105 protein-coding genes, 1 tRNA gene, 1 other RNA gene and 2 pseudogenes (2 of these 109 cut by a window edge) are annotated in these 112,106 nt (G+C 66.6%); 59 read left to right on the top strand and 50 right to left on the bottom strand.

Going from position 1 to position 112,106, the window contains the following annotated elements:
• From queF to ABQ137_RS14555, 6 genes are all read left to right on the top strand, one after another.
• Positions 1–69, top strand: partial view of an NADPH-dependent 7-cyano-7-deazaguanine reductase QueF gene (queF, locus tag ABQ137_RS14530; protein ID WP_184519274.1) — the 3' portion only. The gene continues 747 nt to the left of window position 1, outside the view; 69 of the gene's 816 nt are visible here — the last part of the coding sequence; its start codon lies off the left edge, out of view; the stop codon is at positions 67–69.
• 102 nt (positions 70–171) lie between these two features.
• Positions 172–465, top strand: a complete 294-nt coding sequence (locus tag ABQ137_RS14535) for a LysM peptidoglycan-binding domain-containing protein (protein WP_039512564.1) — start codon at positions 172–174, stop codon at positions 463–465.
• Positions 466–527: 62 nt separating this feature from the next.
• Positions 528–1,085 (top strand): hypothetical protein, encoded by a 558-nt coding sequence (locus ABQ137_RS14540; protein WP_349783031.1) that lies wholly within the window; start codon positions 528–530, stop codon positions 1,083–1,085.
• Between the two features lie 406 nt (positions 1,086–1,491).
• Positions 1,492–3,723 (top strand): NADP-dependent isocitrate dehydrogenase, encoded by a 2,232-nt coding sequence (locus ABQ137_RS14545; protein WP_349783033.1) that lies wholly within the window; start codon positions 1,492–1,494, stop codon positions 3,721–3,723.
• Positions 3,724–3,989: 266 nt separating this feature from the next.
• Entirely contained in the window at positions 3,990–5,729 is a 1,740-nt protein-coding gene (gene aceK / locus ABQ137_RS14550; RefSeq protein ID WP_349783035.1) for a bifunctional isocitrate dehydrogenase kinase/phosphatase, read from the top strand.
• A 59-nt stretch (positions 5,730–5,788) separates the two neighbouring features.
• Positions 5,789–6,673 (top strand): energy transducer TonB, encoded by an 885-nt coding sequence (locus ABQ137_RS14555; protein ID WP_054591076.1) that lies wholly within the window; start codon positions 5,789–5,791, stop codon positions 6,671–6,673.
• A 639-nt stretch (positions 6,674–7,312) separates the two neighbouring features.
• On the opposite strand, the gene rho is transcribed toward ABQ137_RS14555, so the two are convergent.
• Positions 7,313–9,214 carry a transcription termination factor Rho gene (rho, locus tag ABQ137_RS14560; RefSeq protein ID WP_226427543.1) on the bottom strand — a complete coding sequence of 634 codons (1,902 nt, stop codon included), beginning with the start codon at positions 9,212–9,214 and terminating at the stop codon, positions 7,313–7,315.
• A gap of 217 nt (positions 9,215–9,431) precedes the next feature.
• On the bottom strand, positions 9,432–9,773 hold the full coding sequence (gene trxA / locus ABQ137_RS14565) for a thioredoxin TrxA (RefSeq protein ID WP_005923050.1): 342 nt from the start codon (positions 9,771–9,773) through the stop codon (positions 9,432–9,434).
• A 198-nt stretch (positions 9,774–9,971) separates the two neighbouring features.
• Here trxA and rhlB point away from each other — a divergent pair, with 198 nt between their 5' ends.
• The 6 genes from rhlB to rpoH all read left to right on the top strand — a co-directional run bounded on the left by rhlB (position 9,972) and on the right by rpoH (position 16,056).
• Positions 9,972–11,690, top strand: a complete 1,719-nt coding sequence (gene rhlB / locus ABQ137_RS14570) for an ATP-dependent RNA helicase RhlB (RefSeq protein WP_349783037.1) — start codon at positions 9,972–9,974, stop codon at positions 11,688–11,690.
• 75 nt (positions 11,691–11,765) lie between these two features.
• On the top strand, positions 11,766–12,452 hold the full coding sequence (ftsE, locus tag ABQ137_RS14575; RefSeq protein WP_016903688.1) for a cell division ATP-binding protein FtsE: 687 nt from the start codon (positions 11,766–11,768) through the stop codon (positions 12,450–12,452).
• Positions 12,449–13,399: a permease-like cell division protein FtsX gene (ftsX, locus tag ABQ137_RS14580; RefSeq protein ID WP_349783039.1), complete on the top strand. Its 951-nt coding sequence runs from the start codon at positions 12,449–12,451 to the stop codon at positions 13,397–13,399. Before ftsE ends, ftsX begins: the two co-directional genes overlap by 4 nt.
• A gap of 8 nt (positions 13,400–13,407) precedes the next feature.
• A complete protein-coding gene (locus tag ABQ137_RS14585; protein ID WP_016903686.1) occupies positions 13,408–14,250 on the top strand; it encodes a response regulator in 843 nt (280 codons plus the stop codon).
• Between the two features lie 5 nt (positions 14,251–14,255).
• Entirely contained in the window at positions 14,256–14,981 is a 726-nt protein-coding gene (gene ung, locus ABQ137_RS14590) for a uracil-DNA glycosylase (RefSeq protein WP_184519686.1), read from the top strand.
• A gap of 199 nt (positions 14,982–15,180) precedes the next feature.
• A complete protein-coding gene (gene rpoH, locus ABQ137_RS14595) occupies positions 15,181–16,056 on the top strand; it encodes an RNA polymerase sigma factor RpoH (RefSeq protein WP_024938885.1) in 876 nt (291 codons plus the stop codon).
• Positions 16,057–16,202: 146 nt separating this feature from the next.
• Here rpoH and ABQ137_RS14600 read toward each other — a convergent pair whose 3' ends face one another.
• Both ABQ137_RS14600 and ABQ137_RS14605 read right to left on the bottom strand, forming a co-directional pair.
• A complete protein-coding gene (locus ABQ137_RS14600; RefSeq protein WP_016903683.1) occupies positions 16,203–16,817 on the bottom strand; it encodes a trimeric intracellular cation channel family protein in 615 nt (204 codons plus the stop codon).
• A 52-nt stretch (positions 16,818–16,869) separates the two neighbouring features.
• Positions 16,870–18,162, bottom strand: coding sequence for an NAD(P)/FAD-dependent oxidoreductase (locus ABQ137_RS14605; RefSeq protein WP_104552810.1), 1,293 nt, complete (start codon positions 18,160–18,162; stop codon positions 16,870–16,872).
• Positions 18,163–18,280: 118 nt separating this feature from the next.
• On the opposite strand from ABQ137_RS14605, the gene ABQ137_RS14610 reads away from it, so the two are divergent.
• From ABQ137_RS14610 to ABQ137_RS14620, 3 genes are read left to right on the top strand one after another with little or no spacing between them, the layout of a single operon-like run.
• The gene (locus ABQ137_RS14610) at positions 18,281–18,796 is read left to right on the top strand and encodes a hypothetical protein (protein ID WP_184519280.1); all 516 of its coding nucleotides are present in this window, start codon (positions 18,281–18,283) and stop codon (positions 18,794–18,796) included.
• A complete protein-coding gene (locus ABQ137_RS14615; RefSeq protein WP_024938888.1) occupies positions 18,793–19,623 on the top strand; it encodes an NYN domain-containing protein in 831 nt (276 codons plus the stop codon). The genes ABQ137_RS14610 and ABQ137_RS14615 overlap by 4 nt, the downstream gene beginning before the upstream one ends.
• Positions 19,620–20,282 (top strand): glutathione S-transferase family protein, encoded by a 663-nt coding sequence (locus ABQ137_RS14620; RefSeq protein ID WP_425519470.1) that lies wholly within the window; start codon positions 19,620–19,622, stop codon positions 20,280–20,282. Before ABQ137_RS14615 ends, ABQ137_RS14620 begins: the two co-directional genes overlap by 4 nt.
• A 348-nt stretch (positions 20,283–20,630) precedes the next feature.
• Here ABQ137_RS14620 and ABQ137_RS14625 read toward each other — a convergent pair whose 3' ends face one another.
• Positions 20,631–22,853 carry a primosomal protein N' gene (locus ABQ137_RS14625; protein ID WP_349783042.1) on the bottom strand — a complete coding sequence of 741 codons (2,223 nt, stop codon included), beginning with the start codon at positions 22,851–22,853 and terminating at the stop codon, positions 20,631–20,633.
• Positions 22,854–23,323: 470 nt separating this feature from the next.
• On the opposite strand from ABQ137_RS14625, the gene ABQ137_RS14630 reads away from it, so the two are divergent.
• The 4 genes from ABQ137_RS14630 (at position 23,324) to sppA (ending at position 28,662) form a co-directional block, all read left to right on the top strand.
• The gene (locus ABQ137_RS14630; RefSeq protein ID WP_349783044.1) at positions 23,324–24,358 is read left to right on the top strand and encodes a hypothetical protein; all 1,035 of its coding nucleotides are present in this window, start codon (positions 23,324–23,326) and stop codon (positions 24,356–24,358) included.
• Positions 24,345–24,947 (top strand): DUF3106 domain-containing protein, encoded by a 603-nt coding sequence (locus ABQ137_RS14635; protein ID WP_164738925.1) that lies wholly within the window; start codon positions 24,345–24,347, stop codon positions 24,945–24,947. Before ABQ137_RS14630 ends, ABQ137_RS14635 begins: the two co-directional genes overlap by 14 nt.
• Before the next feature lie 352 nt (positions 24,948–25,299).
• A complete protein-coding gene (locus ABQ137_RS14640) occupies positions 25,300–26,676 on the top strand; it encodes an MATE family efflux transporter (RefSeq protein WP_054591083.1) in 1,377 nt (458 codons plus the stop codon).
• An 84-nt stretch (positions 26,677–26,760) separates the two neighbouring features.
• A complete protein-coding gene (gene sppA, locus ABQ137_RS14645; protein WP_349783047.1) occupies positions 26,761–28,662 on the top strand; it encodes a signal peptide peptidase SppA in 1,902 nt (633 codons plus the stop codon).
• Positions 28,663–28,939: 277 nt separating this feature from the next.
• Here sppA and ABQ137_RS14650 read toward each other — a convergent pair whose 3' ends face one another.
• The gene (locus ABQ137_RS14650; RefSeq protein WP_016903674.1) at positions 28,940–29,155 is read right to left on the bottom strand and encodes a hypothetical protein; all 216 of its coding nucleotides are present in this window, start codon (positions 29,153–29,155) and stop codon (positions 28,940–28,942) included.
• 106 nt (positions 29,156–29,261) lie between these two features.
• On the opposite strand from ABQ137_RS14650, the gene ABQ137_RS14655 reads away from it, so the two are divergent.
• A complete protein-coding gene (locus ABQ137_RS14655) occupies positions 29,262–30,038 on the top strand; it encodes an SDR family oxidoreductase (protein WP_024938534.1) in 777 nt (258 codons plus the stop codon).
• A gap of 277 nt (positions 30,039–30,315) precedes the next feature.
• Here the strand turns inward: ABQ137_RS14655 and ABQ137_RS14660 are convergent, their stop codons facing one another.
• The 9 genes from ABQ137_RS14660 to ABQ137_RS14700 all read right to left on the bottom strand — a co-directional run bounded on the left by ABQ137_RS14660 (position 30,316) and on the right by ABQ137_RS14700 (position 39,986).
• A complete protein-coding gene (locus ABQ137_RS14660) occupies positions 30,316–30,984 on the bottom strand; it encodes a DUF4124 domain-containing protein (protein ID WP_102256971.1) in 669 nt (222 codons plus the stop codon).
• A complete protein-coding gene (locus ABQ137_RS14665; RefSeq protein WP_349783050.1) occupies positions 30,981–31,751 on the bottom strand; it encodes a DUF4124 domain-containing protein in 771 nt (256 codons plus the stop codon). Before ABQ137_RS14665 ends, ABQ137_RS14660 begins: the two co-directional genes overlap by 4 nt.
• A 90-nt stretch (positions 31,752–31,841) precedes the next feature.
• Entirely contained in the window at positions 31,842–32,402 is a 561-nt protein-coding gene (tsaC, locus tag ABQ137_RS14670; RefSeq protein ID WP_349783052.1) for an L-threonylcarbamoyladenylate synthase type 1 TsaC, read from the bottom strand.
• Positions 32,403–32,411: 9 nt separating this feature from the next.
• The gene (locus ABQ137_RS14675) at positions 32,412–34,910 is read right to left on the bottom strand and encodes a DNA topoisomerase I (protein WP_349783054.1); all 2,499 of its coding nucleotides are present in this window, start codon (positions 34,908–34,910) and stop codon (positions 32,412–32,414) included.
• A 182-nt stretch (positions 34,911–35,092) separates the two neighbouring features.
• A complete protein-coding gene (locus ABQ137_RS14680; protein WP_184519298.1) occupies positions 35,093–36,325 on the bottom strand; it encodes an RDD family protein in 1,233 nt (410 codons plus the stop codon).
• Positions 36,326–36,352: 27 nt separating this feature from the next.
• Positions 36,353–37,087 (bottom strand): pilin, encoded by a 735-nt coding sequence (locus tag ABQ137_RS14685; RefSeq protein ID WP_102256967.1) that lies wholly within the window; start codon positions 37,085–37,087, stop codon positions 36,353–36,355.
• 37 nt (positions 37,088–37,124) lie between these two features.
• Positions 37,125–37,598, bottom strand: coding sequence for a DUF494 family protein (locus ABQ137_RS14690; protein WP_003484452.1), 474 nt, complete (start codon positions 37,596–37,598; stop codon positions 37,125–37,127).
• Positions 37,599–37,641: 43 nt separating this feature from the next.
• Complete coding sequence (gene dprA / locus ABQ137_RS14695; protein ID WP_024938527.1) at positions 37,642–38,778, bottom strand: DNA-processing protein DprA; 1,137 nt, start codon at positions 38,776–38,778, stop codon at positions 37,642–37,644.
• A gap of 71 nt (positions 38,779–38,849) precedes the next feature.
• Positions 38,850–39,986, bottom strand: a complete 1,137-nt coding sequence (locus ABQ137_RS14700) for a LysM peptidoglycan-binding domain-containing protein (RefSeq protein WP_104575567.1) — start codon at positions 39,984–39,986, stop codon at positions 38,850–38,852.
• 131 nt (positions 39,987–40,117) lie between these two features.
• Between ABQ137_RS14700 and def the strand changes: the two genes are divergently transcribed.
• From def to ABQ137_RS14725, 5 genes are all read left to right on the top strand, one after another.
• A complete protein-coding gene (def, locus tag ABQ137_RS14705) occupies positions 40,118–40,630 on the top strand; it encodes a peptide deformylase (RefSeq protein WP_184519301.1) in 513 nt (170 codons plus the stop codon).
• 306 nt (positions 40,631–40,936) lie between these two features.
• A complete protein-coding gene (fmt, locus tag ABQ137_RS14710; RefSeq protein WP_047124865.1) occupies positions 40,937–41,860 on the top strand; it encodes a methionyl-tRNA formyltransferase in 924 nt (307 codons plus the stop codon).
• Complete coding sequence (gene rsmB / locus ABQ137_RS14715) at positions 41,860–43,170, top strand: 16S rRNA (cytosine(967)-C(5))-methyltransferase RsmB (RefSeq protein WP_039525008.1); 1,311 nt, start codon at positions 41,860–41,862, stop codon at positions 43,168–43,170. The genes fmt and rsmB overlap by 1 nt, the downstream gene beginning before the upstream one ends.
• Before the next feature lie 48 nt (positions 43,171–43,218).
• Positions 43,219–44,940 carry an ArnT family glycosyltransferase gene (locus ABQ137_RS14720; protein ID WP_184433164.1) on the top strand — a complete coding sequence of 574 codons (1,722 nt, stop codon included), beginning with the start codon at positions 43,219–43,221 and terminating at the stop codon, positions 44,938–44,940.
• A 153-nt stretch (positions 44,941–45,093) separates the two neighbouring features.
• Complete coding sequence (locus ABQ137_RS14725; protein WP_184519304.1) at positions 45,094–46,371, top strand: O-antigen ligase family protein; 1,278 nt, start codon at positions 45,094–45,096, stop codon at positions 46,369–46,371.
• Between the two features lie 122 nt (positions 46,372–46,493).
• Here the strand turns inward: ABQ137_RS14725 and ABQ137_RS14730 are convergent, their stop codons facing one another.
• Entirely contained in the window at positions 46,494–47,318 is an 825-nt protein-coding gene (locus ABQ137_RS14730; protein WP_024938520.1) for a glycosyltransferase family 2 protein, read from the bottom strand.
• Between ABQ137_RS14730 and ABQ137_RS14735 the strand changes: the two genes are divergently transcribed.
• Positions 47,319–48,377: a CDP-glycerol glycerophosphotransferase family protein gene (locus tag ABQ137_RS14735; RefSeq protein WP_184519307.1), complete on the top strand. Its 1,059-nt coding sequence runs from the start codon at positions 47,319–47,321 to the stop codon at positions 48,375–48,377.
• 86 nt (positions 48,378–48,463) lie between these two features.
• Here ABQ137_RS14735 and ABQ137_RS14740 read toward each other — a convergent pair whose 3' ends face one another.
• The 3 genes from ABQ137_RS14740 to ribA all read right to left on the bottom strand — a co-directional run bounded on the left by ABQ137_RS14740 (position 48,464) and on the right by ribA (position 51,714).
• The gene (locus ABQ137_RS14740; protein WP_104575557.1) at positions 48,464–49,969 is read right to left on the bottom strand and encodes a PH domain-containing protein; all 1,506 of its coding nucleotides are present in this window, start codon (positions 49,967–49,969) and stop codon (positions 48,464–48,466) included.
• Positions 49,966–50,442, bottom strand: a complete 477-nt coding sequence (locus ABQ137_RS14745; protein WP_184434329.1) for a PH domain-containing protein — start codon at positions 50,440–50,442, stop codon at positions 49,966–49,968. The genes ABQ137_RS14740 and ABQ137_RS14745 overlap by 4 nt, the downstream gene beginning before the upstream one ends.
• Before the next feature lie 138 nt (positions 50,443–50,580).
• Positions 50,581–51,714: a GTP cyclohydrolase II RibA gene (gene ribA / locus ABQ137_RS14750; protein ID WP_054591098.1), complete on the bottom strand. Its 1,134-nt coding sequence runs from the start codon at positions 51,712–51,714 to the stop codon at positions 50,581–50,583.
• A 244-nt stretch (positions 51,715–51,958) separates the two neighbouring features.
• On the opposite strand from ribA, the gene ABQ137_RS14755 reads away from it, so the two are divergent.
• On the top strand, positions 51,959–52,480 hold the full coding sequence (locus ABQ137_RS14755) for a GNAT family N-acetyltransferase (RefSeq protein ID WP_016902496.1): 522 nt from the start codon (positions 51,959–51,961) through the stop codon (positions 52,478–52,480).
• A 54-nt stretch (positions 52,481–52,534) separates the two neighbouring features.
• Here the strand turns inward: ABQ137_RS14755 and ABQ137_RS14760 are convergent, their stop codons facing one another.
• Positions 52,535–53,551, bottom strand: coding sequence for a lauroyl acyltransferase (locus ABQ137_RS14760; RefSeq protein WP_184433176.1), 1,017 nt, complete (start codon positions 53,549–53,551; stop codon positions 52,535–52,537).
• On the opposite strand from ABQ137_RS14760, the gene dtd reads away from it, so the two are divergent.
• The 4 genes and pseudogenes from dtd to ABQ137_RS14780 all read left to right on the top strand — a co-directional run bounded on the left by dtd (position 53,550) and on the right by ABQ137_RS14780 (position 56,830).
• Entirely contained in the window at positions 53,550–53,990 is a 441-nt protein-coding gene (gene dtd / locus ABQ137_RS14765; protein WP_349783060.1) for a D-aminoacyl-tRNA deacylase, read from the top strand. The genes ABQ137_RS14760 and dtd overlap by 2 nt on opposite strands.
• Before the next feature lie 107 nt (positions 53,991–54,097).
• The gene (rpoD, locus tag ABQ137_RS14770; protein WP_016902493.1) at positions 54,098–55,972 is read left to right on the top strand and encodes an RNA polymerase sigma factor RpoD; all 1,875 of its coding nucleotides are present in this window, start codon (positions 54,098–54,100) and stop codon (positions 55,970–55,972) included.
• A 186-nt stretch (positions 55,973–56,158) separates the two neighbouring features.
• A pseudogene (locus ABQ137_RS14775) lies at positions 56,159–56,472 on the top strand (hypothetical protein).
• 282 nt (positions 56,473–56,754) lie between these two features.
• Positions 56,755–56,830, top strand: a tRNA-Ile gene (locus ABQ137_RS14780).
• Positions 56,831–56,973: 143 nt separating this feature from the next.
• On the opposite strand, the gene ABQ137_RS14785 is transcribed toward ABQ137_RS14780, so the two are convergent.
• Positions 56,974–57,240 carry a hypothetical protein gene (locus ABQ137_RS14785; protein ID WP_181141100.1) on the bottom strand — a complete coding sequence of 89 codons (267 nt, stop codon included), beginning with the start codon at positions 57,238–57,240 and terminating at the stop codon, positions 56,974–56,976.
• Positions 57,237–57,620 carry a hypothetical protein gene (locus ABQ137_RS20695; RefSeq protein ID WP_503021221.1) on the bottom strand — a complete coding sequence of 128 codons (384 nt, stop codon included), beginning with the start codon at positions 57,618–57,620 and terminating at the stop codon, positions 57,237–57,239. The genes ABQ137_RS14785 and ABQ137_RS20695 overlap by 4 nt, the downstream gene beginning before the upstream one ends.
• A 397-nt stretch (positions 57,621–58,017) precedes the next feature.
• Here ABQ137_RS20695 and ABQ137_RS14795 point away from each other — a divergent pair.
• Positions 58,018–58,481: pseudogene (locus ABQ137_RS14795) on the top strand (DNA-methyltransferase); the annotation flags it as partial.
• A gap of 88 nt (positions 58,482–58,569) precedes the next feature.
• On the opposite strand, the gene ABQ137_RS14800 reads toward ABQ137_RS14795, so the two are convergent.
• From ABQ137_RS14800 to ABQ137_RS14820, 5 genes are all read right to left on the bottom strand, one after another.
• Positions 58,570–59,874 (bottom strand): arsenic transporter, encoded by a 1,305-nt coding sequence (locus ABQ137_RS14800; protein WP_349783061.1) that lies wholly within the window; start codon positions 59,872–59,874, stop codon positions 58,570–58,572.
• A 17-nt stretch (positions 59,875–59,891) separates the two neighbouring features.
• Positions 59,892–60,599, bottom strand: coding sequence for an arsenical resistance protein ArsH (gene arsH, locus ABQ137_RS14805; protein WP_181097625.1), 708 nt, complete (start codon positions 60,597–60,599; stop codon positions 59,892–59,894).
• A 14-nt stretch (positions 60,600–60,613) separates the two neighbouring features.
• Positions 60,614–61,024 carry an arsenate reductase (glutaredoxin) gene (arsC, locus tag ABQ137_RS14810; protein WP_080931373.1) on the bottom strand — a complete coding sequence of 137 codons (411 nt, stop codon included), beginning with the start codon at positions 61,022–61,024 and terminating at the stop codon, positions 60,614–60,616.
• Between the two features lie 60 nt (positions 61,025–61,084).
• Complete coding sequence (locus ABQ137_RS14815; RefSeq protein WP_349783064.1) at positions 61,085–61,423, bottom strand: ArsR/SmtB family transcription factor; 339 nt, start codon at positions 61,421–61,423, stop codon at positions 61,085–61,087.
• A 226-nt stretch (positions 61,424–61,649) separates the two neighbouring features.
• Entirely contained in the window at positions 61,650–62,252 is a 603-nt protein-coding gene (locus tag ABQ137_RS14820) for a TetR/AcrR family transcriptional regulator (protein WP_260214043.1), read from the bottom strand.
• Positions 62,253–62,557: 305 nt separating this feature from the next.
• Between ABQ137_RS14820 and ABQ137_RS14825 the strand changes: the two genes are divergently transcribed.
• From ABQ137_RS14825 to ABQ137_RS14845, 5 genes are all read left to right on the top strand, one after another.
• Complete coding sequence (locus tag ABQ137_RS14825; RefSeq protein WP_221439383.1) at positions 62,558–63,694, top strand: MFS transporter; 1,137 nt, start codon at positions 62,558–62,560, stop codon at positions 63,692–63,694.
• 132 nt (positions 63,695–63,826) lie between these two features.
• Positions 63,827–64,039 carry a ParD-like family protein gene (locus ABQ137_RS14830; protein WP_024938505.1) on the top strand — a complete coding sequence of 71 codons (213 nt, stop codon included), beginning with the start codon at positions 63,827–63,829 and terminating at the stop codon, positions 64,037–64,039.
• Positions 64,036–64,812: a type I methionyl aminopeptidase gene (gene map, locus ABQ137_RS14835; protein WP_184519338.1), complete on the top strand. Its 777-nt coding sequence runs from the start codon at positions 64,036–64,038 to the stop codon at positions 64,810–64,812. The genes ABQ137_RS14830 and map overlap by 4 nt, the downstream gene beginning before the upstream one ends.
• Positions 64,813–64,979: 167 nt before the next feature.
• Positions 64,980–66,779, top strand: coding sequence for a chloride channel protein (locus ABQ137_RS14840; protein WP_046344585.1), 1,800 nt, complete (start codon positions 64,980–64,982; stop codon positions 66,777–66,779).
• A 407-nt stretch (positions 66,780–67,186) separates the two neighbouring features.
• The gene (locus ABQ137_RS14845) at positions 67,187–68,665 is read left to right on the top strand and encodes a SulP family inorganic anion transporter (protein ID WP_047129435.1); all 1,479 of its coding nucleotides are present in this window, start codon (positions 67,187–67,189) and stop codon (positions 68,663–68,665) included.
• Here the strand turns inward: ABQ137_RS14845 and ABQ137_RS14850 are convergent.
• Complete coding sequence (locus ABQ137_RS14850) at positions 68,618–68,863, bottom strand: hypothetical protein (protein WP_046344581.1); 246 nt, start codon at positions 68,861–68,863, stop codon at positions 68,618–68,620. The two genes, ABQ137_RS14845 and ABQ137_RS14850, sit on opposite strands and share 48 nt — an antisense overlap.
• Positions 68,864–69,039: 176 nt before the next feature.
• Between ABQ137_RS14850 and ABQ137_RS14855 the strand changes: the two genes are divergently transcribed.
• From ABQ137_RS14855 to ABQ137_RS14870, 4 genes are all read left to right on the top strand, one after another.
• Positions 69,040–69,246, top strand: a complete 207-nt coding sequence (locus tag ABQ137_RS14855) for a hypothetical protein (RefSeq protein WP_047127422.1) — start codon at positions 69,040–69,042, stop codon at positions 69,244–69,246.
• A 126-nt stretch (positions 69,247–69,372) separates the two neighbouring features.
• Positions 69,373–69,606, top strand: a complete 234-nt coding sequence (locus ABQ137_RS14860; protein WP_024938499.1) for a DUF1653 domain-containing protein — start codon at positions 69,373–69,375, stop codon at positions 69,604–69,606.
• Positions 69,607–69,657: 51 nt separating this feature from the next.
• Positions 69,658–69,999 (top strand): hypothetical protein, encoded by a 342-nt coding sequence (locus ABQ137_RS14865; RefSeq protein WP_104575531.1) that lies wholly within the window; start codon positions 69,658–69,660, stop codon positions 69,997–69,999.
• Between the two features lie 157 nt (positions 70,000–70,156).
• Positions 70,157–70,234: non-coding RNA, sX9 sRNA (locus ABQ137_RS14870), on the top strand.
• Between the two features lie 39 nt (positions 70,235–70,273).
• Here the strand turns inward: ABQ137_RS14870 and ABQ137_RS14875 are convergent.
• The 6 genes from ABQ137_RS14875 to ABQ137_RS14900 form a co-directional block, all read right to left on the bottom strand.
• The gene (locus ABQ137_RS14875; RefSeq protein WP_039518674.1) at positions 70,274–71,011 is read right to left on the bottom strand and encodes a DNA/RNA non-specific endonuclease; all 738 of its coding nucleotides are present in this window, start codon (positions 71,009–71,011) and stop codon (positions 70,274–70,276) included.
• Between the two features lie 582 nt (positions 71,012–71,593).
• Positions 71,594–73,726 carry a methyl-accepting chemotaxis protein gene (locus ABQ137_RS14880; protein ID WP_184519341.1) on the bottom strand — a complete coding sequence of 711 codons (2,133 nt, stop codon included), beginning with the start codon at positions 73,724–73,726 and terminating at the stop codon, positions 71,594–71,596.
• Positions 73,723–74,151: a type 2 periplasmic-binding domain-containing protein gene (locus ABQ137_RS14885; RefSeq protein ID WP_024938495.1), complete on the bottom strand. Its 429-nt coding sequence runs from the start codon at positions 74,149–74,151 to the stop codon at positions 73,723–73,725. Before ABQ137_RS14885 ends, ABQ137_RS14880 begins: the two co-directional genes overlap by 4 nt.
• A 10-nt stretch (positions 74,152–74,161) precedes the next feature.
• Positions 74,162–75,331, bottom strand: a complete 1,170-nt coding sequence (locus tag ABQ137_RS14890; RefSeq protein ID WP_047129429.1) for a hypothetical protein — start codon at positions 75,329–75,331, stop codon at positions 74,162–74,164.
• Between the two features lie 106 nt (positions 75,332–75,437).
• Positions 75,438–75,713, bottom strand: coding sequence for a hypothetical protein (locus ABQ137_RS14895; RefSeq protein WP_184519344.1), 276 nt, complete (start codon positions 75,711–75,713; stop codon positions 75,438–75,440).
• A 145-nt stretch (positions 75,714–75,858) separates the two neighbouring features.
• A complete protein-coding gene (locus tag ABQ137_RS14900) occupies positions 75,859–76,260 on the bottom strand; it encodes a Rid family hydrolase (protein ID WP_039529666.1) in 402 nt (133 codons plus the stop codon).
• Positions 76,261–76,387: 127 nt separating this feature from the next.
• Between ABQ137_RS14900 and ABQ137_RS14905 the strand changes: the two genes are divergently transcribed.
• Positions 76,388–77,314, top strand: a complete 927-nt coding sequence (locus tag ABQ137_RS14905; RefSeq protein ID WP_425519471.1) for a LysR family transcriptional regulator — start codon at positions 76,388–76,390, stop codon at positions 77,312–77,314.
• Between the two features lie 250 nt (positions 77,315–77,564).
• Here the strand turns inward: ABQ137_RS14905 and ABQ137_RS14910 are convergent, their stop codons facing one another.
• Positions 77,565–79,412, bottom strand: a complete 1,848-nt coding sequence (locus ABQ137_RS14910; RefSeq protein ID WP_184519350.1) for a M14 family metallopeptidase — start codon at positions 79,410–79,412, stop codon at positions 77,565–77,567.
• A 414-nt stretch (positions 79,413–79,826) separates the two neighbouring features.
• Between ABQ137_RS14910 and ABQ137_RS14915 the strand changes: the two genes are divergently transcribed.
• The 3 genes from ABQ137_RS14915 to ABQ137_RS14925 are packed head-to-tail and all read left to right on the top strand — an operon-like array spanning position 79,827 to position 83,268.
• The gene (locus ABQ137_RS14915; protein WP_184519353.1) at positions 79,827–80,567 is read left to right on the top strand and encodes an ABC transporter ATP-binding protein; all 741 of its coding nucleotides are present in this window, start codon (positions 79,827–79,829) and stop codon (positions 80,565–80,567) included.
• Positions 80,564–82,000: an ABC transporter permease gene (locus ABQ137_RS14920; RefSeq protein WP_349783071.1), complete on the top strand. Its 1,437-nt coding sequence runs from the start codon at positions 80,564–80,566 to the stop codon at positions 81,998–82,000. Before ABQ137_RS14915 ends, ABQ137_RS14920 begins: the two co-directional genes overlap by 4 nt.
• Positions 82,000–83,268 (top strand): DUF3526 domain-containing protein, encoded by a 1,269-nt coding sequence (locus tag ABQ137_RS14925; protein ID WP_184519356.1) that lies wholly within the window; start codon positions 82,000–82,002, stop codon positions 83,266–83,268. Before ABQ137_RS14920 ends, ABQ137_RS14925 begins: the two co-directional genes overlap by 1 nt.
• A 230-nt stretch (positions 83,269–83,498) precedes the next feature.
• On the opposite strand, the gene ABQ137_RS14930 is transcribed toward ABQ137_RS14925, so the two are convergent.
• From ABQ137_RS14930 to ABQ137_RS14950, 5 genes are all read right to left on the bottom strand, one after another.
• Complete coding sequence (locus ABQ137_RS14930; protein WP_184519359.1) at positions 83,499–84,149, bottom strand: DUF2894 domain-containing protein; 651 nt, start codon at positions 84,147–84,149, stop codon at positions 83,499–83,501.
• Positions 84,146–84,820 carry an OmpA family protein gene (locus ABQ137_RS14935; RefSeq protein WP_024938486.1) on the bottom strand — a complete coding sequence of 225 codons (675 nt, stop codon included), beginning with the start codon at positions 84,818–84,820 and terminating at the stop codon, positions 84,146–84,148. Before ABQ137_RS14935 ends, ABQ137_RS14930 begins: the two co-directional genes overlap by 4 nt.
• The gene (locus ABQ137_RS14940; RefSeq protein ID WP_349783076.1) at positions 84,817–87,489 is read right to left on the bottom strand and encodes a DUF802 domain-containing protein; all 2,673 of its coding nucleotides are present in this window, start codon (positions 87,487–87,489) and stop codon (positions 84,817–84,819) included. The genes ABQ137_RS14935 and ABQ137_RS14940 overlap by 4 nt, the downstream gene beginning before the upstream one ends.
• 10 nt (positions 87,490–87,499) lie before the next feature.
• Entirely contained in the window at positions 87,500–88,246 is a 747-nt protein-coding gene (locus ABQ137_RS14945; RefSeq protein ID WP_167763626.1) for a DUF3348 domain-containing protein, read from the bottom strand.
• A gap of 280 nt (positions 88,247–88,526) precedes the next feature.
• On the bottom strand, positions 88,527–89,726 hold the full coding sequence (locus tag ABQ137_RS14950; RefSeq protein WP_016900940.1) for an MFS transporter: 1,200 nt from the start codon (positions 89,724–89,726) through the stop codon (positions 88,527–88,529).
• Positions 89,727–89,829: 103 nt separating this feature from the next.
• On the opposite strand from ABQ137_RS14950, the gene ABQ137_RS14955 reads away from it, so the two are divergent.
• Together ABQ137_RS14955 and ABQ137_RS14960 are read left to right on the top strand one after the other, a co-directional pair.
• Positions 89,830–90,741 carry a LysR family transcriptional regulator gene (locus ABQ137_RS14955; protein ID WP_024938482.1) on the top strand — a complete coding sequence of 304 codons (912 nt, stop codon included), beginning with the start codon at positions 89,830–89,832 and terminating at the stop codon, positions 90,739–90,741.
• 267 nt (positions 90,742–91,008) lie between these two features.
• Positions 91,009–91,221 carry a hypothetical protein gene (locus ABQ137_RS14960; RefSeq protein WP_024938481.1) on the top strand — a complete coding sequence of 71 codons (213 nt, stop codon included), beginning with the start codon at positions 91,009–91,011 and terminating at the stop codon, positions 91,219–91,221.
• A gap of 179 nt (positions 91,222–91,400) precedes the next feature.
• Here ABQ137_RS14960 and ABQ137_RS14965 read toward each other — a convergent pair whose 3' ends face one another.
• Entirely contained in the window at positions 91,401–91,667 is a 267-nt protein-coding gene (locus ABQ137_RS14965) for a hypothetical protein (protein ID WP_024938480.1), read from the bottom strand.
• A 10-nt stretch (positions 91,668–91,677) separates the two neighbouring features.
• Positions 91,678–92,010 carry a YkgJ family cysteine cluster protein gene (locus ABQ137_RS14970; RefSeq protein ID WP_226427509.1) on the bottom strand — a complete coding sequence of 111 codons (333 nt, stop codon included), beginning with the start codon at positions 92,008–92,010 and terminating at the stop codon, positions 91,678–91,680.
• Between the two features lie 350 nt (positions 92,011–92,360).
• On the opposite strand from ABQ137_RS14970, the gene ABQ137_RS14975 reads away from it, so the two are divergent.
• Positions 92,361–92,528 (top strand): hypothetical protein, encoded by a 168-nt coding sequence (locus ABQ137_RS14975; protein WP_016900935.1) that lies wholly within the window; start codon positions 92,361–92,363, stop codon positions 92,526–92,528.
• Between the two features lie 75 nt (positions 92,529–92,603).
• Here ABQ137_RS14975 and ABQ137_RS14980 read toward each other — a convergent pair whose 3' ends face one another.
• Positions 92,604–93,767, bottom strand: coding sequence for a zinc-dependent alcohol dehydrogenase (locus ABQ137_RS14980; RefSeq protein ID WP_024938479.1), 1,164 nt, complete (start codon positions 93,765–93,767; stop codon positions 92,604–92,606).
• Between the two features lie 262 nt (positions 93,768–94,029).
• On the opposite strand from ABQ137_RS14980, the gene ABQ137_RS14985 reads away from it, so the two are divergent.
• On the top strand, positions 94,030–94,674 hold the full coding sequence (locus ABQ137_RS14985) for a DUF4142 domain-containing protein (protein WP_349783079.1): 645 nt from the start codon (positions 94,030–94,032) through the stop codon (positions 94,672–94,674).
• 170 nt (positions 94,675–94,844) lie between these two features.
• Here the strand turns inward: ABQ137_RS14985 and ABQ137_RS20700 are convergent, their stop codons facing one another.
• The 3 genes from ABQ137_RS20700 to ABQ137_RS14995 all read right to left on the bottom strand — a co-directional run bounded on the left by ABQ137_RS20700 (position 94,845) and on the right by ABQ137_RS14995 (position 96,942).
• A complete protein-coding gene (locus ABQ137_RS20700) occupies positions 94,845–95,183 on the bottom strand; it encodes an ATP-binding cassette domain-containing protein (protein WP_503021225.1) in 339 nt (112 codons plus the stop codon).
• Positions 95,132–95,974 carry an ATP-binding cassette domain-containing protein gene (locus tag ABQ137_RS14990; protein WP_503021226.1) on the bottom strand — a complete coding sequence of 281 codons (843 nt, stop codon included), beginning with the start codon at positions 95,972–95,974 and terminating at the stop codon, positions 95,132–95,134. Before ABQ137_RS14990 ends, ABQ137_RS20700 begins: the two co-directional genes overlap by 52 nt.
• A gap of 101 nt (positions 95,975–96,075) precedes the next feature.
• Positions 96,076–96,942, bottom strand: coding sequence for an SDR family oxidoreductase (locus ABQ137_RS14995; protein ID WP_349783081.1), 867 nt, complete (start codon positions 96,940–96,942; stop codon positions 96,076–96,078).
• Positions 96,943–97,158: 216 nt separating this feature from the next.
• Here ABQ137_RS14995 and ABQ137_RS15000 point away from each other — a divergent pair, with 216 nt between their 5' ends.
• From ABQ137_RS15000 to ABQ137_RS15010, 3 genes are all read left to right on the top strand, one after another.
• A complete protein-coding gene (locus ABQ137_RS15000) occupies positions 97,159–97,344 on the top strand; it encodes a hypothetical protein (RefSeq protein WP_016900925.1) in 186 nt (61 codons plus the stop codon).
• Positions 97,345–97,906: 562 nt separating this feature from the next.
• Positions 97,907–99,187, top strand: coding sequence for a sigma-54-dependent transcriptional regulator (locus tag ABQ137_RS15005; protein ID WP_046344551.1), 1,281 nt, complete (start codon positions 97,907–97,909; stop codon positions 99,185–99,187).
• Positions 99,187–99,414 (top strand): hypothetical protein, encoded by a 228-nt coding sequence (locus tag ABQ137_RS15010; RefSeq protein ID WP_024938476.1) that lies wholly within the window; start codon positions 99,187–99,189, stop codon positions 99,412–99,414. The genes ABQ137_RS15005 and ABQ137_RS15010 overlap by 1 nt, the downstream gene beginning before the upstream one ends.
• Here the strand turns inward: ABQ137_RS15010 and ABQ137_RS15015 are convergent.
• Positions 99,408–99,791: a response regulator gene (locus tag ABQ137_RS15015; RefSeq protein WP_024938475.1), complete on the bottom strand. Its 384-nt coding sequence runs from the start codon at positions 99,789–99,791 to the stop codon at positions 99,408–99,410. The genes ABQ137_RS15010 and ABQ137_RS15015 overlap by 7 nt on opposite strands.
• Before the next feature lie 198 nt (positions 99,792–99,989).
• Between ABQ137_RS15015 and ABQ137_RS15020 the strand changes: the two genes are divergently transcribed.
• Both ABQ137_RS15020 and ABQ137_RS15025 read left to right on the top strand, forming a co-directional pair.
• Positions 99,990–103,544 (top strand): CheR family methyltransferase, encoded by a 3,555-nt coding sequence (locus ABQ137_RS15020; protein WP_181140928.1) that lies wholly within the window; start codon positions 99,990–99,992, stop codon positions 103,542–103,544.
• Positions 103,545–103,808: 264 nt separating this feature from the next.
• Positions 103,809–104,381, top strand: a complete 573-nt coding sequence (locus ABQ137_RS15025) for a hypothetical protein (protein WP_016900920.1) — start codon at positions 103,809–103,811, stop codon at positions 104,379–104,381.
• A gap of 262 nt (positions 104,382–104,643) precedes the next feature.
• Here ABQ137_RS15025 and ABQ137_RS15030 read toward each other — a convergent pair whose 3' ends face one another.
• A complete protein-coding gene (locus tag ABQ137_RS15030; RefSeq protein WP_024938472.1) occupies positions 104,644–105,543 on the bottom strand; it encodes a manganese catalase family protein in 900 nt (299 codons plus the stop codon).
• Positions 105,544–105,677: 134 nt separating this feature from the next.
• Positions 105,678–106,184 carry a YciE/YciF ferroxidase family protein gene (locus tag ABQ137_RS15035; RefSeq protein ID WP_016900918.1) on the bottom strand — a complete coding sequence of 169 codons (507 nt, stop codon included), beginning with the start codon at positions 106,182–106,184 and terminating at the stop codon, positions 105,678–105,680.
• Between the two features lie 541 nt (positions 106,185–106,725).
• On the opposite strand from ABQ137_RS15035, the gene ABQ137_RS15040 reads away from it, so the two are divergent.
• The gene (locus ABQ137_RS15040) at positions 106,726–106,920 is read left to right on the top strand and encodes a hypothetical protein (protein WP_039513305.1); all 195 of its coding nucleotides are present in this window, start codon (positions 106,726–106,728) and stop codon (positions 106,918–106,920) included.
• A gap of 23 nt (positions 106,921–106,943) precedes the next feature.
• Here ABQ137_RS15040 and ABQ137_RS15045 read toward each other — a convergent pair whose 3' ends face one another.
• A complete protein-coding gene (locus tag ABQ137_RS15045; RefSeq protein WP_184519368.1) occupies positions 106,944–108,158 on the bottom strand; it encodes an FAD-dependent oxidoreductase in 1,215 nt (404 codons plus the stop codon).
• Between the two features lie 313 nt (positions 108,159–108,471).
• On the opposite strand from ABQ137_RS15045, the gene ABQ137_RS15050 reads away from it, so the two are divergent.
• From ABQ137_RS15050 to ABQ137_RS15065, 4 genes are all read left to right on the top strand, one after another.
• On the top strand, positions 108,472–109,767 hold the full coding sequence (locus ABQ137_RS15050; protein WP_184519372.1) for a sensor histidine kinase: 1,296 nt from the start codon (positions 108,472–108,474) through the stop codon (positions 109,765–109,767).
• On the top strand, positions 109,764–110,540 hold the full coding sequence (locus ABQ137_RS15055) for a LytR/AlgR family response regulator transcription factor (protein WP_349783085.1): 777 nt from the start codon (positions 109,764–109,766) through the stop codon (positions 110,538–110,540). Before ABQ137_RS15050 ends, ABQ137_RS15055 begins: the two co-directional genes overlap by 4 nt.
• A gap of 35 nt (positions 110,541–110,575) precedes the next feature.
• On the top strand, positions 110,576–110,947 hold the full coding sequence (locus ABQ137_RS15060; RefSeq protein WP_065032928.1) for a hypothetical protein: 372 nt from the start codon (positions 110,576–110,578) through the stop codon (positions 110,945–110,947).
• Positions 110,948–111,109: 162 nt separating this feature from the next.
• On the top strand, positions 111,110–112,106 hold the 5' portion of the coding sequence (locus ABQ137_RS15065) for an APC family permease (RefSeq protein WP_024940772.1). It continues 599 nt past the right edge of the window; 997 of the gene's 1,596 nt are visible here — the first part of the coding sequence; it begins with the start codon at positions 111,110–111,112; the stop codon falls past the right edge of the window.

The raw sequence follows: 112,106 nt of genomic DNA on the forward strand, positions 1-112,106 counted from the left end.
ATCAATCCCTTGCGCAGCTCGCCCAGCGTACCGACACCGCTATCGATCTTCCGCGACCTGCGCCAGTAATCGCGCCCATTCAAGGCTCGCGCCAGCTTCACGGTGGCGCGATCCACGCTTAACAGCGCGCCGCGCACCCTGCAGTCATCGTGATGCAAAGGGATTGCGGCAATGAGTGTCGACAAGAAAGCAGATTTTTCCAACGTGACGTCCTCGGTCGACAGCACCGCAGACGTCGCGCCGGCGGCGGATTTCTCCAACGTGCGTACCAGCGTGCAGAGCACTGCGCAGCTGGTCAGCGAATCGGTCACCGTGCAGGCGGGCGACAGTCTGTCCAGCATCGCCAAGCGCCATTACGGCGACGGCAACCTGTGGCCGCGGATTTTCGAGGCCAACCGCGAAACGCTCAAGGATCCGGACAAGATCTTTCCAGGTCAGGTCCTGCAGTTGCCGCCGAAGTCATAGGCGCACCGCACCCCTGGCACCTTTCGAAGCACACTTTCATTCTGATATCCGGAGATTGATCCATGCGTACTACATCCGTTTCTAGCACCCTCGCCATTGCCCTTGCCGGCGTTCTCGCCCTGTCGGGCTGCAGCAAGAAGGCCGACGACGACAGCGTGTCCAAGGATCCGACCTCCGGGGCTGCCACCGAGGCGATGCCAGGCCCGACGGCAACACCGCCGGCAAGCGATCAGGCTGGCCAGAGCACCGCGACCGGCGCCGCCAGCACCGATACCGCAGCCGCAATGGGTTCCGCAGTCACGGTGTCAAGCGTAGTGGTCGGCACCACGGCGACTGCCGACAAGTCGGTGACCCCCTCGGCCAATATCGGCAGCAAAGACACCATCATCGTCTCGGTGAAAACCGATGGCAGCGCGAGCAATGTGGCGGTCGCAGCCAAGCTCACCTATCAGGATGGCCAGGTGGCCGGCGAGCAGAACGCCACCTTGACCACGACGGGCCCGGAAACCACCAACCTCAGCTTCAGCAAGCCAGATGGCTGGCCGGCCGGCAGCTACACCGCGCAGGTCATGGTGGATGGCAAGCCGGCAGGTACTCCGCAGACCATCACGGTCAAGTAAGCAGCCACGCGAGCAGGCAGTCTGCAGATAGGGATGCGTGCTCGCAACCTGGGTAGCGCACTGATCCCAAGCATGTCGGACACGCGCGTCCACCGCGCTGACCCAACGCTCATTAAGCAGGCCATCGGGGCGCGATCACACGATCGTGCCCTTTTTTTCTATGCAATTCTGTCAGACGGCACATTCGTTACAGCTGCATCCATCGCATTGGCCGAGTGGCGGGATGGAGCATCCGCCTGTGGTCGCTTTACCCGGGCGCGGCTCAGACGCGACAATGCCGTGCTGATCCATCGCCGCGTTCCACGCGCGGGCCGATCGGCGTGCCAACAGCGACCCCCGTCGCGCACGCCAACGCCAGTGCCAACAACGCCGGCGCTCCTTCCGACCACACGAGCCATCGCACCTTATGTCGAAGACACCGAAGATCATCTACACGCTCACCGACGAAGCACCGTATCTGGCCACGCAGTCGCTGCTGCCGATCATCGATGCCTACACCAATACTGCCGGCATCGTGGTCGAAACCCGCGACATCTCGCTGGCCGGCCGCATCCTGTCGCTGTTTCCCGAGCACCTGAGCGACGCGCAGAAGATCGCCGACGACCTCGGTGAGCTGGGCGAGCTGGCCACCACGCCGGAAGCCAACATCATCAAGCTGCCCAACATCAGCGCCTCGGTGCCGCAGCTCAAGGCCGCTATCGCCGAACTGCAGGGTCAGGGCTATGCGCTGCCGGCGTATCCGGACACGCCCAAGGACGATGCCGAAAAGGACATCAAGGCGCGCTACGACAAGGTCAAGGGCAGCGCGGTCAATCCGGTTTTGCGCGAAGGCAACTCCGACCGTCGCGCGCCGCTGTCGGTGAAGAATTACGCGCGCAAGCATCCGCACCGCATGGGCAAGTGGAGCAGCGATTCGAAGTCGCACGTGGCCCATATGGACGACGGTGACTTCTTCGGCAGCGAGCAATCCGCCACCGTGGCGGCCGCCGGCGCGTTGAAGATCGAGTTCGTCGGTAACGACGGCAGCAGCAGCGTGTTGAAGGACAAGGTGGCGGTCAAGGCCGGCGAAATCGTCGATGCCGCGGTGCTGAGCAAGCGCGCGCTGGCCAGCTTCATCGACGCGCAGATCGCCGATGCCAAGGCCAAGGATGTGCTGTTCTCGGTGCATCTGAAAGCCACCATGATGAAGGTCTCCGACCCGGTGCTGTTCGGTGTGGTGGTCGGCGAGTTCTACAAGGACACGCTGAGCAAGCATGCCGAAGCGCTTGCGTCGGTCGGCTTCGACCCCAACAACGGCATCGGCGACCTGTACGCACGCATCGCCACGCTGCCGGACGACCAGCAGGCGCAGATCAAGGCCGATATCCAGGCCGAATACGCGCAGCGCCCGGCCCTGGCCATGGTCAATTCGGACAAGGGCATCACCAACCTGCATGTGCCCAGCGACGTGATCGTCGATGCGTCGATGCCGGCGATGATTCGCGACTCCGGTCAGATGTGGAATGCCGAAGGCAAGCTGCAGGACACCAAGGCGGTGATCCCGGATCGCTGTTACGCCGATGTCTATCAGGCGGTGATCGACGACTGCAAGGCGCATGGCGCATTCGATCCGTCCACCATGGGCTCGGTGCCCAACGTCGGCCTGATGGCGCAGAAAGCCGAGGAATACGGTTCGCACGACAAGACCTTCCAGATTGCCGCCGCCGGGACCGTCAAGGTCACCGACGACACCGGCGCCACCGTGTTCGAACATGCGGTGGAAGCCGGCGACCTGTGGCGCATGTGCCAGGTCAAGGACGCGCCGATCCAGGACTGGGTCAAGCTGGCGGTCGAGCGCGCGCGCCTGAGCCAGACGCCTGCGGTGTTCTGGCTGGACAAGGCGCGCGCGCACGATGCGCAGGTCATCGCCAAGGTCGAAACCTATCTGAAGGATCACGACACCAACGGCCTGGATATCCGCATCCTGCCGCCGGTGGAAGCGACCACCTTCTCGCTGGAGCGCATCCGCAAGGGCCAGGACACCATCTCGGTCACCGGCAACGTGCTGCGCGATTACCTCACCGACCTGTTCCCGATCCTGGAGCTGGGCACCAGCGCCAAGATGCTGTCGATCGTGCCGCTGATGGCCGGTGGCGGCCTGTTCGAGACCGGTGCCGGTGGCTCGGCGCCCAAGCACGTGCAGCAGTTCGTCGAACAGAACAGCCTGCGCTGGGATTCGCTGGGCGAGTTCCTAGCCCTGGCCGCCTCGCTGGAGCATCTGGGCAACCGCTACGACAATCCGTCGGCCACGGTGCTGGCCAAGGCGCTGGACGTCGCTAACGGTCAGTTCCTGGACAACAACAAGTCGCCAGCGCGCAAGGTCGGTGAACTGGACAACCGCGGCAGCCACTTCTATCTGGCGATGTACTGGGCGCAGGCCCTGGCTGCGCAGACCGAAGACACCGCCCTGCAGGCCAAGTTCGCACCGCTGGCCAAGGCCCTGACCGAGAACGAAGCCAGCATCGTGGCCGAGCTCAACGGCGCCCAGGGCAAGCCGGTCGAGATCGGCGGCTACTACCACCCCGATCTGGCCAAGGTCAGCGAGGCGATGCGCCCGAGCAAGACCTTCAACAACGTGTTGGCCACGCTGAAGGCCTGATCCAGCGCACCGCCTGGCGGTGCGTCCAGCAGGTGCAACAGGCAGGGCCCGCCTCGATGAGAGGCGGGCCTTGTCGTTTCCGGCGTTTGCGCGCAATAACGAGAACACGGTCGTTGCGTGCCAGCCTCACGACCTGGCAATGCCGTGCCTGCGAGAGAGCCTGCGCCTCGGTGCGAGCAGTCTCGGCATTTGGCTGACTGTGCGCCTGTTCGATGGATCGTTTGTCTCCGCTGCACGCCGCAACATGCGCTGGGTACACTGCCGGCATGAGCCAGCTCCCGTTACCGCCACAGTCCGAGCGCCGTGCGCTGGCGATCGCCCATGCCGTGTACGACGCCTTCGAGGATTACCACGCCCGGTTTGCCGAGATCACCGCACGCGCCAAACAGCGCTTCGAAACGCGCGACTGGAGCGGCGCGCGCGATGATGCGGTGGCGCGGATCGCGCTGTACGACCAGTACATCAGCGAATGCATGCTGCGCTTGCGTGCGGTGCTGCTGGGGCAGGCGCACGATCGCGCGCTGTGGATGCGTGCACGCGTGCATTACGCCGCGCTGCTGAGCGGGCTGATCGACCAAGAGCTGTACAAGACTTTCTACAACACCTTGACCCGGCGTTACTTCGGCACCCACGGCGTGGATGCGGAGATCGAATTCATCGCGCTGGATATCGAGCCGACCGACGCGATCACGGTGCCGGTTGCGCGGCACACCTATGCGGTCTCGCCCGGCCGGCTGACCGACATGCTGGTGCGCGTGCTCGGCGATTATTCCTTCGACGTTCCGTATGCGCATCGCACCCGCTGTGCAGCGGCGATCGCGGTGCGCCTGCTCGATGATCTCGCGCACTGGGGCGAGCACCCGGTGCGCAGCGTGGAATTGCTGGAGACGGTGTTCTATCGCGAACGGCGCGCCTACCTGGTCGGCCGCGTGTTCGGCGAACATCGCTTCTCGCCATGCGTCATCGCCCTGGTCAACGACGACGCCGGCCTGCGTGCCGAAGCGGTGCTGACCCGGCGCAGCGACGTCGCGCAATTGTTCAGCAACTCGCGCAGTTACTTCCAGGCCGATCTGGCCACCGTCGGCGACGCAGTGGTGTTCTTGCGCAGCCTGCTCACCCACAAGCCGGTCGACGAGCTGTACACGATGCTCGGGCGCGCCAAGCAGGGCAAGACCGAACGCTATCGCACGTTTTTCAGCCATTTCCAGGCGCATCGCTCCGAGCAGCTGGTGCATGCCGATGGCACGCCCGGCATGGTCATGGTGGTATTTACCCTGCCCAGTTATCCGTTGGTGTTCAAACTGATTCGCGACCGCTTTGCCTATCCCAAGACCATGAGTCGTGCGCAGGTCGAAGGCAAGTACGAGCTGGTGTTCCAGCTCGATCGCATCGGTCGCTTGCTGGACGCGCAGCCGTATCGCTTCCTGCGGTTTCCCAAATCGCGTTTCTCGCCCGCGTTGCTGGACGAGCTGCAGACCAGCTGTGCGACGAGCCTGAGCGAAGATGGCCAGGACGTGCTGATCGCGCTGTGCTACGTGCAGCGCCGCCTGCGCCCGCTCAATCTCTACCTGCGCGAACAGCTGCCCGAAGCCGCGCATGCGGCCGCGCTGGACTACGGCCAGGCGATCAAGGACATGGCGCGCAACAATATCTTTCCCGGCGACATGCTGCTGAAGAACTTCGGCATCACCCGCCATCAGCGCGCGGTGTTCTACGACTACGACGAGCTGTGCCTGATCACCGAATGCACCTTCCGCGACTGGCCGACCGCCACTACCTATGAAGAACAGATGGCTGCCGAGCCCTGGTTCCATGTCGGCCCGCGCGATGTGTTTCCCGAGCGCTTCGCGCTGTTCATGGGCTTGCCACCCTCGCAGCTGGAAGCGGTCAAGCACCTGCACCCGGAACTGTTCGACCCGCAATGGTGGCGCGACCTGCAAACCCGCCTGCGCGAGGACGACTACCCCGACACCCCGCCCTACGCAGACTCGCGAAAACTGGCCTGACGATTTACGCGTATGCGCCAAGCTGGTACAACGAAACTCAATAACCATGGAGTGCGGTCATGCAGTGGAAGCAACGCTTGGGCTTGGGCATTTTGTTGGCAATGGCGAGTGTCAGCGGCGTGCAGGCAGTTCCCAGTGCCGCGCAGGTACAGGCACAGATGGAGGCCAGCATGAATATCGCAGGCGAATTGACGCTGACGCCGGACGGTACCGTTACGGAGGTCAAGCTCACCGACGAAGCAAGCCTGCCGCCAGTGGTCCGCGACCGCGTCAAACAATCGATCGCTTCCTGGCGCTTTGACCCTGTCAAAGACGATGGAAGCGCCTTGCCCGCGCAATTGCTGATGAATCTGCTGCTGGTCGCCAAGCCGGCCGATAACGGCACCTATTCCGTATCGATTCGCAGCGCGCATTTCGGCAGCCAGGAGCAAGCTGCAGCCAGCGTCGCTGCCAAGGACATGCCGGCACCCGCGTACCCAGAGCATGCGTTTCGAGAAGGTGTGACCGGGGTGGTCTATCTGCTGCTCAAGGTCGGGCGCGATGGCAAGGTCGAAGATCTGGTCGCCGAGCAGGTCAACCTGACCACGCTGGCGCCGGAATCCAAGCGCCCGCGCTGGCGCAAGGCGTTTGCCGACGTTGCAATCGCCAAGGCGCGAGGCTGGACCTTTGTGCCGCCAACGCAAGGCGCCGAGGCCGACGCGCCGTACTGGGTCATGCGGGTTCCGGTCACCTTCGCCATCGAATCCTGGCCAGGCAACCTGATCGCTGCAAAGCAAGCCAAAAAGTGGCAATCCTATCTGCCGGGCCCGCGTCAGCCGGCGCCCTGGCACGAGCAGCGCGATGCGTCGGCATCGACCGACAGTCCGGATGCGCTGCCAGGTAGTGGCTTGTTCTCCGCACGCGGAGAAGGTGTGCGGCTGGTGACGCCGCTGCAAGGAACTTAAGCGCGAAGCCAACATCAGCGCGGCTGGCGAAGCTATCTCACGCCTGTTGCTTGCAGAGCGGGTGGTCTTGATCGTTCGCTGCCGGAAGGCTTATCAGGGCTTGGCTACAAGGCAGCTGATCTGCCAGTTGGCTGCAGGGCCCTTGGCCCGCCCACCCTCGCGGGACACGCCGCAAGTACGTCCTTGTAGGCTCTTACGCGGCATCCATGCCGCGTAAGGTCCCGCGACGATGGGCGGGCAAGGACCCGTCGAGATGGTCGGTGTGCATGTTTGCGAGCAGAGCATGAGGTTTGTTGTTTGAGTCGCAGCGCGTCCCACCAGCGTTCCATTTCAAGCCGAGAGAAGGCAGGCTTTTCAACAAGCACCCTGCAAAACCTTCTGGCATCCCAACGCAGACGCGGCGATAAGCAGGTGTTGGCCCCGCCGATCAACTTCCTGGTGCGGTGTCCTCGCCGCTTGCGGGACCGCGGGCGGCGAGGATGCCGCTCCCGAGCCTACACGTACGTACCTGCGGTGTGTCCCGCGAGCCGCGAGGGCACCGCGCACTCGACCAACCAGGCTTGTGACTGCAAGCAACCACGCACCCACAAAAAAAGCCCCGCAATGCGGGGCTTTTTCTTGTCGAGAATACCGACCGACTCAGCGCTTCATCGAACTGAAGAACTCGTCGTTGGACTTGGTGGTCTTCATCTTGTCCAGCAGGAATTCCATCGCCGCGATTTCGTCCATCGGGTGCAGCAGCTTGCGCAGGATCCAGATCTTCTGCAGCAGCTCCGGCTCGATCAGCAGGTCTTCGCGACGTGTGCCCGAGCGGTTGATGTCGATCGCCGGGTACACGCGCTTTTCGGTGATGCGACGGTTCAGATGCACTTCGCTGTTGCCGGTGCCCTTGAACTCTTCGTAGATCACCTCGTCCATCTTGCTGCCGGTTTCCACCAGCGCCGTGGCGATGATGGTCAGCGAGCCGCCTTCTTCCACGTTACGGGCCGCACCGAAGAAGCGCTTCGGACGGTGCAGCGCGTTGGCGTCCACACCACCGGTGAGCACCTTGCCGGAGCTGGGCACCACGTTGTTGTAGGCGCGTGCCAGACGGGTGATCGAGTCGAGCAGGATCACCACGTCCTTCTTGTGCTCGACCAGGCGCTTGGCACGCTCGATCACCATCTCGGCGACCTGCACGTGGCGCGCGGCCGGTTCGTCGAAGGTGGAGGAGATGACCTCGCCGCGCACGGTGCGCTGCATTTCGGTCACTTCTTCCGGGCGCTCGTCGATCAGCAGCACGATCATGTGCACTTCGGGATGATTGCTGGTGATGGCCGTGGCCACCTGCTGCATCATCATCGTCTTACCGGCCTTGGGCGGGGAGACGATCAGCGCGCGCTGGCCTTTACCCTGCGGCGCCATCAGGTCCAGGATGCGGCCGGTGATGTCCTCGGTCGATCCATCGCCACGCTCCAGACGGAAGCGGCGGCGCGGGAACAGCGGGGTCAGGTTCTCGAACAGCACCTTGTTCTTGCTGGCTTCCAGCGGCTCGCCATTGATGGTGTCGACGATCGACAGCGCGAAATAGCGTTCGCCGTCCTTCGGGAAGCGGATGCGGCCGGACAGGTGATCGCCGGTCCGCAGGTTGAAGCGGCGAATCTGGCTGGGCGAGATATAGGTGTCGTCCGGGCCGGCCAGGTAGCTGGCTTCTGCGGCACGCAGGAAGCCGAAGCCGTCGGGCAGGATTTCCAGCACACCGTCGGCGGCAACGCCTTCGCCGTGGCGGGTCAGCACCTTGAGCAGGGCGAAGATCACGTCCTGCTTACGCGCGCGCGCCACGCCTTCCTGGATGTTGAGCTGGTCGGCGATATCCAGCAGCTTCTGCGCCGGCATCCGCTTGAGATCGCTCAGCGAGTAGACCGGGAAGCCTTCCGGCACGGCCGGGTGTGGGCGCGCGACGAACGGCTCGTTGCTGCCATCCGACGACGGCATGCCACCACCACCTTCGTTGCCGAAGCGGTCGCGTCCACGGTCGCGGCGATTGCGGAAGCGGTCACGGCGGTTGCCCTGCTGGTTCTGCCCCTGGCCCTGGCCCTGGCCTTGCTGATGCTGGCCGCCATTCTGGGCTTGGTCCTGACCCTGACCCTGACCCTGCGCCTGGGGCTGACCCTGGTTCTGGCCCTGGCCCCGGTGCTGCGCCTGATTCTGGTTCTGTTGCTGCTGCGCCTGATTGAAGCGCTGCTGCTGTGTCTGGCCACCCTCGCGGGAGTCGCCATGGGTGTCGTTGCCCTGGCTGCCCTGGTTGGCGCTGGGGGCGTTACCGGCATAGGACGCGCCATCGCCGGACGTCTGCGCCGGTGCCGAATCGGCAGCGTGCGACGGTGCCTGCGGGGCACGTGGAGCGTCGGGTGCGGGGCTGGCGGGCAAGGGCAGGTTGGGCTGCTGCGCGCCACCGTCGTCGGTGGCAGCGGCGGTCTTGCTCACGCGCGGCTTGCGCACGCGCTTCTCGACAGGAGCGTCGACGCTGCTCCCGGTATCGGAGGAAGGATGATCGGACAAGTGCGTGATTCCTCGCTAAGAGTGCGAGCGCCCGGCTGGGGGGCGAACTTTAGGTGATGGGAGTCTAGAAGAGGTTTCTAGAGGGGTACGTCGGCGCACGAACGTGCTCCGGATCAACTGACACTATCACCGCTGCGCGCAACCGCGCAAGCGCCTGCCGCAGCAGGATTTAACTGCTGGCGCATCACGGGGCGCCCATCGCTGGACGCCCGCTCGCTCAGGCGGCCGCGCCGCCCAGGGTCTTGTCGATCATCTGGGTCAGCTGGCCCTTGCCAACCGCACCGATCTGGGTGGCCTGCACCTGGCCATCCTTGAACAGCAACAGCATCGGGATCGAACGCACGTGGTACTTGATGGCCAGGGCGCGGTTCTGGTCCACATTGACCTTGGCAACCTTCAGCCTGCCCTGGTATGTATCGGCCAGATCGTCCAGCACCGGGGCGATCATCTTGCAGGGTCCGCACCACTCGGCCCAGAAATCCACCAGCACCGGTTCGCCGGATTGCAGTACAGCTGTATCGAAGTCGGCATCGCCGACATGTTGAACCTTATCGCTCACGTTGGGTCTCCTGGAAACCAAAACGGCCCGCCCGAACGGGCAGGCCGCTACATTGCGTTAAACTGGGGCATTGCGCGACTGAATCAAGTGTCAGTCCTGAAGCCGCGCTGTCCGCCACAACAGCCGCAGTTTGCGACGCTGTCGGCATCGATGCAAGCCGCGCCCGGGCTGCCCAGGGCGCCTCACGAAGACGGAATAATGAGCGACAAACCGCTGACCGATTTGACTTTTTCCACGTTCGACCTGCATCCGGCGCTGATCGCCGGGCTGGAGAGCGCCGGGTTTACCCGCTGTACCCCGATCCAGGCGCTGACCCTGCCGGTCGCGCTGCCGGGCGGCGACGTCGCCGGCCAGGCCCAGACCGGCACCGGCAAGACCCTGGCGTTCCTGGTGGCGGTGATGAACCGCCTGCTGATCCGCCCGGCGCTGGCCGACCGCAAGCCGGAAGACCCGCGCGCGCTGATCCTGGCGCCGACCCGCGAGCTGGCGATCCAGATCCACAAGGATGCGGTCAAGTTCGGCGCCGACCTGGGCCTGCGCTTTGCGCTGGTCTACGGCGGGGTGGACTACGACAAGCAGCGCGAGCTGCTGCAGCAGGGCGTGGACGTGATCATCGCCACCCCGGGCCGGCTGATCGACTACGTCAAGCAGCACAAGGTGGTCTCGCTGCATGCCTGCGAGATCTGCGTGCTGGACGAAGCCGACCGCATGTTCGACCTGGGCTTCATCAAGGACATCCGCTTCCTGTTGCGGCGCATGCCCGAGCGCGGCACCCGCCAGACCCTGCTGTTCTCGGCCACGCTCAGCCACCGCGTGCTCGAGCTCGCCTACGAGCACATGAACGAGCCGGAAAAGCTGGTCGTCGAAACCGAGAGCATCACCGCCGCACGGGTGCGCCAGCGCATCTATTTCCCGTCTGACGAAGAGAAGCAGACGCTGCTGCTGGGCCTGCTGTCGCGCAGCGAAGGCGCGCGCACCATGGTTTTCGTCAATACCAAGGCGTTCGTCGAGCGCGTGGCGCGCACGCTGGAGCGGCATGGCTACCGGGTCGGCGTGCTGTCGGGCGACGTGCCGCAGAAGAAGCGCGAGTCGCTGCTCAACCGCTTCCAGAAGGGCCAGCTCGAAATCCTGGTCGCCACCGACGTGGCCGCGCGCGGCCTGCACATCGACGGCGTCAAGTACGTCTACAACTACGACCTGCCGTTCGATGCGGAAGACTACGTGCATCGTATCGGCCGTACCGCGCGGCTGGGCGAAGAGGGCGATGCGATCAGCTTCGCCTGCGAGCGCTATGCGATGAGCCTGCCGGACATCGAGGCCTATATCGAGCAGAAGATTCCGGTCGAGCCGGTGACCTCCGAGTTGCTGACGCCGCTGCCGCGTACCGCGCGTGTACCGGTGGAAGGCGAAGAGGCCGACGAGGATGCTGGCGACAGCGTGGGCACCATCTTCCGCGAGGCGCGCGAACAGCGTGCTGCCGAAGAGCAGCGCCGCGGCGGTGGTCGCAGCGGTTCGGGTGGCGCATCGCGCAGCGGCAGTGGCGGCGGTCGCCGCGACGGCGGCAGTGCCGATGGCAAGCCGCGTCCGCGTCGCAAGCCGCGTGTGGAGGGCGAAGCCCCGGCAGCGGCAGCGCCGACCGAAACGCCGGTGGTTGCGGCGGCGTCGGTCGAGGGGCCTTCCACCATCGTGGCCGATGCCGAGCGCGCACCACGCAAGCGGCGCCGTCGTCGCAACGGCCGTCCGGTCGAAGGTGCTGAGCCGGCAGTGGCCTCCACACCGGTCGCCGCACCTGCCGCACCGCGCAAGCCCACCCAGGTGGTGGCCAAGCCGGTGCGCAGCGCCGCCAAGCCGTCCGGCAGCCCGTCGCTGTTGAGCCGCATCGGCCGTCGCCTGCGCTCGCTGGTGTCCGGCAACTGATCGCCTGCGGCCTGCGTCGCATTGCCGGGCTCCGGCGATGCGACGCAAGCGCTGGCGCTCCGGCATAATCGCTGGATGACCGTTCTGCGTTTCGACAACGTCAGCAAGCACTACGCCGGTGGCCACCAGGCGCTGACCGATGTCAGCTTCGAAGTGGCCGATGGCGAGATGCTGTTCGTGACCGGCCACTCCGGCGCCGGCAAAAGCACCCTGCTCAAATTGATCCACCTCAGCGAGCGGCCCAGCCAGGGCGCGGTGCTGCTGGGCGAACGCAACCTGCTCAAGGTGCGCGGCCGGCAGATTCCGCTGCACCGTCGTCAGGTGGGCGCGGTCTATCAGGACCATCGCCTGCTCAACGACCGCAGCATCGCCGAGAACGTGGCGTTGCCGCTGATCCTGCGCGGCACCCGGCGTGCCGAGATCGGCAAGCGCGTGCGCTCGGCATTGGAGCGGATCGGGCTGGCCCATCGCGAGCGGGCCTTGCCGTCGCAGTTGTCGGCCGGCGAGCAGCAGCGCGTGGGCATCGCCCGCGCCATCGTCGGCGAACCACGCCTGCTGGTGGCCGATGAGCCCACCGGCAATCTGGATCCGGCGCTGGCCGCGGAAATCATGCAGTTGTTCGCCGAACTGCCCGCGCGCGGCACCAGCGTGCTGGTGGTCAGCCATGACCTGGCCCTGCTCAAGCAGATGCGCAAGCGCGTGCTGATCCTGGATCACGGCCGCCTGGTCGACGACATCTCGCCGCAGGATCTGGCCGAATGAGCAAGCCCGCCAATACCGAAGCCGTCGCCCCTTCGCGGGTCGGCGTGTGGATCGACCATCATCTGCACAGCATCGCCTTCAGCCTGGGCCGTGCCATGCGCAAGCCCTGGGCCACCTTGCTGACCATCGTGGTGATGGCGCTGGCGCTGGCCTTGCCGCTGGGGCTGTCGATCGCGCTGGACAACGTCAAGTTGCTGGCCGGCAGCGTGCAACAGTCGCGCGAGATCAACCTGTTCCTGAAGGTCGAGATCGGCGCCGAGGCCGCGCAGGCCCTGGCCGGCGAACTGCGCGCCCGCCCGGACGTTGCCCAGGTCGCGCTGCGCACGCCGGCGCAGGGGCTGACCGAGCTGCGCGAGAGCGCCAAGCTCGACGAGGCGATCGATGCGCTGGGCGACAACCCGCTGCCGACGCTGCTGGTCGTCACGCCCACCGAATCGGCCGACGATGCGCAGCTGGCCGGCGCGCTGCAGGCCTTGCCGCAGGCCGACCAGGTGCAGCACGACGCGCTGTGGCGCAAGCGCCTGGATGGCTGGCTGCACTTCGGCGAGCGGCTGGTGCAGGTGTTGTCGGCACTGCTGGGTGTCGGCGCGGTGCTGGTGGTCGGCAATACGGTGCGGCTGGACATCCAGTCGCGGCGCGAGGAAATCGGCGTGCTGCAGTTGCTGGGTGCCAGCGATGGCTTCATCCGGCGTCCGTTCCTGTACCTGGGGGCCTGGTACGGGCTCGGTGCCGGCGCTGTGGCGCTCGCGCTGATCGCCGCCTCCGGGCTGGCGTTGCGCGCGCCGTTGGCGACCCTGGCCGACAGTTACGGCAGCTCCTTTACCCTGCACGGGCTGGATCTGCTGCATTCTGCGCTGGTGCTGGTCGGCACCCTGGTCCTGGGCTGGCTGGGCGCCTGGCTGGTCACCGGCCATTTCCTCCGCCAGACCCGTCCCACCGAGACCTGAGGCCTGCCATGCATCCACCGGATCTCAAGCACCTGATCAGCGACGCGCCGCGTGTGATGGTGGTCGATGGCTCCAAGCTGGTGCGCAAGCTGATCGCCGATGTGTTGCAGCGCGATCTGCCCAACGTGCAGGTGATCGGCTGCTCCAGCATCGCCGAGGCGCGCCAGGCGCTGGAAGCCGGGGCGGTGGATCTGGTCACCACCTCGCTGTCGCTGCCCGATGGCGATGGCCTGACCCTGGCGCGCAGCGTGCGCGAAGCGGCCGGCCAGGCCTATGTGCCGGTGATCGTGGTCTCCGGCGATGCGCAGCAGCATCTGGTGGAGCGCCGCTTCACCGAATACGTCACCGATTATTTCGACAAGGCGCTGGGCCACGAAGCCCTGGCGACCTTCATCCGCGGCTATGTGCAGCCCGAGCCGGTGGTCGGTGCGACCGTGCTGTACATCGAGGACAGCCGCGTGGTGGCCGAGGCGACCAAGCGCATGCTCGAGCGGCAGAGCCTGAAGGTAGTGCATGTGCTCACCGCCGAGGATGCCTTTGCGCTGCTCACCGCCGAATCGCTGGGCCGCACCGAGCGCCGCATCGACGTGGTGCTGACCGATGTGACCCTGAAGGGCGAGCTCAACGGCCGCGACGTGGTCGAGCGCATCCGCATCGACTTCGCCTACGGCAAGCGTCGCCTGCCGGTGCTGGTGATGACCGGCGACACCAATCCGCGCAACCAGTCCGAGCTGCTGCGCGCCGGCGCCAACGACCTGGTGCAAAAACCCATCGAAGAACGTCTGCTGGTGACCAAGGTGCTGTTCCAGCTGCGCCTGGCACGGCTCGAGGACCAGGCTGTCACGCTATGACCGAAGTGGCTGAAGTGGAAGCGCGTATCCAGCTGGAACCGTCGTGGAAGGCGCGGGTGGGCGATTGGTTGCTGCGCCCGGAAATGCAGGAGCTGTCCGCATTCCTGCGCCAGCGCAAGGCGGCCGGGGCGCGGGTGTTCCCGCCGGGCCCGCAGATCTTTGCGGCCTTCGACGCCACCCCGTTCGAGCAGGTCAAGGTGGTGATCCTGGGCCAGGACCCGTATCACGGTGAAGGCCAGGCGCATGGGCTGTGCTTTTCGGTGTTGCCCGGCGTGCCGGTGCCGCCGTCGCTGCTCAACATCTACAAGGAGATCCAGGACGATCTGGGCATCGCGCGGCCGGACCATGGCTATCTGATGCCGTGGGCGCGCCAGGGCGTGCTGCTGCTCAATGCGGTGCTGACGGTGGAGCAGGGCCGTGCCGGCGCGCACCAGAACAAGGGCTGGGAAGGCTTCACCGACCATGTGGTGGAGACCCTCAACCTCGAGCGCGAAGGCCTGGTGTTCCTGCTCTGGGGCAGCTACGCGCAGTCCAAGGGCAAGGTCATCGACCAGGCGCGCCATCGCGTGTTCAAGGCCCCGCATCCCTCGCCGTTGTCGGCGCATCGCGGCTTTCTGGGCTGCCAGCACTTCTCCAAGACCAACGAGCATCTGCAGCGCCGCGGGCTGGGCCCGATCGACTGGTCGCTGCCGCCCCGCAACGCGCTGGACACCACTTCGGCCAGCGGCTGAACGGTACCGGCGCCGGCCCATTTCGCGGCGTCTTTGTCACGGTCTGCGCAGGGCGGCGGTGGTAGCGTAGGTGCTCGAAGTCGGGAGTTGCGCCGTAGAACGACGACAACGCAAAAAGCCCGAACGTCCTATAAATGGAACGCTGGGAACTCTTTCTGTACCCGGCAGTCCAATAGTTCGACTGCTAAGATGGTGCCCTATGAACCAGATCACCTCGACTGCCCTAGTGGCAAACAATCTCCCGATTCCCAGTGCGCTCGGTTCGCTGGACGCCTACATCGGTGCCGTGCACCAGATCCCGGTGCTGTCGGTCGATGAGGAACAGAATCTTGCCCGTCGCTTCCGTGACGAGCTGGATCTGGACGCCGCGCGCGAGCTGGTCCATTCCCACCTGCGCTTCGTGGTGCACGTCGCTCGCGGCTACAACGGCTACGGCCTGCCGCTGGGCGACCTGATCCAGGAAGGCAACATCGGCCTGATGAAGGCGGTCAAGCGCTTCGACCCGGAAATGGGCGTGCGCCTGGTCAGCTTCGCAGTGCACTGGATCCGTGCCGAGATGCACGAGTTCATCCTGAAGAACTGGCGCATCGTCAAGGTCGCCACGACCAAGGCGCAGCGCAAGCTGTTCTTCAACCTGCGCAAGTCCAAGACCCGCCTGGGCTGGCTCAATGCGTCCGAGGTGACTGCGGTCGCCAAGGACCTGAACGTCTCCGAGCGCGAAGTGATGGAGATGGAGTCGCGTCTGTCCGGTCGCGACATCGGCTTCGATGCCTCGTCCGACGAAGACGACGATCATGGTCCGCCGTCGCCGGTGAGCTATCTGGTGGCCAACGACGAAGATCCGTCGCAGGCCTACGAGCGTCACGACAGCGAGGACAATCAGCTGCAGTTGCTGCGCGAAGGCATGGCCGGCCTGGACACGCGCTCGCGCGACATCGTCAAGCGCCGCTGGCTGGACTCCGACTCCAAGGTAACGCTGCAGGAGCTGGCCGACGAGTACGGCGTGTCGGCCGAGCGTATCCGCCAGATCGAGGCGAATGCGCTGAAGAAGATGAAGGCACTGTTCGTGGCCTGATCCTTCGATCATGCCCCAGGTGTTGCACAAACGGCCCGGTTTTCCGGGCCGTTTGCATGTGGGCTGCCGGTGCTGCGTCGAGTCCGACGACGCGCGGTGGTTCGTCGTGGTCGTTCGCCGATGATCGACCGCGCGCTGCGCCCGCGCTATTCCGGCAGGCGCGCCACCGGCAGATGCCAGCCGTAGCGGATGGCCATGAAACGCAGCCCGAAACAGACCAGCGCGCCGGTCGCCAGCGACCAGGCCTGCGGCACTGCGAGCATGTGCCCGATCGCGACCAGGCCGCCACCTGCCAGCGCGGCGACCGCATACAGCTCGGCCTGCAGCACCACCGGCGTCCGCGCCACCAGCAGATCACGCGCGATGCCGCCGCCGATGCCGCTGAGCATGCCGAGTAAGGTCGCGCTGAGCGGGCTGAGCTGGTAATCGAGCGCCTTGCTGGTGCCGTAGACCGCAAACAGCGCCAACCCGGCCGCGTCGAACAACTGCACCGGGTTGCGCAGCCGTTCCACCGCCGCATGCCAGTAGAAACCGGCCACGCCGGCCAGGCAGGCGACCAGCAGGTACTGCGGATGCACCAGTGCGGCCGGCGGGGTGGCGCCGATCAGCACATCGCGCACGATGCCGCCGGACACCGCCGCCGCGCACGACAGCACCAGTACGCCGAACAGATCCAGGCGATTGCGCACCGCCACGGTCGCGCCGCTGAGGGCGAACACGAAGGTGCCGAGCAGATCCAGCAGGAACAGGAGAGTGGTCACGATCAGACCGTCGCATCAGGCCGCACAGCATCGCGCACGGCCTGCGCCGCTGTCATCCGTCCTTGCTGCTGGGCGGCGGATCGTCGGTGGCACCGCCGAAGATGATGCGCGCGGCGCGCTGGTAGCTCCAGTACGCCATCGCCCAGTTCACCAGCACCACGAACCGGTTGCGGAAACCGATCAGGAAGTACACGTGCGCGGCCAGCCAGAACCACCAGGCCACGATGCCGGAGAGCTTGAGCTTGCCGACATGCACGATGGCGGCCATGCGGCCGATCGTGGCCAGGTTGCCGTAGTCCTGGTAACGGAAGGCTGGTGCAGGCTGGTTGCGGTGGCGGGCGCGGATCGCCTTGGCGATGTGCTTGCCCATCTGCTTTGCTGCCGGTGCCACACCTGGTACCGGGCGGCCGTCCTGCTGGACCGAGGCCAGGTCGCCGCCGACGAAGATCTCCGGGTGACCGGGTACGCTCAGGTCCGGCTCCACCAGCACGCGGCCGGCACGATCCAGCGGCACGCCAAGCGTGCGCGCCAGCGGCGATGCCGCCACGCCGGCGGCCCACACCACGGTGCGTGCAGGCACGAAGGTGTCGCCGAGCTGATAGCCCAGCGCATCGATGTGGGTGACCGGCGTGCCGGTGTGCACTTCCACGCCCAGGCGCTCGAGCTGCTTGCGCGCCTTGGCGGTGAGATCGTCCGGGAACGAGGGCAGCACGCGCGGGCCGGCTTCGACCAGGCGCACGCGCGCCTGCTGCGGGTCGATATGGCGGAATTCGTTCTTGAGCGTGTGGCGGGCGATCTCGGCCAGCGTGCCGGCCAGCTCGACGCCGGTCGGGCCGCCGCCGACCACGGCAAAACTCAGCCAGGCCGCGCGTGCGGCCGGGTCGGACTCGGCTTCGGCGCGCTCGAAGGCGAGCAGCAACTTGCGCCGCAGCACCAGCGCGTCGTACAGCGTCTTCAGGCCGGGCGCATGCTCGGCCCATTGATCGTTGCCGAAGTAGGCATGGGTGGCGCCGGTGGCCAGCAGCAACATGTCGTAGCCGAGCGTGCTGCCGTCGGCGAGCACCACCTCACGGCGGGCCGGTGCGATTTCGGCGACGTCGCCGAGCAGCACTTCGACATTGCGCTGCTCGCGCAGGATGTGGCGCAGCGGCGCGGCGATATCCGGTGCCGACAGGCCGGCGGTGGCGACCTGGTACAGCAGCGGCTGGAACAGGTGATGGTTCTGGCGGTCGATCAGGGTGATGCGGATGCCGGGATCGTCGAGCGCGCGGGTGGCCCATAAGCCGGCGAAACCGCCGCCAACCACAACCAGGTGCAGCGGAGCTTGGGAGGGGGAAGAAGTCATCGTAAGGTCCGATGGATTGCGACGCGGGCTCATCAGCATGCCGCATCGGTAATGAACATGCCGCCTGGATCCAGCCTGCCTGCGGCATCATGTCGCATCTCATCCACATGATGACCGCATGCCGTCACTACCGCCGCCGTTGCCGCCGCTGTCGCCACCGCCATCCGCTTCTCCGGCGATGGCACCGGCTGCCGCGCGTGCGCCCGGACAGAAACTCAGCGGCGTCACACTCGGCCTGATCGGGCTGGCGGCCTGCGTGGTGCTGTTCGGCATGCTGGTGCTGGGCGCGCTCGGCTGGCTGATCGTGTTCGGCTGGTCGCTGTTTGCCGACCAGGCACGCGCCGCGCTGCAGGGCGATGCGGTGGTGCAGGAACAGATCGGCCAGATCCACACGATGCGGGTGGATCTGGTGCGCACCGGTCTGGCGCCGGGCGACGACGATTTCGTGTTCACGGTGGAAGGCGATCGCGGCCGCGGCCGCGTGCATGCCACCTGGGTCAGCGGCGGCTCCGAGCGCGAGATCCTGAGCGATGGCGTGTTGACCATGCACGATGGCAGCCAGTACACGCTGCCGTCGGCCGATGCGGCCGACACCGAAATCGACACCGACTCTGCCGACACCTTCGAGGAATGACCATGATCGACAATCCCGACAAACGCATCGCCTTGCTGATCGATGCCGACAACGCGCCGGCCGGCAAGATCGACGTGGTGCTGGCCGAAGTGGCGCGCTATGGCGTGGCCAACGTGCGCCGCGCCTACGGCAACTGGAAGAGTCCGCACCTGAAGAGCTGGGAAGCGGCGCTGCACGAATACGCGATCCGGCCGATCCAGCAATTTGCCTACAGCTCGGGCAAGAACGCCTCGGACATGGCGATGGTGATCGATGCGATGGACCTGTTGTATGCACGCAATCTGGATGGCTTTGCGATCGTTTCCAGCGATGCGGATTTCACTCCGCTGGTGATGCGTCTGCTCACCGATGGCATGAAGGTGTATGGCTTTGGCGAGAAGAAAACCCCGGCGCCGTTCGTCAATGCCTGTTCCAAGTTCACCTATGTCGAAGCGCTGGGCGAGCAGGCGGCAGCCGCCAGCGACACCGCCGCCGGCCGCAAGGATGCCACCGCGCTGCGCGGCGACACCCGGCTGGTGCAGATGCTGCGCAATGCGATCGACAGTGCCTGCGAAGACGATGGCTGGGCGCATCTGGGCGCGGTGGGCAAGCAGGTGGCCAACCAGGCCTCGTTCGACCCACGCAACTACGGTTATCGCAAACTCAGCGACTTGGTGCGTGCGATCGGCCTGTTCGAGATCAAGCAGGACGAGCAGGCCCTGTGGGTGCGCGATGCGCCCAAGGGCGGGCGGGCGAAAGCGGCGCAGCCAGCGGCCGCCGTCGCCACGCAGGCGTCCACCGCAAAGCGTCCGGCGCGCGCGACGCCCAAACCGCCAGCAGGGAAATGACGATGGCTGACGCTGCAATGCAATCGGCGGCAGGAAACGCCTCGATCACGCTATGGGGGCGGCGCAATTCCAGCAATGTGCGCAAGGTGCTGTGGTGCGCCGAAGAAGCCGGGGTGCCCTATACCTCGATCGAAGTCGGTGGTGCGTTTGGTCGTAACGACACGCCCGGGTATCGCGCGTTGAATCCCAACGGTCTGGTGCCGACGATGCAGGATGGTGAGTTGGTGCTGTGGGAGTCCAATGCGATCGTGCGCTACCTTGCCGCGCAATATGCGCCGGCCCTGTATCCGCAGGCACCGGCCGAACGCGCGCTGGGCGATCGCTGGATGGACTGGACCACCTCGACGTTTGCCGGCGTGTTTCGCGACCTGTTCTGGGGCGTGCTGCGCACACCGGAACCCGAGCGCGATCCTGCGCGCATCGCCGCGGCGCTGGCGCACTCGGGCGACCTGCTCGCACGCGCGGATGCGGCCCTGGCGCAGCAGCCGTATCTGTCCGGCGCGCAATTTGCGATGGGCGATATTCCACTGGGCAGCTTCATCTACGCCTGGTTCGAAATGCCGATCGAGCGGCCCGAGCTGCCGCATCTGCAGGCGTGGTACCAGCGCCTGCGCGCACGGCCTGCGTACCAGCGTGGCGTGATGACCGCGCTGACCTGAGTTTCGCGTTTCCGCTCAGGCCAGCATGGCCCATGGCAGACACCGCACGCGCTGCCGACACGGCATGTTGCTGCAAGGACATGCGCCTCGTACATCGCGCGGCCAAATAGCCCGCGTTCTCTATAGGAGCGCACTTGTGCGCGAGGGCATTCCCGGTAACGCCCCATCGCGCGCAAGCGCGCTCCTACAAAAACGTGGGGACACGTGCGGCCTGTTCGCCCGCGGTGTTGTAGGAGCGCACCCGGGCGCGAGGGCATTCCCGGTAACGCCACATCGCGCCCAGGTGCGCTCCTACGCAAGCTGGGTACACGGTGGTCTGGCTGCAGCTCCGCGTGCGATACGCCCGCCCTAATACAGATCGATCGGATCCACATCCAGCGACCAGCGTACGCGCCGCGCCTGCGGCAACGCATAGATCGCAGGCAGTTGCGCATCCAGCAGACGATGCAGCGCCGAGCGCTGTTGCGCGGACAACAGCAACTGGGTGCGCTGGAAACCGGCGCGACGTGGCATCGGTGCCGGCATCGGGCCGTAGCACTCCACTGCGGCAAACGCAGGCGATTGTGCGGTGCTGTCTGCCGTGGTCAGGCCGCGCACCGCCATCAGGAACTGGTTGGCCGCGGCCACGTCCTTGGCCTCGGCGCGGAACAGCGCCAGATGCGCGAACGGCGGAAATCCCGCAGCCTCGCGCTGCTGCAATTCGGCATCGGCGAAGGCGTGGTAGCCGCCGTTGACCAGGGTCTGCAGCAGGGGATGTTCGGGGTGATGGGTTTGTAGCCAGACCTCGCCTGGGCGGTCGGCGCGCCCGGCGCGTCCGGCCACCTGGATCAGCTGCTGGGAGAGCTTTTCGGCGGCACGGAAGTCGGCCGAGAACAGGCCTTCGTCGATGCCGACCACCACCACCATGGTCAGCCGTGGCAGATCGTGGCCCTTGGCCAGGATCTGGGTGCCCACCAGGATGCCGGCCTCGCTGCCCAGGCGCGCCAGCTGGGTCTCCAGCGCGTCGCGGCGCTGGGTGGTGCTCCGGTCGATGCGCACCACCGGAAACTCCGGGAACGCTTCGGTCAGGCGTTCTTCCAGCCGCTCGGTGCCGATGCCTTGCGGCTGCAGCGCCAGGCTGGCGCAGGCCGGGCAGGCCAGCGGTGCCTGCTGGCGCGCGCCGCAGTGATGGCATTGCAGGCGCCGCCCGCCGGCGTGCACGGTCATCGGGGTCTGGTGCAGCGGCGTGCTGCAGCGCTGGCAGGCGGCAGTCCAGCCGCAGTCGTGGCACAGCAGCACCGGCGCATAGCCGCGGCGGTTCTTGAACACCAGCACCTGTTCGCCGCGCGCCAGGGTGGCGCCGATGCCGGCCAGCACTTCCGGCGACAGGCCGTCCTTGAGCGGGCGCTTGCGCACGTCGAGCACGCGCACGCGCGGCGGACGCGCCTCGCCGGCGCGGCGCGACAGGCGCAGATGCCGGTAGCGACCGGAATAGGCGTTGTGCAGGCTTTCCAGCGACGGCGTGGCGCTGCCCAGGATCACCGGCACATCCAGCGCCTTGCCGCGCACCAGTGCGAAATCGCGGGCGTGATAGCGGATGCCGTCCTGTTGCTTGTAGCTGCCGTCGTGTTCCTCGTCGATCACGATCAGCCCGGCATTCGGCAACGGGGTGAACACCGCCGAACGCGTGCCGACGATCAGCTTGGCTTCGCCACGCCAGGCCGCCGCCCATACCCGCGCCCGTTCGCCATCGGACAGCCCCGAATGCAGCGCGTGCACCGGCACGCCCAGGCGGGCGCGGAAGCGGCCCAGCGTCTGCGGGGTCAGGCCGATCTCCGGCACCAGCACCAGCGCCTGGCGGCCGGCCGCCAGGCAGTCGGCGATCGCCTGCAGGTAGACCTCGGTCTTGCCGCTGCCGGTGACGCCATCGAGCAGATAGGTGGTAAAACCGCGCTGCGCACGGATGGCGTCGGCGGCGTCCTGCTGTTCGTCGTTGAGCTGCGGGCCGCTGCCGGGACGGGGCGGGATGCTGTCGGCCGGCACCGCCACGCGCTCGGCATGGCCGCGCTTGGCCAGACTGCGTGCGGCCTCGCGCCACTGCGGCAGCAAGGGGTCCAGCTGTTCTTCGCCCAGCGCACCGGTCAGCAGCAGGGCGGCCAGCAAGGCGGGGCGGCTGCCGGCGCGCAGGCTGGCGACGCCGGTGCGCCCGGCCTCGGTGAGCTGCCAGGCCCAGGCATGGGTGTCGGCCAGCGGCTCGCCGCGGCGCAACGGGCCGGGCAGGGCGCTGGACTGGGCCTCGCCCAGCGGTGCGTGGGTATAGCGCGCCAGCCACTGCAGCGAACGCGCCAGCTCCTCGACCAGCAGCGGGGCGTCGTCGCACCAGGCCAGCGCCGGGCGCAGTCCTTCGGCGGAGGCCAACTGGCCGATCTCCACCACCACCCCGACCAGCTCGCGCGGCCCGAACGGCACTCGCACCCGGCAGCCGACCCGCGCCGGGTCGGTCAGCGGCGCGTCGGCCGGAGGCAGATAGTCGAACAGTTGTGGCAGCGGCACCGGCAGGGCGACGCGCAAGGTGGCGACGGTCGAAGACATCCGGTCAGTCTACCGACCCTGTCCAGCACCCGGCAGACGCCGCTCGGTCGTCTCCGAATCGGTGCTTCGGCTTACGACGCGTTTGTGTGACGGAAGTGATAAATCCGACGTAAACCTATGTGAGGGCTAGGGAAACGGGTTTATCCACACTGCCTGTGGATAAGCCTGTGAATTAGTCTCGTGCTCCACGCTGTGAAGGCGGATTCACTAGCCTCTGCAACCTGTTGGACATTTTTTCGCCAATCGGCTTAAAGCGATAAGGATCAATCACTTAGGCGTGAAACACGAATGCAACAAAGAAAAATCAACAGTTGACAGACGCCCGCGTATCGGTATGTCTGCCGCTGTGCACAACCTGCGCAGGTGACGGCAGTCGATGGCACCGGGACGCAGCGCAGCCGGGCCGATCTGTCAAGCCATCGGCGGGGGCCGATTGCGTCGGTATCATGCCGGCCGATGCTGGAGTTCCCATGACCGTAGTCCCCGACGCCCCCGTCACCCCTGCCGCGCTGTCTGCTTTCCTGCGCGGTGTCGAACGCCGGGGTCTGGTGCTCGCACAACTGCAATGCGGCGATGGCGCGGCGGCCGAGCGGGCCCTGGCGGCGGCGTTGCGTGCATTCAGCAGCCAGGCGGCGGGTCGCCCGATGGCCGGCTGGCCGATGCGCTTCTGGAGCCTGCTGGCAACGGCACCGCCGCTGCGGCGCGAGCCCATGCCGGGGACCTGGCTGCCGCCGTTCACCGCACTGGGGCGGATGCAGACCAGCGACCGGCTGGCGCTGCTGCTGCGTATCGTGGCCGGGCTGGAAGAAGAGCCTGCCAGCGAGGTGCAGGGTATCGAGGTGGCGGCCTATCGGCAGTCGCTGGCCCGTGCCTGCCCACGCGATGCGGCCGGCAACCCGGATGCGCAGGCCTGGCGTGCCCTGGCCGAGGCGGCGCAGCAGGAGTTGCGCGAGCTCAGCCCGGCGCAGGTCAGCCGGCTGGCACAGCTCCGCGAGTCGGCCCTGGCCGGCATGCCGCTGCAGCCTGTCGCGGCCGCGCCCGTGGCCGCTGCCGAAGCGCGCCGCCCGGCCGCGCCGCGCCACCGTCCTGCACGCCAGTGGCAGTGGCCGCGGATCGACCGCCGCCACGCCGGCCTCGTGCTGGCCGTGCTGGCGTTGGCGCTGCTGCTTGCGGCGCTGGGCTGGTGGTGGACGCATCGCCGCCCGGCCCTGCCGCCCGAGCCGGTCTCGCAGGCCCCGGCCGGCGTGCTGCACGTCACCGATGCCGCGCCGGTGCTGGTGGAAGACCTTCCCGCCGCCGACTTGCTGGAGGCGGTGGCAAACCCCGGCCTGGATCCGCGCGACCAGGCGATGCTGGCCGACCCGGACCTGGAACTGGCGCGTTCGGCCGATTTCTACGCCTGGTATGCGGCCGGCCATCCGGTGCCGGCCGACGAATCCGGCGCGCATGCCACCACCGCCGACCAGCCTGCCGCCACCCTGGAGACCGTCGATGACGACAATTAAGTGGTGCGGCCTGCTGGCGTTGGCTGTTGTCGGCATGGCCGCTGCGCAGACCCTGCCGGCGCCGCTGGAGGAAGGCAACGCGACTGCGCCTGCCGGCATGCCGACGCCCGCAGCCGCCACTGCCGCAATCCCGAGCGCTGCGCAGCAGCGCGCGCGCTGGGACGCATTGACGCCGGCCCAGCGGGCCGAGCTGCGCGCCCGTTATGCGGCCTGGAAAGGGCTCACCGCCACCGACCGGGTGGTATTGCGGCAGGCACGCGAGCGTCTGCATGGCTTGCCCGACGACCAGCAGCGCGCGCTGCGCACGCAGTTCACCGCAATGGATCGCCTGCATCGCGATGGCTGGCGCCTGGGCTCGCAGCTGGGTGCGTTCTATCCGCAGTTGCAGCCCCTGATCGGCTACGTGCCGCCAGCGCAGCGCGATACGCTGCTGGCGGCGTTGCGCAGCCTGGACGCCGGGCAGCTGGAACAGCTGGCGATGCTGGCACAACGCACCCCGCCGCAGGAGCGCGATGGCTTGCGCGATGCCCTGCTTGCGCAGGCGCCGGCAACGCGCAGCGCCTGGTTGAAGCGCCAGCTGGCGCGCTGATTGGCAGCGGCGGGACTGCGCCGCTGCAGCCCCCTGCGCCGGCGTCGTCTCCACGCGTGCTCGCTGCTCGTCCTCGATACCGGGCAGTCGGGCCGGACACCGAGCCGAGAGCCTGCGGGGCTGCCACCTTCGGCGATGCGCGCCAAGCGGCGACCGTCACGAAGGACACGGACCGCGCTGAAGCCCGGGCATCCCGTTCCGCTGACCAGCCACGCCGGCCGCTCGCCGCCGCGCATCTCCCGCTTGCGCCTTGCCGCTGCCCGTGTCGCAAGTGCGGGTAAGATAGCGGCCCCACGCGACCCGGTGCCAGCGCCTCCCGGCACGGCCGTAGTCCGCGCAGCGATCGGTTGTCATGTCTGTCTCTCCTGTACCCACCTCCGCGACGCCGCGTTTCGGCGCGGAAGTGCGCACCACCGGCCTGCTCGCATTGCCGCTGGTACTCGGTCACGTCTCCACCGGCCTGATCGGATTTGTCGATAACGTCATCGCCGGTCACCACGGCACCGCCACGCTGGCGGCGGTCACCATCGGCACCTCGCTGCTGTGGCTGCCGATGCTGGTGCCGATCGGCACGCTGATCTCGTTGACCGCCTCGGTCTCGCAGCTGCGCGGTGCCGGCCGCGAGCGCGAGATTGGCCCGCTGTTCCGCCAGGCCCTGTGGCTGTCGCTGGGACTGGGCGCGGTGATGTTCGCGTTCCTCAGTGCGGTGCCGCCGCTGTTGCCCACCTTCGGGATTGCGCCGGACATCGTGCCGGGCGCGACCGACTTCCTGCACGCGGTGCGCTGGGGCGGGCCGGCGCTGACGTTCTACTTCTGCATGCGCTATCTCAGCGAGGGCATGCACTGGACCCTGCCGACCATGCTGCTGGGCTTTGGCGGCCTGCTGGTGCTGGCGCCGCTGGGTTATGCGCTGACCTATGGCAAGTTCGGCTTTGCCGAGCACGGTGCGCAGGGCCTGGGCATGGCCTCGGCGGTCACCATGTGGGTGCAGGCCAGCGTGTTTGCGCTGTATCTGTGGCGCTCGCGCCGGTTTGCGCACCTGCAGTTGTTCGCCCATTTCGAAGGCCCGCGCTGGCGTGCGATCGGTGATCTGTTGCGCACCGGTCTGCCGATCGGCATCACCGTGCTGATGGAGGGCGGCCTGTTCATCGTCACTGCCTTGCTGATTGGCCGGCTCGGCTCCACCGAAGCGGCCGCGCACCAGATCGCGATCAACGTCGCGCAGCTGTGTTTCATGATTCCGATGGGCGTGGCCGAGGCGACCACCGTGCGGGTCGGGCATGCGGTCGGGCGCGGCGATCCGCTCGGCATGCGGCGTGCGGCCTGGGCCGGTTACGCCATCGTGCTGGGCACCCAGGCGCTGTCGGCCAGCGTGCTGTTGCTGGGCCACGATGCAATCGTGAGCGTCTATACCGACGATGTGGCGGTGGCCGCGCTGGCTTCGGTGCTGCTGCTGTTTGCCGCCACGTTCCAGTTTCCCGACGGCATCCAGGTGCTTTCCAGCGGCGCGCTGCGTGGGCTCAAGGACACCCGTGTGCCGATGTTCCTGGCGATGTTCTCGTACTGGGGTGTCGGCATGCCGATCGGCGCCGGGCTCGGCCTGGGGCTGGGCTGGGGACCGCAAGGCATGTGGATCGGCCTGATTCTGGGCCTGACCGTGGCGTCGGTCCTGATGGGCTTGCGCTTCCGGCAGACCAGCCGGCGGCTGACTGCCGGCACGGCCCCCTGACTTCCAGCGCATGCCGCGCGCACCGCGCAGCCGGTATGCTGGACACCATTGAATTGTATGCAGCGTCTTTTGACGGAGTTTTCCATGAACCACCCCGTGCGTCGCAGTCCCATCGCCAGTTTCTTCGTCGGCCTGTGGGATGTGATGAATTTCACCCGGCGCCTGATCTTCAACCTGGTGTTCTTCGGCTTCCTGTTCCTGGTGCTGCTGCTGTTTGTGGTGGCGATCGCGCGTGGCGACGGCAGCAAGCCGCTGGCCGAGCGCACCACCCTGGTGATCAACCCCGAAGGCACGCTGGTCGAGCAGTTCAGCGCCGACCCGGTGAGCCGGTCGCTGGCCAAGGCGGTCGGTGACAAGAGCGCCGAGGAAGTGCAGCTGCGCGACCTGGTGCGGGTGATCGAGGCGGCCGGCAAGGATCGCAAGATCGAGCGGGTGGTGTTGAACCTGGACAAGTTTCAGCCCGCCGGTTTCGCCTCGCAGCGCGAAGTGGCCGCGGCGTTGCGGAAGCTGCGCGCCTCTGGCAAGCAGATCGTCGCCTTCAGCGAGAGCATGAGCCAGGGCCAGTACCTGCTGGCCGCACAGGCCAACGAGGTCTATCTCGACCCGATGGGCAGCGTGCTGCTGGAAGGGCTTGGCCGTTATCGCCAGTATTTCCGCGAGGGCCTGCAGGACAAGCTCGGCGTGGACGTGCATCTGTTCCGCGTGGGCGAGTACAAGTCCGCCGCCGAGCCGTACATTCTCGATGCCGCTTCGGCCGACGCCAAGGAAGCGGACCTGTTCTGGATGAACGACGTGTGGCAGCGCTACCTGACCGATGTCGGCAAGGCGCGCAAGCTGAGCCCGGCGCAGCTGACCGCCGGCATCGACACGCTGCCCGAGGGCGTGGCCGCCGCCGGTGGCGATCTGGCCAAGTTCGCGCTGCAGCAGAAGCTGGTCGACGGGCTCAAGACCCGCGAGGACGTCGATGCGCTGCTGACCAAGCGCGGCGTGGCCGACAGCGACGCCGACAGCGGCTTTCGCAACATCGGCTTCAACGATTATCTGAGCCAGCTGCAGGCGCAGCGCTCGCCGATGGACAGCCGTCCGCAGGTGGCCGTGGTGGTGGCCGCTGGCGAGATCAGCGGTGGCGAGCAGCCGGCCGGCCGCATCGGTGGCGAGTCCACCGCCGCGTTGCTGCGCCAGGCGCGCGACGACGACGAGGTCAAGGCGGTGGTGCTGCGTGTGGATTCGCCCGGCGGCGAAGTGTTCGCTTCCGAGCAGATCCGTCGCGAGGTGGTCGCGCTCAAGCAGGCCGGCAAGCCGGTGGTGGTGTCGATGGGCGATCTGGCCGCCTCGGGCGGTTACTGGATCAGCATGAACGCCGATCGCATCTATGCCGACCCGTCGACCATCAGTGGCTCGATCGGCATCTTCGGCATGGTGCCCAACCTGACCCGCGCGCTGGACAAGATCGGCGTGCACACCGATGGCGTGGGCACCACGCGCTTTGCCGGCGCCTTCGACATCACCCGTCCGCTGGACCCGGCCGCCGGCCAGGTGATCCAGGCGGTGATCAACAAGGGCTACGCCGACTTCACCGGCAAGGTGGCGCAGGCGCGGCATCAGTCGGTGGACGCCATCGACAAGGTCGCACGCGGCCGCGTGTGGAGCGGTGCGCAGGCCAGGCAGCATGGCCTGGTGGACGCGTTCGGCGGCATGTCCGAAGCGGTGGCCGATGCGGCCGACCGCGCCAAGTTGAGCCGCGGCAAGTTCCGCGTGCGCTATGTGGAAAAGCCGGCGACGCCGTTCTCGCAGTTCATGAGCGGATTTGCCGGCAGCCGCATGGGCGCCTGGATGCTGGGCGACTCGGGCATGGCGCGCGCACTGTTGGCGCGCTCGCTGCCGGAAGTGGACACGCAGTTGCGCTTCGTCGAAGACGCCGTGCACGACAGCAAGGCGGGCGGTACCCCGGTCAAGTCGCTGGCGTACTGCTTCTGCGGCTTCTGACGCGGCAGGTCCGCAACCTGATGGATCGACAACGCCGGCCTTGTGCCGGCGTTGTTGTATCTGCGCTCAGGCGATGCAGCAATGCGGGCGCGCCAGCAGCGCAAGAATGGCAGAACGCAGGGCGCCACGATCACAGGCAATCAGCCATCGGTCGAGCAACCTCACGCGTGATTGCCGTGCGCGCAGATGCAGCGATCGCCTTGCGCTCAATCGCAGGCGCGCACGCGCAATTGCTGCGTCGACAAAAAACGCGCGTGCTTCAGCCAGCAGGCTTCGGTTACTGCGTGGCCGCATCGATCGCCTTGCGTTGATCGTCTGCGGCCTGATCGCTTGCCGCCTGCACTGCGTGCGCCTTGTTCAACGGTTCCTGGATGTGGTCGCGCAGGGCGGTGGCCTGCGGCTCGGGCTTCTGCTCGGTGGGCGCAGGTTGCGGCCGCTGACAGGCGCCCAGCAGCAACGTCAGGCTGATCGCAAGAATCCAATGCCGTTTCATCGTCGTGACCTCGCTCGGGGTGGCGGTATCCTAACGCCCGGGCCGCAGGCATGCGTCAAGCGCGCTGCTGCGGCCGTTTCCTGCGTCTTGAAAGAGGATGACCCACGTGACAACCCACCGTTGGCGGCTGGATGGACAGACCGCGCTCATCACCGGCGCCAGCGCCGGCATTGGCTTTGCCATCGCGCGCGAATTGCTGGCCTTCGGCGCGGATCTGCTGATGGTGGCGCGCGATGCCGATGCGCTGGCGCAGGCGCGTGACGAGTTGGCCGAGGAATTTCCCGAGCGCGAGCTGCATGGGCTGGCCGCCGATGTGGCCGACGACGAAGAGCGGCGCGCGATTCTGGATTGGGTGGAAGATCATGCCGATGGCCTGCACCTGCTGATCAACAATGCCGGCGGCAACATCACCCGCGCGGCGATCGATTACACCGAAGACCAGTGGCGCGGCATCTTCGAAACCAATGTGTTCGCCGCTTTCGAGTTGTCGCGTTATGCGCACCCGTTGCTGACCCGCCACGCGGCGTCGGCAATCGTCAACGTCGGCAGCGTCTCCGGCATCACCCATGTGCGCAGCGGCGCGCCGTACGGTATGACCAAGGCCGCGCTGCAGCAGATGACGCGCAACCTGGCGGTGGAATGGGCCGAGGACGGCATCCGCGTCAACGCGGTGGCGCCGTGGTACATCCGCACCCGTCGCACCTCCGGGCCGTTGTCGGATCCGGATTACTACGAGCAGGTCATCGAGCGCACCCCGATGCGCCGCATCGGCGAACCGGAAGAAGTGGCCGCCGCCGTCGGTTTCCTGTGCCTGCCGGCCGCCAGTTACATCACCGGCGAATGCATCGCAGTGGATGGCGGCTTCCTGCGCTACGGGTTCTGACACGCCTGCGTGCGTGGTCACGCGGACAGTGTCTGTGCATGACATCGGAAGCTGCGCAGGCATGCGCCGCCCCGTCGCTGCGCCTGCGCCTGCAGTGTTCGTCCGCTGCGTCTGCTCGCAACGCAGGCGACGGTGCGGCGGGGTTGCTCGCATGCGGCTCGCTGCACCGCGCAGGTCATCCGGTGATCGCTAACGGTTGCAGTGGCTCGAAAGAATCAGCCCGGCAAACACAGCGCCGGCACACTGGCTGGCATGCGCTGCCACGCCGGCTGCAGCATCACGGCGTGGCGGACGGATTCGCGCAGCGGCTTTCGTCCAGCACCCGACGCATCTGCAAATAGCGCTGCTTGCGCTCGGCCGCTTGCGCCTCGTCGGAGAAGTGCCAGGTCGATTCGGCCTGCTCGGCACGCTGGCGCCAGGCCTCGCACAGGCTCTGGTCCGGCACCGGTGCGCAGCGGTCGGTGACCACTTCGCAGGCGCTGCCGCCGCCGGTTGCCGGCCCGCCCGCCAGGTTGGTGGTCTGCATCGGCAGGCAGCGTGTGGCCGGCTCGCGGTCTTCGGTGAAATAGCGCCCGTTGTCGTGCGCGGTGCATTCGAACAAGGGCGGCGGTGGCAGCGTGGAGGTGGAGGTCGTTGCAGGTGGTGTCGATGCCACCGGTGCCGGCGCCGCAGCCGGTGCGGCGGCGGGCACATCGGTCTTGGGCATGGTGGGGGGCTGCGCAGCGGGCGTGCTACGCGCAGGCGATGCCGTGCCGAACCCGCCCGCCGTCAACGGCACCGCGGCCGGTGCCGTCATCAGTTTCTTCTGCTGCTGCATGCCTTTCGGGCACGGCATGTTCTGCACGGTGAGCGCGCCGCTGGAGTCGGTGCACCGGTAGATCGCCACTTCCTGTGCGCCGGCCACCGAGGCACACGCCAGCAATGCCGCCCACGGCCAGCGCCTCATGCGCCGCCGCAATCGCGCTGCAGGCGCGCGTCGATGCCGCGCTGTTCGCGGCTGAGATCCTGGCGCTCGCTCTGCAGGGCATTGTTGTAGCGACGGATCAGTTCCCAGCGACGGTCGGCCAGGCGCGCGCAGACTTCCTGTTCGGGCAGGGCATGGCATTCGTCGCGGATCTGCACGTTGCCGTACGGCACGATCACCGTGCCGCCGTAGCCGCCGCCGTTGTAGCCGCCCTGATAACCGCCCTGATACCCGCCGTCGCCGAAGCTTGCGCTGCCGCGCAGGCTTCCACCGCGACCGGCGCTTCCCTGCACCGACATCGCCGGGCGTGGGCGGACCGAAATCGGCGGGCGCTGGATGCCGCCGCCGCTGACCGGCGGGGCAATGCCGTTGCCCACATAGGCCGGGCCCCAGGTCGGCACCCAGCGCGGATTGCCTTCCGGGCTGTCGCTGGTATAGCGGTTGCCGTCTTCGGTGGTGCACTCGTACATCGGCTGTGGCGGCTGCACGGTGACGATGCGCACCTCGCGCGGTGGCTGCGTCGCGACGGCGGCCGGGGCGGCAACGGCGCGCTGCGGCGGATCCTGCGGGCGCTGCAGGTCCAGCACCTGCTGGCGGCCGCTGCTGCATGGCGCATCCTGCAAGGCGACGGTGCCGGTGCTGCTGACGCAGCGGTAGATCCGTACATTCGGATCCGGTTTGCTGGCGGTACTGGCCGCCGACGCAGGCAGCGCGGTGGCCAGCAACAGAAGGGTCAGGACGGTACGCATGGCCGCAGTGTGCGCGTCTACCCGGCTGTGGGCAAAGGGGCAGGCGGTGTTCATGGCCAAGCGCGCCGACAGGCGGCGCGTGGCGGCTGCTCAGTCGCGCAGGATCTGTCCGCTGCGGGCGTCGCGGATCTGGGTCGGTTGCGCCAATGCGCCCACCTCGCCATCCGTCACCCCGTCGATGCTGGCCAGCAGGGCCGGGTCCAGCGCCTGTCGGCTGCGCGCGGGCGGTTCGCCGGCTAAGTTGGCGCTGGTGGACACCAACGGGCCGCCCCAGGCCGCACAGAGCGCGGCGACCAGCGGGTGTGCGCTGATGCGCACCGCCAGCCCGTCATGCGCGCCGGTGACCCAGCGCGGCGCCTGGGCGGTGACCGGCAGGATCCAGGTATGCGGGCCGGGCCAGCTGGCCAGCACCTCCTGCCTGCGGGCCGGCGCCAGCGCGTCCAGATCCACCCAGTCGTGCAGCACATCCACGCTGGCGGCCACCACGATCACGCCCTTGTCGACCGGGCGGCGTTTGATCTCCAGCAGCCGCAGCACGGCGGCCTGCTGGCGCGGGTCGCAGCCCAGTCCCCACACCGCTTCGGTGGGATAGGCGATCACGCCGCCCCGGGTCAGGGTGGCGACGGCGCTGTCCAGGCTGAGCGTGTGCATGTGGCGGCCTTAGCTTGCGGCCTTGCTCACGGTCTTCTTGACCACGCGCTTGGTGGCCTTCTTGGCAGCGACCTTCTTGGCCGGCGCCTTCTTCGCCGCGGTCTTGGTGGCGGTTTTCTTTACCGCGGTCTTCTTGGCTGCGGCGTCCTTGGCCTCCTTGGCCGAATCCTTCACCGCGTTCTTCTTGAGCGTGGCCTTCTTGGCGCCGAAGCCCTTGCGCACTGGCTTGCCGGTGTCGGCCAGCAGCTGCTGCACTTCCTCGAACGTCAGCGACGCCGGCTCGCGATCTTTGGGGATCTTGCCATTGAGCTTGCCATCGCTGATGTACGGGCCGAAGCGGCCGTTGAGCACCTGGATGTCGCTGCCTTCGAAGTCCTTGATCACGCGGTTGCGCGCGATCTCTTCCTTCTCCTCGATCAGGAACACCGCGCGCTCCAGATCGATGGTGTACGGGTCGTCTTCCTTCTTCAGCGAGGCATAGACGCTGCCGCGGCGTGCGAACGGGCCGAAGCGGCCGATACCGACGCTGACGTCCTGGTCCTTGTCCTGGCCCAGCGCGCGCGGCATCTTGAACAGCTCCAATGCGTCTTCGATGGAGATCGAGTAAATGCTCTGGCCCGGCCGCAGCGAGGCGAAGGTCGGCTTTTCCTCGTCTTCGACGGTGCCGATCTGCACCATCGGGCCGAACCGGCCGATGCGCGCGCTGACTTCCTTGCCGCTGACCGGGTCGGTGCCCAACACGCGCACGCTGCCGGCGTCGGTCTTGTCCAGCGAATCCTTCTTGTCCTCAACCAGTTCCTTGAACGGGCCCCAGAACTTCTCCATCAGCGGGATCCACTCTTCCTCGCCACGCGAGACCGCATCCAGGTCGTCTTCGAGCTTGGCGGTGAAGTCGTAATCCACGTAACGGGTGAAATGCCCGGACAGGAACTTGGACACCGCGCGGCCCACGTCGGTGGGGCGGAAGCTGCGGCCTTCCATTTCCACGTACTTGCGGAACTGCAGGGTCTGGATGATCGAGGCGTAGGTGGACGGCCGGCCGATGCCGTATTCCTCCAGTGCCTTGACCAACGCCGCTTCGGTGAAGCGCGGCGGCGGCTGGGTGAAATGCTGGTCGGTGACGATGCGGTCCAGCGGGATGTTGTCGCCGGCCTTCATCAGCGGCAGCTTGCGGCCTTCGTCCTCATCCTCGCTGCTCTTGGTGTCCTTGCCTTCCTCGTAGACCGCCAGGAAGCCGGGCACCACCACGGTGGTGCCGCTGGCGCGGAAAACGTGCTCGCTGCCGGCCGACAGATCGACGCTGACGGTGTTGAGCGTGGCCGGAATCATCTGGCAGGCCACGGCGCGACGCCAGATCAATTCGTACAGGCGGCGCTCGTCGTCGGACAAAAAGCGCGCCACCTGCGCCGGGGTGCGCAGCGCCGAGGTCGGACGTACCGCCTCATGCGCTTCCTGCGCGTTCTTGGATTTGGTGGTGTAGGCGTTGGGCTGGTCCGGCAACGAGGCGGTGCCGAAATCGCGCGCGATCACATCGCGGATTTCCGACAAGGCGTCCTGCGACAGGTTCACCGAGTCGGTACGCATATAGCTGATCAGACCGACCGAGCCTTCGTCGCCCAGCGCCACGCCTTCGTACAACTTCTGCGCCACCTGCATGGTCTTGCGGGTGGTGAAGCCGAGCTTGCGCGAGGCTTCCTGCTGCAGCGTGGAGGTGGTGAACGGCGGGGCAGGGCGACGCTTGCGCTCCTTGCTGGCCACATCGGTGACATGCAGCACGCCTTGCGCGGCCTGCTGGATGCGCAGCCGCGCCGCTTCGGCGGTATCGCCATCGGTGACGGTGAACTGCTCGAACTTCTGCCCGTCCAGCTTGATCAGGCGCGCATTGAACGGCTGCGACGGATGCCGGCAATGCGCATCGATGGACCAGTACTCGCGCGCGATGAAGGCTTCGATCTCTTCCTCGCGCTCGACGATCATGCGCAGCGCCGGCGACTGCACCCGGCCGGCCGACAGCCCGCGCTGCACCTTGCGCCACAGCACCGGCGACAGGTTGAAGCCGACCAGATAGTCGAGCGCGCGACGGGCCTGCTGCGCATCGACCAGATCGGCCGCGATCGCGCGCGGCTTGAGCATGGCTTCCTTGATCGCGCGCGGGGTGATCTCGGTGAACACCACCCGCTGCATCGTCTTGTCCTTGAGCAGCCCGCGCTCTTTCAGGATCTCGGCAATGTGCCAGCTGATCGCCTCGCCCTCGCGGTCCGGGTCGGTCGCCAGATAGATGTCGTCGGCGCTCTTGGCCGCGCGTGCAATGGCTTCGACATGCTTCTCGTTCTTCTCGATCAGGTCGTAGCGCATTGCGAAGCCGTTGTCCGGATCGACCGCGCCTTCCTTGGGGACGAGATCGCGCACGTGCCCATACGAGGCCAGGACGGTGAAGTCCTTGCCGAGGTATTTATTGATCGTCTTGGCCTTGGCAGGCGATTCGACGATGAGCAGGTGCTTGGGCATGGTGGCGAATTCTTTGGGCAGGGCCCGGGGGGCGGGTAGCGTGGCCTAATTGGCCGGTGGAGGGAAGCAGATCGACCGTTTCCCACAGGTCAACGCCCGGGAAACGAGCCCGGGCGTTCAGTTCTCTTATTAGAAAGATCACGGCGGACGCCGCCGTGTCAAGCGGCCAGGGCTGCCAACTGCTAGCTCTGGCTCATTCCGATGGCGGCCAGCATGAAGCCCACCACCACTACCGAGATCACCAGCATCACCGCATAAATGGCCAGCACCACGATGGTGACCGTGTCCAGACCCCTGGATTGGCGCTCCGGGTGATCCGTAAACGCCCAGCGGTCCACCACCAGGGTGTCGCAGACCTTGTCGTGCGGAGCCTGCTTGCGCGCGGTCATGCCGGCCATGAACGCGGCCACGACCACGCCGATGCCCAGGGTGAGCACGCTGATCAGCATGTAGGCCAGGTAGCGCAGCACATTGCGCCAGAAACCGACCCGGCCGCCGTTGCTGTCGGCGCGCACCAGCTTGATGCCGCAGGCGAGCTTGCCCAGGCTGGCCTGGTGCCGGCTGGACTGCATCCAGGCGAAATACAGCGTCGGGATCGCCAGGCCGATGCCGTAGGACATCACCAGGATGGCGATGCTGAGCGCGCTGCCGTCGTCCAGCGCCGAGCCGGAATCACCCCGGCTGGTCGCCAGCGCCACGACGAACACCAGCGGGATCACGATCAGGTACACCGCAAAGCTGGTGATCAGGCTGTCCAGGATGCTGGCGGCCACGCGCCGCCACAGGCCGGCGTAGACGACCGGGGCATCGTGCAATGCGACGCTTGCCGCGGGCGCGGCGGCGGAATCCCAGGCGCTTGGAAGCGGCGCGCCGGCCGGTGGTTGCGACACGGCATGCGCGGGTGTTGCAGGCGCGTGGGAGGTGTCGGTCAGGAGCGGGCTCGATGCCGCCGGGGTTGCCGCAGGGTCTGCCGGCGTCGTGGGCCACGCCGCTGGATCTGTCAGCGCAGCCTGCCCGCTCGGCGGACGCTGCAGGTGGTCGGCTACGGGAGGGTGATCGGCAAGGCCGGAGTCGGACCGCCCGAGCGCAGCGTCTGCTGCCGGGCCGGCAAACGGCGCATCTGCGGCAGGCGTGTGATCCACCGCGACGCTGGTCGGGTGAACCGTCGCCTGCGGCTCACTGTGCGCAACGTTCACCGGCACATCTCCGACGCTCGGCGCGGCGGGCGCTGGAACGGCGCTGTCGATCCCCAGCTCGGCCATGACCTCGCCAAGTGCCACCCACTGCGGAAAGCCTTCGCGCCAGACCAGGCTGGATGCATCGATCAGGCCTTCCGACAGGCGCGCGCGAAGCGTGTCCGTGTCCACCGGCCCCTGGCGCTCGCGTTGTGCGTCGGCGTAATACCACTGCGTCATTGAAGTCCCCTTGCGTAGAGCGATTGACTAGCCGCGGCAGTCCGGCGGAAGTTGGTTGTCGTCGATCTCGGAGCTGCACTGCCAGCTGCCGGCGTCCGCGTCGAAATCCAGCCACAGCGCCTTGCCGTCGATTTTGGTCATTTTCGGCGCATGCAGCAGCGCCTCGACTCCGCAGTTGGTGGTGTCGAAACGGCCGATCCGCACGCTGCTCAGGACATCGTTTGCATACTGCTCGGGCGCGAGAAAGCCGGCGTCGCCGTTGACCGGGCAACGGCCTTGCTGCGCGAGAAATTCGGTGATCTGCGGCTTCAGGGGCGTCAGCGCCGCGATCGCCTGGGCGACCTTGGTACGCGTGGTGTAGTCCTGGTACGCCGGCAGCGCGATCGCCGCCAGGATGCCGATCATCGCCACCAGCACGAACATGCCCACCACCGCGCCCAGCACCAACGCCAGCGGCCACCCCGGCCCGTTGCCGGGCAGGCGATGTGCTGACGAAGAGGGTGCACTGGCGGCTGCGTTGTGAACAACCGCTGGCGGAACCGACGGCAGGGGCGGCGGCAGCGCTGCGGCGCGCAGATCGGTGGAAATCGGTGGCCCAAGCTCGTCGGCGCACGCAGACAGCGGCACCCATCGGGCAAATCCTTCGCGCCAGACCAGGGTGTCCAGTGCAATCGCGTGATCGCGATACAGCGCCAGCAAGGCCTCGTCGGCCACCGGGCCACGCCGGTGGCGGTTGCCCTCGGCGTAATACCAACTACTCATTGCCGTCCCCTCGCACGCGTCCGTTGCGGCTTCCGCCTCAGTGTACGGGTTCAGGCTCGTCCAGGAACATCTGCGTTTCCATCCAGGCGTAGGCCGCTTCGGCACCCGGCTGGTTGAACAACACCATCAAGACCACCCATTTGAGGTCGTCCAGGTCCAGTTCGTCCTGGTCCAGCGCCATGGCGCGATCCAGCACCAGCTCGCGCTGGTCGGCGTCGAGGATGCGGTGTTGCTCCAGGAACAGCAGGAATCCACGGCAGTCCACATCGAGCTTGTCCAGCTCCGGGCCGTGGTAGATGCGTACCGGTCCATCGACATGCGGGCGCGCCACGCTTGGCCGCTGCTCGGAGAGCGCGTCCAGCCAATCGAAGGCTTTGCTGATTTCTGCGGGGCTGAAACCGGCCTGGATCAGGCCATTCTGAAGCGAGTCACGGTCGCGGACCAGGTCCGCATCTTCGCTGAAATAATGTTCGAACAGGTACAGCAGTACATCAAGAATGCTCTCTTTCATTGCCCCTCGGCCTGCGTCGCGCGACGCTGTGGAGGTGAAGAAACTAGGGATTGCGGGTATAGCGACCGTGCTCGGTGACCACGTCTCCCTCCAGTTCCATGATGAGCAGCATGGAGGACAGCGCGGCGGCCGTCAATCCGGTGCGTTCGACCAGGGAATCCATAGGGGTTGGGTCATGGCCCAGCGCCTGCCACAAGCGCTGGTAGTCCGGATCCGGGCGCGCCGGGCCGGCTTGCGGCGGTGTCCTGGCCTGATCAGTGGGGGCGGCCAGGCGCTGGCGCAAGGCGCTTGCCAGTTCGCCCGACAGCAGGCGCAGGCCGTCGATGACCTGGGCCGGCTCCTGGGCCAGGGTGGCGCCCTGCCGGATCAGGTGATGGCAGCCCCGCGCGAGCGGATTGTGCAGCGAGCCGGGCAGGGCGAACACCTCGCGCCCGGCCTCCGCCGCCAGCCGCGCGGTGATCAGCGCGCCCGAGCGCATGGCCGCTTCCACCACCAGGGTGCCCAGCGCCAGCCCGGCGATGATCCGGTTGCGGGCCGGGAAGTGCCCCGCAACCGGCCCGGTGCCGGGCAGGTATTCGCTGACCACCGCGCCACGCGCGGCGATGCGATCGCGCAGGGAGTGGTGATTTGCCGGATAGGCCACATCCGCGCCGGTGCCCACCACCGCCACGGTGATGGCCCCGGCACGACCAAGCGCGGCCTCGTGCGCGATCGCGTCCACGCCGGCGGCCATGCCACTGACGATGGCCAACCCGGCGCCGGCCAGGCCGGAGGCGAACGCGCGGGTGTGGTCGCGGCCGCCGGCGGTGGCGGAGCGGCTGCCGACCACGGCCACGCCCGGGTGCCAGAGCGCGTTCGGGTCGCCGTCCACGAACAGGGCCAGCGGCGGATTGACGATGTGGCGCAGCAGGGCGGGGTAGTCGGGATCGTTCAGGCCGATCAGGTGATGGCCGGGCTGCTCGCACCACTGCAGGGCGGCGTCCAGCGCGCGCGCATCGGGGGTCTGCAGCCGGGCCGCCTGCAACTCGTCGCAGCCGGCGGCAAGCCAGGCCTCGGGCCCGGCCGCCAGTAGCTCGGCCGGGCTGGCGAAGCAGTCCAGCAGCGCATGGCGCGGCGGGCTGCGGCCGCCCGCCAGGAGCAGGGTCAGGAGCGCGCGCAGGTCGGAAGTGGGGAGGGCCATGCGTCCAGCCTGAACCGCAAACGCCGACGGCGCCCTCAGGCGCCGTCGTATTACCGCATCGGAATTTTCGCTTACTGCGCGTCGGGATGCTTGACGAAGTAGCCCAGGCCGGTCGGTTTGACGCTTTCCATCACCAGCGCATAGCTGACCTTGTCGAAGGTGCGGAACACCATCGCGTGCGAGGCGTATTCGTCGGGCAGGCCGACGGTGGAGCCGGCCGGGCCGCTGAAGTCGTCGTCGGTCCGCGAGAAGCGCGAGTGCTTGACGCGGTCGCTGACCGTGCGGCCCTTGCGCCAGATCGAGAACACCGTGCCGTTGTTGATGCCTTCGCGGGCACCGCCGGAGATGGCAATCACGTCGCGGGTGCCGCCGACGGTGAAGGCATCGGAGATGGCCAGTACCCGCAATTCGGTCTGCAGGGCCTGTTCCGACGGCGGATGCGGGATGAACTGCAGGTCGTAGGGCTGCGCCTCGACGGCGACGATGCGATCGCCGGCGCGTACTTCGCGGCCGCTGTCCTGCAGCAGCAGGGTGGCCGCCTTGGAGTTGCCGCCCGCCGCGCTGCGCGTGATGGTGCCGACGTTGACCTGTGCCAGTTCGTAGCCGAGGAACTCGCGGCGCGTGCTCGGCGCGATGTAGTTCTTCCAGATGTTGCCGGCGCCTGCGGTGATGTTGCCGGCCGCATCGAGGTCTTCGTTGTGCTTGGGCAGGCTGAACTTCACCGTCGGGCGCACCACCGCAAAACGCTGGCCCGGCTGTGCATCGTCCAGGCCGACCACATAGGCCACCTGGCCGGTAGTGGCGCGCGTGCGGCCGCCTTCCAGGCCCACCACGTACGGCAGCTGGTCGAAGTCGTCGGTGACCCGCAGGTTCTTCAGGAACGGCTCGACATCGGCAAGCGGAATCGCATTGATCGGCGCTTCCTGGCGCGGACCGGGCTGGACGGTGCCCTTGGCGACGCGATCCAGGTAGGCCAGGCTGATCACGTCACCGGGATAGATCAGGTGCGGATTCTGGATCTGCGGGTTGGCCTGCCAGATTTCCGGCCACAACCAGGGTTTTTGCAGGAAACGTCCAGCGATGTCCCACAGGGTATCGCCCTTGCGGACCACGTAAGTCTCTGGATGCTCGCCCACCGCTTGCGCGGCAGCGTAGGTCGCGACGGTCAGCATCGCCGCAGCGACGACCGTACGAAGTCGGTTCAACATGAGTGCCTTCTTGCCTGATTCCCCAACAGGTCTGCGCACTATAGTCCAGAAACCGGGGCGTCACGCAAGCATTGCGCTAGAATGACAGCGTCTTGCCGGCGCAGCGCCGGTGTTCCCAGACGGGTAATCCCATGGCTTTGCTCCCTATTCTCGAATTCCCCGATCCGCGGCTGCGCACCAAGGCCGTGCCGGTCGACGCTGCCGAGCTCACCAGCCCGGCATTCCAGACCCTGCTCGACGACATGTTCCAGACCATGTACGAGGCGCCCGGCATCGGCCTGGCCGCCAGTCAGGTGGACGTGCACAAGCGTTTCATGGTGATCGACGTCAGCGAGGAGAAGATGCTCCCGCAGGTGTTCATCAACCCGGAGATCGTGAGCAGGCAGGGCGAGCAGGTCTACCAGGAAGGTTGCCTGTCGGTACCGGGCATCTATGCCGACGTCGCCCGCGCCGATGCGATCACCGTGCGCTATCTCGACCGCCAGGGCAAGGCGCAGGAACTGAGCACCGACGGCCTGCTGGCGGTGTGCATCCAGCACGAGATGGACCATCTGGACGGCAAGTTGTTCGTCGATTACCTGTCGCCGCTCAAGCGCGAAATGGTGCGCAAGAAACTGGCCAAGCAGCGTAAGCATGTGGCCTGAGGGCAGGGATTGGGGAGTCGGGATTGGGGATTGGTGAAGCGGGTTTTCTGGCTGCTTGCCGGATCCGTTGGTCCCCATCCCAATCGCCGGGCGCGGCGCTATCGCGCGTGATTGAAGCGATGGCGCAGGCCGTCGCTGCGCGCGCTCCGCGTACACGGATGGGGCGACACGTCGAGACCTGGGATATGGGATTGGCCAGCCATTGCGCTGTTGCCCAAGCCCCTGCTGCGAATCCCGATGCCCGAATCCCCATTCCCCGCCGCCGCTACTGCCACTCCCAAATCCCCACTCCCGAATCCCCGCCCTATGAGAATCGTATTCGCCGGTACGCCGGATTTTGCCGTCGCCTCGTTGCGCGCAGCCGCGCAGCGGCATGAAGTGGTGGCGGTCTACACCCAGCCGGATCGGCCGGCCGGCCGTGGCCGCGGGTTGACGCCGTCGCCGGTCAAGCTGGAGGCGATTGCGCGCGGCATCCCGGTCTTCCAGCCGCAGACGCTGCGCTCGCCGGAGGCACTGGCCGCGCTGCGCGCGCTCAATGCCGATCTGATGGTGGTGGTGGCCTACGGCCTGATCCTGCCCAAGGCGGTGCTGGCCGCGCCGACCCATGGCTGCTGGAACGTGCATGCCTCGTTGTTGCCGCGCTGGCGTGGCGCCGCGCCGATCCAGCGCGCGATCGAGGCCGGCGATACCGAAACCGGCGTCTGCCTGATGCAGATGGAAGCCGGGCTGGATACCGGCCCGGTGCTGCTGTCGCAGCGGCTGGCCATCGGCGAGCAGGAAACCGGCGGGCAGCTGCACGATCGCCTGGCCGCGCTGGGCGCGCAGGTGCTGGCCGATGGCCTGGGCCTGCTGCGTGCCGGCATCCGCCCGGTGGCGCAGCCGCAGCCGGCCGAAGGCGTGACCTATGCGCACAAGCTGGACAAGACGCAGGCGCGGCTGGACTGGACCCAGCCGGCGCAGGAGCTGGCGCGGCGGGTACGCGCGTTCAATCCATGGCCGGTGGCCGAGGCGGTCCTGGCCGGCGAGCGCGTGCGCCTGCATGGTGCGGTGGCGCTGGAGCTGGCCCATCAGCAGGCGCCGGGCACCCTGCTCGCCGCCAGCAAGCAGGGCATCGACATCGCCTGCGGGCAGGGCGCGCTGCGGGTGCGCGTGCTGCAGCGCGAGGGCGGCAAGGCGATCACCGCTGCCGACTACCTCAACGCGCGCCGCGACCTGCCGGCGCTGCGCTGATGTCGGCAGAGACCGCAACCGCCGGCGTCGGCTCGCGTCTGGCCGCAGCACGGGTGCTGACGGCGGTGTTCGACCAGGGCCGCTCGCTCAAGGCCGAACTGGCCGCGACCTTGCCCGGTCTTGATGATCCACGCGACCGCGCGCTGGTGGAGGCGATCTGCTTTGCGGTGCTGCGCCGCCGCCCGGCCTATGACGTGGCATTGCGGCAGTGGCTGGAACGCCCGTTGCCGCCGCGCGATGCGGAACTGAAAGCGCTGCTGATGGCCGGCTTCGCCCAGCTCGACGTGCTGCAGCTGCCCGCGCATGCGGCCTTGTCGGCCACCGTGGACGCGTGCCGCGCGCTGGGCCGGCCGCGGCAGGCTGGCATGGTCAACGCGATCCTGCGGCGCGCCCAGCGCGAGGGGTTTCCGGCGGTGTCCGCCGATGCGGGCTGGCCGTCCTGGTTGCGCAAGCAACTGCGCGCCGATTGGGGCGAGCAGGCCGAACGCATCTTCGTGGCCAGCGCACAGATGGCGCCGATGTGGCTGCGCGTGCAGCGCGCGCGGATCGACCCGGCCGGCTATGTCGCCCGGCTGGCCGCGCTGGGCATCGGCGCGGACACGGATGCGCTGTTGCCGGATGCGGTGCGTCTGCACGGGGCGGTGCCGGTGAGCCAGTTGCCGGGTTTTGCCGACGGCGATGTCTCGGTGCAGGACGGCTCTGCCCAGCAGGTTGCCGATGCGCTGGCGCTGGCGCCGTCGGCACGCGTGCTCGATGCCTGCGCGGCGCCCGGCGGCAAGGCCGCGCATCTGCTGGAACGTCATCCTGGCCTGCAGCTCACCGCACTGGATGTGGATGCGCGCCGGCTGGAGCGGGTGCAGCAGACCTTGCAGCGCACCGTGCCGGCCGCGCAGGTGACCTTGCACACCGCTGACGCAGCCGATACCGCCGCATGGTGGGACGGCCAGCCGTTCGATGCCGTGCTGCTGGATGCGCCGTGTTCGGCCACCGGCGTGGTGCGCCGTCAGCCCGACGTGCTGCTGCATCGCCGTGCCGACGATATCGACGCCTTGTGCGCGTTGCAGGCGCGTCTGCTCGATGCCACCTGGCGCACGCTGCGCCCGGGCGGGCAGTTGCTCTACACCACCTGTTCCCTGCTGGCGCGCGAGAACCAGGCGCAGGTGCAGGCATTCCTGCAACGCACTGCCGATGCACAGGCGCAGCCGCTGGGCGCGCAATTCGGTCATGCGGCCGGTGCCGGACGCCAGCGTTTTCCCGGCGAGCAGCACTGCGACGGTTTTTTCTACGCGCTTTTGCTAAAAGCGTCCTGACCGCGCGCCGATCCCGGCGCTCCACCTGTGCATCCACTGCCGCCCGTCATGCTCAAGACTCGTGCTTCCAAGGATTTCTGGCTGCTGGCCATCACCGCCGTTCTGGTGATCGGTGCCGGCCTGGGACTGCGCGACCCCTGGCCGTCGGACGAGCCGCGGTTTGCACTGGTCGCCAAGCAGATGGTGATGAGCGGCGACTGGCTGTTCCCGCATCGCGGCAACGAGCTGTACTCGGACAAGCCGCCGATGCTGATGTGGCTGCAGGCGCTGTTCTACACGCTGCTGGGCAACTGGCGGGTGGCGTTCCTGCTGCCGTCGCTGCTGGCGGCGCTGGGCACGCTGGCCTGCGTGTACGACCTGGGGCGGCGCCTGTGGACCCGGCGCGTGGGCGCGTATGCGGCGTGGATGCTGTTGTTCACGCTGCACTTCACCTTCCAGGCCAAGAAGGCGCAGATCGATCCGCTGGTGGTGTTCTGGATCACCCTGGCCAATTACGGGTTGCTGCGCCATCTGCTGCTGGGGCCGGCCTGGCGCTGGTGGACGCTGGGCTGGTTTGCCGCCGGGCTGGGTGTGATTACCAAGGGCGTCGGCATCATCGCCCTGCTGATGCTGATCCCGGCCGGCATTGCGGCGGCGCGCGGCTGGCCGGGCGTGCGCGTGCATGTGCGCGATCGGCGTTTCTGGCTGGGGCCGCTGTTCTTCTTCGTCGCGATCCTGCTGTGGTTCGTGCCGATGATGGTGACCGCGCTGACCGCCGGCCAGCCCGAGTACCGCGTCTATCTCAACGACATCCTGCTGCGCCAGACCGCCAAGCGTTACGCCAATTCCTGGGATCACGCGCAGCCGGTCTGGTACCACTTCAAGGGCATGGCCACGATGTGGCTGCCGACCATCCTGGTGCTGCCCTGGGCGATCCCGGCCTGGTGGCGCCGGCTCAAGCGACGCGATGCGCGCTATCTGTTGCCGCTGGCCTGGTGGCTGCTGGTGCTGGTGTTCTTCACTATTCCCAGCGGCAAGCGCGATGTGTACATCCTGCCGGCGCTGCCGATGTTCTGCCTGGCGCTGGCGCCGCTGGCGGCAGGCCTGCTGCGCCGCGCCGGGGTGCAGCGGCTGCTGTTCGGATTCGTGCTGCTGCTGACGGTGGCCTTCGCTGCCGGCGGCGCGGCGATGCTGATCGGGCACCCGGGCTTCGAGCAGAAGATCATGGACAGCCGCGGGGTCGGCAGCGAGGCCACCGACCCGCTCGGCTGGCTGCTGCTGGCAGTCGGTCTGTGGGGCGTGGCCAGCCTGTTGCTGCTGCGGGTGCGCCGCTCCGCGTTTGCCGCTGCATCGCTGCTGGGCGCGTGGTGGGTGGCGTTCGGCCTGGTCTGCTATCCGATCTTCAACGACTCCAGTTCGGCGGGCGCGGTGATGCGCGAGGCCGGGCGCCGGATCGGCCCGGACGCGCAGCTCGGGCTGGTGGCCTGGAAAGAGCAGAACCTGCTGATGGCCGACCGCCCCGCGCAGACCTTCGGCTTCAAGGTGCCGTGGGAACAACAGCTGCAGCGCGCGGTGGCCTGGCAGGCAGAGCGTCCCGATCGACGTTGGCTGATGGCGCAGGAGACCGCGCTGCTGGCCTGCGTGGACCGCAGCCGCAGCCAGATGGTGGGGGTGGCCAACCGCCGTCGCTGGTGGCTGGTGCCGGCCGATGCCGTGCACGGCAGCTGCGTGGCGAGCTCCGAGCAGCGGGCAGTGGAAGCGCAGGAGCAGGGCAACCTGGACACCGAATGAGCCGGCACAGCGCAGGTGTCTGCCGCGATCGGCGGCCCGTCAATGCCGTCGCCGGCCGCTGTCTAGCATGGATTCATGCGGGGCATCGTTAGCTTGGCCGGCGTCGCTGACGCGTGTCGCCCGATGTCACCCCCACTTGCCACCGATGTCTGAATGAATTCCTTGCCCACCCAGCCCGCTGCGCTTTCCTCGTCGGCCCCCATCGCGTCACCCGCAGGTGTGGGCATTGCCGAACTGGGCGTGTTCGCGTTGACCGCGCTGGTGGTCAGCATGCCGAGCGGGTTGCTGCCGTTCGGGCTGTGCCTGTTGCTTGGCTCGCTGGTGGGGTGGCGCAGCCTGCGCGCAGGCGTTGCCATGCGCCCCTGGTCGCTGCGCGCGCTGGGGTGGTTGGCTGCGGCGGTGATCGCGATGTCGCTGTTGTCGATCGTGCTGTTCGAACACGGGCTGCGCGATGTCGACAACCGCTCGCGCTTTCTGGTGCTGCCGTGGGCGGCCCTGTGGGCGTACGCATTGCGGCCGCGCCAGGTCTGGCTATGGCGTGGCGCGCTGGCCGGCGTGTTCGCGGCAATGTTGATCGCCATGCTGCAGGTGATGAACGGTGCCGACCGCGCGGAAGGTTGGACCAATGCGATTGTATTTGCCGATATCGCGCTGATGTTGCTGGTAGTGGCGGTGTTCTGCCGCCCGCCTGGCAAGGTGCGCTGGCTGGTGGGCGCGGCCATCGCCACGGTGGTGGTGATCGTGCTCAGCGGCAGCCGCGGGGTGTGGTTGTCGCTGCTGGTGACTTTGGGCGTGCTGATCTGGGGCGCGCCCTGGCAGAGCGCACGCATGCGCTTGCTGACCTTCGTCGGCAGTGCGGTGCTGGCGGTAGGCGTGGTGCTCAGCGTGCCGGCGTTGACCCAGCAGATGCGCCTGGGCGAGTTGCAGAGCGACCTGCAGCGCTATGAGGTCGGCGACAGCGACTCCTCCGCCGGTGCCCGGATCGAGCGCCTGCATGTAGCCTGGGACACCTTGCGCGCGCATCCGCTCACGGGCATCGGCGTCGGGCGCTTCGACGATGCGATGCGCGAGCTGCCGGTGTGCGCCGGCGACACCTGGTTGCTGCGCTGTCATCTGGGCCATGCGCACAACGATCTGGCCGAGTGGGGCGCCACCCAGGGCGTGCCGGGCCTGTTGCTGCTGTTTGCGGTCTACGGGGTGCCGTTGTGGATCTTCGTGCGGCTGCACCGCCGCAGCGGCCAGCGCCAGTTCCGCGGACCGGCCGCGGCCGGGGTGATGATCGTGGTGAGCTATGCGCTGTGCGGACTGACCCAGTCCATGTTTGCGCACCAGGTGTCGGCCAGCTTCTATACGGCGATGGTCGGCGTGCTGGTCGGGCTGGCAGCGCGTCAGGCGCAGGAGTTCCCGGCTCGAGCGGCCGACAAGGTCTAGCAAGCGGGCTTGCGGTGGCGATGGGTTATTCGCTCGTCACCGGAATTGATGTGGTGGACTGCCGGCTTCGAGCGCGTCTTGCGCCGACGTAGCGGCGAGCGCAGTCGTGTTGCTGACCGCTCTCAGTCGCCGCGCCGCTCGTCCGCACGCGGCGGGTCCTGCACCGGCTGGTTGTGCTGCAGCAGCCACAGCATGATGGTCTTCTGGCGCACGTAGTTGGCGCGCACGTAGGCATAGATCAACCCGTGCCAGCCATCGCGAAACCCGCCGCGCAGCAGGTAGCCGCGCCAGAAGCGCCAGGCCGGCGCCAGCACCAGCTTGCTCCAGGTCGCGCGTTTGCCGCGGGCGTGGTCGTGTTCGGCCATCATCTGCGCGTAGCGCTGGGTCTTGGCCAGTTGCTGCGCCAGTGAGCGGTACGGATAGTGGATCAGATCACCCGCCAGGGTCACCACTGCACCGTCGACACTGGCCGCCTCGTGGATCTCGCGCTTGCCGCGCCAGCCGCCGCGGCGTCGATCGAACAAGCGCAGCACCCGATCCGGATAGGCATTGCCATGGCGCAGGAACCGGCCGAAATAATCCGACAGCCGTGCGAAGCGATAGCCTGCGGCATTGGCAAAGCCGCCATCGCGCGCGGCAACGATCGACGCCCGCAAGGCATCGCTGACGCGTTCGTCGGCATCCAGGCACAGCACCCAGTCGTGGCTGGCCTGCGCAACGCAGAACGCCTTCTGGCTGCGGTAGCCATCGAAGGCGCGCTGCAGGACGCGTGCGCCGTGTGCGGTGGCCAGCGTCACGGTGGCGTCGGTGGAGCCGGAGTCCACCACCACGATCTCGTCGCAGAACGCCAGCGAGCGCAGGCAGTCGCGTAGGCGATCGGCCTCGTTGAACGCGATAATGCAGGCGCTGATGCGCGGCCGTTCGTCGGGTGCGGTCGAAGAGGACATGTGATGGCTCAATACCTGCTGTTCGCAACGGAACGTTACGCGTTGCCTATTCTGGCGCCATTGGCGCAGGCATTACAGGCCCGCGGGCACGCCGTGTCGGCGTGGTTCGAGGGCGGTGCACGCGGGCTGGCGTTGCCGGAGGTGCGCGAGGTTGGCCTGCGCGAGGCGCTGGCGTTGCGCCCGCGTGCGGTGTTCAGTGCGGCCAACTGGGTGCCACCGTTCATTGCGGGCGCCAAGGTGCAGCTGTTCCATGGGTTCAATGTGCAGAAACGCGAAGACAACCGCGGGCACTTCCGCGTGCGCGGGCTGTTCGATCTGTATTGCACGCAGGGCCCGGCCACCACGGCGCCGTTTCGCGCGCTTGCCGAGCGCGAAGGGCATTTTGCCGTGGTCGAAACCGGCTGGCCCAAGCTCGACCCGGTGTTCCGCGACGATGGCGGCCGCAGCGCTGCACTGCGCGCGCCCGCCAACGGGCGCCCGGTGATCCTGTTCGGCTCCACGTTTACCGAGCGCTTGAGCGCTGCGCCCGCGCTCTACGACGAGATCGCCGCCGATATCGCACGCGGTGCGCATTACTGGCTGCTGACGCTGCATCCGAAGTGCGCGCCGGAGCTGTTCGATCGCTATCGCGCGCTGGCCGGGCCGCATGCCCGCTTTGTCGAACCCGAAGAAGTGATGGCCGCGCAGCGTGCGGCCGATGTGCTGGTGTCGGATACCTCGTCGATCGTGTCCGAGTTTGTGGTGCAGCACAAACCGGTGGTGACCTTCCGCAACCGCGTGCCGCAGCCGCATATGCTGGACTTCCAGCAGCCCGGGCAATTGCCGCAGCAGCTGGCGCGCGCGCTGGCGCCGGATGCGTTGCTGCGTAATGCACTCGCCCGTTATGCCGATGCGATCCACCCGTACCGCGACGGGCAGTCGTCGGAGCGGGTGATCGCAGCGACCGAGGACTTCATCGCCGGCAAGCTCGGCCCACTGCGGCGCAAGCCGCTGGGCGCAGTGTGGCGAGGCCTGCAGATCCGCCGCGAACTCGGATACTGGGGCCCGGTACAACGCTGATCACTGCGAGTTGCGCATCGACGAGACCGCTGCCAATCAGCACTTCACCCAATCCCGAATCCCGACTTCCCAATCCCGATTCCCAATCACCAACGCAGCTTGCGTCGCGCCAACGCGGCACCCAACTGCGCCTGCAGCGCCTGCGCCTGCGCCAACGGCACGAAGCGCAGCCGCAACCCCGGGCCGGCCGCGCTGGCGCCGGCAGTGTCCAGCCACAGCGTTGCGGTGCCGGACAGACGGTCCAGCGGCGAGCGTTGCAGTTGCAGCGCCTGCAGCTTGTCCAGCTCGGCCAGCCGCCACCAGCGTTTCCACCAGCCGCCGCGCACGGCGACAAACCGTGCATCCACCGCGTAGCCCATGCGGTGCACCTGGCGATGCGCCTTGAATGCGCTCCACGGCAACCACAGCAGCAACCACGCCGCCTGGTTGCCGAACTGCCAGGCCAGGCCGATCACCAGCGGCAGCAGCAACAGCAGCGTGGGCAGACTCAATCGCCACCAGCAATGCGTGGCGATCGCCTGCCACTGTGCCGGCGGCCAGGCGATCCCCGGCAGCAGGCGTTGCAACAAGGCATCGCAGCGCTGCGGGTCGGCAATCGGCGCAAGCTCCTTCAATGCGCTGCCTTCGCGGTCGGCGCTGCCGGCTACTGCAGTCTCCACCCGCAACTGGCGACGGCCGAACAGGCGATGCAGGCGGCTTTCGTACAGCGTCCACGACTGGATGCGCCGCAGCGCCACGCTGCTGCGGATGCGCGTCAGCAGGCCGCGCTCCACGGTGAGGCGGCGCTCGGATTGGCTGAGATGAAAGCCGTGGTACTGCGCCACCGCCAGCGCCACCGATAGCGCGCGCATTGCGACCAATACGGCCAGGGCGCCGAGCACCACCAACGCGGCGGTCACTGCCGCCCCCGGATGGATCTGGCTGACGTAGCGGTAGGCCAGCTCGCCGTTGTGTTCGACGAAGTTGGACACGGTGCGGCGCGGAATCATCTGGTAGATCACGCCGAAGCTGGCAGCCACCACCACCATGCCGCGATTGGAGATCAGCCCCAGCCGGATCACTTCGCCCAGCGGCAGACGCAGTAGCGTGTTGCTGTCGGCCTCGATCTGCGGCGTGCCGGCATCGGCGTCATGCGTGCGGCGACGGATCAGGTCTTCCAGCGCCAGTGCCTGGTCCAGCCGCAGCACGCGCATTTCCGCTTCGGGCTTGTGGCCGCCGGCCGATTCCAGGCGCACCTCGGCCACGCCGGCCAGCCGGTGCAGCAGCGATTGATGCACCACCACGTTGTGGATGCGCGCGAACGGGATATCGCGCCGGCTGCGTTCCAGCAGCCCGCTGCGGATCGCCACCCCATCGGTGCCGATGCGGTAGCGATAGGTGAAATAGCGCAGCACCGAGATTGCCACCAGCACTGCCATCACCACGCCGGTGGCGATGTGGTCGGCCGAGTCGCGGCTGCCATCGCGGCTGCCGAACAGCACCAGGGCCGCCAGCGGAATCAGGAACTGGCGGATCTGCTGCAACAACACGAACACCCACGACAGCGGATGCAGGCGCTGCTCGTCCTGGCCGGGGTGTTCGATGGCGCTCACAGCGCGTCGTCGTCGTGATCGAGCTGGCGGGCGAGGCGGTCGCGCAGGCGTTCGGCATCGCCCTGATCCAGGCCGGACAAGGCCACCGCGTTGAGCCGGCTGCCGGCGGTATGCACCACCAGCGTGGTCAGCCGGGTGGCGCGTTCGATCGGGCCGCGGCGCAGGTCCACGTGCTGCACGCGCGAAATCGGGATGCGCGTGTCGCTCTGCCAGAGATGGCCGCGTTGCAGCGCCAGGCCGTGCTGGTCGAGTTTCCAGTGGGTGAGCCGATGCCGTTTGACCGCGAACCACGCACCCAGCAGCGCGGCCACCACGGTCACGCCCAGCACCACCGGCCAGTCATGCCAGGCGTGCAGCACGGTGACGGTCACGCCGGCGGCGATCAGCCCGACACATCCGCCGCCCAGCGCGCCGTTGACGCCGGCCACATACGCACCGCGTTGCGGTAGCGGTTGCCACTGGGTGTGGTCCACCGCCGGAGCCTGTTCCGGCGCGGCAGCGACGATGACCTCGGGGTGCGGCGGTGGAGCGTCGTGCACAAGGTTGGCCTGCAGGAGCGGTGCGCAAGCATAGCCGGGCGCCGCGGGCGGGCGCATCCGGCGCAGCGGCGCTTACTGCGCGGCCAGAATCAGCGCATCCACATCCAGCGCATGCCCGGCACGCGCGGCCTTGGTGCGCAGGTACTGCTCGTTCTCCGGAGTGATGTCGCCGGTCACCGGGATGCGGTCTTCCACCGCGATGCCGGCCGCACGCAGGCGCTCGGCCTTGGCGGGATTGTTGGTCAGCAGCCGGATCCGGCCGATGCCCAGACCGCGCAGCATCGCCACCGCACTGCCGTAGCGGCGCTCGTCCGGGCCGAAGCCCAGTTGCGCGTCGGCATCGATGGTATCCAGGCCGGCATGCTGGTAGCCGTACGCGCGCATCTTGGCGGCGATGCCGGTGCCGCGGCCTTCCTGATCCAGATACAGCAGCACGCCGCCGCCGAGTTCCTTCAGCTTGGCCAGGCCATGCCGCAGCTGGTCGCCGCAATCGCATTTGAGCGAACCGAACAGATCGCCGGTCAGGCAGGAGGAATGCACGCGTACCGGCACTGCCGCCGACAGGTCGGGCTGGCCGACCACGATCGCCACCTGGTCGCGCTGCGCCACCCCGCCGCGAAACACCACGAACTCGCTCATCCCCAGCCCGCGCAACGGCACCGGCGTGCGGGTGACCAACTCGTAGCCGGCCGCGGCGGATTTGGCGCAGCCGCTGCCCAGATCGTCCAGTGCCAGCGACTGGCAACCGGCAAAGGCGGCGTGGTCATCCGCGCCGTGCAGTTCCACGGCCAGCATCGCCGGCAGCAGCAGGCCCAGCCGCGCGATTTCCACCGCGCCGGCATCCAGCGCATCGCCCGGGGTCCATTGCGTCGGTACCGGGGTGTCGCGCAGGTAGGCCAGGGCAGCGAGCTGGTCGTAGTCGTGTTCGACCAGCGCCACGCGTGCGCCCTGCGGCGCGCTCAGGCCCAGCACCTGGGCGCGGGTCGGGGTGACGAACAGATAGTGCCGCCCCTGCGCCGCACGCGCGAAGGCCGCGTACGACTGCGCGGTGCTGCTGTCCAGCGCCAGCACCGCGCGCGCCTGCCCGTTGGCCGCCGTCAGCAGCACCGGGCGGCCGGCGCGCAGCTCGGAGGCGGCGCGCTCGCAACGGATCGCCGCCGGATCACCGAAGGCCTGTGCGCTGGGGGAGGGGACGGGGCTGCTCATGCACGACTCCAGATGGGGATTGCCACGGCCGCTTCAAGGCGGACGCCGCCGCGGCTGTTGCCTGCCGCGTGCGGCCATTGTCGCGTGGTTCGCAAGCGCCAGTCGCCACGGCCGGGTGGAACGCTGCATCCAGCGCCCGCCGTTTGAGTTGCGCGGCAGGCGTGGATTGGTTGCATGCCAGCTGCGTTGTTCATCGCCCGGCAATGGCTTTTAATCCCAAGACCCTCTGCCCGCACCGGACCCCATGTCTCTCATCGACTGCAGCGAAGACCGCCACGCCAGCGCCATCCTGGAGATCTTCAACGACGCCATCGCCAACTCGACCGCGTTGTACGACTACAAGCCGCGGCCACCGGAGAGCATGGTCGGCTGGTTTGCGACCAAGCGCGCGGGCGGCTTTCCGGTGATCGGGGTGGAAGCTGCCGACGGCAGCCTGATGGGGTTCGCCAGTTACGGCACCTTCCGCGCCTGGCCGGCGTTCAAGTACAGCGTGGAGCATTCGATCTACGTGCACCGCGACCATCGCGGCAAGGGGCTTGGACGCCTGCTGTTGCAGGGCGTGATCGCGGCGGCGGAACAGCGCGGCGTGCATGTGCTGGTCGGCGGCATCGATGCCAGCAATCAGGCCAGCATCGCCCTGCACGAACAGTTCGGCTTCACCCATGCCGGCACCGTGCGCGAGGCCGGTTTCAAGTTCGGCCGTTGGCTGGACCTGGCGTTCTATCAGCGCATCCTCGCCACGCCGGCCGATCCGCACGACGATTGAGCCGCTGCCGCCGCCGCGCTGTGTGCGAGCGGCTCCGTCTTCAGCCAGCCGGCGTCAGTGCGGATGCCGCTCGGTCGCATACGGATTGGGCTCGCCGCTGCCCGGCGGGCGCAGCGTGTAGCGCTTGTAGGTCCACTGGTATTGCGCCGGGTCGCGCCGGGCGATTTGTTCGATGCCCGCGTTGAGCGCGCTGGCCGCGCGCACCGGGTCGGCGTCGGCCACTGCCGGGTCGGCCGGCTGCACATGCAACGCGAATTGCAGGTCGCCGCCGGCCCGTTCGCACCAGCCATACAGCACGATCGCGCCGGTGCGCTCGGCCAGTCGGTTGACCAAGGTCATGGTCAGGGCGGGGATGCCGAAGAACGGCGCAAACACGCCGTCGCCCATTTTCGGCTGCTGGTCGGGCAGGATGCCGACCGCGCCACCGTCCTTGAGCACCTTGAACAACTGCCGCACCGCCGGGCCTTCGGCACGCACCTGGCGCACGTTGTCGCCGCCGCGTGCCAGTTGCAGGAAACCGTCCACCGCGTCCGATTCCGGCGGGCGATACACGATGGCGATCGGCCCGCGTTCGGACAGCCACTGGTTGAGCAGCTCCCAGTTGCCGAAGTGCGGCGCGGCCACGATGACACCACGCCCGGAAGCCAGCGCGGCGTCGTAGAGCGCCTGGCCATTGCGTTGCAGCCGCGCCAGGTTCTCGGCTGGCGGGCGGGTCCAGGTGCGCAAGACCTCCAGCGTCTGCCGCGCGGTCGACTGCAGCACCTGCGCATGCAGCTGCGCGCGCTGGCCGGCATCCAGTTCCGGGTACGCCAGTTCCAGGTTGCGGCGTGCCACGCGCGCCTCGCGCGCATTGAGCTTGCGCCAGCTCCAGGCCAGCGCGTCGGCCACACGTTTGAGCAACGGCCACGGCAGGCGGCCCACGGTGGCGGCGGTGGCGTAGAGCAGGCGAGCGCGAACATCGGGTTTCATCCGCGCAATTCTAAACAGCGCGGCCGGCGATGACCCGCGCGTGACAGTGCCAACCGTGCTGGGCATGCTGCGCGGCACAGTTTGCTGCCGGAGAGTGCTCATGCTTGCGATGATCCAACGTGTCACCCGCGCCGCCGTCACGGTCAATGCGCAGACCATCGGGCAGATCGGTCCCGGGCTGCTGGCTCTGGTCGGGGTCGAACCCGGCGACAGCGACGCGCAGATCCGGCGCCTGGCCGAGCGCCTGCTCGGCTACCGCGTGTTTGCCGACGACGCCGGCAAGATGAACCGCTCACTCACCGACACCGGCGGCGGCCTGCTGCTGGTCAGCCAGTTCACCCTGGCCGCAGACACCAGTTCCGGCAATCGCCCCGGCTTCAGCACGGCCGCGCCGCCGTTGGAGGCTGAACGGGCGTTCAATCAATTGGTGGCGATCTGCCGGCAAAAACATCGCGGCGGGGTGGAAACCGGGCGCTTTAGTGCCCATATGGTTGTCGACCTGGTCAACGATGGCCCGGTGACCTTCCTTCTCAGACCCTAGAAACCCACGTCCACCAGCGGTCCTGTCTTGAATCCGGCAGACCGGGCTTCACGCTGGTATAATGCTAGGTTCTCTTTCCAATCTCAAAGCCGGTGGCGCGAGCACTCATGGCCAACGAACGTCCTGCCCAGCAATCCGACATCAAGCTACTGATCAGCAAGGGCCTGGAACAGGGCTATCTGACCTACGCCGAAGTCAATGACCACCTGCCCGACGACCTGGTCGACCCGGAGCAGATCGAAGACATCATCAGCATGATCAACGGCATGGGCATCGATGTCCATGAAGTTGCCCCCGATGCTGAAACCCTGTTGCTCAACGATGGCAACACCGGCAACCGCGAGGTTGACGACACCGCAGCCGAAGAAGCTGCCGCCGCGCTGACCGCGCTCGACACCGAAGGTGGCCGCACCACCGACCCGGTGCGCATGTACATGCGCGAAATGGGTACGGTCGAGCTGCTGACCCGCGAAGGCGAAATCGCCATCGCCAAGCGTATCGAAGAAGGCCTGAGCCAGGTCCAGGCAGCGCTGGGCGTGTTCCCGCTGTCGACCGAAATGCTGTTGGCCGATTACGAAGCGCACAAGGAAGGCAAGAAGCGTCTGGCCGAGATCGTGGTCGGTTTCAACGACCTGATCGAAGAAGCCGACGCCGCCGCTGCTGCGCTGGCCGCCGCCGGCCCGGTCGCCGTGGACGAAGACGCGGTCGATGAAGACGACGACGAAGACGGCGATGACGACGCTGCCGAGGAAGAGGCCGGCCCGACCGGTCCGGACCCGGTGGAAGTGGCCACGCGCATGGAGAACCTGGCCAACGAATACGCCAAGTTCAAGAAGATCTATGCCAAGAACGGCGCCGAGCACAAGCTGGTGGTCAAGGCGCGCGAAGACATGGCCGCCATCTTCACCACGCTCAAGCTGCCGCTGCCGCTGACCGATGCGCTGGTCACCCAGCTGCGTGGCGTGGTCAACGGCATCAAGGATCACGAGCGCAAGGTGCTGCACCTGGCCACCACCGTGGCACGCATGCCGCGCAAGGATTTCATCCGCTCCTGGGAAGGCAACCAGACCAACCTGGAATGGGTGGAAGACGCACTCAAGCGCAAGCAGAAGTGGTCGTCGGCGCTGCGCGACGTCAAGGACCAGATCGTCTCCGAGCAGCAGGGCTCGATCGAGATGGAGAAGGCCAACTACCTGACCCTGGGCGAGATCAAGGAGATCAGCCGCGCGATGGCCTATGGCGAAGCCAAGGCACGCAAGGCCAAGAAGGAAATGGTCGAGGCCAACCTGCGCCTGGTCATCTCCATCGCCAAGAAGTACACCAACCGCGGCCTGCAGTTCCTCGACCTGATCCAGGAAGGCAACATCGGCCTGATGAAGGCCGTGGACAAGTTCGAATACCGCCGCGGTTACAAGTTCTCGACGTATGCGACGTGGTGGATCCGTCAGGCCATCACCCGTTCGATCGCCGATCAGGCGCGCACCATCCGTATTCCGGTGCACATGATCGAAACGATCAACAAGTTGAACCGCATTTCCCGCCAGATGCTCCAGCAGTTCGGCCGCGAGGCTACGCCGGAGGAGCTGGCCAAGGAAATGGACATGCCCGAGGACAAGATCCGCAAGGTAATGAAGATCGCCAAGGAGCCGATCTCGATGGAAACCCCGATCGGCGACGACGAGGATTCGCATCTGGGCGACTTCATCGAGGACACCAACGTGGAGTCCCCGATCGACAACACCACCAACATCAATCTCTCCGAGACGGTGCGGGACGTGTTGGCAGGGCTGACCCCGCGCGAGGCCAAGGTGCTGCGGATGCGCTTCGGTATCGACATGAATACCGATCACACGCTGGAAGAAGTGGGCAAGCAGTTCGACGTCACCCGCGAGCGGATTCGTCAGATAGAGGCCAAGGCGTTGCGCAAACTGCGTCACCCGAGCCGTTCGGAACAGCTGCGCTCGTTCCTGGACATCGACTGATCCGGTAGCCGTATCGGTGCAGTGATCACACAACAGCCCCGCACATGCGGGGCTGTTGCGTTGTGGGGCATGCCGCGAGCTATGCTTGCCCGGGTGGACGTCGCCGAAGCACCAACGCGCCGGGGATGGCGCAGGCGACATTCACGCCCCGGCGACGAAGCCAGACAGCGGCGCAACATAAAGCCCGTGTTTCTGCCTGACTCACGTGACGTTCTAGCCGTGGCTTCTAAGTTGATGGACGAATGGAACGAGGCCGTCGTATGAGCAGGCAAAGCCGCTTTGAAACCACCACATACCGCGAGCACGAGATTCGCGTACGCACCGAGCAGGCGTCCCCGGGCGCCAGGTGGACGCTGTGGGTCGACGTGTATGCACTGGGCGGCAAACGCCAGCCACGCATCGGTGGCCGGGAACAGGGATGGGAGACCTACCAGGAAGCCATCGCGCAGGGATTCCGTGCAGGCCGGCAATTGGTCGATGCGCAGCTTGAGGTGGCTTAGTAGCCGGGATTGGGGATTCGGGATTGCTGAGGCGCTGATTGCTGGGGTGCTTGTAGCACCGGATCACCTACCGCGAATGGTGCGCAAGGCGCGGTCATCGCATACAAATTTAGAAGCCCGGCTCGCGCCGGGCTTTTTTGTGGGCATGCACGGGCACGGGTGGGTGCGGGCGCTTCTCCTCATCGATGCCTGATGTCAGCAGACAGCGACGCGCGCGGACAGGTAAACTTTCGCCTCAGCTGGACGGTCCGACATGCCCCGCATCTCGCCACCCACCCTGCCGGGCCTATAGCTCAACGGTTAGAGCAGAGGACTCATAATCCTTTGGTTCCAGGTTCGAATCCTGGTGGGCCCACCAATAGAAAGCAGGCACTTGGACGCGCGGCCAAGTGCCTTTTTTGCTGCTCGGAAACTACCGGGACACGTCGTGTTCTTCTTCGCTGATCGCGTAGTCGGCGTCTTCTGGATAAGCGTTTGCGTGTGCGGTAGTCATCGTGCCGCTCAGTTGCGGTGCGCTTGCTTGCGCAGCCAGGTGAGGACATCAACTGCCGGGTCTTCATGCATGCAGACATGCAGCCGGCCCAGCACGATGCTCTGCGCATCGCCGCCTGGCAAGACGTCATCAAAGCCGGTGGCTTCGCAGGCGATCAGGAGCGGCGGCAGACCAGGCTGCGCGTGGGAATGCAGCATGGCCAGCACATAGCCCTGCATCATTTCGAAGCTGAGGGTGACGCCCGTGCAGACACGGAACTGCTTGCTAGTGCTCATCGCCGCACCTGCGCATCTAAGGCGTCGACGGCAGTGATCGCTGCAGCAGCGTCGGCAATCGTGATGGCGCCTGTACTTCCGAGGCGTGCCATCAGGCTCAGCCACGCGGTATGGCTGCATTCGAGGGTGTTGGCGATTAGACCCACACGCTGGGGCATCTGGCGCGCCGCAGACGCGGGCGCTACTTGGGTGTTGTAAGACATGCTGGACTCCTTTTGTGTTTTGGAATCCGCCACGCCGAGACCAATCGGGGTGGCGGACAGTGCGCGGTTGGTCTGCCGGCCAAAAGGAACCGGTGGGCCTTGCGGCCCCCGCGCACCGCCCGCCATAAAGCTGGCCGGCATGCGCCCGCGACGATGCGGGCGATAAAAAAGCGCCATGCATCGATCGATGGGCGCTGGTGCGCCTTTTGATTCGGGAGACCAATCCCGGTCGCCGAATGTGCGGCGACGTTGGAATACTCGCTCCGCTGCTAGGAGCGTGTCAACGGAAAAATCCGCAACGCTATAGCAATAGTCTCGAGGCAACACACTTCATAGCGGTGGCGGTGCCGAAACGATTGGTGAGCGCCGCGATCCTTAAGGCGGTGTTGGCCGACATAAGCGTATGCCGGCGCGAATTGCGCCATCGCTCCACGCAGCAACTTTTCAGTTCCAGTAGTGCCAGCCTGACCGAATTACGCCACGAGCAGGCGTAAACTCGTCCCACCGCAAGACCACGCAATGCTCAAGAACCTCCGTTGTGGCGAATGCGCCCGCCTGCTGTGCAAGGCCGGGGTGGATGCACCTGTGGCTGTCCGAGTGCGCGCGCGTGCTCAAGGAAGGCGCGCCGGTGCTGCTGGTCACCGACGCGCTGTAGATCGCCGGCTTTGCCTGGCGCGACATCACTGTGTGGACAAGACCGGAGGCGTGCGGCCGCAGTTGGGGCGCTGCTGGAACCAAGCCGAACACATCGTGTGGGGCAGCAAGGGCAACATGCCACTGGATCGCCGCGCGCCTGTGCTGCCGGGGGTCATCCGTGAATCGGTGCGCAAGGCTGACAAGCATCACCTGACCGGCAAACCCACCGACTTGATGCGGCAGCTGGTCAAGATCTGCGAGACAGGCGGACGAATCCTAGATTCCTTCGCCGGCAGCGGCACGACACTGGTAGCGGCCGAGCTTGAGGGATACGGCTGGACCGGTGTGGAGATGACTAGCCACTATGTGGGCTATGCGTCCGAGCGGTTAGGCTCCCTGTAAAACTCACGGGAGCTGAGAATTCTCGGCCCCGATTTCGTTGCGCCATCATCAACCTGTTGCGCATCAGTCCAAGCAACCGCCCAGACCATCATTGCGATAGCGGCAGCCAGATCCAAAGCGCGACGAGGGTAACCAATAGAACGGGCGGCGTCAGTATCAGTCCCACCTTCATGTATTGGCCCCACGTGATTCGTTGGCCCTTCCCGGCGAGGACATGCAGCCATAGAAGCGTCGCGAGCGAGCCGATCGGGGTGAGCTTAGGACCCAAATCATTGCCCACGACGTTGGCATAGATCATCAATTCGCGGGTAGCATCGGGAAGGTTGGCCCCATCGATCGCGAGCGCGCCCACCAGCGTTGCCGGAATGTTGTTCATGATCGAGGCGAGTCCCGCCACTGCGAAGCCGGTGCCGATCGTGGCCACAAAACTTCCTTGCGCCGCCAGCCACTCAAGGACCGCACTTGCCGCTTTAGTTAGCCAAGCATTGCCGAGTCCGTAGACCACCAGATACATGCCAACCGAAAACAGCACGATCTGCCAGGGCGCTTCGCGCAGAATCTTCGTCAGCTGCATCGTGGCGCCTCTGCCGCCCGTCGCCCAGCGGCCAGCAATTGCCATCAGCATCAGCGCGGCCGCGCCCGTCACCAGAGCGATGGGTACACCGAGCGGCCCGGTCACGAAATACGCCACAAGTAGCAACGCGAGAAGTGGCAAGGCAGCACGGAAGACCGCCGTGTCACGTATCGCCTCACGCGGCGCTTCGAGATCGCTGACCGGATACGTGCGAGGAATGTCGCGCCGGAACCAGAGCCACAGCACGATCAGTGTCGCTACGACCGACACTAGATTCACCGGCACCATGACCGTTGCATAGCGTCCGAATGACACGTCAAAGAAGTTCGCCGTGACGATGTTGACCAGATTCGAGACAACGAGCGGAAGGCTTGCCGTGTCAGCGATGAAACCACATGCCACCGTGAACGCGAGCGCGCCGGCAGGTGGGAAATTCAGGCGCAGCAAAATGGCGAGAACAATGGGCGTCAGCAAAAGGGCCGCGCCATCGTTAGCGAAAACCGTAGCGATCGTGGCGCCTAGCAGAACGATCAGTGGAAACAGTTTCCGACCATTGCCGCCGCCCCATCGAGCCACGTGCAGTGCTGCCCAGGCAAAGAAGCCGGCCGCGTCCAAGATGAGCGAGATGATGATGAGGGCGACGAAGGTAAAGGTCGCATCCCACACGATCCCCCACACGGTGCCGACGTCGTTCCACCCGACGACGCCGGTAGCCAAAGCGACTGCGGCACCGGCGAGGGCCGACCAGCCGATGCCAATCCCGCGCGGTTGCCAGATGACGAAAACAAGGGTGACGATGAAAATCGCGAGGGCAAGCATGCAGCGCTCCGCAGTGGTCAGATGGAGCGCTGATTTACGCGCTTGGACAATTCTTCAGCGTTTTCAACTCGCTCAGAATAGCGATCGGTCAGATACGCCGAGCGGCCACGCACAAGCCAGGTGAATTTCACCAGTTCCTCGCAAACGTCGACGACGCGCTGATAGTAGGCAGACGGCTTCATCCGCCCGGACTCATCGAACTCCTGAAACGCCTTGGCAACGGATGACTGGTTCGGGATCGTGAGCATGCGCATCCACCGGCCGAGCACGCGCAGCTGGTTCACAGCATTGAAGCTTTGCGAACCGCCGGAAACCTGCATGACGGCCAGCGTCTTGCCTTGCGTCGGGCGCTTGGCGCCCTCGGTGAGAGGAATCCAGTCGATCTGCGCTTTCATGATCCCTGTCATCGCGCCATGGCGCTCCGGACTGACCCAAACCATACCCTCCGACCAGTAGGCGAGCTCGCGTAATTCACTCACCTTCGGGTGGTCTGGAGCCGCCCCGTCGGGCAGCGGCAGGTCGTGCGGATCGAAGATGCGTACGTCGCAGCCGTACCAGCGCAACAAGCGGCCAGTTTCCTCTGCCAGCAGCCGCGAATAGGAGCGCTCGCGCAACGAGCCGTACAGGATGAGGATGCGGGGCGGATGTCTGGGGTCGCCGGGCGTGGCCAGTGCGTTGACGTCGATTGGGGTGAGGTGTGTCGGATCGATGCCGGGTAGATCCATGGCAACGCCACCCATCACTTCGACGCTCCCCCTGTTGTCACCGCTTCGCCGTCTTCTTTCGTAAAGGACGCGACCGGGTGGGCCAGCAACGTGAGCACTTTCTCGGATGGCCGGCAGAGCGCCACGCCCCGATCGGAAACGACGATGGGACGATTGATAAGGATTGGGTGCGCGATCATCGCGTCCACCAGCTGTTCGTCAGTGAGGGCAGGATTGTCCAAGCCCAACTCCGCGTACGGGGTTCCCTTCTGGCGTAACAGATCGTGCGGCGCAATGCCCATGGCGGCAATTAGCTCGACCAGCTTCTCGCGCGTCGGGGGGGTGTGCAGATATTCGATGATCTCAGGGTCCTCGCCAGACTGGCGCATCATCTCCAAGACGTTCCGGGACGTGCCGCAGGCAGGGTTGTGATAGATCGTCAGCATCGCAATGATCTCCTTGAGCTGGGCCGTGTCAGGCCGACGGGCATTAAGGCTGAGGAAGGCTCAAACGCAGGTTTCCGATGCGCAACGAGTCAGGGCCACACCACAGATCTCTGGGTTCCCCGAGCAGCAGTCCTCGGTGAGAAACGAGAGCAGCTGGCGCATGTCCTGGTAGCTCGCCGCATAAAGGACACGTCGCCCATCGCGCCAGGAGCGCAGCAGGCGAGCACGCTCCAGCGTTGCGAGGTGAAAGCTCATTCGTGTTGGGGGGATCGTAAGCCGCTCGGCAATCTCCCCTGACGGCATGCCGTCAGGGCCTGCGCGAACAAGCATTCGGAATGCGGCCAGTCGATCGGTGTGTGCGAGGGCAGAGAGGGCTGCAACAGCGGAATCGTCTTTCATTGCGCTACTCTACAAATATAGTTGCAAAGTGCAATAGTTGGTTCAGTTTGCGCCTGCACGGCGGAGGCCGGTGCCGCGCACCAACCGCCGTAGGACCAGTGCATCAGGGATTGGCCGGGGCCACCGGCTGTGGCAGGGGCTTCAGCCACAGCACTTGCGGATACGCTTGAGCACACGCGCATCGACTTCCAGCCTTGCTCGGCGGCAAGGTTGAAGCGCTGCCTACCTAGCGCGCCTGGGCGTCCCAAAACCCCATGAGCTGCGTGATCGCGGCATCCATCGCCTTGAAGCTCATGCCATCCCGGGCCAGCGTGGATAGCCCGAGCAGGAAACTGTCGAACACGCAGGTCAGTGCGGCGGCGTCCGCGGCGGGCCCGAGTTCGCCGCCGGCGATGGCGCGGTCCACGCAGGCGCGGATGCCGGCGCGCGTGCGTGCGCGCGAGCGCGTCAGCGGTGTGCACAGTGCCGAAAGCTCCGGCGACGGCGCGCTCATCACTCCCAGCGTGACCATGCAGCCTTTCGGGTGGCCACGCTCGCACTGCATCTTGGCGGAGCGGCGCAGCGCAAGCTCCACCGCCTGCCTGGGGCCGAGCGCGGCGTCCCACAAGCAGTGGGTCACCTTGGCGTAGGTCGCCAGGTAGCGGTCCATGCATTCCTTGAAGAGCGCTTCCTTCGAGCCGAAGGCGGCATAGAAGCTGGGCGCGGTGATGCCGCCACCAATCGCGGCCTTGAGCTGGCTCAACGAGGTGGACTCGTAGCCCTGTTCCCAGAACAGGTGAAGCGCTTCTTCCACCGCGGCGTCACGGTCGAAGCTGCGTGGCCTTCCCATTTGCGCCATGGCGCCCTCCGATCTCTACATCAAGACTAATCGATACAGATGTCGTTGACAACGCAGCCAACCTGTAGATATATATATCGAGCGATACATATGTAGGCACTCAGTGGTGCCGGCCGGCAGGTCTCAGGACGAAGACCTGCTTTTTTCGGTCTTTATGTGTATCGATCGATATATATCTAGTGGTCCGACCGAGATCTTCCCTCCCCAACAAAGGACAGCGTGTGACCTCTCCAACTGCATCCACTGCCAGCGCGATCCCGCCGCCATTGCCCGTCGCCGCGCTGCTGGCGCTGGCCATGACCGGCTTCATCTGCATCGTGACCGAAACCCTTCCGGCAGGACTGCTGCCGCAGATGTCCGCAGGCCTTGGTATCAGCCCGGCACTGGCCGGGCAGACGGTAACCACCTACGCGCTGGGGTCGGTGATTGCCGCAATTCCGTTGACCATTGCGACCCAGCAGTGGAGGCGGCGTAACGTCCTGTTGCTCACCATCGTCGGCTTCCTGCTGTTCAACTCGGTCACCGCACTGTCGACCAGTTACGCGCTGACCCTGGTGGCGCGCTTGTTTGCCGGCGCAGCGGCAGGCCTGGCGTGGAGCCTGCTTGCCGGTTACGCGCGGCGCATGGTGCAGCCGGACCAGCAGGGCAGGGCCATGGCGATTGCGATGGTGGGCACGCCGGTTGCGCTTTCCCTCGGCGTGCCGCTGGGCACCTGGATGGGCGGCATACTGGGCTGGCGCAGCGCGTTCGCCGCGATGTCCGGATTGACGCTCATTCTGATCGTGTGGGTGCTGCTGAAGGTGCCCGACTACCCCGGCCAGTCCGCAGCGCAGCGGGTGCCGCTACGCAAGGTGCTCGGCACGCCCGGCGTGCGCCCGGTGCTCGCCACCGTGATGGCGTGGATGCTGGCCCACAACATCCTGTACACCTATGTGGCGCCGTTCGCCGCACACGCGGGGCTGGCACATCGCGTGGACGTGTTGCTGTTGATCTTCGGCGTTGCGGCACTGGTCGGCATCGGCGTGGCGGCAAAGTTGGTGGAGCAGCATCTGCGTGGCACGGTGTTGGTGTCGTTGGCGACGTTCCTTGCGATCTCAGTGGTGCTGGCGTTGCTGCAAGACGTGCAGCCTGTGGTCTACGTCTGTGTGGCGGTGTGGGGCCTGACCTTTGGTGGCGCGGCGACCCTGCTGCAGACCGCGCTTGCCGACAGCGCAGGCAAAGGCGCCGATGTTGCGCTGTCGCTCAACGTGGTTGCCTGGAACAGCGTCATCGCCGGCGGTGGCGTGGTGGGCGGCGTGCTGCTGGACCAATGGGGGGCGCAGACCTTTCCGGTTGCCATGGCCTTGCTGCTGGCAATCGGGCTGCTGATTGCATGGCGTGCCCGACAGCACGGCTTTGCGGCGGGCGCGCGCTCGCCGGTTGCCGGTCACTAGCGCTGCCCTGCCTGATGTCTTCCCGGCTGCGTCCGCCTGGTACCTAGCGAGCGCAGCCGCAGGCAACTGCCGGCATTGCGGGAATTTATACGTTTCATATACGATTCGTATATTCATGACACAGGAGCTTGCATGGGCATCGTCAATATCGATGACGAACTGCACGATCAGCTGCGTCGCGCGTGCACGGTGACCAGCCGGTCGATCAACGCGCAGGCCACTTTCTGGATCAAGGTCGGCATGCTGTGCGAGATGCATCCGGAATCCTCGTTCCAGGACATCGTGGCGCAGGAACTGCGCGCGGCAGGCGTGCGGCCGCAATCCCTGAAACCGGCGCGGACATGATCAAGCAGCCGGCGGAGATTGCGCTGCTGGCCAACGCCGGTGCGCTGCTGGCGCAGGTGTTCCATGCGCTGGATCAGCTGCCGCTGGCAGGCCGCAGCACGCTGGAACTCAACGACTTCGTCGAGCGGATGATTGTCGACGCGCTGGGCGCGCGGCCGGCCAGCAAGGGGCAGTACGACTTTCCCTTCGTGCTCAACGCCTCGATCGATGATGTGGTGTGCCATGGCGTGCCCGCGGCCGCGGACGTGCTGCGCAACGGGCAGATCGTCAATCTGGATATCACGCTGGAAAAGGACGGCTATATCGCCGACTCCAGCACGACGTATCTGGTGGGCGAGGTGGCGTATCCGGCGCGGCGGCTGGTGCAGGCCACCTATCAGGCGATGTGGAAGGGGATTGCGGCGGTGCGTCCGGGCGCGCGGCTGGGCGACATCGGTCATGCGATTGCGCGGCATGCGCGCGAGCAGGGCTATAGCGTGGTGAAGGAATATTGCGGGCATGGCATCGGCCGGCAGATGCATGAAGAGCCGCAGATCCTGCACTACGGGCATGCCGGCACGGGGATGCAGCTGCAGGAAGGCATGGTGTTCACCATTGAGCCGATGATCAATCAGGGCAGGGCGGCGACCCGCGCCGAGCCGGATCAATGGCCGGTGCATACGCGCGACGGCAAGTTGTCGGCGCAGTTCGAGCACACCGTGGCGGTGACGCGTACCGGTGTGCGTGTGCTGACCTTGCGCCCCGGGGAAAAGCCGCTGTGTGCGCTGGGGTGAGCGCGCCGTCCCCCGGCGTGTGGCCTGCGCCCGCTGCCGCCGCTGTGTTCGTTGCGTGCACTGCCGCGGCCAGACTGCGGCAGGTCAGCCAGGTTGCTGCACACTAGGCCGCATCGCTGACGTCTCCCGTGCGCCGGCACCCTGATCCGGCGGAGCGCTGGTCTTCCATGCAGCCACTTCCTCATAACCCCACGCACGCCGTGCACCCGGCGGCAGCATCCTGGCGACGGCCGCTGGAGTGGTTGCGCCGGCAGTTGCGCGCCAACGATCTGTGGTTCATCGGGCTGGCAGCCGTGGTGGGGCTGATCGCGGCGGCACTGATGGTGGTGCAGGCCGGCATGGCGCATGCGCTGCAGGCCTGGCTGTACGCGCTTGCACCGGGCGAGCGGCTCAGTACCGCCGAATCGATCACCGCCACCCAGTTGCTGGTGTTGCCGTTGGGCGGCCTGCTGGTGGGCCTGGTGGCCTTGCTGGCGCGGCGGCGCAAGCGGCCGCTGGTGGATGCGGTGGAAGCCAATGCCCTGCACGGCGGGCGCATGTCGATGCGCGACAACCTGATCGTTGCGGTGCAGACGCTGCTGTCCAACGGTTTCGGCGCATCGGTGGGGCTGGAGGCGACCTACACGCAGATGGGCGCAGGCGCCGGTTCGCAGCTGGGCCGTGTTCTGCGGGTACGCCGGGCCGACATGCGCACGCTGGTCGGTGCCGGCGCGGCAGGCGCGATCGCCGGTGCGTTCGGGGCGCCGCTGGCCGGTGCGTTCTACGCGTTCGAGATCGTGATCGGCGCCTATACGCCGTCGGCGCTTGCGCCGGTAGCTGCGGCGGCGCTGGCCGGCGCGTTCATGGCCAACGCGCTCGGTGCCGCGCCGTATTCGTTGCCGGCGGCGGTCGCCTATCAATTGCAGCCGCGCGACTATGCGATCTACATCGCGCTGGGGCTGACCTGCGCGTTGATCGGCATCGCGGTGATGCGGCTGGTGGCCGGTATCGAACGCGCCGTGGGGCGGATCGAGCTGCCGCTCTGGGGGCGCCCGGTGGTGGGCGGGTTGCTGCTGATTCCGTTGGCGATGTATTCGCCGCAAGTGCTGTCGTCGGGACATGGCGCCCTGCATCTGGACCTGACCAGTAGCAGCACGCTGCAGGTATTGGCCGGTTTGCTGGTGCTCAAATGCATCGCGTCGGGCATCTCGCTGGGTTTCGGCTTCCGTGGCGGCCTGTTCTTCGCTTCGCTGTTCATGGGCTCGCTGGTGGGCAGCCTGTTTGCGGTGTTCCTGAACCTGCTGGTCGGCGCCGCGGCGGTGGACATCACCAGCGCTTCGTTGGTTGGCATGGCCGCGTTGGCGGCAGCCATTGTCGGTGCGCCGATGACGATGGCCATGCTGATCCTGGAGGGCACGCACGACTTTGTGCTGGCGAGCGCGGTGATGGTGGCGGTGCTGGTGGCCAACACCGTGGTGCGCCAGGTGTTTGGCTATTCGTTCTCCACCTGGCGCCTGCATCTGCGTGGCGAGAACATCCGCAGCGCACGCGACGTGGGGTGGGTGCGCAATCTGTCGGCCGGCAAGATGATGCGCAAGGACGCCAACCACACTGCGCACGACACCACGGTGAGCGAGTTTCGCCGGCGGTTTCCATTGGGGTCCACGCAGCGCGTGGTGCTGGAAGACGCCGCCGGCCATTACGCCGGTGTGGTGCCGCTGGCAGTGCTGTATGCGGACAACGTGCAGGCCGATGCGCCGGTGAGCGACTACGCCAAGCACCGCGATGCGGCATTGCTGGCAGACACCGACATCGTGGCGGTCATGAAGGTCTTCGACGCTACGCAGGCCGACGAGCTGGCGGTGATCGATGCACAACGCAAGGTGCTGGGCGTGTTGTCGGAAGGCTTCGTGCGCAAGCGCTATGCCGAAGAACTGGAAAAGCGCGAACGCGAACTGATGGGCGAGCGTGTGCTCGGCGACGACTGAGCCACGCGCTGCCGGCAGCGGCTGAAGCGACGGGGCGCATGCTGGCCCGGTAGATCCACTGCGTGCAGAAGGTGCCTTACGCAACGCCCTGCGCCCGCGACGCATGCAGCTTGCCCTCGCCAGCGGCAGCATGCGATGCCAGCACGCAGCTTCCAGCGGCCTGTGCGTTGATGTTGCTCATGCATTGGCAGCGTTGCTCGGCTCGACGCGCGTGCGCAGCAGCGCGCCGTCGGGTTGTGCAGACCGACCTCAGCGCGTTAGCATGCAGCCTCGTCCAGAGCGATTTCCTCCGACACATGACACCACCCTGACCTAAGGCATCACGCGCTCGCAGTTGCTGCGAAGGTCCAGGTGTTTGACGTTCATGTATTCGCGCCGTGTGTTTGCCGGTGCGCGGAGTCGTTTCAATGTCCAGAGTTTTCTCGTTGCGCCAGCAATGGCTCGGCAACGTGCGTGGCGATGTGCTCGCCGGCATCGTGGTCGCGCTTGCGCTGATTCCCGAAGCCATTGCCTTTTCGATCATTGCCGGCGTCGACCCCAAGGTCGGGCTGTACGCGGCGTTCTGTATTGCGGTGGTGACTTCGATCGCCGGTGGCCGGCCCGGCATGATTTCTGCCGCCACCGGCGCAATGGCGTTGTTGATGGTGGACCTGGTCAAGGACCACGGCCTGCAGTACCTGCTGGCGGCCACCGTGCTGGCCGGCGTGCTGCAGCTGATCGCCGCAGCATTGCGCCTGGGCGCATTGATGCGCTTTGTCTCGCGCTCGGTGATCACCGGCTTCGTCAATGCGTTGGCGATCCTGATCTTCCTGGCGCAGTTGCCGGAGCTGGTCGGCATGCCATGGCCGGTGCATGCGGTGTGTGCAGCGGGCCTGGCCATCATCTATCTGCTGCCGCGCTTCACCACGGCGATTCCCTCGCCGCTGGTCGCCATCGTGGTGCTGACGGCGGTGTGCGCGTACTGGCACATCGACATCCGCAACGTGGGCGATATGGGCCGTCTGCCCGACAGCCTGCCGGTGTTCCTGCTGCCGGACGTACCGCTGACGTGGGACAGCGTGCGCATCCTGCTGCCGGTGTCGACGACGCTGGCCGTGGTGGGCCTGCTGGAGTCGTTGATGACCGCGCAGATTGTCGAAGACCTCACCGACACCCCGTCGCAGCGCAACCGCGAATGTGCAGGGCAGGGGCTGGCGAACCTGCTGGCCGGGTGCTTCGGTGGCATGGCCGGCTGCGCGATGATCGGGCAATCGGTGATCAACGTGCGCTCGGGCGGGCGCGGGCGTTTGTCGTGCCTGGTGGCCGGTGTCGTCCTGCTGCTGATGGTGGTGTATGGCGCGCCCTGGGTGCGCCAGATCCCGATGGCGGCGTTGGTGGCGGTGATGATCATGGTCAGCATCGGCACCTTCAGCTGGGGTTCGCTACGCGATCTGCGCACGCACCCGGGGAGTTCGTCGGTGGTGATGCTGGGCACCGTCGTGGTCACGGTATGGACGCACGATCTGGCCCGCGGCGTGCTGGCCGGGGTGCTGCTGTCGGCGCTGTTCTTTGCGCGCAAGGTCGGGCGCATGTTGCAGGTGCAGGCCAGCGAGCGTGACGACGGAGTGCGCGTGTATGCGGTGCGCGGCCAGGTGTTCTTTGCATCGGCCGGGCAGTTCGTGGCCAGCTTCGATTTCCCGGGCACGCCGCCGAAGGTGCTGATCGATCTGAGCCACGCGCACTTCTGGGACATCAGCGCGGTGGCGGCGCTGGATCGGGTGGTGCTCAAGCTGCGCGCGCACGGCGCCGAGGTCGAGGTGATCGGCGTGAATCAGGCCAGCGACACGCTGATCGAAACCTTAGGAACCCATCGACGCGATGGCGCGCGCCTGCAGCTGGGGCACTGAGCCCGGCTGCTCGTGCGCAGCCAGCGCGGCCGTCGGCGCCGCCGCGTGGCGTGCATGTTCGTCCAGCAACGCGGACAGGCGACGATGGCAGTCGCGGAAGGCCAGCGCGGAGGCGGGCATGTCGCAGGCATCGAAGGTTCCGGCTTCGGCCTTCCAGGCGGCGAGCAGGTCTTTCAGGTCGCAGATCAGGCTCGGCATGCGGGTGACTCCGTGGGCGTTCTCATCACTACGGCCACAGGTGCCGGCCGGATGCAGTCGCGCTCGTTCGTCCCACGCATGGCCGCGCGGTGGCGCTGCCATCGTGCAGGACACACGTGCGCGTCACATCGGCGGGAGGAGGGTGGCCGTGCGGTCTTTTACCGCTGGAGCAGACCATGAGCAACGACGAAAACGGCAACCGCGGCGTAGACGATCCGACCCCGCCCAATGGCATCAAGGCACCGGGCAGGGACAACACACCGATCCAGGAAGGGCCTGCACAGGACAGCGAGATCGATGACGACGATGGCATCGAAGACCCGGTCGAGGACGATGACGACCTGGGCGCGGAAGACGACGAAGACGAAGACGACGACCAGTAGGCGCGTGGCAGCGTTGCACGCGGCCGTGCAACGCTGAACCCGGCAGAGGGCACCGGTTGCGCGGCATGTGCTGGCTGTGGCCGGCCATGCTGCCTAGACTTGCGGATTGCCCATCCTGTGACATCCATGGACACCTCCCTGTCGCCATTGCCCAACATCGCGTTGGGCCAGTACCGCCACTTCAAGGGCGGCCGTTATGAAGTGCTCGGCGTCGTGCGTTGCAGCGAAACGCTGGCCCCGCTGGTGCTCTATCGCCCGTTGGACAGCGAGGTCGGTCTGTGGGTGCGGCCGTATGCGATGTTCGTCGAGCAGGTCGAGGTGGACGGCGTTGCGCGTCCCCGCTTTGCGCGGGTCGAGTAGGCGCGGCTTGGTCTGCACGACGTTACAGGGCCGTTTGCGAGTGCGTTGGCGATGACGGCCGCCGCCGCTGCGCCAGTCACCACGCCCGATGGCCGGTATCTGATCGTGCGTGGCCGGCTCTGGCGTACCGCCAACCCGCATCTGCGCGAAGACGTGCGTGCCGGGCTGGTCGCCGCCTTGATGGACGCGCGACGCGCGGTCAAGGCAGCCAAGCGCGACGAGGATGCCGGGCGGCTGGCTGCAGCGCGTGCGGCGGTCGACCGTGCCAAGACGGCCCTGGGAGAGCGTGGCCCGGTGTGGTGGAGCGATGGTGCCAAAGACTTCAATCGGCATCTGGTCAAGAACACGCCATACGCGGACTGGTTTGCGGCGCTTGCCGCGCCCGAGGCCTGAGTGCGCGTTGCAGCGGGCCAGGCGTGGTGCTGCCTGCAACGACAAGGCCCGGGAATCCCGGGCCTTGTCTGCTGGATCAACCGCCCAGCGGTGTAGAGCGGCTGAGCAGGCTGCTGCGCTCAACGCCAGGTGGGTACGGCTGGTGCCCGACATCGGCAAGGGCCATTCGGGCACTCCGATGCTGGACGCGCCATCCGCCCCCACCTGACGACTGCTCGCAACATGGGTGTCAGCCGCTCTTGATCGACGTGGCTGGAGAAGCGGGCAGCCGGCCTCAGCCCAGGTCGCAATTGCTCGGCTGCGGCCAGGTGGTGGCGGGCAGCATGGCCTTGACGGCGGCCGGTGCGGTGATGCCGATGGTGCTGGCGCCGTAGAGGTCTTCCAGTTCGTCGATGCTGACGATGTAGCTGTCCAGCGAACCGAGGTTGGCGCTGTTGGGAATCAGCCAGCTGATCGCGCGGGTGCCGCCGCCCGGGTTGGCGGTGATGATCGTCTTCCAGAAGAAGTCCGGGGTGCGGATGCCGTGGCTGCTCAGGAAGTAATCGTTGGTCGTGTCGCTGTAGATCACACCGCCGTAGACCTGCACGCTGGCGATGTCGCGGTAACACTCGGCCACGTTCTCGGCGCGTACCCAGATGCCCTGGTTGAAGCTGGACACCTGCGGGACGATGTTGGACATCAGGTTGGCGCGACGGATGTAGGTCGCGTTGTAGTCCATGTGGTTGGAGGTCACCAGGTGCCCGCGATCGTAGCCGGTGCGCACGCTGGCGTAGGAGGCGGTGGAGGTCTGGCCGGCGCAGCCGCTGGGCAGTTCGGTGTCCAGATTGAAACTGGACGGGCGCGCGGCCGAGCCGGTATCGGCCTGCAGCACGTACTCGTAGCGCAGCGCGGTGTGGTTGGTGCAGTCGTAGCGCAAGGTGTAGCCGCCCTTGTTGAGGGTGACGACCTGGGCATTTGCGCTGGCACTGGCAGCGGTGAACAGCAGAACGGCGAAGAAAGTCCGGAAGCGCATGGGCAGTGAATCTCCTGGAAAATCAATCGGACGCACGACGCCACCGCCGGCTGCCGGGGGGCAGATCGACGCTCAGCGGAACGCGCGCTGGAAGGGGGATAGTTGGCTCACATTTTTTAGCGAGCGCGACAGCTATCGCATGCAAATGTTGCTTGGTGGTGACGTAGGCGTGAGGAATGTGCGGTCACGTCAGTTTTTCCGGCAAAAATGTGACCGGTCTCGCGCATTGAGCGGCATACGGGCTGGCAGGCGATAAGCGCGTGGTTATGCCTGAGCGCGCGGATGCGCCTGCCGCGTCGGTCGTTTTGCGATGGCGCACAGCTGCGCCATCAGCAAGGCGCGGTCGCTGCTGTCGGACAACTGCCCGCCTTGCGGTCGGGATACGCCAGCACACATCGGCAGGCGACACCGCCAGACGTCAGGTCGGAAGCAGCGCAGTGCCGTTCGTCGGCGCAAGATGCGCGCCTTGCGACACTGCCGTGCCAGCGCCGCGTTTGCCGCTGGCGGGCACAAAAAAACCCCCTTCTGCAGTCCATGCAGAAGAGGGCGTCAAAGACGTCGCGAGAGGATTGGCTCGGTCGACTATGCGACCTCTTTTTCCAGCTGCGGTGCGCTGGCAGGCTGCAGCTGGAACAACGAGACCAGCTGGGTCAGGGTGCTGGACTGCTTTTCCATCGCCCGTGCCGCGGCCATGGCTTCCTCCACCAGCGCTGCATTCTGCTGGGTGGTTTCGTCCATCTGGATCACCGTCTGGTTGACCTGTTCGATGCCGGCCGATTGCTCGCTGGATGCGGCGGTGATCTCACCCATGATGTCGGTGACCCGATTCACGCTGGCGACGATCTCGGTCATGGTGGTGCCGGCCTTCTGCACCAGCACCGAGCCTTCGGCCACCTTGCCCACCGAGGCGTCGATCAGCTCCTTGATCTCCTTGGCCGCAGCGGACGAACGCTGCGCAAGCGTGCGCACTTCCGAGGCCACCACCGCAAAGCCGCGGCCCTGTTCGCCGGCACGGGCGGCTTCCACCGCCGCGTTCAAGGCCAGGATATTGGTCTGGAACGCGATGCCATCGATGACGCTGATGATCTCGGCGATCTTCTTCGAGGAGGTTTCGATGCCCGACATGGTGCCGACGACCTGGCTGACCACCTCGCCGCCCTTGGAGGCTACACCGGCTGCATTGCGTGCCAGTTCGTTAGCCTGTCGCGCATGCTCGGCGTTCTGCTTGACGGTAGAGGTGAGTTCCTCCATCGAGGCGGCGGTTTCTTCCAGGCTGGCCGCCTGCTGTTCGGTACGCCGCGACAGGTCCTGATTGCCGGCGGCAATTTCACCGGCCGCAGTATCGATCTCCGACGAGGAATGCTGGATGCGCCCGACGATATCGGTCAGGCGGTCCACCGTGGTGTTGGCATCGTCGCGCATGCGCGCGAACACGCCGGCAAAGTCACCGTGCATGCGCGTGGTCAGGTCGCCGCTCGCAATCGCCTGCAATACCTGCGACACCGCGCCCAGGCTCTGGTCCGAGCTGCTCATCAGGTGATTGAGGTCGACCACGATCTGGCGGAAATCATGCTCGAACGCGGTCTCGTCGCCGCGTGCGCTGAAGTCGCCCGCCGCCGCCGCCGATGCCAGCCGCTTGATCTCCCCGTTGATCGACAACAGGCTGGCCCGCACATCGTTGATCGATTGACTGATCACCGCCTTCTCGCCCGGCAGCGGCTCCAGTTGCTGCGACAGGTCGCCGGCGGCATAGCGCTCGGTCAATGCGACGATCTGCATCGTCACCGCGATATGGCTGGACACCAGCGCGTTGCTGGCCCGCACCATGCTGCCGAATTCGCCGGGAAATTCCTGCTCGGCGATACGGTGACTGACCATGCCGGCTTCATGCTTGTCGCCCATGTCGGTCTGCGCCTGGATCACGCGACGCAGCTGGCGCTGCATGCTGTCCATCGCCTGCAGCAGCTGGCCGACCTCGTCGTTGCGGTCGATCGAGATGCTGTTGTCCAGCTTGCCCGACGACACCGCATGCGCAATGCCCACCGCACGGTTCAGCGGCTGGGTGATGGCGCGTGCCACGATCCAGCCGAAGGCGATGCACAGCACCGCACCGACCAGGCCCAGCACCAGCCCGCCGATGCTTGCCGCCACCGAGCTGTCCACCGCTTCCTGCACGGTGCCGCGGAAGCGTGCATCGGCACGCTTCTGCATGGCGGTCAGGGTGGTGCGATAGGTTTCCAGTGCCGGTGCCATGGCGCTCATCTGCGCCGCATCGGGTTCGCGCTGTTCCACGAACGCGGCGGCCACGCCGTGCGCCAGGCCGTAGTACTGATCGAACTCCTTGCCCAGGCGTGCCAGCTCCGTCGCATTGGCAGGATCGGATTTCTGCAGTTTCACGTAGGAGGCGTGGATCTCGTCGGCCACCGGCTTGGTGGCCGCCAACATGTCGGCATCGCCGGCGGCGGCGGCGCCGTTGAGCCCGTTGATGAGCTTGTCCAGCGCAGCCACGTTGCGTGTCATGGCGTCGAGCATCGGGAAATGCACGTCGCGTACCGCTTCCAGGCGGTCGTTGTTGCGGTGAAAGACCAGCGTACTGAAGGCCACATAGCTCGATAGGCAAAGGATCGCCACCGCGGCCGGCATCAGGATTTTCCAGAACAACGGTAGCGACAGGATGCGTCTCATGACTTGAGTCTCGAGCAGGTGGCGGGTCACGGCTTCAGGACGACCTTGACGCTGGCGTCGACTGCGCTGGCGCTGATGTAACCGATGGCGCCGGGCGTGGCGGCAACGGCCTTCTTGACCGCATCGTCGCCACTGACACGCTTGGGACGCTGCGCCTTGCCGGTGAACATCAGCTGCGACCAGTACGACTTCAGCTGTGCCGCGTCGCGTGAGGCCACTTTCTTGTAGAACTCATCGCGGGTGGCGACGCCTTCTTCCTGATCGATCGGTACCGCCGCGCCGCCACCGGGCAGGCTGTTGGATTTGGCCAGGAAGATCTGCGACACCTGCGCGGCGCTGAGGCTGTCCGGGCCGCCCTTGGCCGACATCACCACCACGACATCGGCATTGGCGCAGAACGCACTCAGCGACAACGCGGCAAGCAGGGAGACTGCAAAACACTTGGAAATGGTCATGGGGGCTCTCTTAGAACACGAAGTCGACGGAGGCCGACAGCAGGTTGTAGCTGCCGCCCGGACGGAAGCCCGGCTGGATGTTGTTCAACGATCCGAACGAGCCCGCGTTGTTGTTGATATGGCTGGCCTGCAGCTTGAATGCGACGCTTTCACGCGCGTCCCAACGCAGCGATGCGGTAAAGCTGTGACGGCCGCTCTCGGCCTGCGCCAGTGCGCGCGTCATCACGCCGACCGGATCCTGGCCGGCCGCGATGGTCGGGCCCTTGCGATCGACGTTGGCATAGGTGATCGACGGCGTCAGCGTGCCGAAGCGACCGCCGACACTGAGATAACCGGAGGTGGTCTTGCCGTTGAGCGAGGGCGAGTAATCGGCGCGGATCACTTCGCTGCGCAGGAACCAGCTGCCCGGATCGTAGGCGTAACCCAGGCTGGCAAAGCTGCCGTCCACGCCATAGGTGGTCAGGCGATCGGCCAGTGCAGGATTGATGCGCTGATAGACCGAGAACAGGCGATCCAGCGCCGGTGTATCGAAATCGGTGGTGCCCACGATGTAGGCGGCGCGGAACGTGGACGCACCCGATTCCAGGCCCAGCGCCAGGCCGCGCATGGCGTACACATCGGCCTTCTTCGAATTGATGCGGCCGTAGAAACCCTGCACGCTGACCACACTCTCGCCGGCGTTGATGGTGTACACGCCTTCGACGCCGTCCATCGGCAGCAGGTAGTTGTAGACCTCGTACGGCGGACGCACCCACGGGGTGGCGTAACCGACGCGCTGGTACTCGGACAGCATGTACAGCGGCGCAGTGATGCGGCCCAGGCGCGCGGCGAACTGCGGGCCGAACTGATACTTCACATGCGCCAGCGTGACCTTGGGATCGTAATCGCCGCGTTCGGCGTACTCACTGGTCACCTGCAACACGCCGGTGAACTTCTCGGTGAAGTTGGCATTGACCTGGCCGGCGATACGCGAGTCCGGACGTGCCGAGGTGGAGTGGCTGGCACCGGCACCTTCCACGGTCTGGATGTCGGGCGTGAAGTCGGCCTGGTCCTCGGTCGAATGCACCACGCCCAGCGTGCCGAAGCCGCTGAAGGAAAACATCGAGTCCTGCTGCGCGTAGGCGCAGGTCGACGACGCCAGTGCGATGGCGCCACTGAGAAGCTTGACGGTCAATTTCATTGAGAATCTCGGCTGAGTGGGTGATGGACGCAGCGCCATGGGAGGCGCGCGGGCAGAACGGTAATGAGCGTCGCAACGCCCTGGATTGCGGTAGCGGCCGTCTGCATCATTGCTTTAGCGAGATTTTTACAACTTGGAAAAACCGGTTAAGAAACCAAAGCGCCATACGAAATTGACGATAGTTCCGCCCTATCGAGGCGCGTGCTTTAGGTGTTTGAAACAGCTGGAATGAATATCGGCGGACATAATCGTCCGCATCGCGGGCCTGGCGAGGGTGAGCGCAGCCGGTGAAGGGCGAGGTCAGCAAAAAAACCGCATTTTTACCGGGGAAAATTGACAAAGATGCGTTTGCGCCGAAGTGCGCGCGCAAAAAAAACGCCACGCACTGGCGAGCCAGGCGTGGCGGTCTTTGAATTATTTTCAGAAAGCGCGCCAGTTACTTATCGCCGGTGCGATGCGGCCAACAAAGATTTGCTTCGGCTGCATGCAGACGCGACGAGATACAGCCGGCAAGTTACTGGAAACGTTTACTGCTGCCGTGTCGGGAGTTTCACCACGACCTTGATCTCGAACCGGAAGCCGGCCAGCCAGGTCACGCCCACTGCGGTGACGGTGGGGTAGGGCGCCGGGCCCCAGTAGCTCACCCATTTGTCCCACATGGCTTCGAACACCACGTCGGGGTCGAGCATGAACAGCGTGACGTCGACGACGTCCTGCGTGCTGCAGCCGGCTGCGGCGAGGATGGCATCGAGATTGGCGAAGGCACGGGCGATCTCTGCCTCCAGCTCCGGTTCCGGCGAGCCGTCTTCGCGGCTGCCGACCTGGCCGGCGACGAACAGCAAGCCATCGGCGCGGACTGCGGGCGAATAGCGGTGGCGCTCGTACAGCGCGTGCCGCCCCTGCGGAAAAACTGCCTCACGTGTTGCCATGGTGACCTCCATCGGGTGGCGAATCGGAACAGGCAGGCAGCGTAGGTGCTTGCCTGCGCGCGATAAATCGGCGATGCCGACCAGCACTGTTTGTAGAATCCAAACAATCTTGGGGTCGGGAGTGGCGATGGATCGGTTCGACGCGATGCAGGCGTTTGCGCGGGTGGTGGAGACCGGCAGCTTTACCAAGGCGGCCGAGACCTTGCACATGAGCCGGGCCAGCGTGACCCAGCTGGTGCAGCAGCTGGAGGCACGCCTGCGCGTGAGGCTGCTCAACCGCACCACGCGGCAGGTGCATGTCACCGCCGATGGCGCGGCGTACTACGAACGCGTGCTGCGGCTGCTGGCGGACATGGACGATGCCGAGACCAGCCTGTCCGATGCGTCGGCGCTGCCGCGCGGCCGCCTGCGCGTGGATGTGCCCAGCCCGCTGGCGCGCCTGATCCTGATGCCAGCACTGCCGGCCTTTCATGCGCGTTATCCGGATATCCAGCTGGACATGGGCGTGAGCGACCGCCGCGTGGACCTGATCGGCGAGCACGTGGATTGCGTGGTGCGCGGCGGCACCATCACCGATCAGTCGCTGATCGCGCGCCGCGTGGGCGACCTGCAGGCGGGCGTGTACGCGGCGCCGGCGTATCTGCAGCGGCTGGGCATGCCGGCACATCCGCGCGAGCTGGAAAACACCCGGCATCGCTGTGTCGGCTTCATGCGCTGGCGCAGCAGCAAGACCGTGCCGTATGTCATGCAGCGCGGCAGCGAAGCGGTGCACTTGCAAGGGCGTTACGTGGTGGCGTCCGACGACGGCAATGCGTATCTGGCCGCCGGGCTGGCCGGCATGGGCGTGCTGTGGTTGCCGGTGTACATGGCCAGGGCGCATGTGGCCAGTGGCGAACTGGTGCCGCTGTTCGAGGACTGGCGGATGGAGCCGATGCCGCTGTCGATCGCGTTCCCGCCCAACCGGCATGTCAGCGCCAAGCTGCGTGTGTTCATCGAGTGGGTGTGTGCGTTGATGGCCGAGCATGCGCCAGTGGAAGCGCCGGCGCTGCGCTGAGCGCGCTGCGTGGCGTGGAGTGGCTGATGTGGTCGTGATCGTGCGCGACAGACACGGGGCACGCACGCATGATGGAGCGCGCAGTGCGTGGTGAAGCATCCTGTCTGCCGGCATGCAAGCGACGTTGCTGCCGGTATCGATGCCGATGCGGTCGCCGTTGCCGTCGCCACTGGCCTTGCGCGATGCGCGATGCGAAAGAAGCTCGAGCCGCATTGCCGATCCCACAGCGTGCAATCGGCAATGCGCAGGGTCACTCCGCCAGCTGGCGCCGCACCGGATAACGCCAGCCGGTGATCGCCGCATACGGCGAACGCGCATAGATCCATTGCAGCCGCGCATCGCCATCGGCGCGGAATGCGGCATCGTCTGCGAGCTTGCGTTCGAAGGCGGCGCGCAGGGCGGCGTCGCTGCGCAGCACGCGCTCGCTGAAGTCCACCAACTCGGCGCCGTACAAGCCGCTGTCGGGGCTGCCGGCATTGCGGAAACGTCCGCTGGCCAGCAACGAGTCGCTGCTCTGCGGCTCCAGCAATGCGGCCGCCAGCATGCGCATCGGTTGATCGGCAGGCACGCGGACGCTGCCGGCGGCGAAGGTTTCTTCCACGGGCCCGGCGTGCGGCGTTTGCGTGCCGGCATCCTTCACTACGCGGATCTGCTGCACCTGGAGCTGGCGCGGCTGCTGCAGGCGTTCGTAGCGGATGCCGTGCGCCTTGAGCAGTTCCACCACATCGTCGTTGCCGGGCGGGATCCACCAGGCGAGCGGGTAGCGCACCGCCTGGGTCTGGCGATAGCCGATCACCGGCAGGGTCCAGGTTTCATCGCGGCCCTCCCAGCGCAGTTCCTGCCGCCCGGACACCGGCGACAACGCGCGGGTGTAGCTCACGCCCTTGAACGGCACTTGGGCGATCGGCTGCTGCAGGCGTTCCCAGGCCACCATCAGTTCCTGCGGGCGGGCAGCGCGATCGGCGCGCTTGGCCGCATCGATGTTGCCTGCATCGCGGGCAACCAGGCGCAGTGCTGCTTCCAGCAGCACATAGTCGCCCAGCACGCGCTGCCGGTACGACTTCAGGCGATGGTTCTCCACCAGCACGGTGGGGATGCCGGCAAAGTCGCCATACCCGGTGGAATAGCGCGGGCCTTCCGGCGCGTAGCGCAGGCCCGAGCGCGGCTCGTCTTCGTCGATCAGGCTCGGGTAGATGGCCGGTTCGTGGCCCTGTTTGCGCAATGCGCTGTTCACCGCCGGCGTAAAGCGTTGCTGCAGCCAGTCGGCGGTGGCGCGCGAGCGTGCATAGGTGCCCCAGCCGGCGAAGGTGAAGGTGATGTCGTACTGGTGATCCAGCCCACCGCTGACATGCAAGTCGATGTAGAGCGCCGGATCCAGGCGATGCAGCAACGCGACCATCGCGCGCGTTTCCGGCGCTTCCAGGCTGAGGTAGTCGCGGTTGAGATTGATGCCGCGCGTGGTGGTGTTCCAGCCCATCTGTTGCGGGCCCCGCAATGCGGCGCCGATCAGCGGGCCGCGCTGCTCGTGACCGTCGGCATTGAAGATCGGCACGAACACCAGATCCACCTGGTCGAGCAGGTGGTCCTTGCCGCGTTGCGCGATATCGCGCAGCAACATCAGGCCGGCATCCTTGCCGTCGATCTCGCCGGCGTGGATGCCGGCCTGCGCCAGTACCACCGGTTTGCCGGGCGCGCCCTTGTGCGCGCGGACCAGCAGCAGGTCGCGGCCCTCGCTGCTCTTGCCGAACACCTCCAGCGACAGCAGCGGCGAGGCGGCGACCAGGCGTTCCAGCCACGCACGCGTCTCGTCATAGCTGGGGGTGCTGGCGAAATCGTTGCGCTCTGCCGGGGTGCTCCACGGATCGTCCGGTGTGACGATCAACGCCTCGCTGGCCCCATGCCAGGCGCGTACCGGCGGCAGCGGCGCGCTGGTGTCGATGGACTGCGCGCTGGCCTGTGCGGCGCTGAACAGGGTTGCGGCGAGCAGGCCGGCAGCGGCACGCGTGGTGCTGCGGCTGGCAGGCCCGGCGGCGTTGGCGGAAGCGGGTGCGGGAGGGGGCGAGGCGTGGGGGGCAGAGGGGCGCGTATCGGAAGTCATGTGGGGCGTACGGGATCTCGATTGCAGGGAGAACGTGGCAAGGCTTGCTGCTCCTGGGTGGCCGTACCGGCGGCGGCGTTCGACGGCGCGATGCCGCATCGACGCGTTGCACCAGGCTGCGTGCGTCGGAGGGCTGGTCCCTTGGCGCGGGTCGCGCGGTGCAGGGAGTTCCTGCCTCCGGCACTGCAGCAACCAGCAGGATATTTGCGTAATACAGTAACATTTGACGGGCCACGCTCGCGTCGACGGTCGCGCAGCTGCACTGGGCAGCCAGCTTCCTGTGGTGCTATCGCCCGAGAGGGATAACACCGCGCGTTCGCCGCTCCGGCTGGCGCTTGCACGGCATCGCCCAGTCCACTGCAAGCGTCGAACGCAATGTGATAACGTATCATTTCGTTAAGCCATTGCCTTGCCATGCTTTCCAGTCCCCCGGTCGCCCCCGCCATCTCGATCAGCAACCTACACGTGGCCTACCGCGACCGCGCCGTGCTGCAGGGGCTGGATCTGCAGGTCGCCGCCGGCAGTGTCTACGCCTTGCTGGGTGGTAATGGCGCCGGCAAGTCCTCCACGCTTTCCAGCTTGCTCGGCTTCGTCAAACCCACCTCCGGCAGCCTGCGGGTCGATGGCATCGACCCGGTCGCCGACCCTGGCGGCGCACGTGCGCGGCTGGCCTATCTGCCGGAAAACGTGGCGCTCTACGAGCACCTGAGCGCGCTGGAAAATGCTGACTATTTGCTCGCGCTGGCCGGCCAGCGCCGCAGCCAGGCCGAGATCGGCCAGGCGCTGGCCGCTGCCGGCCTGCAGCGCGAGGCCTGGCGCCAGCGGCTGGCGGGGTTTTCCAAGGGCATGCGCCAGAAGGTGGCGATTGCAGTGGCCACGCTGCGCCAGGTGCCGGTGTTGCTGTTGGACGAGCCCACCTCCGGCCTGGACCCGCGCGCCATTGGTGACTTCAACCGCTTGGTGAGCAGCGTGCGTGAGCGCGGGGGCGCGGTGCTGATGGTGACCCACGACCTGCTCGGCGCAGTGGATGTCGCCGACCGGATCGGGTTCCTGGAACACGGGCGCATTGCCGAAGACATCGGTGCTGGCGACAGTGGCTTCGACGTGCGCAGCTTGCATGCGCGTTTCGCGCGTGCGCAGGATCGGGCTGCATGAATCCTGTGCTGTTGGTCGCGCGCGAGGAACTGCGTTTCATGGCGCGCAACCGTTCCGCTGCCATCGGTGTGGTGCTGCTGATGCTGCTCACGCTGGTGGCGGCATTGACCGCCGCGCATCATCAGCGCGAGGTGGCCGAGTTCCGCACACGCCAACAATTGGCCGCGCAGCAAGCCTTCGAAGCGCAGCCGGACCGCCACCCGCATCGGGTGGTGCATTACGGCCACTTCATCTATCGCCCGTTGCCGGCGCTGGCCGCCTTCGATGCCGGCGTGGACGCGTTCACCGGCAACAGCATGTTCCTGGAAGGCCATCGCCAGAACACCGCCAACTTCGGCGATGTGCGTCAGAGCTCGCTGCTGGTGCGCTTCGGCCAGCTCACCCCGGCGTTCGTGTTGCAGGTGCTGGCGCCGCTGCTGCTGGTGTTTCTCGGCTATGGCGCGGTGGCGCGCGAGCAGGAGACCGGCACCTTGCGCGCGCTGTTGCTGCAGGGGGCCACGCGTGGGCAATTGTTCGGCGGCAAATATCTCGCGCTCGCGGTGGTGGCCGCTGCCTGCCTGTTGCCGGCCCTGGTCGGGTTGCTGCCGATCGCGTCGTTGCCGGGTCAGGCGCTGCGGGTCGTGCTGCTGGTGCTGGCGTATGCGGTGTATCTGCTGGTGTGGTGCGCGTTGGTGCTGTCGGTGTCGATACTGTGCCGGCGTGGCCGCGATGCGTTGCTGGTGTCGCTGGCGGTGTGGGTGTGGCTGGCCCTGCTGGTGCCGCGCGTGGCGCCGGATGCGGCCAGTGCGGCGTACCGCCTGCCGACGCGGCTGGAGACCGATGTGGCGATCCAGCGCGACCTGCGCACGCTCGGCGACAGCCACAACCCGGATGACCCGCACTTTGCGCAGTTCAAGCAGCAGACACTGGCGCGCTATGGCGTGCAGCGGGTGGAAGAGCTGCCGGTCAACTACAAGGGCCTGCTGGCGCTGGAAGGCGAGCGGCTCACCGCGAGCCTGTTCGAGCGCTATGCCGCGCGTGATTCGGCCATCCAACAGCAACAGAATCTACTGGTGCGCACGTTCGCCTTGTTGAGCCCCACGGTTGTGCTGCGCGAGCTGTCGATGACGCTGGCAGAAACCGACCTGCGTGCGCACGAGCGGTTTCTCGCCCAGGCCGAGCATTACCGCTACACGCTAGTGCAGCAGCTCAACCAGCTGCAGGCCGATGCGGTGAGCATGGCCGACGACACCGCGCAGGATGCCGGTGCCGACCAACGCAAGCGCATCTCCTCCGCGCATTGGCATGCGATCCCGGTGTTCGCATTCCAGCCGCCGGCCACCACCGAGGTGCTGCGCGCCGCGGGCGCGGCGCTCGGCCTGGTCGGTGCCTGGCTGCTGGCGGCGCTGTGCATGCTGGTGGTGGCCGGCCGGCGTGTGGGAGTGGCGCGCTGATGCTGCTGTGGAAATACGAACTGCTGCTGTTGCTGCGCGCACGCGCCGCGCTGGCCGGCTTGCTGTTGCTGGCGGTGTTGACCGTGTGCAGCCTGCTCTCCGGCCAGCACCTCATCGCTGCGCAACGCGCCAACATCGCGCGCATTGCAGCGCTGCAGCAGGAGGACATCGCAGCGGTGCAAGACTATGTGGCGCGCTCCAACGACGCCGGCAGCGCGGCCTACTACAGCTTCCATCCGACCTGGGATGTGCCCACGCCACTGGCATTTGCCGCAGTGGGCATGCGCGATGTCTCGCCGTACATCCTGCGTGTCCGCGCGCTGGGCCTGGAAGCGCAGATCCACGATGGCGACAGCTACAACCCGGAGCTGGCACTGGCCGGGCGCTTCGACTACGCCTTCGTGCTGGTGTTCCTGTTGCCGTTGTTCGTGATCGCGCTGCTGTTCGATCTGCGTTCGGGCGAACGCGAGGCCGGGCGTGCGCGCATGCTCGCCGCATTGCCGGGTGCGGGCACGGCGTTGCTGGTGCGGCGCGTGGCGGTGCGTGCCGCTGCGGTGCTGGTGTGCTTGGGTGTGCCGTTTGTCATTGCCGCAACCCTCAATGCGGTGCCGCTGCTGCAACAGCTCGCGGTGCTGGCAATGACCTGCGCCTATCTGCTGTTCTGGGTGTTGCTGTCGGTGCTGGTCGGGCGCCTCCACTGGCGCCCGGCCGCGCATGCCACCGCCCTGGCGACCTGCTGGGTGGTGCTGGCGCTGGTTGCACCGGCGTTGGCGCATGTGGCGATCAATCAGGCCGTGCCGGTCAACCAAGGCAGCGAGATCGCGCGGCTGCAGCGCGAGGCGGTCAACCACGCCTGGGACATTCCGCGCCAGCACACCATGCGGGCCTTCTACGCGCAGAACCCGCAGTGGGCGGACTCGGCGCCGCTGACCGGCGCGTTCCACTACAAGTGGTATTTCGCCTTCCACGAAAACGGCGACCAACAGGTGGCCCCGCAGGTCGGGGCGTATCGCCAAGGTTTGCAGCGGCGCGAGGCACTGGCGCAGCGCGTGGCCAGCGTGTTGCCGCCGGTGGCGTTGCAGGCTGCATTGATGCGCCTGGCAGGCACCGATCTGCGCGCGCAACTGGCGTACCAGGACCGCATCCGCGCCTACCACCAGGCACTGCGGACGTTCTATTACGGCTATCTGTTCCGCGACCGCCCGTTTACGCGCGAGGACTTCGGGCGCGCGCCACGTTTCGATGCAAGCGCCGATCCTGCGTCATAGCGGCCGCTGCGATTCACCCTCCGCCTCCGCCTGCGTTGTCCGCGCTGCGTCGCTGGCTGACGACACCGACTGGCGACAGTCGCCCCTGCGCGTTTGATGGACCGCGCCAGCGCCGGTCGGGCGGATGCGAACGACCCGCGCACTGGCTGCGATCATGCCGGACACATGCGCCAGGCGGGTTTCAGCCAACGGCCATGTGCGTGCAGCGCCAGCGCGATTGACCGGTCGCGCTAGCTGCGCCGCGTGGACGGACGCTTGCTGCGCTTCTTGCCCGGCGCCACCGGCGCGGCATCCTCGCTGGCCAACGCGCCACCGCTGTGCAGCTGTTCCAGCCACGACAGCGCATCGACATAGCCGAGGAAGTGCTGCAGATAGCCCGGTGAGCACTCGCGCATCAGGCTGATGCAGCGATGCACCAGCACGCTGGAATTGAGCGGGCCGGCGTCCTTGGGGGCGTCCTGCAGCGACTGCCGCACCTGGCTGGCAGTGCGCACCGTGGTCCAGGTGCGGCGAAAATCCTCCAGCGCCGGCAGCTCGGGAAACTGCGTGGCTTCGGCGCTGGCGGTCTTTCTGCTGTCCACTTCCATCAACGCGGCGTGGCCTGCCATCCGGTCGGCTAACGCGCCAAGCGCGCTGCGTTGCGACGGCTGTGCGGCAGCGCTGGCGACACGGCGGCGCGCGGCCTGCTTCACCGTCGCCGCATACGCATCGACCAGCTTGCCCAGCTTTTCTTCCAGCACCTCGCGCACTGGCTCGGCCTGTGTGCCGGCACGCGCGGCCAGCGTTTCCATCAGGTGGAAACGCACCGGATCCAGCCGGTCGGCACCCTGGCTGCGCCAGCGCTGCAGGCGCGCGTGCGCGGATGTCGCCTGCGTGCTCATCGCGTGCCTGTGGCCGCTGTCGGCTTGGCGGCAGAAGACGCACGCGACGTGGACGGGCGCGCAATCGGTGCGATCTCCACACGGCGGTTCCTGGCGCGGCGCGTTTCATCGGCATTGGAATCCACCGGCTGTTGCGAGCCGAAGGCCGCGGCAAACACCGATGCGGCCGGCACGCCTTCGGCAATCAATGCACGCGTCACCGTGAGTGCGCGTTGGGCAGACAGTTCCCAGTTGTCGGCGTAGCGACGGTTGCCGCCCAGCACCGGGCGGTCGTCGGTGAAGCCGCTGACCATCAGGATCTCCTCGCGCGCCGCCAGGTATTCGGTCAGCGGCGCGGCCAGCGTCTTCAGCACCTCGCGGCCCTCCGGCTGCAACTGATCGGAATTGAAGGCGAACAGCACATTGCCGCGGATGCCGATGCGGCCGTCGACCAGGGTCACGCGGCCGGCGGCCAGCGGCGCCGCCAGTGCCTGCTCCAGCGTCTTGCGGCGCTGCGCTTCGGCCTGACGCTGTTTGACCTCTTCGTCCAGGCGGCTGGATAGCTGTAGCTGCACACCGATCACCCCGACCAGGATCAGCACGAACGCGCCCAGCAGCACCGACATCAGGTCGCCGAAGGCGGCCCAGATCGGTGTGCCCGATTCGCCGTCGATGTCGATCTCGTCGCTCATGCCGCGCTGGCCTCGCCGGCAGCGGCCTCACCGGCATCGCCGCGACCGCGATCGAGCTGGCGCAGTTCTTCGATGATCTGCTTCTGCGACAGCATGCTGAGGTCGACCACCTCGCGCGCCTGCGCCACGTAGTACGCCAGTTGGTCGTCGCTGCGTGCAAGCGAGGCATCCAGTGCGCTGGCGACATGCTGCAGGCGCTCGTTGAGCTCGCTGGTGGAGCCGCTGAACAGCTGCACCGCCACGCCGAAGGCTTCGCCCAAGCTGGCCACTTCCACCGCGCTGCCGCTGACATGTGCGGCCACCGCGCCGAGCTTGCCGGTCTCGCTGCCGATCTGCTCGGTGAGCTGGGTGCCCACGCGTTGCAGCAGGTCGGCCGAGGTGGTGACCAGCGCATCGACCGCTGCGCGTTGTTCGGTGGAGGCGTGATTGACCGCGTTGAGCAAGGTGTCCAGGGTGGCGAGCAGCTTGCTGCGTTCTTCCAGCATCGCGGTGTCGCGCACCATGCTCTCGGACAGGTTCTGGCGCAGCTCGGCCACCACATCGGCGGCCGCCTTGGGCGCTTCGGAGGCGATCTGCATCAGGCGCGCCACTTCGCTGATGGTGGCACTGGCCTGTGCCTGCGCCTGCGTGGACAGCTCGCTGGCAGTGCTGGCCAGGGTGTCGCAGATCGCCTGCTGTTGCTGGGTGACGCGCTCGCCGGTGCGCTCCCACTGCGTGCTCAGGTCTGCGCTCATCGCGCTGAAGCGCTCGCTCCACAGCGCCAGGCGCTGGGTGTCGCGGGCTTCCAGTGCGGCCTGCAGCTCGGTGTGCGATTGCTGCAAGGTGCCGACCAGGGCGGCGGCATGCGCGTCGAAGCTGGCGGTGGCGGCTGCCAGTGCGCCCTGGTGCTGGGCGGCCAAGGCGGCGCTGGCGTCCTGTTGCTGCGCCAGCGCGGCGTTCCAGGCGCTGGCGGTCTCGCTGCTGGACTGATCCATGCGCCTGGACACCGCATCGACCAGCGCGCTGGAGCGTGCATCGAAGGTGCTGGCGAACTGGGTCAGCGTGCCCTGCAACTCCTGCGTCAGCGCGTGGTTTGCGCGTTGCTGTTCGGCCACCGCGGCGGTCCAGGTGGCGGCGGCAGCGGCGGTGCTGCTTTCGAAGCCGCTGCTCAGGCCGTCGAGTTGCTGCTGCACGGCCTGCTGCACGCCGTCCTGCAGTGCGCTGCTCTGCTGCGCGAGCTGTGCGAGCGTGGCCTGCAATTGCGCATTCAACGCCGCGCCTGCGCGCTGCTGCTCGGCGATCACCGCGGCCCAGTGCTCGGCCGTGGCGGCGTTGCTGCGTTCGAACCCGTCATTGAGCGCGGCCAACTGCTGCTGCACCGCGTGGGTCACGCCATCCTGCACCGCGATGCTGCGCTGATCGATCTGCGCCAGCGTGGTCTGCAACTGCTCGGTCAACGCGTGCTGCGCACGTTCCTGCGCGGTCAGCACGGCCTGCCAGTGCTCGGCGGCCGTCTGCGCACTGTGCTGGAAGCCGTCGTTGAGCGCGTGCAACTGCTGCTGCACGGCGGTGCCGACGCCGTCCTGTACGGCAGCGGTCTGCTGTGTGATCTGCTCCAGCGTGGTCTGTAGCCGCGTGTCGAGCGCTTGCTGCGCGCGTTCCTGTGCGGCGAGCGCGCCGGTCCAGTGCGCGGCTGCGGCACTGGCGCTGTGCTGGAAGCCGCTGGTGATGCCGTCCAGTTGCTGCTGCACGGCGTGGGTGAGGCGCTCGTGCAGGGCGGCGGTGTCGCGCGCGATGCTGGTCATGGTCGCTTCCATCGCCGGCTGCAAGGCCGCGCCCACCGCGCGTGCGCTTTCTGCCACGCCGCTCTGCAGCGATTGCTCCATCGCCGTGGCCAGGCGCGCATAGGCCGCTTCGCTCCGGGCGTGGAATTCGGCCTGCTGCGCGGCCAGGCGTTCGTCGGCGGCAATGCTCTGCTGCTCGATGCTGTGCATCAGCGTCTGCAGGCGATCGATCAGCGTCGGCATCAGCGCGCTTTGCTGCTGCTGCAACTTGAACACTTCGCCACGCTGGTGCGCGTCCGAATGCGGATGCAGTTCGGAGGCGATCTTCAGGTCCAGCCGCTGCACCGCCTGCAGCCGCTCGCGCCGGCACAGCGCCGACAACAGCCCCAGCATCGCGGAGGTTGCAACGCCGGCGATCGAGGTGCCGAACGCAAACGCCAGGCCTTCCACCGGTGCGGCCAGCGAGCCGCGGATGGCCTGCAGGTCGGTGGCGCTCTGCAATGCGAAGCCGGTGCCCTTGAGCGTGGCCATCATGCCGAGCAGGGTGCCGAGCATGCCCAGCAACACCAGCAGGCCGACCAGATACGGCGTCAGCACCGGTGCCGGCAACGCCACGCGCTCGCCCTTGATGCGCAGGCGCACCGCATTGCGCAGGCTCGGATGCAGGCGCTCCAGCCATTCGCCCAACGCCGATGGCGCGGTGGTCAATGCGGTGACGGCAGCATCCAGCGTCGCGCTGGCCTGGCGATAGCGGTACAGCTCCAGCGCGCCGGCCACATAACAGGCGCCGATCACTGCCGCGACGCAGGCGCCGAGCGGATTGGAGCCCAGATAACCGATGCCGACCCAGCAAACCGCCAACAGGCCGACGACAAACACACACAGGTGGACGAGAGTTCTGAACATGAGGTCCCAGTTAGCGGGTACGAAGCGCTGCGAGCAGGCCTTCGATCGGGTGAAAACGGACATCCAGTTCGGCGAGCAACACGCTCTGCATGTCTTTGCGAAACACATCCAGCCAGCCGTCGGAGAGCGCGCGTGGCGCGGCCTCGCCGTCGGGTGCCGGGTTCTGCGCCTGCGCGGCATCGCGCAGGCGCTCGAAATGCGCGCCGAGCAGGTTCGGCACATGATTCAGCAGGGTCTGCTCGCGTGGGCTCAAGGTCAGCTCCATCACCGCATCCACCTCGGCCAGCCGCGCCATCGGCGCCGATTCCAGCGCCAGCATGTCGCGCAGGCGGCCACGCAGGTCGCCGGTGGCGGTGCGCATCGCGCGCTGCATTGCCAGGTAGTGCTGGCGGAACGGGGCATAGTCAAGCGCGGGCGGCGCTGCCGCTGCGTCGATGTCGGCAGCGGCGCTGCGCGCATCGCGACGCGCGCGCGCGAGCACGGCATCCAGCTCGACCACGCTGCTGGTCGCCAGCCCGGTGCGCACGCGGGCGCAGGCCTCGGTGTCGAGTCTGCGCGTGTCGGGCAGCGCGTCGATCTCCGGCAACTTGCCATCCAGCGCCTTGGACACGGCGACCGCGCGCGTCCAGTCGATCCATTGGCTGAGCCGGTCGGCGAGCGCATGGTTGGACTGGGCCACGTGGGCATCGGTGAGGCGAGCAAGCAGGCGAATGAACGCCGGGCCCGACAGGGGCGCCCGTGGAGAAGCTTTCGCCATTGTTCCGGTCAAAGACCGCGCATTTTACACGGGAAGCCGCGCGGTTCGGCGCTTTGCCCGGCAGCTGCGGGCTTGCCGCGCAGGCCGGCCCTGGCGGCATTCAGCCGGCCTGGTGTGGGGGTGTGCGTGCGATTGCAGCGTGCAGCGCAGCGATCCAGTAGGCGCAGCGCCCACGGATCAAGTCCATCAGTAGCGGTATCTGGCTTGCGCTTCCTTGGTCGTGCGCAGCGAGCGCGACCAACGCTGCGGGCCGGATCTGCCTGGCCCGCAACGCGACATCTCAGCCTCGGGCGCGATGTACCAACGGAATCAGCACCACGCCCAACAGCGCCACCGCAGCGGCCACATAGCCGATGCTGCCCAGCCCCCAGGCCGGAATCACCAGCCCGCCGATGATGGCGCCAATGCCGATGCCGGCATTGGCCGCCGACACATTGGTGGTGCCGGCCAGCGCCTGCGAGTGGGTCACCGAGTTCATCACCCGCACCTGGCTGATCGGAAACAGCGCAGTGTAGGCAATGCCCCAGACCGCCAGGGTCAGATAGAGCAGCACGCCGGTCTTGGCCACCGGCACGCACAGGGCCATGCCCAGCGCGAGCAGCAGCAGGAACACTGCCGTGGCACGCAGCGGCGAGCGATCCACCACCCGCCCGCCCAGCCAGTTGCCGATCAGGCCGATCGCGCCGAAGCCCATCAGCCACCAGCCCACATTCGCCGCCGGCACGCCCACGCTGCGTTCCAGCAGGTCGGCCAGATAGGTGTAGGCGGTGAACATGGCGGTGAACACCACCACCGACAGGATCACATTGGCCAGGAAGAAGCGCTCGCCGAAGATGCCGGCCTGCTGACGCAGATTCACCCGTTCGCTGCGGGCCACGGTCGGCATCCAGAGCGCCAGCGCCGCGGCCATCGCCAGCGACAGGGCAGCCAGGATCCAGAACGCGCCACGCCAGCCGATGCTGTTGGCGGCCACCGTGCCCAGCGGAATGCCGAACAGCAGCGCCGCCGAAATGCCCAGATACACCCGCGACACGGCGCGCCCTGCGTGCTGCGGCCCGGCCAGTTGCCCGGCGGTTTCGCTGGCGGTTCCCCAGAACACCGGCAGCGCCAGCGCCGGTACGAAGCGGGCAAAGGCCAGCACCCAGATATTGGGCGCCAGCGCGGCCACCGCGTTGGAGACCGCAAACACCAGCAGGATCATGACAAACAGGCGCTTGCGATCCAGATGCGACAGCCACGCGGTCAGCGGCGGGCCGAACAGCATCACGGTGAAGGCGAACAACGTCACCAGCTGGCCAGCCGCGGAGATGGAAATTTCCATGTCGCGTGCAAGGCCGGGCAGCAGCCCGACGATCAGGTACTCGGTGGTGACGATCACGAACGCGGCAAACGCCAGGATGAAGATCGCCAGGCCGCTGCGAGCAGCGGCCGGTGCCGCGGTGGCGGAAACGGGAGAGGAAGTAGAGCCGACAGCAGACATGGCATGCGCCGCAGTGTGGGCTGGCCATCATAGAAAAGAATTAAGATCGTATATCGGGAGTATTTTCCGTACATTACGGACTTCAGTTCTTGAATGTGTATCCATGCATCCCTCTGAACGCGTCAAAGGCATCGATATCTTCGTCAGCGCCGCCGATGCCGGTAGCTTCACGGCCGCCGCCGAGCGGCTCAGCCTGACCAGCTCGGCAGTGGGCAAGGCCATTGCACGCCTGGAGACGCGCCTGGGGGTGCGCCTGTTCGCACGCACCACCCGGCGGCTGGCGCTGACCGACGCAGGCGCGGCGTTCTACCGGGTCTGCGTCAAGGTGCTCGACGAGCTGGAGGAGGCCGAGCACGTGCTGCGCGCCGAAGGCCAGGCGCCCACCGGCCGGCTGCGGCTGGACCTGCCGGTGAGCTTCGGCCGGCACAAGGTGTTGCCGGTGTTGCTACCGTTCTTCCAGCGTTATCCCGGCCTGCAGCCGGTCATTTCGTTCACCGATCGCTTCGTCGACATGGCCGAAGAAGGCATCGACATCGCGGTGCGCATCGGCGGGCCGGATCAGTGGCACAGCAGCCTGGGGCACCGCTATCTGGGCCATGAAAAACGCGTGTTCTGCGCCGCACCGCAGTATCTGGCCCAGCGCGGCACGCCCGACAGCATTGCCGCCTTGCTGGCGCACGATGCGGTGCTCTACGGCAAGGCCGACGGCAGCAGTAGCCCGTGGTTGCTGCGGCATGGCGCAGGGCCGGTGGAACAGCGTGCGATGGACGCGCGGGTGGTGTTCGGCAATGCCGAGGCGCAGGTGGACGCGGTGGTGGCCGGGCTGGGTATCGCACAGCTGCCGACCTGGCTGATCGACCAGCATCTGCAGCGCGGCAGCCTGGTCGCGGTACTGCCGCAATGCGATACCGAAGGCCTGCCGCTGCATCTGGTGTGGATGCGCGCGCGCCAGCTGCTGCCCAAGCTGAGCCGGTTGCTGGAGTGCCTGCAGCAGGGCTTGCAGGATGCGGCGTGAGTGCGGCGCCTGGCGTGGTGTCGTGCATGATCGCGGCAGCGGTTGCGCATGGTGCACATCGACGTGCCGCAATGCAGCGCCAGGTTCGGGTCAGCGCACATGCCAGCACACGCAGCGGCGGGCCCGATCAAGCGCAATCACGCCGGTCTGCGCCTGCTCTCTGACCAATTCAGCTCCAACTGCGCTGTCTCACGGCCGACCCTGTTTTGTAAGGTGAACGCGTGTAGGCTGCCGGTCCGGGGACGACTCCCCAACGAGGTGACCACAATGGACCGCTGCGACATGCAGGTGTCCGATCTCATGGTCCTGGAGTTACAAGGGTTCCACGATGCCTATGGCAGTGGACCGGACTTCTGGGACGCGTATCAACGCATCATGACCCTTGCCGCGCAAGCCGGCGGCGATCTGATCACACTGGCCAACGAGATGGCTTCCCTGGCACAGGGACTGGGCGCGACCAAGCACGCGCAACTGCTGTAATCCGCGCTTGCCTGTTGGCGACGCGGGTCTGCGTGCCGGAAGGCGGTCATTTCGAAGCCGACGATGCCGGCGCTGTGGGTTCGCCGGCTGCGGTGTGTGCACGCAGCGCGGCATCGATCGCCCAACTCCAACTCCAGCCGCGACAGCCACACCGCAGGTGTGCTGCCACTGCGACGCGCTTACTCGGCGTCGGTTGTTGCGGTTGTCGCGGTCTCTGCGTCGGACGCGTCGGTTGCCTTGGCAGCGGGTTTTTTGACTGCCTTGGCAGGAGCGGCCTCGGGCTCGCCGCGCTTCTTGTCGCGACGCAGCGGGGTATCGCCCAGACGCTCGATCGCGCCACCGGATTGCTGGAACGCCTCCAGGTCGGCAGCCAGCCGTTGCTCGGACAAGCGCGGCTTGCCTGGCTGATTGCTCACGGTCATCGACTGACGGCGGGAGTTGTTCATGGCGAAATCCTCATGCGTTGTACAGCGTCAAGGGAATGCCCCGCCGGCGTTGGTCGTCGTAGGTGGCACGCACGTCGCGGCAATACGGCCCGGACATGACGAAACGCCGGCAGATTGCTGGCCGCGTCTCGTAGATCGAACAACACATGCGCGCCGCATCGATGGCCACGCACCAGCCTTCCTCGTCACGCGCCATCACGTGCCAACCTTGCGGTGTCACGCTGGTCAAGTGGTTGGGGATGCGGTCGGATGGATCGACCATGACGGTGAGCCGGCAACAGACGGCGTCGCAACGTTCGCAGAGATTCTTGATGGAGAAGGCCAGATAGAGTGAGGGCGACACCGGAGTCCGGCCGCCCTTGCACCATACACCCTGGGCGCCCCGGGGTGTGAACCGGTCCCCGCCGTGGCGGCAGCAGGCTGTTTTCTCGCGGCGCGAAAACGCAATGATCACATTGCCGGCAGTGCCGTGTGTTGCGTGTGTGCGTGTGGACGCAAGCACGGCATGCTGCGCGCTCGATCGTGCTGTGGTCCGCGTGAGTATGATTGCGACGTTGCGACAGCCTGCCGATGCTTCCGATTGTTTGCCTAAACGGTTGCCTTTGTCGCGCCGATGCGAAGACCTCTTTCACCTGCGCCGTCGGCAGGCCACCGTAGCGTTGGGTGGTCTGCATCAATGCGACAGGAGATCCCATGAATACTGCCCATCAACACGCAACTGCGCCCGATCTGGCCGGCGATCACGACGACCAACGCAGTGAGAAGGAAAAACAGGACGCCTTGCAGGACGATGCGCTGGAAGAAACCTTTCCGGCCAGCGATCCGGTGTCGCCGTTCGTGCCGGCCAAACCGCTGGACTGACCCGGCCACACTAGCCGGGAACGCAAACGGCGCGGTCATCGACCGCGCCGTTTGCGTTTGCAGCGTTGCTGGCTGTTACGGCGTCAACACCACCTTGCGGCAATCGTCCTGCTTCTTGTCGAACAGCTCATAGCCGCGCGCTGCATCGGCCAGTGGCATGCGATGGGAGATGATTGCGCTGGGCTTGAGGTCGCCATTGCCAATGCATTCCAGCAAGTGCGGCATGTGCTTCTGCACATGGGTCTGGCCCATCTTGAAGCTCAGTCCCTTGTCGAACGCATCGCCGAACATGAAGGCATGGATGAAGCCGGCATACACGCCCGGCACGCTGACCACACCGCAGCGGCGTGTTGCCGCGATGCATTGGCGGATGGCAACACCGCTGCTGCCTTCCAGCTTCAAATTGGTCAACGCGGTTTCGATCGCGCTGCCTTCGGCCTCGAAGCCCACCGCTTCGATGCTGGCATCCACACCGCGGCCATCGGTTTGCGACACGATGACATCGGCCGGGTCGTCGACCTCGTCGAAGTTGATCGGAATGATGCCGTAGGCCTTGGACGCGAAGTCCAGCCGGTAAGCATGCCGGTCGACCATGAAGATGCGCTCGGCGCCCAGCATGCGGCAGCACGCCGCTGCCATCAGGCCCACTGGGCCGGCACCGAAGATCGCCACGGTCGAACCCTGCTTGACCCCGGCATCGATGACCGCCTGATAGCCGGTCGGCAGGATGTCGGACAGGAACAGCACCTGCTCGTCATGCAGTGCATCGGGCACCACCAGCGGCCCGACATTGGCCTTGGGCACGCGTACGTATTCGGCCTGCCCGCCGGACAGACCGCCATACAGATGACTGAAGCCGAACAGCGCCGCCGGCGGCCGCATGTCCTTGTGGTTGAGCGCCGCGCCCTTGCCGGTATTGGTGGTCTCGCAGGCGGAGAATTCCTGCAGCATGCAGTGGAAGCAACGCCCGCAGGCCACCACGAAGGGGATCACCACGCGGTCGCCGCGTTTGACGGCGGTGACGTCTGGGCCCACGTCTTCGACAATGCCCATGAACTCATGGCCGAGGATATCGCCGTGCCGCAGATCCGGAATCTTGCCGCGGTACAGATGCAGATCCGAACCGCAGATGGCGGTGGCGGTCACGCGCAGGATGAGATCGTCGCGTTCGACCAGGACCGGATCCGGCACGGTTTCGACCCGGACATCGCGTGAGCCGTGGTAGTTGAGGGCGAGCATGGGGGTTCTCCGGAAAGGCCGTCGGTGTGCGGCAACACAGCCAGTGTCGGCAGCGCGCCGTTAAGTCCGTCAGCACGGCACGTGCGCGCGGTGTGGACGCGTTCGATTGGCGACGCGGCGTTGATGCGTGTGTCACGTCTGGATAACCCGCGCGCTCGCACTCTCGAATGCCACGCTGAATCGTTCGCAGCTCATGCGTGCAGCGACCATGCGACCCCGACAATCAACGATCGTGCCTTGCGCGATCAACCAGGAGACAACGATGGGAATTTTCAAGATGGTGACCGCCGGTGCAGTGGGCTACGTGGCTTACAAGGCATGGCAGCGTCGCCAGAACGAGTCCGGTGAAGCGGCCAGCCCGAAGAACAACGATCGCGATATTCAACCGCAGACGCTGCGTGCGCCGGCCAATGCGGGCAGCACGCCGCCGCATGGCGACCCGCTGCGTGATGCCGCTGCAATCTCCGGCGATCGCAAGCAGGCGCTTGGTGCGCTGGTGGTGTTCAACGAGCAGGAGCGCACGCTGGCGCAACTGGCAGTCGTCAAGGGACTCGGTGGCGAGACCTTGCAGTTTGCACGCAAGATGGACGAGGCCCATAGTGCGGCACTGACCGATCTCAGCCGGTTTGCACCGGATCGCAGCGGCACGCTGGCGCAGGCTGCAACCACTCGCGCTGACGGCACCCGCAAGCGTCTGGAAGGCTTGAACGGCAAGGAGTTCGAAACGCAGTACCTGCAGGCCAGCGTGACCAGCCATGAGCAGGCGTTGACGTTGCTGGATGCGCAGCTGGCCAGCGAGCCGGGTTCGAGCGATCTGGGCAAGGAACTGCAGCGCGCACGCGAGACCATCGCCCAGCATCTGGAGCATGCCAAGTCGCTGCGTGCCAAGTCGAACCAGCCGCACTGATCAGGCAGCGATGTTGATCAGGCACCGCGTGATGCGCGGTGCGATGCAGGCAACAGGCAGCTTCGGCTGCCTGTTGTCGTTATGGGCCTGCGTGGGGCGTGTCGACCCGATTTGCTGCAGACCTGCAGCATGCTCGGCCGGTACCGGGCGATCGCATCGCGAGGGCGTCTTCATGACGCATCAGGCGCAGCCTGCTCGAATCCCGCCGCCTGGCGTTGCCACAGGCCATCAAACGCACCACCGTGACCACGCAGCTGTGCCGGGTTGCCGTCTTCGACCACGCGGCCTTCCTGCAGCACCACGATGCGATCGAAGCTGATTACCGTGGACAGGCGATGCGCCACCCCCAGTACCGTGCGGTCGCGCATCAGGTGATCCAGCGCGGCCTGGATTTCCGCTTCCGACTCGGTGTCCAGTGCCGAGGTGGCTTCGTCCAGGATCAGGATCGGCGCGTCCTTCAGGAACGCACGGGCGATGCCCAGACGCTGGCGTTGACCACCCGAGAGCATGACCCCGCGTTCGCCGACCTGGGTGTCTTAGCCCTGCGGCAGCTGCCGGATGAAGCCATCGCAGAATGCATGCCGCGCGGCGTCCTGCACTTCCGCATCGCCGGCCTCCGGGCGGCCGTAGCGGATGTTGTCGGCAATGCTGCGATTGAACAGCGCGGTTTCCTGCGGAACCACCGCAATCTTTTCGCGCAGGCTGTCCTGGCTGAGGCTGCGATGTCCTGGCCATCGATCAGCACGCGTCCGGATTGCACATCGTCCAGGCGCTGGATCAGCGCGATCAAGGGGGACGTGCCGGCACCGGAGGGCCCGACGATGCCGACCTTCTGGCCGGCAGGGATGTGCAGGTTCAATCCGTCCAGCACCGCCGCCCGCTCCGGATAGGCAAAGCGCACCTCTTCGAACCGCACATCGCCCTGGGCCAGGGCCAGCGGCGCGTCCGCATCGACGATGGCATGCGGTTGCAGGATGATCTGCAGCGTGTCGGCGATGGCGCCCAGCTGCTGGGTGGTATCCACCAGCGTCAGCGCCAGGTCGCGCGAGCCGTGCAGGATGCGGAAGGTCAGCGCGCTGACCAGCACCACGTCGCCCGCGCTCACCGTGCCGGCGCGCCGCATGCTGATCGCCCACATCAGCATGCCGCCGGCCATCACCGACAGGCAGATGTCGTGGATCACGCGGGCCTTTTCCACGTACATCCAGCTGCGGCGGTGGGCGACCGCCTCGTCGCCGATCTGCTCGGCAAGCCGCGCGCTTTCACGGTCGCGCGCCGTAAACGCCTTGATCGTCCACACAGTGGACACTGCATCCACCAGCTCACCGCCCACGCGCGCGGCCTGCCGCCTCGCTAAGCAAGCGAGGCGGGCTTTACGCGCAGCTGCAGCGCTGGACAGCGTTACAGCGTGACCGCGCCACCGGCAATGGTGAGCAATGTGCCCGAGGTGTAGCTGGCGGTATCGGCTGCCAGCATCACGTACGCCGATGCCAGCTCGACCGGTTGCCCGGGGCGGCCCATCGGCGTCTGCCCGCCGAAGTTTTCCACCGACTCCTCGTCCATGCCGGCGGGAATGAACGGCGTCCAGATCGGACCCGGCAGCACCGCGTTGACGCGGATGTGCCTGTCGGCCAGTACGCCCGCCAGGCCAATCGTCAAGTTGGCCAGCGCGCCCTTGGTAGCGGCATACGGCAGGATGTTCGGCGTCGGCTTCTTGGACTGCACCGAGGCGGTATTGATGATGGAGCCGCCGTCTTTCATCAGCGGTACCGACAACTGCACCAGGTGGAACACGGCATGCACGTTGGTGTCGAAGGTCTTGCGCCATTCGTCCAGCGTGATGTCTTCGAAGTTCTCAAAATACTTCTGATAGCCGGCGTTGTTGACCAGGATATCCAGGCCGCCGAACGTGCTGTTGACCTGTTGGATCAACGTAGCCGCCTGGGCCGGGTCGCTGATGTCGCAGCCCACCAGCAAGGCCTTGACGCCGGCCTTTTCGATCAATGCGCCGATTCTGGCGGCGTCTTCCTGCTCGTCGGGAAGATAGGCGATCGCCACGTCGGCACCCTCGCGTGCATAGGCGATCGCCACGGCCGCACCGATGCCGCTGTCGCCGCCGGTGATCAGGGCACGCTTGCCGGTGAGCTGCCCATGACCGACATAGCTGTCTTCGCCGTGATCCGGGCGTGGGTCCATCTTCTCGGTACGCCCGGGGAAGTTCTGCTGCTGCGGCTTGAATGGCGGGCGCGGGTAATTGGGTACGGGCATTTCAGTCTCCTGGCGGTTTGACGCATCACGATGAACGGCAGTGTGCGTGCGCAGACGTAAACGGGCGGGCTAGGCGATGTCGGCGGCGTGTGTGTTGACGATGTCGCCGCCTGTGCATGCGGCGATTGCTTCACGCCATCGCGCAGCTTTGTTCACTGCTGTGCAATGCATGCCGGCCTAGCGTGGGCTCACGACCACAAACGCAGGAGAACGACGATGGGCAGCGAACCGAAAAAGCCATGGGGCCCGGACGACGACCAGCAAAAGCCGTTTACGCCGCAGGAACAGCGCAACGAGGATGTCGAGTGGAAGGTGCACGACATGCCCGACGAAGACCGCGATGTGAACAAGGCCGACCCCGAGCACGATTATGAGCGACCGGACGGGTCCGAGAAGCGCTGAGTTGCGCTCGACGCTGCAGTTCCGGCGTTCGCGATGCAGGCACATGCAACTCTGCCGTCGTGTCACAGCGCCGGCCTTGGCAGCTCCATGCACGTTTTCTCCACGGCCGGTGCGTAGGCTATTGGCAACACAGCGCACCCGACGGCTCGCGGCCAGGCGTGCACAAGGCATCCACCGGCAATGATCCACGTCGGCGCGAGCCGACAGTCCAGCAGGCGCGTCGTAGCGCAAGCCAAGCGAGCTGATCCGTCAGCTCAGTCCAACGGCACCCGTGTCCGGGTTGCCCTCCATCTCCCGCAAACCTTGCGCTCCTTGGCGTTTCGCCCAAGACGACGCGCTGACCGACCCCGACCATGACGCTTGGCACTGGCGTAATCCAGCGCCGCCATGCGTACTTCGGTCGACCATTTACGGCGAGCTCGACTTGGGGGGAGCGGGCGCCATACGGCCGGATGGCCGTGACACGGATGTGCCATCTCGTGGTGACGTACAGGCGCGTTTTTCGCGCAGCCGTCACAATTCTCAACTGAACATGTATTAGTCATTGCGGACAGAAGCGCCCATGGACCGTCTTTCCTGCGCCATCATCGACGACGACGTGGAGTTCTGCGATCAGGTGGTTGAGTTAGCCACCGATAGCGGCTTCCGTGCCAAGGGCATCCACACCCTTGGCGAAGCCAGCCGTTGGCTGGACAGCAACTTCCCCGACCTGTTGGTGGTGGACGTTGGTCTGCCCGACGGTAGCGGTTTCGATCTCATCGAACGGCTCGACCCGGATCACACGCCGCAGATTGTGGTGGTTTCGGGCGATTACGCCTACGAAACCCAGGGCCGCGCGCAGCAGTTCGGCGTCAGTGAGTTCCTCACCAAGCCGTTTGCGCCCGAGCGGCTGGAGCGCGTGCTCGGCGGCCTGCGCGACGCGCAGCAGGGCAATCTGGGCATCATCGGCAACAGCGACAGCATCGTGCTGCTGCGCAAGGATATCCTGCGCGTGGCGCCGACCGATCTGAATGTGCTGGTGACCGGCGAGACCGGCACCGGCAAGGATCTGGTCGCGCGCGCGATCCACCGGGTCTCCGGCCGGCGTGGTCGCTTCGTGCCGGTCAACTGCGGTGCCATTCCCGAGGAGCTGCTCGCCAGCCAGTTGTTCGGCCACGAGCGCGGCAGCTTCACCGGTGCCGATCGTCGGCACGCCGGCTTCCTGGAGCAGGCCGCCGATGGCACGCTGTTCCTGGATGAGATCGGCGAGATGCCGACCCGCCTGCAGGTCTACCTGCTGCGCGCGATCGAGTCGCGCAGCTTCATGCGCGTGGGAGGCAGCGAGGAGATCCCGCTGGACGCGCGCGTGGTCGCGGCAACCCACCAGCATGTGCAACGCGAGCACGGCGTGCTGCGCGAGGATCTGTTCTACCGGCTCAACGAGTACCCGATCCAGGTGCCGCCGCTGCGCGAGCGTCGTGGCGATGCGCGGCTGCTGGGCCTGCGCGTGATCGATGAGCTCAACGTCAAGTACGGCACCCGCAAGCTGCCGACCAAGTCGTTGCTACGCTATCTGGCGTACCACACCTGGCCGGGCAACGTGCGCGAGCTGCGCTCGTTCATCCGCTATCTGTACCTGCGCGCGGACGGCGATCTGCTGAGCGCGCCGGATGTGGTGCAGACCGTGCCGCAGGCCGACGAAGACGGCTTGCTGATTCCGGCGGGATGGACCATGCGCCAAGCCGAGGACGCCATGATCGAGGCGGCACTGGCGCGCACGCGTTTCAACAAGAAGGCAGCGGCGCGCGAGTTGGGGATCAGTGTGCGCACTTTGCACAATCGGCTCAGCGACAAGGACGCGTAGTGGGCGATGCATCCCAGGGGCGGCGGCGCGAGCTGCTGCATCAGTTGCGCAACCGCCTCAACGTGATGGGCTTTGCGTTGTATGCGTTACGCAACGAGACCTCCAAGCCCATGGAGACCCTGCGCACTACCCATCAGTCGGCGGTGGAGTTGCTCAATCAACTGGGCGAAGAAGAGCGCGCCCTGCGCCAGGACGATGCGATGTCCACCGACAGCGCCGATCAGTAATGCTCGGCAGGCTGGGTCTGGTTGCTGAGCAGGGCGGTGATGGTGCGCGGGTTGTAGGGCTTCATGCAGTACGACAGGTGCGCAAAGCGCGGCGGTAGCGTGTAGCGGTCGTAGCCGGAGCAGAACGAGAACGGCACGCCGCGCTCCAGCAGCGCATCGGCGACCGGAAACACCGGTTGGCCACGCACGTTGACGTCGAGCAAAGCGCCGTCGATGGTCTGGCCGGAGGCCACCAGCGACAATGCCTCCGGCACATTGCCCACCGGCCCGAGTACATAGACGCCGGCTTCCACCAACAGATCGTTGAGCGATTCGGCCAGCAGATAATCGTCCTCGACCACGAGGATGCGACGGCCGTTGAGTGGATTGTCCTGCATGGCGAGCTCCTGGAGCGGTGGCGCTGTCTGGCGACGCGCAAGCCATAGTGCGCGTCGCGTCGGTTAACGCCGCGCGTAAGCAGGCGCTTCCAGAACCGGTCGTGCAAGGCAGCTGTACCGCTCAGACCCCGCGTAGCAGTAGAGGCGGGTTTGCGCCATCATTGACGATTGCGCCTCACACCCGACGCGATCGATGCGATGACTGACGACGACACTTCCTGCGACGACACCACAGCGCCCCCCGTGCACGACGCCGTGGCGCCACCGCCGTTATTCGTTCTCGGTGTCGGCGCCGATGGCCTGGATGCCACCCGCCTGGCCGAGCTGCTCGACGCGGTCGCCGGGGCGCCCAATCTGGTCATCATGCTGTTGCTGCGCGATCGCCACTTGCTGGACGAGCCGCGCCTGCGCGAGTTGCTCGGCCCGCAATCCAGCCTGCTGCTGGCGCCGGAGGACGGCGATGCGCTGCATCCCGGGCGCATTTACCTACCGCCCAGCCAGACCCTGGTGACCCTGGAAGAAGGCCGGCTGCGGCTGCGCCCGTTGGAGGAAGCCAGCGATCACGGCTTGATCGACAGTTTCTTCGTTTCGATGGCGCACGACCAGGACGGCAACGTGATCGGCCTGATCATGGGCCGCTTCGATGGCGACGGCACCCTGGGCACCGCCGCGATCAAGGAATGTGGCGGTCTGGCGCTGGCGGTGGACGACCCGTCGTTACATGGCATGGATCTGCGCAGTGCCGGCAACCCGGCCGCCATCAGCGACGACATCCTGCCGCTGCCGCGCGTGGCCGCACGTATCGCCGCGCATATGCAACGCCACCATCGCTTCGGTCATCCGGCACCGGTGGGCGTGCGCAACGGTAGCGAGAACGATCAGCTCAGCCAGGTCGCCAGCATCCTGCGCAATGCCACCGGCCATGATTTCCACGGCTACAAGCGCGCCACCTTCCTGCGCCGCGTGCAGCGACGCATGCAGGTGGTGCAGGTGGACACGCTGGAACAGTATCTGGAGCAGCTGCGCAGCCGCTTCGACGAACCGCTGCTGCTGTTCAACGATTTGCTGATCGGCGTCACCCAGTTCTTCCGCGACCGCCGCGAGTTCGAATTTCTGGAACAGCAGGTGATTCCGCGCCTGTTCCAGGGCAAGCAGCCGGGCGATCACCTGCGGGTGTGGGTGCTGGGTTGCTCCACCGGCGAAGAGGCCTATTCGTTGGCGATGCTGTTGCGCGAGCATGCGCAGACGCTGGACGTGGCGCCGCGCATCCAGATCTTCGCCAGCGACATCGACGGGCGGGCGTTGGCCATCGCACGGGTGGGGCGTTATTCGTCCAGCATCGTCGCCGACGTGGGGCCGGAGCGCCTGCAGCGCTGGTTCGTCAAGGAGGGCGATACCTATGTGGTGAGCAAGCAGCTGCGCGAGCTGTGCGTGTTCTCGCAGCACAGCATCGTCAAGGACCCGCCGTTCTCGCGGCTGGATCTGGTGTCGTGCCGCAATCTGCTGATCTACCTGGACGCCGAGCTGCAGAACCGGGTGATCCCGGTGTTTCACTTCGCCCTCAAGCCCGGCGGCTATCTGTTCCTGGGCAACGCCGAAAACGTCTCGCGGCATGCCAAGTTGTTCGCACCGGTGGAGCGCAGCTTCCGCGTGTTCCAGAAGATCGATGCCGACAGCCGCATGCATGCGACCTTCCCGTCGTCTTCGCTGGGACTGGACGGCCATGCACCGGCGGCCAACCGCCAGCAGCACAGCGTCAGCAATGCACTGGTGCGCGCCGGCGAGCGCATCGCCGATCGCTATGCCCCGGCCTATGCGGTGCTGGACGAGCATTTCGACGTGCTGCATTTCTCTTCCCAGGCCGGGCGTTTCATTCGTCCCGGCGGCGGCGCACCCAGCCTCAACCTGCTCAACCTGGTTCACCGCGACCTGCGGCTGGAGTTGCGCAGCGCGCTCAGCCGTGCCGAAGCGGACATGACGCCGGTGCAGGCCAGGGGCATCCAGATGCACGAGGACGCGGCGACCCTGGCGGTGGACCTGTTCGTGGAGCCGACCTCCGATTCGGACGTGCCGCGCGGCTATGTGGTGTTGTTCCAGGAAGTGGAAGCGCGTGAACTGGCCGAGCTGGCGCCGCCGAAAGATACGGTGTCCGACAATGCGCACGTGCAGGCGCTGGAGAACGAGCTGCGTATGACCCGCGAGCGTCTGCAGTCGATGATCGAGGAGCTGGAAAGCACCAACGAGGAGCTCAAGTCCTCCAACGAGGAGTACCAGTCGCTCAACGAAGAACTGCAGAGCGCCAACGAAGAGCTGGAAACCTCCAAGGAAGAGCTGCAGTCGGTCAACGAGGAGGTCACCACGGTCAACGGTGAGCTGGCCCACCGCGTGCAGGAACTCGCGCATGCCAACAGCGACCTGAAGAACCTGCTGGAAAGCACCCAGATCGCCACCGTGTTCCTGGACAACGAGCTGCGCGTCACCAACTTCACTCCCGCGGTCACCGACATCCTGCCGCTGGTGGAAAGTGACATCCACCGGCCGATCAGCAACATCAAGCTGCACGTGGCCTACGATGAACTGCAGGACGATGTGCGCCGGGTGATCCGCACGCTGGCGGTGCTGGACCGCGAGGTGGAAAACCCCGCCACGCGCGCGCGCTACATGGTGCGCGTACTGCCGTACCGCACCGTCAACAATTTCATCGGCGGTGCGGTGTTGACCTTCATGGACGTCACCCCGCTGACGCGCGCCGAGCGCGCGTTGCGCAGCAGCGAGCAGCGGCTGCGCACCTTGATGGAAGGCATTCCGCAACTGGTGTGGCGCTCGCTCGATGGCGGCCGCTGGACTTGGTCCAGCCCGCAATGGTCCAGCTACACCGGCCAGCGCGATGGCGAGAGCCTGGAACTGGGCTGGCTGCAGGTGGTGCATCCGGACGAGCGCGAGCTGACCCTGAATGCCTGGCATGACAGTGCGCGTACCGGCGGGCTGGATGTGGAACACCGCCTGTTCAACGCAGCCGAAGACGGCTACCGCTGGTTCCATACGCGCAGCGCGCCGGTGCTGGACGAGCGCGGCCAGGTGCTGGAATGGCTGGGAACCTCGACCGAATCGGACAATTTGCGCCGCCTGCAGGACGAACAGCGCGTGCTGGTCAGCGAATTGCAGCACCGCACCCGCAACCTGATCACCGTGGTGCAGTCGGTTGCCAAGCAGACCGTCCAGACCAGCCACAGCATGCCGGAATTCGCCGGCAGGTTCGACGACCGGCTCTCTGCGTTGTCGCGTGTGCAAGGACTGTTGTCGCAGTCGGACAACGAGCCCACCACCATCGGTGCGCTGCTGCGCATGGAGCTGGATGCGCTCGGCGCCGAGCCCGACCAACAGCGCATCGTGGTGGAAGGCCCGGATGTGGCGCTTCGCAAGTCCACGGTGCAGACGCTGGCGCTGGCGCTGCACGAACTGGCAACCAATGCGCTCAAGTACGGGGCGCTGGCGGTGGAGACCGGCACGCTGTCGGTGCGCTGGGACGTGGTGTCCACCAACGACGCCTCTGCGCGTCTGGTGCTGTCGTGGATCGAGGAAGGTGCCAGCCAGCAGCGGCGCGACGACCGCGACCAGGCGGGCGGATTCGGCCGCCGTCTGATCGAAAAGGCGCTGCCGTACAGCCATGGCGCACAGACGCGTTACGAGCTCAGCGATACACGCCTGGAATGCGAGATCCAGTTGCCGTTGACCTCGCTGCACGAGCGCTAGAGACCTGCACGCGCGCGTGCAGTCCGTGCGCACTTCGGCAGGCGCGGCCATGCCGATGTGCAAAATGCTGCGCATCCCGACGCGCCCCTCACGGAAATTCCTGCGCGTGCGTGCACATGTTGCGACGGATTCGCACCTCGCAACGATGCCGATGCCACGGCCGTCATGCAGGACCATTGCGGTGCATCAGTGCGCGGCATCCCTAAAACTTGGCGCGTATTGTGCGTAGCTCCTGCTGTCATCCAGATGCACAGTGGAGTAAACATGATTACGCGCATTCTTCAGTTGTCGGGCCGCGTTGCGAGCAATGCCTGGGTCGAGATCGGTGTCGGTGCCGATGCCGACATTCTGGTTGCCGACCGTGGCGGCAAGCGCGAGGAGCGTGCAACCTTCGGTCGACGTGCTCCGGGACAGCAGCGCTCGATCAATACCCAGGAGCCGGAGTGGCTGGGGCGCGTGGACCTCGCCATCTGGGAAACCCAGCGCTGCCTGATCCCGCTGTGTGGCTTTGTCTGCGCCGCATCGGCTGATGGCGCCACGTCGGCGACCTGGCTGAGTCAGGACGGTGGCGCGCTGTACGCCGCGGGCCTGCGCAATGTCATGGATATCGGTGGCCGCCTGCAGATGGGGTTCTCGTTGCTGGTCGCTTCCTCGACCAGCCTGCCGACACAACGCCCGTTATGCGTCGAAGGCGATGCCACGCAATGGCTACAGGTCAGTGGCGAGGAGGCCATGCGTCATCTGCTGCCATGGCGGTTGGAACGCTGCACCACCGCAGCAGGCGTGCGTCCGGAGTGGGCCAGCGAAGCGCATGCCCAGCAGGCCGCGCCGGTGTGAGAGGCGCGGGCACGCAGTGATACCAAGAGGCCCGTCGGGCCTCTTTTCTTTTCAGTCCTCCGGTAACCCTTACGCATTCGTCTACGTCTTGTATCGACCCACCCGTGTTGCATGGGCGTCGCAAATCACGCGCCGACGTTGTCGCGATAACCACCGCAAGACGACCAACTGCATGCAGCCCGCTGTCCACAGTAGGTTACGCATTAAAAAGCCCGGATCGCGAACGACCCGGGCCAGTCTCGGCAACTGCTAGCGCTGAAGATCAGCGTTGGATGTCGCCGGTGGTGGAGCCGGCACCCGGGCCTGCGCCCAGGTCTGCACCGGTCACCCGATCCAGTTCCGGATTGGACAGCAGGCGCAGCGACATCGCGTCCAGCGCTTCGGTCTGGGTCGCATCCAGCGCAACCGTGGCCGAACCATCGCCACCGTCGACTGCGGACTGCAGCTCACGGTCTGCCACCACATCCCACTGCTCGCCGGCATTCCACGGGCCGACCGTATCGCCTTCGCCCTGCGACATGTTGTAGTAGATGTCGGTGAAGCGTGGGTCGCCCGGCAGCTTGCCCGGCGGGAAGTTCGGCTCGATCGAATACAGCGCCTTCTCGAACGACTTCTGGTGCGCCACTTCGCGCGTCATCAAAAAGCGCAGCGCATCCACGATGCCCGGATCATCGGTGACGGTGATCAGGCGCTCATAGACCAGCTTGGCGCGTGCTTCGGCAGCGATGTTGGAGCGCATGTCCGAGGTCGGGCAGCCGATCGAATCGACATAGGCCGAGGTCCACGGCACGCCACTGGAGTTGACCAGGGCCGGGCCACCGCCGTACAGGATCTGCTGGGTGTGGCTGGTGCTGTTCTGGGTCATGGAGCGCATCTCCATGGCCTCTTCCATGCCCTCGGACAACACGGCCTTGGGGCCCTTGTTGAGCATGGCGATGATCGAGCCGATGATTTCCAGGTGGCTCAGTTCTTCGGTAGCGATATCGAACAACAAATCCTTGCGGCCCGGATCGTCTTCGCCCAATGCCTGGGTGAAGTACTGCATTGCTGCAGCAAGCTCGCCTTGCGGTCCGCCGAACTGCTCGAGCATCAACGTGGCCAGATCCGGATTGGGTTCGGCCACGCGAACGGTGTACATCAGACGCTTGTTATGCATAAACATGGATGGTATTTCCTGGCTGGCGCCCGACGACGACTGCAACGCGGCATGCGCGCAGAAACCTGAGGCTGGCTACGGGTGGGGGTTGCCCGCGGAATGCGGGCAAACGCAGGCGGGAGCGCCGCCCGCGCGGTGCATCAGGCCGCTTTGCTGGCCTTGGATGCCTTTTGATTGCCGCCTTGCTCGGCGAGCAGGGTCAGCTTTTCATCGGTGGCCTTTTCTTCTTCCAGCGTGGAAAGCAGCAGGCTGACCGCATCGGTATAGCCCAGCTGCTTCGCAATCGCAGCGATGGTGCCGTACGAGGCGATCTCGTAATGCTCCACCTTCTGTGCGCCGCCGATCAGTGCCGCATCGCGTACCGGCCCTTCTTCGATCTCGTCGATCACCTCGCGGCTTTCCTCGACCAGGCCTTCCATCGCGGCACACTTGATGCGCTTGAGCTTGATGCCGAGCAGTTCGACGATCTGGTCGATGCGTTCGATCTGGCCCTGGGTTTCCTCCAGGTGCAGCTTGAACGCTTCCACCAGCTTGGGTTCGGTGGCCGCACGTGCCAGACGCGGCAGCGATTTGGTCAACTGCTTTTCTGCGCTGTAGATGTCCGACAGCTCGTGGACGAAAAGCTCTTCAATTGTCTTGATCGCCATGGGCGGCTCCTTTGGATGGATAGGTAGATAAACGATGCGGTGCAGCGTGTGTGCGTCTTGCCTGCGCTTGCGTGCGAACCAGCTGCATCGTCACTGCGGCATCGCAGTGCCTGGCGTGACGCCAAGCCCGCAATGCAGCGTTGTTGTCGTGCTTGCTCACGCTGCCTCGCATGGTCGCTACGCTAATCGTCGGCGTGTTAGCGCGATCGGTGGATGCGGTGATGCCGAGGCGATAACGACCTGTGCCGTGAGCGGCGCGGTGATGATGCGCATGCAATCGATTCGCCAGCGCCGAGCCACGGCAATTGCACTGCAATCGACCGAGGTTGATGCCGGCTCCTCGAGATGCATGCGCACAACGCACACCGCGGCCTTGCATGCGGCACCGGTGCGCCTGTGCCGTTGTCGATGCCATTGCGCGGATGTCGATGCGCACGCGCAGCGATTGCACCGGCACCGTGCGGCATGCACTGCCGGGAATGCACTCTGTTGCAGACCGATGCGCTACAACCGATGGCTCGTTCTTGCCCCTGGAGCTGCCATGACGCCGTTGGACAAACCGTTACGCCGCGAGCTGCAGATCGGCGAGCAGGCCTATACCCTGGTCATCGACCCGCAGGGCTTGAAGCTGGTCGAAAAAGGCCGACGCAAAGGCGTGGCCTTGCGGTGGGACGAGCTGGTCAGCGGCGATGCCGCACTGGCCCGCGCGCTGCAGGCCTCGCTCGGCGAGTCCTGAGCGCAGCGCGCGGGAAAACTGCCTCAGCGCGCAGGAAACAACCGTGCCAGCTCGCGGACCGCTGCTGCAGACGCGGCGTGATCCGGCGTGGCATCGGGGTTGTTGAAATCGTGAGCACCTTGCGACTGCACCAGCAAGCCATCGCGGCGTGGCACCACATTGAGATTGTGGCCGCGCCAGACCAAGCCGTAGGTCACTTCCGGTTGCGGAATCAGGCGCGCGGTCTGCCCACGTACCGGGATGACGCTGTCATCGCCAAGCAGTGCACGCGCGCCATAGCCGGTGGCATTGACCAGGATCTTCTCGCGCAGCTGGCCGAACTGGCGCGGATGCTCGAAGTTGCGCGTGTACAGCTCGCCGCCGGCCCGCAGGAAGTCGTCCATCAGCAGGCGCGCGTAGGCGCTGAGGTTGAAGGTCAGCTGGCTGTAGCGGCGCACGAATGGCACCGGAAATGGATGACTGCCGGGCGCAACCGGTTGCGAGCGCGGACCGAGATCGTCAAGCAGGTCGCGCTCCAGCGGCGGGTAGTCCGGCTCATGCGCTTCGGCCGATGCGCTCGGTTGATCGAACGGCACATCCGACAACGCATAGCCATCGCGCCATTCGATCGGCTCGCCCGGCAGGCCCAGCAGGGTCTGGTAGCGGCGAAACGAAATGCGCGCCATCTCTTCCCAGCGGGTCCTGAAATCCGCGCTGGCGTGCTCGCTGGTGCACACGCGCGAGTCCGGCGACCACACGCCGGTAGCGTAGAACGAGCGCACATCCGGCAGGCGCTCGCGCGCATAGATGCGCACGCGCAGGCCCGCACGTTGCGCCACCAGCGCGGTGGTCAGCCCGATCGCGCCGCAGCCGATCACCGCCAGCTCGCGCGCATCCGCATCGGCGGCCTGCACCAGCCGCAGCGCATGCTCGGCCGCGCCCCACGACAGCGACCACCCGCTGCCGCCATGTCCGTAGTTGTGCACCACCATCTTGCGGCCGATGCGCTCGGCCTCGATCCGCGGCCCCTGTGCACGGAACGGACGGGTGCAGCCGTTGATCGCGATGATGCGATCCACCGCCGCACGGATCGGCGCCAGCGGCGGCGCTGCGGCGAACTGGTCGGGCGAGGCGCCCGGCGGCATGGCGGGTAGCGGCGAAGACGGCGTAGCGGCCACCTCGCCGGTCGCGGCCCAGCTCCCGGTGGAAGCGGCCGCGAGCGCGAGGCCGGCGCTGTGCAGGAAATGACGACGGTGCATGCGGCTCCTGAGCGATGTGCAGAAAGTGATTGGGGTAACGGCGCCTGCGTGACCGGCCACGCGTAGCGCGCGGTGCAGTACCGGTAAACGCCAGGCCCTGCGCTGCGCGCCAGCGACAGGCACCCCGCAGCATCGTCGGTCGCGCACGCCGAGCATACCGCGCGCATCTGTGCCTGCCACCGTCGATCAGGCAGGTTTCGCACCGCGATCCGGGCAGTTGAAGCCGCGCCAGCGGCCATTCGTCGCCCGGGGGCGTTCGCCCGATCGCTTGCCGGCTATGCTCGCCGCGTCCCAACCCAACGAGCTCCCACCCGTGTCTGCCAGCGTCTTCCTGATCGTGCGTATCGTGTTCGCCTGGGCCGCCGCGTTGCTGGTGGCCGCGATCATGTGGGCGCAGTTGTTCGGCTCCACCGGCGCCTTCTTCGGGCTGATCTGCGTGGTGCTGCTGACATTGGCCCTGATGAGTGCGATCACGCATGTGCGCCGGGTGCGCCTGATCGCCGGGCGGCTGGATCACGACACCTTGTCGACCCGCCAGCGCCGCCAGATCGAGGTGCCGCTGGACGTGCAGGCCAGCTTTGCCGTGGTCGAAGAGGCCGTGCGCGCGTTGCCGCGCGTGCAGGACATCGAATGCGCGCCCGGCAGCCTGCTGATCCGCGCCAAGGTGCGCCGCATCGACCCTTACGAAGGACGTCAGCCCTCGCGCTGGAACCTGTTCGCGCGTTTTGCGATCAAGCGCAACCAGGTGCTGGTGACGATCACGCCGGGGCAGGGCACCAGCAGCGTCACGGTGTTGTGCGAACCCGACGCCGGTGCCTGGGTGGACCTGTTTGCGGTGGACGAAGGCAGCAATTACGAGAATGCCGAGGCGATCAATCGCGCGGTGGTGCGCCGGGTCGGCGAGCAACGTCGCGACGAGCAGGCCGCGGCCGAGCAATCGGTGATGGAAAAGGAACTGGCGGTGGCCCGCCTGAACCTGCTGCATGCGCAGGTCGAGCCGCACTTTCTCTACAACACGCTGGCCAGCGCACAGGTGCTGTCACGCACCGACCCGCCGCGCGCGGAGATCATGATCGGGCACCTGATCCAGTACCTGCGCAGCTCGCTGCCCAGCGCCGACGGGGCCATCTCCACCCTGGGCGAGGAACTCGAACGCACCCAGGCCTATCTGGAAATCCTGCGCATCCGCATGGGCACGCGGCTGGTCCTGCAGGTGGAGGTGCCGTACGAGCTGCGCGCGCTGCAACTGCCGTCGATGATGCTGCAGACCCTGGTGGAGAACGCGATCAAGCACGGGCTGGAACCCAAGCCCGGCGGCGGCACGATATGGATCCTGGCGCGTCGCGTCGACGACCATGCCACGCTGACCGTGGCCGACGATGGCCAGGGCTTCGGCACCCACACCCAAGGCACCGGCATCGGCCTGAAGAACCTGCGCGAGCGGCTACAGTTGATCTACGCCGGCAAGGCCAGCTTTGCCATCGTGTCCAATTTCCCCAGCGGTGTGGCCGCCACCATCAGCCTGCCGCTGCCGGCGCCGATGACCGCCACACGCATGCCGCCGCCGTTGCCAGGCACGCACAGCTCCACCGCGCAGGTGCAGGCATGAGCGCGCTGCGTGCGGTGATCGTCGAAGACGAAGCGTTGCTGCGGCAGTCCCTGCTCGCGCTGCTGGCCGAGGTGTGCCCGCAGCTGCAGGTGGTGGGCGAATGCGAAGACGGCGCCGGCGCGCTGGAGACCATCGCCGCGCAGCAGCCGGATGTGGTGTTCCTGGATATCCGCATGCCCGGGCTCACCGGCATCGAGGTGGCGCGTGCGCTGCGCGAGGTCAGCCCGCGTACCCAGGTGGTGTTCGTCACTGCCTACGACCAGTACGCCATCGACGCGTTCGAACACGGCGCGGTGGACTATCTGCTCAAGCCGATCAGCCGCGAGCGCCTGCAGGCCACCTGGCAGCGCGTGCAGCAACGCGCTGCCGCCGGCCAGCCGGACGGCCAGCTGCTGGAGGCCTTGTTGCAGCGACTGTCCGCGCGCCCTGCTGCCGCCAGCGCCGCGCCGCCGTTGGCCTGGCTCACCGCCAGCAGCGGCCGCGAGACGCGCCTGATCGCGCTGGACGAGGTGGCGTATTTCCAGGCCGACCAGAAATACACCACGGTGATGACCGCCGCCGGCGAGGCGATCCTGCGCACGCCGCTGCGCGAGTTGCTCGACGTGCTGGATCCGCAGGTGTTCAAGCAGATCCACCGCTCCACCATCGTCAACATGAAGGCGGTCGCCTCGGTGGTGCGCGAGGACACCGGCAAGGGCCGGCTGGCGCTGCGCGGGCGCAGCGAAACGCTCACCGTCAGCCAGCCCTTCATGAGCCTGTTCCGCGGCATGTAATTCCCCCGATCGCATCGACTGAAAGGATTGCTGATATGCGCCTGATCGCCTCCCTCGTGTATTGCCTGCTTGCCTTGGCCGGTTGCCACGACCGCAACGGCACCACCTCCATCACCCGCGCTACCAGCAATGGCCAGGACGTGATCTTCAGCAAGACCCTGGCCACCGCCACCGACCTCAATGTGCACTGCCTGGCCAGCAGTAGCGGTCGCTGCCATTACCTGGTGTACGAGGAACACTGCGCCGCGCCTGCCGCGAGCAACACGACGGGTACACCGGCCTGCGCACGCAGGACGCTGGACAGCTTTGCGCTGACACCCGGGCAGGTGCGCGAACTGCGCGGCATTCCGCGTCAGGCGCACACCTGTGTGGATACCAGCGCGCCCAGCGCCGATTGCCATGGCTGAGCGGGCCTTGCAGTCCTTGCTCGGCGGAAACATGTTTCAACTATGTAGCAAGCCATGCTGCAACCGGACGCAAGCCTGAATACGCACTGACGATCAGCGGCCGCTTCTGCGATCATTGCGGGCTTGTTGCCGGTTCACGGCGTCCTCACTGCCAGGCTTCTCATGTCCGAACAATCGCTACGCCGCGACGTTGGCCCCTTCGCCCTCATGCTCACCGGCCTGGGCTCGATCATCGGTTCCGGCTGGCTGTTCGGTGCCTGGCGCGCTGCCGGCCTGGCCGGCCCCGGTGCGATCTGGGCCTGGATTCTGGGTGCGGCGATCATCACCACCATCGCGCTGTCCTACGCGGAACTGGGCGCGATGTTCCCCGAGTCCGGCGGCATGGTGCGCTACAGCCATTACTCGCACGGCTCGCTGGTGGGCTTCATCGCCGGCTGGGCCAACTGGATCGCGATCGTGTCGGTGATCCCGGTCGAGGCCGAGGCCTCGGTGCAGTACATGGCCTCCTGGCCATGGGCCTGGGCGCAGGGACTGTATGTGCAGGCACCCGGCGGGGCGGGGGAGTTGTCGGTGCCCGGCCTGCTGATCTCGGCGGTGCTGGTGCTGGTGTATTTCTTCCTCAATTTCTGGAGCGTCAAGCTGTTCGCGCGCTCCAATACGCTGATCACCGTGTTCAAACTGGTGGTGCCGGCGGCGACCGGCGTGGCCCTGATCGCCAGCGGCTTCCATAGCGAGAACTTCAGCGTCGGCATCCACGGCGATGCGCACGTGATCGACCTGGCCGCGGTGCTCACCGCGGTGGCTACCGCCGGCATCGTCTTCAGCTTCAACGGCTTCCAGAGCCCGGTGAACCTGGCCGGTGAAGCGCGCAACCCGGGCCGCAGCATTCCGTTCGCGGTGCTGGGCTCGATCGCGCTGGCCACGGTGGTCTACGTGATCCTGCAGGTGGCCTACATCGGCGCGGTGCCGCCGGACCTGCTGGCCAAGGCTGGCTGGCACGGCATCGATTTCCGCTCGCCGTTCGCCGAGCTGGCCATCATCGTCAACCTGCATTGGCTGGCGATGCTGCTGTACATCGATGCGTTCGTCAGCCCCAGCGGTACCGGCATCACCTATACCGCCACCACCGCGCGCATGGTCTACGGCATGGAAAAGAACG

It is taken from the genome of Xanthomonas sp. WHRI 8393, from assembly GCF_040203315.1.
In the GTDB taxonomy this organism is placed as follows: domain Bacteria; phylum Pseudomonadota; class Gammaproteobacteria; order Xanthomonadales; family Xanthomonadaceae; genus Xanthomonas; species Xanthomonas arboricola.

Excerpts from the sequence above, each read along its gene's own strand:
- arsC (WP_080931373.1), bottom strand. The coding sequence starts at position 61,024 with ATGCTGACGATCTATCACAACCCTGCCTGCGGCACGTCCCGGAACGTC.
- ABQ137_RS14930 (WP_184519359.1), bottom strand. The coding sequence starts at position 84,149 with ATGAGCACGCAGGCGACATCCGCGCACGCGCGCCTGCAGCGCTGGCGC.
- ABQ137_RS15025 (WP_016900920.1), top strand. The coding sequence starts at position 103,809 with ATGATTACGCGCATTCTTCAGTTGTCGGGCCGCGTTGCGAGCAATGCC.
- ABQ137_RS14555 (WP_054591076.1), top strand. The coding sequence starts at position 5,789 with ATGCAGTGGAAGCAACGCTTGGGCTTGGGCATTTTGTTGGCAATGGCG.
- ABQ137_RS15030 (WP_024938472.1), bottom strand. The coding sequence starts at position 105,543 with ATGTTTATGCATAACAAGCGTCTGATGTACACCGTTCGCGTGGCCGAA.
- ABQ137_RS14625 (WP_349783042.1), bottom strand. The coding sequence starts at position 22,853 with ATGTCTTCGACCGTCGCCACCTTGCGCGTCGCCCTGCCGGTGCCGCTG.
- ABQ137_RS14950 (WP_016900940.1), bottom strand. The coding sequence starts at position 89,726 with ATGTCTGCTGTCGGCTCTACTTCCTCTCCCGTTTCCGCCACCGCGGCA.
- ABQ137_RS14680 (WP_184519298.1), bottom strand. The coding sequence starts at position 36,325 with ATGACGCAGTGGTATTACGCCGACGCACAACGCGAGCGCCAGGGGCCG.
- ABQ137_RS14830 (WP_024938505.1), top strand. The coding sequence starts at position 63,827 with ATGGGCATCGTCAATATCGATGACGAACTGCACGATCAGCTGCGTCGC.
- ABQ137_RS14920 (WP_349783071.1), top strand. The coding sequence starts at position 80,564 with ATGAATCCTGTGCTGTTGGTCGCGCGCGAGGAACTGCGTTTCATGGCG.
- ABQ137_RS15045 (WP_184519368.1), bottom strand. The coding sequence starts at position 108,158 with ATGCACCGTCGTCATTTCCTGCACAGCGCCGGCCTCGCGCTCGCGGCC.
- ABQ137_RS14890 (WP_047129429.1), bottom strand. The coding sequence starts at position 75,331 with ATGAAATTGACCGTCAAGCTTCTCAGTGGCGCCATCGCACTGGCGTCG.
- ABQ137_RS15005 (WP_046344551.1), top strand. The coding sequence starts at position 97,907 with ATGGACCGTCTTTCCTGCGCCATCATCGACGACGACGTGGAGTTCTGC.
- fmt (WP_047124865.1), top strand. The coding sequence starts at position 40,937 with ATGAGAATCGTATTCGCCGGTACGCCGGATTTTGCCGTCGCCTCGTTG.
- ABQ137_RS14910 (WP_184519350.1), bottom strand. The coding sequence starts at position 79,412 with ATGACTTCCGATACGCGCCCCTCTGCCCCCCACGCCTCGCCCCCTCCC.
- ABQ137_RS15035 (WP_016900918.1), bottom strand. The coding sequence starts at position 106,184 with ATGGCGATCAAGACAATTGAAGAGCTTTTCGTCCACGAGCTGTCGGAC.
- ABQ137_RS14620 (WP_425519470.1), top strand. The coding sequence starts at position 19,620 with ATGACGATGGCTGACGCTGCAATGCAATCGGCGGCAGGAAACGCCTCG.
- ABQ137_RS14640 (WP_054591083.1), top strand. The coding sequence starts at position 25,300 with ATGTCTGTCTCTCCTGTACCCACCTCCGCGACGCCGCGTTTCGGCGCG.
- ABQ137_RS15015 (WP_024938475.1), bottom strand. The coding sequence starts at position 99,791 with ATGCAGGACAATCCACTCAACGGCCGTCGCATCCTCGTGGTCGAGGAC.
- ABQ137_RS14660 (WP_102256971.1), bottom strand. The coding sequence starts at position 30,984 with ATGAGGCGCTGGCCGTGGGCGGCATTGCTGGCGTGTGCCTCGGTGGCC.
- ABQ137_RS14800 (WP_349783061.1), bottom strand. The coding sequence starts at position 59,874 with ATGCTTGCCCTCGCGATTTTCATCGTCACCCTTGTTTTCGTCATCTGG.
- ABQ137_RS14965 (WP_024938480.1), bottom strand. The coding sequence starts at position 91,667 with ATGAACAACTCCCGCCGTCAGTCGATGACCGTGAGCAATCAGCCAGGC.
- ABQ137_RS14900 (WP_039529666.1), bottom strand. The coding sequence starts at position 76,260 with ATGGCAACACGTGAGGCAGTTTTTCCGCAGGGGCGGCACGCGCTGTAC.
- ABQ137_RS14985 (WP_349783079.1), top strand. The coding sequence starts at position 94,030 with ATGGGAATTTTCAAGATGGTGACCGCCGGTGCAGTGGGCTACGTGGCT.
- ABQ137_RS14940 (WP_349783076.1), bottom strand. The coding sequence starts at position 87,489 with ATGTTCAGAACTCTCGTCCACCTGTGTGTGTTTGTCGTCGGCCTGTTG.
- ABQ137_RS14865 (WP_104575531.1), top strand. The coding sequence starts at position 69,658 with ATGACGGCCGCCGCCGCTGCGCCAGTCACCACGCCCGATGGCCGGTAT.
- ABQ137_RS14905 (WP_425519471.1), top strand. The coding sequence starts at position 76,388 with ATGGATCGGTTCGACGCGATGCAGGCGTTTGCGCGGGTGGTGGAGACC.
- ABQ137_RS15000 (WP_016900925.1), top strand. The coding sequence starts at position 97,159 with ATGGGCAGCGAACCGAAAAAGCCATGGGGCCCGGACGACGACCAGCAA.
- ABQ137_RS20700 (WP_503021225.1), bottom strand. The coding sequence starts at position 95,183 with ATGCTCTCGGGTGGTCAACGCCAGCGTCTGGGCATCGCCCGTGCGTTC.
- rsmB (WP_039525008.1), top strand. The coding sequence starts at position 41,860 with ATGTCGGCAGAGACCGCAACCGCCGGCGTCGGCTCGCGTCTGGCCGCA.
- ABQ137_RS14820 (WP_260214043.1), bottom strand. The coding sequence starts at position 62,252 with ATGGGAAGGCCACGCAGCTTCGACCGTGACGCCGCGGTGGAAGAAGCG.
- ftsX (WP_349783039.1), top strand. The coding sequence starts at position 12,449 with ATGAGCAAGCCCGCCAATACCGAAGCCGTCGCCCCTTCGCGGGTCGGC.
- ABQ137_RS15060 (WP_065032928.1), top strand. The coding sequence starts at position 110,576 with ATGCGCCTGATCGCCTCCCTCGTGTATTGCCTGCTTGCCTTGGCCGGT.
- ABQ137_RS14815 (WP_349783064.1), bottom strand. The coding sequence starts at position 61,423 with ATGAAAGACGATTCCGCTGTTGCAGCCCTCTCTGCCCTCGCACACACC.
- ABQ137_RS14825 (WP_221439383.1), top strand. The coding sequence starts at position 62,558 with ATGACCGGCTTCATCTGCATCGTGACCGAAACCCTTCCGGCAGGACTG.
- arsH (WP_181097625.1), bottom strand. The coding sequence starts at position 60,599 with ATGGATCTACCCGGCATCGATCCGACACACCTCACCCCAATCGACGTC.
- ABQ137_RS14675 (WP_349783054.1), bottom strand. The coding sequence starts at position 34,910 with ATGCCCAAGCACCTGCTCATCGTCGAATCGCCTGCCAAGGCCAAGACG.
- ABQ137_RS14540 (WP_349783031.1), top strand. The coding sequence starts at position 528 with ATGCGTACTACATCCGTTTCTAGCACCCTCGCCATTGCCCTTGCCGGC.
- dtd (WP_349783060.1), top strand. The coding sequence starts at position 53,550 with ATGCTTGCGATGATCCAACGTGTCACCCGCGCCGCCGTCACGGTCAAT.
- ABQ137_RS14860 (WP_024938499.1), top strand. The coding sequence starts at position 69,373 with ATGGACACCTCCCTGTCGCCATTGCCCAACATCGCGTTGGGCCAGTAC.
- ABQ137_RS14955 (WP_024938482.1), top strand. The coding sequence starts at position 89,830 with ATGCATCCCTCTGAACGCGTCAAAGGCATCGATATCTTCGTCAGCGCC.
- ABQ137_RS14690 (WP_003484452.1), bottom strand. The coding sequence starts at position 37,598 with ATGAAAGAGAGCATTCTTGATGTACTGCTGTACCTGTTCGAACATTAT.
- ABQ137_RS14610 (WP_184519280.1), top strand. The coding sequence starts at position 18,281 with ATGCCGTCACTACCGCCGCCGTTGCCGCCGCTGTCGCCACCGCCATCC.
- ABQ137_RS14635 (WP_164738925.1), top strand. The coding sequence starts at position 24,345 with ATGACGACAATTAAGTGGTGCGGCCTGCTGGCGTTGGCTGTTGTCGGC.
- ABQ137_RS14960 (WP_024938481.1), top strand. The coding sequence starts at position 91,009 with ATGGACCGCTGCGACATGCAGGTGTCCGATCTCATGGTCCTGGAGTTA.
- ABQ137_RS14700 (WP_104575567.1), bottom strand. The coding sequence starts at position 39,986 with ATGTTGAACCGACTTCGTACGGTCGTCGCTGCGGCGATGCTGACCGTC.
- ribA (WP_054591098.1), bottom strand. The coding sequence starts at position 51,714 with ATGAGCAGCCCCGTCCCCTCCCCCAGCGCACAGGCCTTCGGTGATCCG.
- ABQ137_RS14685 (WP_102256967.1), bottom strand. The coding sequence starts at position 37,087 with ATGAGTAGTTGGTATTACGCCGAGGGCAACCGCCACCGGCGTGGCCCG.
- dprA (WP_024938527.1), bottom strand. The coding sequence starts at position 38,778 with ATGGCCCTCCCCACTTCCGACCTGCGCGCGCTCCTGACCCTGCTCCTG.
- ABQ137_RS14650 (WP_016903674.1), bottom strand. The coding sequence starts at position 29,155 with ATGAAACGGCATTGGATTCTTGCGATCAGCCTGACGTTGCTGCTGGGC.
- ABQ137_RS14975 (WP_016900935.1), top strand. The coding sequence starts at position 92,361 with ATGAATACTGCCCATCAACACGCAACTGCGCCCGATCTGGCCGGCGAT.
- ABQ137_RS14885 (WP_024938495.1), bottom strand. The coding sequence starts at position 74,151 with ATGACCATTTCCAAGTGTTTTGCAGTCTCCCTGCTTGCCGCGTTGTCG.
- ABQ137_RS15055 (WP_349783085.1), top strand. The coding sequence starts at position 109,764 with ATGAGCGCGCTGCGTGCGGTGATCGTCGAAGACGAAGCGTTGCTGCGG.
- ABQ137_RS20695 (WP_503021221.1), bottom strand. The coding sequence starts at position 57,620 with ATGGCGCTTTTTTATCGCCCGCATCGTCGCGGGCGCATGCCGGCCAGC.
- ABQ137_RS14845 (WP_047129435.1), top strand. The coding sequence starts at position 67,187 with ATGTCCAGAGTTTTCTCGTTGCGCCAGCAATGGCTCGGCAACGTGCGT.
- aceK (WP_349783035.1), top strand. The coding sequence starts at position 3,990 with ATGAGCCAGCTCCCGTTACCGCCACAGTCCGAGCGCCGTGCGCTGGCG.
- ABQ137_RS14665 (WP_349783050.1), bottom strand. The coding sequence starts at position 31,751 with ATGCGTACCGTCCTGACCCTTCTGTTGCTGGCCACCGCGCTGCCTGCG.
- ABQ137_RS14995 (WP_349783081.1), bottom strand. The coding sequence starts at position 96,942 with ATGCCCGTACCCAATTACCCGCGCCCGCCATTCAAGCCGCAGCAGCAG.
- ABQ137_RS14535 (WP_039512564.1), top strand. The coding sequence starts at position 172 with ATGAGTGTCGACAAGAAAGCAGATTTTTCCAACGTGACGTCCTCGGTC.
- ABQ137_RS14945 (WP_167763626.1), bottom strand. The coding sequence starts at position 88,246 with ATGGCGAAAGCTTCTCCACGGGCGCCCCTGTCGGGCCCGGCGTTCATT.
- ABQ137_RS14755 (WP_016902496.1), top strand. The coding sequence starts at position 51,959 with ATGTCTCTCATCGACTGCAGCGAAGACCGCCACGCCAGCGCCATCCTG.
- ABQ137_RS14605 (WP_104552810.1), bottom strand. The coding sequence starts at position 18,162 with ATGACTTCTTCCCCCTCCCAAGCTCCGCTGCACCTGGTTGTGGTTGGC.
- ABQ137_RS15020 (WP_181140928.1), top strand. The coding sequence starts at position 99,990 with ATGACTGACGACGACACTTCCTGCGACGACACCACAGCGCCCCCCGTG.
- tsaC (WP_349783052.1), bottom strand. The coding sequence starts at position 32,402 with ATGCACACGCTCAGCCTGGACAGCGCCGTCGCCACCCTGACCCGGGGC.
- ABQ137_RS14915 (WP_184519353.1), top strand. The coding sequence starts at position 79,827 with ATGCTTTCCAGTCCCCCGGTCGCCCCCGCCATCTCGATCAGCAACCTA.
- sppA (WP_349783047.1), top strand. The coding sequence starts at position 26,761 with ATGAACCACCCCGTGCGTCGCAGTCCCATCGCCAGTTTCTTCGTCGGC.
- ABQ137_RS14785 (WP_181141100.1), bottom strand. The coding sequence starts at position 57,240 with ATGAGCACTAGCAAGCAGTTCCGTGTCTGCACGGGCGTCACCCTCAGC.
- ABQ137_RS14875 (WP_039518674.1), bottom strand. The coding sequence starts at position 71,011 with ATGCGCTTCCGGACTTTCTTCGCCGTTCTGCTGTTCACCGCTGCCAGT.
- ABQ137_RS14725 (WP_184519304.1), top strand. The coding sequence starts at position 45,094 with ATGAATTCCTTGCCCACCCAGCCCGCTGCGCTTTCCTCGTCGGCCCCC.
- map (WP_184519338.1), top strand. The coding sequence starts at position 64,036 with ATGATCAAGCAGCCGGCGGAGATTGCGCTGCTGGCCAACGCCGGTGCG.
- ABQ137_RS14855 (WP_047127422.1), top strand. The coding sequence starts at position 69,040 with ATGAGCAACGACGAAAACGGCAACCGCGGCGTAGACGATCCGACCCCG.
- rpoH (WP_024938885.1), top strand. The coding sequence starts at position 15,181 with ATGAACCAGATCACCTCGACTGCCCTAGTGGCAAACAATCTCCCGATT.
- ABQ137_RS14720 (WP_184433164.1), top strand. The coding sequence starts at position 43,219 with ATGCTCAAGACTCGTGCTTCCAAGGATTTCTGGCTGCTGGCCATCACC.
- ABQ137_RS14630 (WP_349783044.1), top strand. The coding sequence starts at position 23,324 with ATGACCGTAGTCCCCGACGCCCCCGTCACCCCTGCCGCGCTGTCTGCT.
- ABQ137_RS15040 (WP_039513305.1), top strand. The coding sequence starts at position 106,726 with ATGACGCCGTTGGACAAACCGTTACGCCGCGAGCTGCAGATCGGCGAG.
- ABQ137_RS14840 (WP_046344585.1), top strand. The coding sequence starts at position 64,980 with ATGCAGCCACTTCCTCATAACCCCACGCACGCCGTGCACCCGGCGGCA.
- ABQ137_RS14545 (WP_349783033.1), top strand. The coding sequence starts at position 1,492 with ATGTCGAAGACACCGAAGATCATCTACACGCTCACCGACGAAGCACCG.
- ABQ137_RS14760 (WP_184433176.1), bottom strand. The coding sequence starts at position 53,551 with ATGAGCACTCTCCGGCAGCAAACTGTGCCGCGCAGCATGCCCAGCACG.
- rpoD (WP_016902493.1), top strand. The coding sequence starts at position 54,098 with ATGGCCAACGAACGTCCTGCCCAGCAATCCGACATCAAGCTACTGATC.
- ABQ137_RS14980 (WP_024938479.1), bottom strand. The coding sequence starts at position 93,767 with ATGCTCGCCCTCAACTACCACGGCTCACGCGATGTCCGGGTCGAAACC.
- rhlB (WP_349783037.1), top strand. The coding sequence starts at position 9,972 with ATGAGCGACAAACCGCTGACCGATTTGACTTTTTCCACGTTCGACCTG.
- def (WP_184519301.1), top strand. The coding sequence starts at position 40,118 with ATGGCTTTGCTCCCTATTCTCGAATTCCCCGATCCGCGGCTGCGCACC.
- ABQ137_RS14615 (WP_024938888.1), top strand. The coding sequence starts at position 18,793 with ATGACCATGATCGACAATCCCGACAAACGCATCGCCTTGCTGATCGAT.
- ftsE (WP_016903688.1), top strand. The coding sequence starts at position 11,766 with ATGACCGTTCTGCGTTTCGACAACGTCAGCAAGCACTACGCCGGTGGC.
- ABQ137_RS14850 (WP_046344581.1), bottom strand. The coding sequence starts at position 68,863 with ATGCCGAGCCTGATCTGCGACCTGAAAGACCTGCTCGCCGCCTGGAAG.
- ABQ137_RS14925 (WP_184519356.1), top strand. The coding sequence starts at position 82,000 with ATGCTGCTGTGGAAATACGAACTGCTGCTGTTGCTGCGCGCACGCGCC.
- ABQ137_RS14935 (WP_024938486.1), bottom strand. The coding sequence starts at position 84,820 with ATGAGCGACGAGATCGACATCGACGGCGAATCGGGCACACCGATCTGG.
- ABQ137_RS14730 (WP_024938520.1), bottom strand. The coding sequence starts at position 47,318 with ATGTCCTCTTCGACCGCACCCGACGAACGGCCGCGCATCAGCGCCTGC.
- ABQ137_RS14585 (WP_016903686.1), top strand. The coding sequence starts at position 13,408 with ATGCATCCACCGGATCTCAAGCACCTGATCAGCGACGCGCCGCGTGTG.